We start from the raw sequence: 110,848 nt of genomic DNA, 5'->3' as shown, positions 1-110,848 counted from the left end.
AAGCTGACCCTGACCGCGAGCCCGGAGACGGTCGGTGAACTCGTCTCCTCCTATGAGCGGTTGGACGCCCGAGGGCTGCCCGCCGCGCTGCGGGAGCGCGTCGCGGTACTGCCGGGGGTGGCGGCGGTGACGACGGCGGACGAAGACACCGTCCGCATCGAGACCGAGACCCCCGACGCGACCCGCGCCGTCATGCTGCTGCTCGTCCAGGAGGGGGTCACCGACATCGCGCGCAACCGGCCCTCGCTGGAGGAGGCGTATCTCCACCTCATCGGCCGTCGCGGCATGGCGGTCGGCCGGTGACGACGGCGACTCCGAAGGCCGCCCGCCGCGGACCGGCGGCATCCGGCTTCGCCGCCGGTCTGCACTTCCAGTTGGTGGCCATGCGGGGGGAGACCGACACCTACCAGTCGCTGACCCTCGCGCCCTTCCAGACGCTGGTGATGATGTCGGTGATGCAGTTCACCGGCCGCGACGATCTGAGCGCGTACGCCGTCGTCGCACCCACGCTGATGACGATGTGGACCTCCGCGCTGATCTTCTCCACCGACCTCATCACCGAGGACAAGGAGGACAGCCGGCTGGAGACCATGGTCGCCAGCCCCGCCTCCTTCCCGATGCTGGTCTTCGGCCGGCTCTGCGGCGCCATGCTGCTGGCGCTACCGGCCTTCGCCGTGGCGCTGCTGGTGGCCGGGGGCGTGTTCGGCTACTGGATGCCCGTACCGCATCCGCTGGTCTTCACGGCGGCCCTGATCCTGGCGGCGGCGAGCACCGCCGCGGCCACCACCGCCCTCTCCGCGCTGTTCGTGACCCGGCCGGGCGCCTACGTGCTGGGGAGCACCATGGTCTACCCGGTGTTCCTGCTGAGCGGGGTGGTGGTCCCTGCCTCGGAACTGCCCGGCCCGCTGGAGGCGGTGAGCCGGCTGAGCTATCTGGCGTGGGCGGCCGAGCTGCTGCGCGACGCCACCGACCCGGCACCGGTGGCGCAGGCCGTACCCCGGCTGGGGATGGTCCTGCTGCTCGGCGCACTGCTGCTGGCCGCCGGTGTGGTGGCCCTGAACCGGTTCCTGCGCCGGGCGCGGGAGTTGGGCGTCCTGGCAGGCAACGAGTGACCAGGACGTGAGCGGAGAAGGGGGGACAGCGGCGATGGACCGTCTCGTCGCGGCCGCGGGTGCGGTCCGTCAGGGCGCCGTGGTGACCGTCGAGGACTTCCGGGCCTACTACACCTGGCGCTCGTGGCTGGGCGGCTGGCTGGTGCGGCTGCTGTGCCAGGTGCTGTTCTTCAGCCAACTGGCCACGCTCGTCGGCGACTCCGGGTACGTGGTGCACGTAGTGCTGGGCGCCTCGCTGATGATCGGCGTGCTCCAGGCGATGCAGGGCGCCTCCACGATGGTGCGCGACCTCCTGCTGGGAACGATGCCGCTGCTCGCCGCGTCCCCGGCCGAGCCCGGCTGCTTCTTCCTGGGGCGGAGCCTTTGCTGGCCGCTGTCCGGAGTGGCGGCCGGCTCGATCGTGCTGCTCTCGATGTCGCCGTTCTTCGGGGCGTCCTGGACCCTCGTCCAGGTTCCGCTGGTCGTGTTCCTCGTCCTGCTGACGACACTCGCCACGTACTGCATGGCGCTGGTCCTCGGCGCCGTCGCCCTCGTCGTGCCCATGGCCAACAACCTGCTGAGCTCACTCGGCAACATGGGCACCACGGTGCTCTGCGGCGCGATCACCCCGGTGCACTTCTGGCCCGAGCCCGTACAGGCCATCGCCCGGACGCTGCCGGCGACCCACGGACTGTCCGCACTGCTCCTGCTGGAAGCGGACGCGGGGCTCGGCCCGACGGCATGGGCGGCGGGGCGCGCCGTGCTCGCCGGACTGTGCTGGCTCGCCCTGGGCCTCGCGGTCTACCGGCTGCTCTTCAGCCGCGCCCGCCGCGGGGGTGCCCTGCTCGCCTGAACCGGGGCGGTCGTCAACCTGAACTGTTGTAGGTGGTCGGGCACCTGGACCGTTGGGAGAGTGATGGTCGGATCACTGCCGAAGCAGAGGAGGAGGAGGAAGGGATGCTGCAAAACTCTCCGAACATCAGTGGGCTCCTGCCTCGCCGGGTACGCGCCACTCGGCCGATGGGCCGGGCCGGGGGGACCGGGACGATGCGACGCGTCACTACGACGGCGGCAACCCTGACCGGCGCGGCCGTCCTCCTGGCCGGCGCCGCCCCGGCGCAGGCCGCCGACCTTCCCACGGTCACCGAGAAGACCGTCCATGTCTCCGGCGCCAGTACCACGGGCTGCTCGTACGCGAGCGGTTCGCTGACCACCACGTTCGTGAGCGCGGTGCTGCCGGTCGGGGAGAACGGGGTCGGATTCGGCGTGGGCAGTTACCGGTGGGCGATGCAGGTCACCGACGAGTGTGCCGAGACCGGCCAGGCCAACCTGCGCGCCCGGTACCGCGTCTCCCTCCCCGGTACGGGCACCTACACCAGCGGCTGGTTCACCGTCGCCTCCTCCGGCACGCTGAACATCAACACCGGGGTAGCCCTGGGCGTGGAGTTCGCCGTCTGCGACTACACCCTCGTCGGGGGCGACCAGCACTGCGGCGCCGTCGACTGAGCGGTGGCACGGCAGGCGGTGCGGGGGTGGGCCGCCCGCCTGCCGTGCTCAACGGATCCCACTTTGGGCCGAACACCGTGCACGGACCTTGCGAGAACCTGGAATCCCCTGCTGGGAGCGGGACTTTCGGCACGGGGGCGGCATGGAGTTCCGTCTGCTCGGCAGGGTCGAGGCGTGGGGGGACGCAGGGCCGGTGGACATCGGTCCGGCCCGGCAGCAGGCCGTACTCGCCCTGGCCATCGCCCGCGAACCGGAGCTGCGCCCGCCCGCGAACCGGAGCTGCGCCCGGCCGAGTGCCGGGTCCTGCCGGCGCTCGCCGTGATCAGCCGCACCAACGGCGACCTGACCGCGGCGGCGCGGCACACCGCCGAGGCGCGGGTCATTCAGCAGCAGACCGGCTACTGCCCGGCCCCCCTGAGCAACCGGCGTGGAGGGGACCCCGCTGAAGTCACTGCTTGCCCCGCCAGGTATCTTGCATCGCATGGAACTAGGTGATGCGGCCAAGCAGGCCCGAGCGGCCGCCCAGCTGCGCAAGGGTGTCCTGGAGTACTGCGTGCTCGCACTGATGCGGGACCGCCCTCGCTACGGCGTGGAACTCCTGCATGCCCTGGAGAACTCCGGCGCCCTCGCCACCAGCCAGGGCACGGTCTACCCGCTGCTCTCCCGTCTCCGCCGCGACAACCTGGTCACCACCACCTGGCAGGAGTCCACCTCCGGACCACCCCGTCGCTACTACGCGCTCACCGACAGCGGCCGGGCCGCACTCGACGAGTTCACCCGCGTCTGGCCCGGCTTCCGTAACGCCGTCGACGCCTTCCTGACCACCCCGCACCCCCCCACCGGAGCCTCCGCATGAAGACCTCTGCCGACCCCGTACAGGACTACCTCTCCACCGTCGAGCGCGAGGCCGCCGCACTGCCCGCCGACCGCCGCCAGGAACTCCTCGCCGACCTCGCCGAACACATCGAGGTGACGCGCGCCGAACGCCCCGGCGCCGCGATCGGCGAAGTCCTGGCGGAACTGGGGGACCCCCGCTCGATCGCGGCCTCGGCGCTGGCGGAAGGGGACAACGGGACCGCCTGGGATCCGGCCCGTGGTCAGGCGGACGCACCCGCCCGGCGCGGCAAGGTGCACCCCCTGGTCCCGCTCCTGATGGTCACCTTCTCGATACCCTTCATGATGATCTTCCCGGCCCCGGCCGGATCGCTGATCGGCTTCCTGGCCCGCCTCACCGGCGCGATACTCCTGTGCACCTCGGCGCACTGGACCGCCGCCCGGAAGACCACCGGCGTGCTGCTCACCGCCATCCTGCCCACGGCCGTCATCACCGCCTGGAACCTGTCCAACGGCAGCACGGCAGGCAGTGCCCCGGCCCTCCTGCCCAACCTGGCGATGACCGCCCTGATAGCCGGCGCGGCAGCATGGCTCTGGCGGGTCCGCCGCGCCTGAGTACGGCCATCGGCATCCTGGTCCGGCCATGTGCGCCGTCCTCGGTCGGGGCGGCCATTGTCAGAGGTGCCTCGTATGTTGTGCTCGGCCGACGCCGGACCGTGCGAATTCACCGGAGGACCCGCACATGGAGCCCACGTACCTCGACGCCGCCGACGTCGACTTCGCGGCGATCTTCGCCTCCCAGGACCCGGACAGGCCGGTGTCCCCGCGCATCGACCTGGCCGGCGACCTCGTACTGAACGAAGCCGACGGATCGATACCGATGGGCGACCCCGGGCGTGAAGGCACGTACATCTGTGAGTACTTCCCGCACGGGCGCTTCCCCGTCGCCCTCACCATCGAGCCCCTCCGCGAACCGGAAGCCGCAGGCCGGTATGCCCGCGTCGAACGTCTGGCCATCGCCTTCTCCACGCGTCCGCCGGTCCGTTGGGAGCACCCCGAGGGGGAGACGTTCTGGACCGGTCTCGGCCTGTTCTGCGTGGGCACCCGCGAAGCGATGACCGTCGCCCACCTGGTCGTCCATGCCCGACGCATCCTCGACACCCACAGGATGTGGGCCAACGGATGCGAAACGATCGAGGAGTACACCAGCAAGGGCTACAACTTCGACCTCGCCTCGTACCCCACCAGCCCTGACCCCACCGCTTACCGGGACGGCTGGTACGCCCTGCCCGACCTGGTCAAGGGCGGCATAGCCCTCGGTATCCTGACTGACCATCAGCTGGGCGACGAGTACACCTATGGCCGCGTCGGCTACGACGAGGACGGTCAACTGGCGGCGTACGTCCACGTATTCAGGCCCGACGACCTCGTGACGCCCGAGGACTAGAGGGCCGGGCCCATGGCATCGGACGAAGCGAACCGAGCTGCAGAAAGCCAGAGGGCCCGGCACCGGTGTTCCCCACCCGTACCTGGGCCCTCTTCGTCAACTCGCTCCAAGCGTCAGCTGCAGCTGCTGTTGCTCTTGTACGACGCGTAGTGCCACACGCTCTTGTGGTAGAAGCGGTACTTGCCGCTCGTCGTGCGGAAGATGTCGAAGTAGTAACGCGAGCCGTGGTAGCGGATCTTGTACTTCGTGGCGTCGGTCGAACCGGTGCTCCGGTACTCCAGCTCGCCGCCCCGGGTGTCGGGGTTCCACTTGTCGTCGGCCGCGCCGAAGGTCTTGTTGCCGACCTTGCCGTCGACCGTCAGGCCCCAGGCCTTCTGCAGCTGCTTGGTGGCGTACGCGGTGTTCGAGCCGAACCGGCCGTCGATGTCGGCGTAGTCGAACTGGGTGCCGTTGCTCTCCTTGACACCCTCCGCGTACAGGATGATCTGCCACAGGCAGGTCGCGTTGGTGTCGTTGTACGACGCCGTCGACAGCGTGCCCTCGTCGCCGAAGTCGTCGTAGAACGAGGCGCCACCGCTGACGTAGCCGTCGGACGCGGCGGCCGAGGCCGGAGAGGCGCTCGCCGCGAGCGCGCCCGCGACGGCGGCGCTCACGGCGGCGGTGGCCCAACGGCCCTTGGTCGTACGGAAGTTCAAAATGGGTCCTTCCCCCGTTGAACGAGTCATGCCATTACGAAGATCATGATCGCAGGCGCACGTCACCGCGGTGCGACATGTTCACCACAGATTCACCACAGCGACGAAAGCACCGCCCAGAACGACGGCTCGTAGGAGCAGCTGGTCACCAGCTCGTGCGAGAGCGGCGCGTACGTGCCCGCCAGGTTCGCCATGCTGTTCACGCCGTCGCACCCCGTCCGCTGTGCCGTGCGCCGGCGGTCGAACCCCGCCGGGGTGTAGTCGGTGCCGCGGTAGTACGCGACGCCGCTGAGTTCCCGGTCCTCCGAGATGTTGTTGAACACCGACCGGACGGGGCTGTCGGCTGCCCACGGGCACGTCTTGCCGCCCGTCTGCCAGTCCGTGTCACTGTCCTGCCAGGCGCACATCTCCCCGTGGCCGTAGTACTCGCTGAAGAAGCACACGTGGTCCTCCGGGCAGCGGTGGTACCCGTAGTCGGTCGTCGCCACGACGGGCGCCGCCTTGTACACCGGCGTCCCGTCGTCCTGGTTCGCCTGCCGGTGGGCGACGTACGCCGAGGCCCCGAGTCCCGTCGTCGCGAGAAGTACGGCCGCGAGGACCCCCGCCAGGACAGGGTGCCGGCGCCGGAAACCGGGACGCAGCCTGGGGGAGCGGGCCACCCCCGCCGCCTCCTGCACCCGGCCCAGCAACGCCTCGCTGTCGAGGCGCTCGGCGTGCGTACGGGCGAGACAGTCGCGCACGATCTCCCGCCAGATGTCCGGGAGTTCGGGCGACAGGCGCAGCTCCTCCGCGCCCCGCGCATAACGCATCGCCGCGTCGCAGCGGGCCTCCGTCGTGCCGCCCGGCAGCGGGAAGGTGCCGGTCAGGACGACATGGGCGAGCACCCCGAAGGCCCAGACGTCGGCGGACGGGCGGATCCGGGTGCCCCGCTCGTCGATCTCGGGCCAGAGCAGCTCCGGCGGGGTGTAGTCGGGGGTCGCGAACGCGGGGGCGTAGGCGTGCGTGCCCTCCATCTCCGAGGCCATGTTGAAGTCGGCCAGCCGCACCGAACCGTCGTGCATCAGCAGCACGTTGGCGGGCTTGAGGTCACCGTGCACCCAGCCGGCCTGGTGCAGCTGCGCGAGCCCCTCGCAGATCTGCGCGAGCAGGGGCCCGGGCGACGGAACGTCCACGGCGTCCAGGGACCCCTCGGCCTGCTCCAGTACGAGCACGGTGGCGCCGTCGAGCTCCGGCTGGTCGGGGTCGTCGACGGTCAGCGTGTCGTACATCCGGATCAGCCGCGGCGAGCGCAGCCGCCCCAGGAACTCGACCTCCCGCTCGGCCAGTTCGCGCAGATGGCTGAGCTGGCGCGGGGTGCGGGTGCCGGTGGGCAGGAACTTCAGCGCCGCGCGGCGGGGCAGTTCGCCCGCCGGCTCCCCGACGAGCCGGCCTGCGTAGACCGTCGCGAACGCGCCCGTCGCGATCGGCTCGCGCACCTCCCAGCACCCGACCCGGTAGCCCTTCGGGACCGAAACGGCATACGTCTGCCCGCTCATCGGCACACCTCGCTCGCGGCCGGGGCCAGCACGACGAGGTCGTCCTCGCGGACCAGGTCGAAGCGGAGGGCGAGGGAGACCAGGGACTCCTTCTTGCCGTTGACGCGCTGACCGGCCTCCGCCGTGTCCGGGCCCGGCCGCAGCCGCAGCTTGAGCGCGAGGTAGTCGATGTTCCAGTACACGGCCGAGCGGCTGACCCCCGGCCACACCGGCCGCAGCCGCTCCACCAGCTGCTCGACCGCCGGCAGCGGGGCGTGCGGCTCACCCCGCAGCCGGGGCTCGCACAGGGCCGTCAGCACCGCGAAGTACCGCTTCGTGCGGTCCAGGGCGAACGCGGGCGCGGTGAGGGCCCCGGAAAGCCCTTGCCGCGCCACGCTGCGGAAGGTGTGGCGCGGCGCCCACACATCGAAGGTGAGCAGATCGCCCGCGGCCGGGAGCACGACCCGCGCGAACTCGAACGGCACCGGAGCGTCCACCCGGCCGGGCGCGATCTTGATGTGCTCGCCCGCGCCCTCCGGGTTCTCCACGACGTAGGTCTGGTCCTCGCTGAGGTTGCTCAGCAGCCAGAAATTGCGGTGAGCGGTGATTTCCCCGGCAATCCGGGGCACTCCCTCGTGCGGGACGGTGAAGCCGGCGGCCGTATCTTCCCGGCCGAACGAGATCTGCTCCCCCGTACCGATCCTGATCTGTCCGTCCGGCCTTGCGCATGCCGGAGGCACCACGATGACGCTGTACATGGACTCGTCCCCTCGCCCGATTCCATGAGGGCCACCCTCCCCCAGTCAACGTGGGGGAGGGTATGCGAGAGAGGTGAACGACAGCAAAGGCTTGCTATGCGTTCGGCGAGTCGTGGGGGCGGGTTACCAGTCGAACACTCCGATGACCGACTCCACCACGCCACCGACGGTCTCCGACACCTTGACGCCGATCTCGTCGGCAATGCCGGCCTTTTTGAACATCCACCCCTTGCCGAGGAAGATGCCGCCGATCAGGAACTGGCCGAGTGAGGACTTGAACTCGGCGCTGTCGCAGCCGTAGCCGACCCCGTTGAGGATGGTGCTCACGCCCGAGATGCCCCAGGAGGCGATGCTGAGGCCGAGGCCCAGGCCCTGGAGTCCCGGGATGAGCGAGCACACGGTTCCGGCGGTGCCCAGGATGGTGGCCCAGTGGCCGGTGACCTTCGCCCAGTCCTTGGGGTCCTCGACGTCCTCGGGCCAGAGCCCCCAGTCCACATAGAAGGGGTTGTCCTGGTCGGCGGTCTGTGAGGGATCGGTTCCGTTCGCCTCGTTCTGCTGCGCCGCTTCCGCCGCAGCCTGCGCCGCGGCCTCCAGTTCCGCCTGCCGCAGTTCCGCCGCTGTCTCCTGTGCCTGACTTGCGGCGTCGGCCGCGGCCTGTGAGTCCTGGCCCGCCTGGTCGGCCGACGCCTGCGCCTGGGCGGCGGAGTTCTGGGCGCTCGACGCGTACGACACAGCCTGCTCTGCCGAGGCCATCGCCTGCCGCATCGAGTAGTTGGCGCTGCGGGCCGAACTGCGAGCCACCGACGCGGCCTGCTTCGCGCTCTCCGCCGACTGGGCCGCGTCGGCAGCCGACTTGTCGGCGGCGTCCGCGTTCTGCTGTGCCTGTTGCGCCGAGTTCGCGGCGTCCGTGGCGTAGCCCTTGGCCTTCGCCGCCCACTCGGAGGCTTCCGCCGCCGCCTGACGTGCCTCGGCCGCCGCCTTGGAGGCGAGTGCGGCGTCCTCCAACGCCTTCGCAGCCACCCGCGCGGCATGGGCGATCGCCGCGCGGACGGCGGCGACGTGGGTGGCGTGGTCGTGGTCGAGGCGGGCGACGACGAACTTGTCGTGGATGACGAAGTACCGCCGCATGCGGGTGGGGCCGTCCAGGGCGATCTGCGCCGCGGCCTTCGTGTAGGGGCCGCCGGCGTCGAGGAGACGCAGAATCTCGACTCGGTCGTCCTCCTTGACGGCCGCGGGCAGTTCGACGGTGAAGAACCGGTACAGGGCCGTGGCACTGCCGTCGTCGAGCGCGGCCTCGGCCTTCGCCCTGACGGCGGTGCCGGGGTTTTCGTTCAGGATCTTGAGCACGGCGACCCGGTAGTCGGTCTGCGCCGCCTCCACCGCCCCCTGCGTGAGGAAGGCGGCCGTGGCGTCCGGATCGTCACTGGCCAGTGCTCGGTGCGCGGCGTCGGCAACGGACGCCGTGGACGCCTTGGCGACGGCCAGCACGGTCTCCCGGTCGTCCTGCCGCTGAGCGAGGACGCGATCGGCGTCGATCCAGTTCAGGACGGACTCGTCCGTGCCCGCCAGAGCGAACTCCGCGGCCTCCCGGGTCCAAGTGCCCACAGAATCCAGGAGCTTGACCGCGGCCTTCCGGCCCGTCGAGACCGCCGTAGCGGAGTCCCCGCCGCTCAGTGCCGTCTCGGCCGCGGCGATCAGGTCCTTGATCTCCGTCGCCGTCTTGTCGGCCTGCGTCCGTTCCCGGTTGATCCGCTCGGTGTCCGCGATCTCGGCCTGTGCCCGCAGCACGGCCTCCTCGATGCCGAGCTCGGTGTCCTGGGCGATGAGGGCCGCCTCCGCCACCCGCGCTGCCTGCTCCACCTCCTGCGCTTCCTTCACCGCGTTGGACGCGGTCGTCGCCGCCTCCACCGCCGCCGCCGCGTAGGCGGTGGACCGCTTGGCGTACTCGATCGCCTTGCCCGCGTTCGCCGCGGCCTCGTCCGCCGCGTCCGCAGCCGCGTCCGCGTGGTCGGCCGCGCTTCTCGCGGCGTCGCGGGCCACGCGTGCCGCGGCGGCGGCGCGGTTGGCCAAGGTCTGGGCGGTGCTCGCCGCCCGGGTGGCGCGCGCGGCGGCGGCATCGGCCTCGGCCGCCGCCTCCCTGGCCTTGGCGGCCTGGGACTGGGCGACGCCCGCCGAGGTGGCGGCGTCGGCCGCGGCATTGGCCGCCGCGGCGGCATTGGTGGCCGCGCTCGCGGCGGCGGAACCGGCGGCGGACGCCTCCGCGGAGGCGACCGCGGCCTGGTCGGCGGCCGCGGCCGCGGTGCGCGCACGACCCGCGGCGGCCCGCGCACCCTCGGCGGCCGCACGGGCGGCGTCCGCCTTGGAGGCGTCGGCGGAGGCCGCGATGGCGGCGTTGTAGGCGCGGGAGGCGGCGCTGCCGGCCGCCGCGGCGGCAGCGGCGGCGGCCTGCGCGGCCTGGGCGGCGCGACCGGAGGCGGCCTGGGCGGTACGGGACGCGGCGATCGCGGTGTTGGCGGCGCTCGCGGCTCCCCGCGCGGCGCTCGCCGCGTCGTTCGCCGCCTTGGCCGACTTGGCCACGTCCTGCTGGGCGGCCCGTGCCTCCTCCGCCGCCTTCAGGGCGGCGGCCTTGGCCTTCTCCGCGGCCTCCTTCGCGCGCGCCGAGGCGGCGACGGCCTGCTCGGTCTGGAGCTTGGCCCGCCGTCCCTCGCGCTCCACGATGGCGACCAACTGGCCGATCGTCGCGGCCTCTTCGTCCCGCGCGCGGGCGATGTACTGGCCGGAGGCGAGGAACCGGCTGATGGCTTCGGGCGATCCGTCGTTCAGTGCGCGCTCGGCGTACTTCTTCACCTCGGGCGAAGCGGTGCCGAGCATGACCATCACCGCGACCCGGTCGTCCTCCTGCTGTGCGGTGTACTGCGTCTTCTCCAGGAAGGTCCGCAGGGCCGCCGGAGTGCCGGTCTCCAGCGCCAGTCCGGCCTGCCGCTTCACGGCGGCGCCGCCGTGGCTCTGGACGGTGATGACCGCCACCCGCAGATCCTCCAGCACGGGCAGCTGGTAACCGTTGCTCAGGAACGTGGCGACCGCGTCGTCCCCGCCCGCAAGCGCCGTATCGGCGCTCGCGCGGGTGGCCCTGCCCGCGTCGGCGAGGCTGGAGATGATCCCGAAGCGGTTGTCCTCCGCCCGGGCGGCGGGCAGCCGGTTGGTGAGGAAGTCCGACACGGCGGCCGGCGTCCCCACGGCCAGCGCGGCCGCCGCGGCCTCGCGCACCGCACGTCCCCCGATCTTGTACTGCCACACGGCCCGCCCCCGTTCCGTGTCGGGCAGGCCGTTGTACGTGCCGTCGGAGTCGGCGGCGCGGGCAGGGGCGGCGGCACTCAGGGTGAGCGCGGCAGGCAGAGCGGGAGCGGCCGTGGCTCCCGCGAGCGACGCCAGTAAGCGGCGTCTGCTCCACAGTGAAGGCGGCAAGGCGGACATCCTTCCCGTGCGGATTCGGGCACGTGGTCTGGGTGTCGCACGGTAACCACCGGTGCGGAAGCGCACATCCTGCAACTTTCGAGGACGCCGGGGAGCAAGTGCGCTGATACGCCTAGAGGGCTCACGCATCGTCAACTTCCCGACGGAGGGACTCTCTTGAGACGCTGGCTGCCCCTGGGCCTCGCCGCCGCGGCCACCGCCGCTGCCGCCGCCGTATCGCTGCTGTTCACGCCCGCCTCGCCGGCCGCCGCCGAGGACATACCCCCGGTCGCCGTCGAGGACTTCGCCTACCCCGACGCCGACCAGATCTACGCCGACACCGGCATCCGGCTGATCAGCGGCGACGGCAACATCCTGCTCACCGACTGCGGCCCCACCGGCCTGGTGGAGATCTGGGCGCGCGGCAGGACCGAGAAGTTCTGCCTGTCCGTGAAGGGCGACTCCGGCCGTCTCGCCCTGGAGGTGCCGCAGGTGTATGGCATCAAGGGCAACGACTACCAGATCGTCGCCGACATGACGGTGGACGGCACCGAGACCTCCTACGACATCGACCCCAACAGCTGGACCGCGGTCGGCGAGAGCGCCGACCCCGAGGGCCGCGACCACACCCTCGTGGAACTCCACGCCACCAAGTAGGACGTCACCGTTCCACCGAGAGGGACTCACATGTTCTCGCTGCCCCGCCTCACCAGACCCGTCCTCGCCCTCCTCGCCGCCGGCGCCGTGCTGTCCGCGCCGCTGCCCGCCGCCCACGCCGCCGTCGGCACCCCGACCCCGGAGGGCACCCACGCCTTCACCGCGCATCTCGACATCGGCGGCAAGCGGTCCTGCTCCGCCGCCCTGGTCGACGCCGAGTGGCTGGTCACCGCCGCCTCCTGCTTCGCCGCCGACCCGCAGTCCGGCACCGCACCGGCGGCGGGCAAGCCGGCCTGGAAGACCGTCGCCACCATCGGCCGCACCAACCTGACCGGCACCGGCGGCCATGTCGCCGAGGTCACCCAGATCGTTCCGCGCGCCGGCCGCGACCTGGTCTTCGCCCGCCTGGCCACCCCGGCCGCCAACATCACCCCGGTCAAGGTCGCCACCGGCGCGCCCGCCGCCGGAGACGCGCTCACCGTCCTTGGCTACGGCCGCACCAAGACCGAATGGGTGCCCGGCAAGCTCCACCAGGCCAACTACACCCTGGACTCGGCCGCTACCGACACCCTCGCCATGTCCGCCAAGAGCGCCGACGACTCCCTGTGCAAGGGCGACACCGGCGGCCCCGTCCTGCGCGCCACCAGCGGCGGATCGTACGAACTCGTCGCCATCAACTCCCGCGCCTGGCAGGGCGGTTGCCTCGGCTCCGCCGAGACCCGCACCGGCGCCATCGCCGCCCGCGCCGACGGCTCACCCTTCGGCGCGAGCCTTGCCGCAGGACAGACCCTGCGCTCCGGCGACTCCCTGCTGTCCACGTCGACCAAGGTCACCATGGGCACCGACGGCAACCTGACCGTCGCCTCCAACGCGGGCAAGACCCTGTGGTCCTCGAAGACCTCCGGCAACGCGGGCGCCACCGCCACCCTCACCACAGGCGGCAACCTGACCGTCAAGTCCACCACGGGCACCACCCTGTGGGAGTCCAAGACGTCCGCCCCCGGCGGCAGGCTGCTCCTTCAGGACCGCGGAAACCTGGTCGTGCAGACCGCCTCCGGCGAGAACCTCTGGTCCAGCAACACCGTCGTCCGCACCGACTACAACAGGGACGGCCGGTCCGACCTGGTCACCTGGTACGACTACGCCGACGGCCGCGACGCCAGTTTCCGCTTCCTCACCGGGACGGGCGGCGCCTTCCAGGCCCCTGTCTCCTCCTGGGCCACCGTCGCAGGCAACTGGACCGCGTCCAACGCCAAGCTGCTGAACGGCGACTTCAACGGCGACGGCCGCGCCGACCTCGCCGCCGCCTACGGCTACGCCGACGGCACCGTGGGGCTGTGGACCTGGATCTCCACGGGCGACGGCGTCTACGCCACACCGTTCCGCTCCTGGCAGTCGGGCGTCGGCGACTGGACGTTCTCCCGCTCCACGTTCGTCGCCGGTGACTTCGACGGTGACGGCCGGGACGACATCGCCGCCTGGTACGACTACTCCGCGGGCCACGACCGGCTGTGGACCTTCAAGTCCACCAAGGCGGGCGGCTTCGACGCGCCCACCTCCTCCCTCACCATCGCCGAGGGCAGCTGGACCGCGTCCAACGCCAAGCTGGTGACGGGCGACTACAACGGCGACGGCCGCGACGACCTCGCCGCCTTCTACAACTACGACAGCGGCCTCGCCCGTACCTTCACCTTCCTCGCCACCGCCGCCGGCGGCTTCAACTCCGGCGTCAAGGGCTGGGAGGCGCCGACCTGGGGCAACCCCGACAACACCACCGTCCACTCCGGCGACTTCAACGGCGACGGCCGCGACGACCTGGCCGCCTGGTACGAGTACTCCGACGGCAGCGACGGGGTCCACACCTGGCTGGCCGACAGCGGCGGCCTCCTCGCCACCTACAAGGCCTCCGCGCGGATCGCCGCGGGCAACATCACCCGTAACAGCATGAAGACCGCCACCGGCGACTACGACGGCGACGGCCGGGACGACCTGGGCTTCATGTACGGCTACGGCGACGGCAGCGTCAAGATGTGGACCATGCCCGCCCTGAGCGACGGCACCTTCGGCGCCTACACCAGCAGCTGGTCCACGGCGACCGGCTGGACCTTCGGCAACGTCGAGGTCGTGGACCGCTACCCGCGGAACTGACCCCCTCGGTCCCACGGCGAACCACGGCAACGCGCAGGGGCCGTGTCCCCCCTCGTACGGGTGGGACACGGCCCCTGAATGCGAATCCGCCTGCCGGTGCCGCCGGTTCAGTACCGCGGGCGCTTGAACCACTCGGCGCTGGCGCGCTTCGCCGCGAACACGATCAGCAGGATGGCGACGACGATGATGATCAGGCCGATGCCCCACGCGGCGATCATGAAGATGCCGGTGATGATCGCGAACGAGCCGTAGACGATGGAGCAGACCCGGACGCCGTTGCCGCCCTTCGCGTACTGGACCACCAGCGCCAGGCCGAGCAGCGCGAAGACCGCGGCGAGGCCGAGGAAGAAGACGACGATGCCCTTGCCGAGGTCGGCGAACTCCTGGGCCTGGGAGTCACCGGTGATACCGGCCTCCGCCATCGTCTCGTCCCACACGGTCAGCGTGTAGCCGTACAGGCCCGCGATGACCGCGTGCGCCAGCACGACGATGCCGAGCATGATCTGCGCGGCGCGCGTGATGCCGGGCATCTGGAAGGGGCCGGCCGGCGGATAGCCGCCGTAACCGGGCTGCTGCAGCGGCGGGGCCGCGGGGTAGGCGCCGTACCCCTGCGGAGGGACGCCGGGCGGGGCCTGCTGCGGGTAGCCGTAGCCGGGAGCGGGCGGCTGCTGCTGGGGCGGGGGCCCGTAGGGGTTGTTCGGGTCGCCGAAACTCATGGCGGTGTTTCCTCCGTTTTACCGAATGTGCGGGGACGACGAGCGGCACGGTCGGAGGAAGGTGTTTCGGTTGCGGTTCGTCCCCCCGGTACTGCCCGCGGCACTGTGGCCACAATCGTTCTTCAGTGGCCGGTTCGTTGTCCAGCCGCAATGTGTATGTGTTGTGCAAGTGCAACATCACTGATCATGAGGGGATACGGGGGACAGCCTCCCCGGGGACCCGGATTGGAACAGGGACCCCGTCATCGGCGAGGATGGGGCCATGACCGCCCAGATTCTCGATGGCAAGGCCACCGCAGCCGCGATCAAGTCCGATCTGACCGCCCGCGTGGCGGCGCTGAAGGAGAAGGGCGTTACGCCCGGCCTCGGCACGATCCTGGTCGGGGACGACCCCGGCAGCCAGAAGTACGTCGCAGGCAAGCACCGCGACTGCGCCCAGGTCGGCATCGCCTCCATCCAGCGCGAACTGCCCGCCACGGCCACGCAGGAGGAGATCGAGGCGGTCGTCCGCGAGCTCAACGAGGACCCCGCCTGCACCGGTTACATCGTCCAGCTGCCGCTCCCGAAGGGCATCGACGAGAACCGCATCCTCGAACTGATGGACCCGGACAAGGACGCCGACGGCCTGCACCCGATGAACCTCGGCCGACTGGTCCTGAACGAGCCGGCCCCCCTGCCCTGCACCCCCAACGGCGTGCTCACCCTGCTGCGCCGCTACGGCGTCGAGATCAAGGGCGCCGAGGTCGTGGTCGTGGGGCGTGGCGTGACCATCGGCCGCCCGATGCCGCTGCTGCTCACCCGGCGCAGCGAGAACGCCACCGTGACCCAGTGCCACACCGGCACCCGTGACCTGTCGGCGCATCTGAAGCGGGCCGACATCATCATCGCGGCCGCCGGTTCCGCGCATCTGATCCGCGCCGAGGACGTCAAGCCCGGTGCGGCCGTCCTGGACGTCGGTGTCTCGCGCAGCGCCGAGGGCAAGATCGTGGGCGACGTCCACCCGGACGTCGCCGAGGTCGCCGCCTGGATCTCCCCGAACCCCGGCGGCGTCGGCCCGATGACCCGCGCCCAGCTGCTCGTCAACGTGGTCGAGGCGGCGGAGCGCAGTGTCGGCTGAGGACCAGGAGAACGACATCGAGGTGCGGGACGCGATCAGCGCGCCCGACGCCGAGGGGAAGCCGCGCCGTGCCACCCGCCGCTTCCCGCTGTTCACCCGTGACACCGCGCGTCCCGAGGGCGGCGGCCGGGCCGCGCCCGGCGGCGCCCCGGCGCCCGCCCGCCAGTGGCCCGTCCTGCTGGTGCTCGGGCTGGTCGGCGTCGGTCTGCTGGTGACCGCGCTGGACGCCTTCCGGGCCGGGACGCTGCTGATCGGTGCCGCCCTGCTGGGCGGTGGGGTGCTGCGCTGGCTGCTGCCGGACGTCGGCATGCTCGCGGTGCGCTCCCGCTTCACCGACATCCTCACCTACGGCGTACTGGGCTCGGCGATCGCGCTGCTGGCGCTGATGGTGCAGCCGAACCCCTGGCTGGAGATCCCGTTCCTCAAGGACACGCTGCACTTCACGGTCAGCAACTAGCACTCACGTACCCGGTCGTACGACGGCGGCCCGTCCTCTCCCCCGAGCAAGGACGGGCCGCCGTCTGTGCTCAACCCTCCTGCACGGACAACGGCCTGTTCAACGACTGTCAGGGCGCTGTGGCAGAGCGGTGACCGTTCCGCCACGGTGTCCGTGCCCTGCCACAGGGTGCCGCTCGGCGGAACCGATCACTGCCTCTGTGCATAGAGGGCTTCGTGTGCTGTCTGTGACGGCATATGTGCGTCCTGTGTGGCGATGTGTTGACAAGTTTGCGGATTTGGACCGAAGTCGTTCGACAACCGGGCTAGCGTGGCCAATCGGGACGGTCCGGGACGTCCCGAACGTCTGTCTGCAGTGCCACCGGGGGGAGTCCGGCCGAGGGGGAACGGGCGGTGGAAGACTGGACCGCGGCCCGGTGGGCGTGCAACGGTGCATGCCCACAGCCCCCATGCTCCCGTGCGCCCCCACCCCGGGAACTGAGATCCTTACGTTGCGCATCCCTGTGGGTAGCCAGAACGGGGACTCGGCAGAGGGCGGCACGCGCGGGGGACCAGACAGCACGAACCGGGGGGAAGAGGGGGGAAGCAATGCCTCGTTGGAAGGACTTGCCGGATGAACTCGATCCGCAGGTCAGGGAGTTCGCGAGCCAGTTGCGCCGGCTCGTGGACCGCAGCGGCCTGAGCATCGCCGCGCTGGCCGACCGCACCGGGTACAGCAAGACATCCTGGGAGCGCTATCTGAACGGCCGGCTGCTCGCCCCCAAGGGGGCGATCGTGGCGCTGGCCGAGGTCACCGGGACCAATCCGATCCACCTCACGACGATGTGGGAACTCGCCGAACGGGCGTGGAGCCGTTCGGAGATGCGCCACGACATGACCATGGAGGCGATCCGGATCTCCCAGGCGCGCGCCGCGCTCGGGGAGTTCGGCGCGCCGCCGGTCAACGTCAAGGGGAGCAAGACGGCCCGCAAGGGCGGCAGCGCGACGGCGACGCCGGGTGTGGCCGGGCCGGCGGGGGTGGCGCCGACGGTGCCGCCGCGGTCGACTCCGGCGCCCTCGCCCGCTCCGGCGCCCTCGCCTTCTCCTGAGGTTGAACCGAGGGACCGGGAAGAGGTGGGCGGGGCCCGCGACGAGGTCTCCTCCGCCGTCAACTCGTGGGGCGTGGCGGGATACCGAGGTCCGTCGCAGACCGGCGCCGGGGCTGGGGCCGGGGCTGGGGCGAAGAAGGCGGCGGCGGGCGATCGGCCGCCGACTCCGCCGCCCACCCCCTCGTACGGGGAGCCGCCGCAGGCCCCTCGGCCGGGGGGCGGGGGCAAGCGGCGGCTGACGATGTTCCTCGCGGGTGTCGTGGGCGTGCTCGTGGTGGTCGCGGCGGCGCTGTACCTGACGGACGGCAGCGGCGACAAGAAGAACGAGGGCGGCGCCAAGTCGCCCTCGCCCACGGTGAGCGCCGATGTCGACCTGCCGCCCGGCGTGAAGTGCAGCGGGGCCTCCTGCACCGGCAAGGACGCGGAGAGCATGGGGTGCAGCGGGGACCTGGTGACCACCGCCAAGACCGCGACCGTCGGCACGACCGTCGTCGAGGTGCGCTACAGCGAGACCTGCGGCGCGGCGTGGGGTCGGATCACGCAGGCCGCGGAGGGTGACGAGGTGCAGGTGACCGTCGGGAAGACCGAGCAGACCGGCACGATCACGGTCGCCGGTGACACCATCGCGTACACCCCGATGGTCGCGGTGAAGGACGCCGGTGACGCGGAGGCCTGCGTGACGCTGGCGACGGGTCAGAAGGGGTGCACGCAGTAGCGACGGCGCGGGCGGGCGGCTTGGCGCGACGGGGTGTCGGCTCGGCTGCTTTTCGACGCCGGTCGGCATCACTCAGCCCGTCCGGCGTTTGAGGACGAGGCCGTTCAGGCCGACGGGGGTCCAGGGGGCGGAGCCCCCTGGGCGGGGTCGAAGGGGCGGCAGCCCCTGGAGGATGGGACGGGTAGGGGCGGCGGGGGCGAAACAATTCGGTGGCGGCAGGAATAGTCCCGCCCAACGGGGGCACGCGCCCGTTACCCCCACGGGAGTCCGGCAACCCGGTACCCCCACCGGCGGCCGTCCTCGTCCACCCTCTCCCGGACCGGGCGGCCGCCTCTTCCGTTGGGCCGCAGGGATCTTTCGTGGGGCTGTGGGGTGGGCCACACGGGCCCGCGCATCCGAGATCCCGGATGCGCGATAGCCTGACCGCTGGATTCTCTTGATGCCAAGAGATCGATCAAACGTCCGGGGCAGGGACGCCCCACCGCCAGCTGTCATACGGAGAACGCCATGACCCGCACTCCCGTGAACGTCACCGTCACCGGCGCGGCCGGCCAGATCGGTTACGCCCTGCTCTTCCGCATCGCCTCCGGCCAGCTGCTCGGCGCGGACGTGCCGGTCAGGCTCCGCCTGCTGGAGATCACCCCGGCTCTGAAGGCCGCCGAGGGCACCGCCATGGAGCTGGACGACTGCGCGTTCCCGCTCCTCCAGGGCATCGACATCAGCGACGACCCGAACGTCGCCTTCGACGGCGCCAACGTCGCCCTCCTCGTCGGCGCCCGCCCCCGCACCAAGGGCATGGAGCGCGGCGACCTCCTGCAGGCCAACGGCGGCATCTTCAAGCCGCAGGGCAAGGCCATCAACGACAACGCCGCGGACGACATCAAGGTCCTCGTCGTGGGCAACCCGGCCAACACCAACGCCCTCATCGCCCAGGCCTCGGCCCCGGACGTACCGGCCGAGCGCTTCACCGCGATGACCCGTCTGGACCACAACCGCGCGCTGACCCAGCTCGCGAAGAAGACCGGCTCCTCGGTCGCCGACATCAAGCGCCTGACCATCTGGGGCAACCACTCCGCCACCCAGTACCCGGACATCTTCAACGCCACCATCGCCGGCAAGAACGCCGCCGAGGTCGTGAACGACGAGAAGTGGCTGGCCGAGGACTTCATCCCGACCGTCGCCAAGCGCGGCGCCGCCATCATCGAGGCCCGTGGCGCCTCGTCGGCCGCCTCCGCCGCCAACGCCGCGATCGACCACGTCCACACCTGGGTCAACGGCACCGCCGACGGCGACTGGGTCTCTATGGGCATCCCGTCCGACGGCTCCTACGGCGTGCCGGAGGGTCTCATCTCCTCCTTCCCCGTCACCTGCAAGGACGGCAAGTACGAGATCGTCCAGGGCCTGGACGTCAACGAGTTCTCCCGCACCCGCATCGACGCCTCCGTGGCCGAGCTCTCGGAGGAGCGCGAGGCGGTCCGCGCCCTCGGCCTCATCTGAGCCGTCCCCGGCGCGACTTCTGTCACGAGGTCACGAGCGTGCACGGGCCCTGTTCCGGTTTCGTCCGGGACGGGGCCCGTTCCCGTTTTCGCCGCTACCGTCGTGAAATGCCTTGCCCGCCACGGTGATTCGGGGGGTTCTCACGATGAGCGGCTGGGGACACGAACCGAGTGAGGAGCGGGGCCAGGCCCCTTGGTCCGCGCGCGAGCCGCACGGCGGCGTACCGCCCTGGGCCGCCGCGGAGACCCAGGCCCATCCTGCTCCGCCGTACGCTCCGGCCCCGCGGCCGGAGCCCGCGTTCCGGTTGCGCCGTCTGCTGCCGGCCGTGCTCGCCGCCGTAGTGCTCGGCGTGGGTGCGGGTGCGGGCGTGTGGGCCCTGGTCAGGGACGACGGCCGGGAAACGGTCACCACCGCACCGCCGCCGGTCACGGTCACCCCGTCCACGTCCGCGCCCACGGGGTACCGGAGCGTCAAGGACCCCGTCGGCTACACCCTGCTCGTCCCCGAGGACTGGATCCGCCGGCAACAGCCGGGCCAGAAGGCCCCGGTGGTCTTCTACGACGCCCCGGACGACGGCCGCCAGCTCCAGATCTTCGAGATCACGGAGGAGAACGTCGTCGAGTCCCAGCGGGTCGCCGAGACCGCCGCCGGCTACGGCTTCGAGAACCGCACCGGCTACCGGGCCCTGACCCGCGACTCGGGCCCCGGTTTCACCGAGCTCTCCTACCGTTACGACGACGAGGACAAGGGCCCCCGACTGGTCATCGACCGCCGTTTCGAGGCCGCCGACGGCACACCGTACGCAATCCGCGCCAGCGGCCCCGAGCAGCTGTCCCCCGACCAGGTCCGCGCCCCGCTCACCACGGCGCTGTCCGCCTTCTGCCCGGCGGGCGCGGACTGCTCGTAGGGACGACGGGCGCGGACTGCTCGTAGGGGCGACGGGTAGCGGGAGGCCGGCCGTGGGGTCAGCGTGTCTCGGGCAGCCGCTTTTCGAACCAGTGCTGGGCGTAGACGTGCTCGACGTACGCCGGGATCTCCGTGTACCCGGACGCCCGGTACATCGCCTGCGCCTCGGTGAGCGTGGCGTGCGTGTCGAGTCGTACGACCCGCAGGGCGCGTGCCGCGGCCTCGCCCTCCAACGCCGCCAGCAGCCGCCGGGCCAGGCCGAGACGGCGGGCGTCCTCATGCACCCACACGTGCTTGATCTCCCCGACGCCGGGTTCCAGGCGGCGCAGCGCCCCGCAGCCCACCGGGCGGCCCTCCTCGTAGGCGACGAAGAACGCGCCGGCGTTCCCGGACACCTCCTCCGGGCTCACGAGGTCTGACTTGTCGAAGCCCTCCGGGAAGCGCCGGTCGATGTCGGCGGCGTAGGCGTCCAGGCAGGCGCGGGCGTCCGGGTCGGCGCCGTCGACGTGTTCCACGGTGATGGCCGCGAGCCGCAGCAGGCGCTGGGCGGTGGCCATGGCGCCGGTCAGCTCGGCGCACTGACCGTCGCTGAGGCCTTCGAGCAGTCCGGCGGCGAGCGTGTTGGCCCGCCGGTTCTGCTCCTTCAGTTCGACCCGCCCGGCGGGGGTCAGCTCGACCATGCGCAGCCGGCTGTCGTCCGGATGCACGGTGACCCGGACCACGCCCTGCGCCTGAAGGGCCTTCGTCATCCGGCTCAGATACCCGGCGTCCAGGCCGAGCCGGCCCCTGAGCTCGCGCAGGGACACCCCGTCGCCGATCTCGAACAGCAGCCGGGCCTCGCCGAGCGGGCGGTCCTGGCCCAGGTAGTGGTCGTCGAGTGCGCCGATACGGCGCGTGAAATAGCGGTTGAAGCGGCGCAGGGCCGCCACATGCTCCGTCGGCACTGGCTCCATAATTCTTTGACTTTAGTCAAAGAGTGGTCGAGAGGCCATGCCATGGCGCGTTGTCAGTGGGTGCCCCTACTCTTCCGGATCATGACTGACGACACAGAGCCGATCCTGCGGGAACCGCCCGTCGCCGGCGGCGAGGCCGACGCCCTGATCGGCTCCCTGGAACGGCAGCGCAGGACATTCGCCTGGAAGGCCGACGGGCTGGACGCGGCCGGTCTTGGCAGGCGGCTGGAACCCTCGGAGCTCACCCTCGGCGGACTGCTCAAGCACCTCGCGTTCGTCGAGGCCGAGTACTTCACCCACCGGCTCCTGGGGGAGGACCCGGGCCCGCCTTGGAACACCGTGGACTGGGACGCCGAGCCCGGCTGGGAGTGGCGGTCCGCCGCCGACGACACCCCGGAGCAGCTGTACACGCTGTGGCGGGAGGCCGTGGCGCGCTCCCGCGCCAACCTGCGCAAGGTCCTCGCCGAGGCGGGACCCGATCAACTCGTCGCCTACACCTCGCCCCGCGGCCAGACCCCCAACCTGCGGCGTGTCCTCGTCGACATGATCGAGGAGTACGCCCGTCATCTCGGGCAGGCCGACCTGATCCGTGAGTCGATCGACGGGCGGGTGGGGGAGGACCCGCCGGAGGACTTCGGCGCCTGAGGGCTCTTGAGCCTTGGGGCTTTTGAGCCTTGGGGCTTTGAGTCTTGGGGCTTTTGAGTCCGAGGCCTCACACGCTCTGCAGCTCGTCCTGGAGCTTGCCGACGTCGATCGTCTCGTCCGGTGACGGGGTCCCGGACGGGACCGGCTCGTCGTAGTCGGTCAAGGTCAGCGTCAGATCGGTACCGCCGCCCCGCTGGGTCGCCTCGACCAGGCGGTGCGGGGTGTCGGAGGTGACGTAGAGCGTGGTCCGCGTGCCGTCCACCTCACCCCTGAGCGGGATCACCTTCGTGTCGTCGCGGGTCGTCTCCTCGCCCTTCGTCAGGTCGATGGTCCCGGGGTCGGTGCCGACGTCCCGCTGGAAGTTGTTCAGGTCGCAGGTGTCGGCCATGCCCTTGAGCAGGGCGTCGTCCGTGGAGCCGTGGATGATGGGGGTCCCCCCGCTCGAACGAAGTTGAGAGTGGGGGAGGTTCTTGAACAGCTCGGCCACCGCGTCGCCCTCGGCGCCGGGAACCTGCGCCTTCCAGAACGCCGTGTCCGGCTTCATCCACACCTCGTCGCCCTGTTTGACGATCTCGACGCTGCCGCCGTCGGAGCCCATCTCCATGGTGCCGACGCAGTTGCCCTTCCGGTCCAGGGCCAGATCCTCCCCCACTCTCAACTTCGTTCGAGCGGGGGCACCCCCACCGTCGGCTGGGTCCTGCTCGTCTCCGTCCCCGCACTGCGGTCCGTCAGCTTCAGTCGGACGGACTTCGCGTCGAGGAGGTTGTCCTGCGCCTCGTCGGCGAGCTGCTCCGCGGTGGGATCGTCCGCAGCTGCCGCCGCCGGTGCCAGAAGCAGGGCCGCACTCATCGCGGCCGAGATCAGCACCCTTACGGCCATGGCGTCACCTCCGTGGTGCGCATCACCCCTCAGCCTACGTTTCGCCCTATTTGCCCGCATGTTCAGTGACGCGGCGCACTTTCGGCCATGGATTGCGCATGCCTGTGGACGGCCCGGGCAGGCGGTGGCGGTCCCCGAAGGTGACACCCGTGTGACTCAGGGGAACCGACCAGGAACGGAAGGCAATACCGAGCATGGCAAGGCAGCAGGCACAACGGACGATCCATGTCGACGGCGCGTGGCAGGAAGCCGCCTCCGGAGCCACCCGCGAGATCGTCGACCCCACGGACGCCCGGCCCTTCGCCGTGGTCGCCGAAGGTGACGAGAAGGACACCGACCTGGCCGTCGAGGCCGCCCGACGCGCCTTCGACGGCGGCCGGGGCGCCTGGCCCACCACCCCCGTCGCCGAACGCGCCGCACTCCTGCGCCGCGTCGCCGACCTCCTTGTGCGCGACCGCGAGCAACTCGGCCTGCTGGAAAGCCGCGACGCAGGAAAGACCCTCGCGGAGGGCCGGATCGACATCGACTGTGTCGCCGACGCCTTCCGCTACTTCGCCGACCTCGTCGCCGCCGAGGCGCCCGGCCGGGTCGTCGACGCGGGCTCGCCCGACATCCACAGCGTCGTCGTGCACGAGCCGGTCGGCGTCTGCGCGCTGATCACCCCCTGGAACTACCCGCTGCTCCAGGCCAGTTGGAAGATCGCCCCGGCGCTCGCGGCCGGCAACACCTTCGTGGTCAAGCCGAGCGAGATCACACCGCTGACGACCGTCGCGTTGATCGAGCTGCTCACCGAGGCCGGGCTGCCCGCCGGCGTCGCCAACATCGTGACCGGGCCCGGCCATTCGGTCGGCGCCCGCCTCGCCGAGCACCCCGACGTCGACCTCGTCTCCTTCACCGGCGGCCTGGCCAGCGGCACCAAGGTGGCCCAGGCCGCCGCCCCTTCGGTGAAGAAGGTCGCCCTCGAACTCGGCGGCAAGAACCCCAACGTGGTCTTCGCCGACGCCTGTGCCACCGACGAGGCCTTCGACACCGCCGTGGACCAGGCCCTCAACGCGGCCTTCATCCACAGCGGCCAGGTCTGCTCCGCCGGATCCCGGCTCATCGTCGAGGAGTCCATCCGGGAACGCTTCGTCGCCGAACTCGCCCACCGCGCCGCGAAGATCCGCCTCGGCCGCGGCACCGACGACGGCGTCGAGTGCGGCCCCCTCGTCTCCGAGCAGCAGCGCGCCAAGGTCGAGGCGTACGTCGCCTCCGCACTGGCGGAAGGGGCAGTCCTGCGCACCGGCGGCAAGCACCCCGAAGGCCCCGGCTACTTCTACGAGCCGACGGTCCTCGACGCCTGCCACCGCGAGATGAAGGTCGTACGCGAAGAGGTCTTCGGCCCGGTCCTCACCGTCGAGACCTTCCGCACCGAGGACGAGGCCGTGGCCCTCGCCAACGACACCGAGTACGGCCTCGCCGGCGCCGTCTGGACCGCCGACGCGGGCCGCGCCCGCCGCGTCGCCGGCCGGCTGCGCCACGGCACCGTCTGGATCAACGACTTCCACCCCTACCTGCCGCAGGCGGAGTGGGGCGGCTTCGGCAAGAGCGGCACCGGCCGCGAACTGGGCCCCGCCGGCCTCGCCGAGTACCGCGAGAGCAAGCACATCTACCAGAACCTCGCGCCGAAGCCCGTCCGCTGGTTCGCCGGCTGAACCCCCCTTCCGCTCGTCCCCGGACCTGGAGTAACCCCCCATGCCTGACACCACGCATGTCTACGACTACGTCGTCATCGGCGGCGGCACCGCCGGTTCCGTCATCGCCTCCCGCCTGACCGAGAACCCGGACGTCACCGTCGCCGTCATCGAGGGCGGCCCCAGCGACGTCGGCCGCGACGACGTCCTCACCCTGCGCCGCTGGATGGGCCTGCTCGGCGGCGAGCTGGACTACGACTACCCGACCACCGAACAGCCGCGCGGCAACTCGCACATCCGGCACAGCCGCGCCCGGGTGCTCGGCGGCTGCTCCTCCCACAACACCCTCATCGCGTTCAAACCGCTGCCGTCCGACTGGGACGAGTGGGAGGCGGCCGGCGCCAAGGGCTGGGGCGCGGTGCCGATGGAGGCGTACTACGCCCGTCTGCTCAACAACATCGTCCCCGTCGACGAGAAGGACCGGAACGCCATCGCCCGCGACTTCGTCGACGCCGCGCAGACCGCGCTCGGCGTCCCGCGCGTGGAGGGCTTCAACAAGAAGCCGTTCACCGAGGGCGTCGGCTTCTTCGACCTCGCCTACCATCCGGAGAACAACAAGCGCTCGTCGGCCTCGGTGGCGTATCTGCACCCCGTGATGGACGAGCGGCCCAACCTCCGCATCTTCCTTGAGACCTGGGCCCACAAACTGGAGCTGGACGGCACCCGCGCCGAGGGCGTGCACGTACGCACCAAGGACGGCGAGGAGTTCCTCGTACGGGCCCGGGGCGAGGTCGTCCTGTGCGCGGGCGCCGTCGACTCGCCCCGGCTGCTCCTGCACTCGGGCATCGGCCCCAAGCAGGACCTGGAGGCGCTCGGCATACCCGTCGTGCACGACCTGCCGGGCGTCGGCGAGAACCTGCTCGACCACCCCGAGTCGGTGATCGTCTGGGAGACGAACGGTCCCATCCCCGAGAACTCCGCGATGGACTCCGACGCGGGCCTGTTCGTGCGCCGCGACCCCGAACACGCGGGCCCCGACCTGATGTTCCACTTCTACCAGATCCCGTTCACGGACAACCCGGAGCGCCTCGGCTACGAGCGGCCGGAGTTCGGCGTCTCGATGACCCCGAACATCCCCAAGCCGAAGAGCCGTGGCCGGCTGTACCTGACCAGCGCCGACCCGTCCGTGAAGCCCGCGCTCGACTTCCGCTACTTCACGGACGAGGACGACTACGACGGGCGGACGCTGGTCGACGGCATCAGGATCGCCCGGGAGATCGCGCAGGCCGAGCCCCTCGCGCACTGGCTCAAGCGGGAGGTGTGCCCCGGCCCTGCGGTCACCGGCGACGAGGAGCTGAGCGAGTACGCCCGCAAGGTCGCGCACACCGTGTACCACCCGGCGGGCACCTGCCGCATGGGGGCGGACGACGACCGGCTCGCCGTGGTGGACCCCGAGTTGCGGATCCGCGGCCTGGACGGCATCCGCATCGCCGACGCCTCCGTCTTCCCGACCATGCCCGCGGTGAACCCGATGATCGGGGTGCTGATGGTCGGGGAACGAGCCGTGGACCTGATCGGCGGTGATGCGTGATGAGCACGCCGGTCTTCTCCGTCGACGGACTGTGGAAGGTCTTCGGACCCAAGGCGGACCGGATTCCCGCCGACCCCGCGCTCGCCGCCCTCCCGCCCGCCGAACTCCGCTCCCGCACCGGCTGCACGGCCGCCGTCCGTGACGTCTCCTTCGACGTCCGCAAGGGCGAGGTCTTCGTGGTCATGGGCCTGTCCGGCTCCGGAAAGTCCACCCTGGTCCGCTGCCTCACCCGTCTGATAGAACCGACGGCCGGCACGATCGCCATCGACGGCGAGGACGTCCGCGCCATGGACCGCGCCCGGCTGCGCGAACTGCGCCGCCACCGCGCCGCGATGGTCTTCCAGCACTTCGGCCTCCTGCCGCACCGCACGGTCCTCGACAACGTGGCCTACGGCCTGGAGATCCAGGGCATGAGCAAGGCCCGGCGCCGCGAACGAGCCGCCGAGGTCGTCGCCAAGGTCGGCCTGGAGGGCATGGAGCACCGCCGCCCCGGCCAGCTGTCCGGCGGCCAGCGGCAGCGCGTGGGCCTGGCGCGGGCGCTCGCGGTGGACCCCGAAGTCCTCCTCTTCGACGAGCCGTTCAGCGCCCTGGACCCCCTCATCCGCCGGGACATGCAGGAGGAGGTCGTCCGGCTGCACCGCGAGGAGGGCCGCACGATGGTGTTCATCACCCACGACCTGTCCGAGGCCCTGAAACTCGGCGACCGCATCGCCCTGATGCGCGACGGCCGCGTCGTCCAGCTCGGCACCCCGGAGGAAATCGTCGGCTCCCCGGCCGACGACTACGTCCGCGAGTTCGTACGGGACGTGCCGCGCGAGCAGGTCATGACGGTGCGCACGGCGATGCGCCCGGCGTCGGCGGAGGAAGCGGCGGGCGGCCCTGCTGTCTCGCCGGACGCCACGGTCTCGGAGGCGATCGAGGCGGTGGCGCGCAGCGGTGCCCCGGCCCGGGTCATGGAGGGGGGACGTTGTCTGGGGGTGGTCGACCACGAACGGCTTCTCTGTGTCGTAGCGGGGACGGAGCAGCGTAAGGAGGTGGCCTGATGGCCACGGTGACCGCCGCCGCTCCGCGAGCGGCCCTGCCCGGCATCCTCAAACGCCCTGTCGTCCGCAAGCTGCTCCTGCTCGGCCTGGCCGCCGCGGTCCTCGTACCGCTGGCGAACGCCCGCTGGGCCGGCGGAACATGGCCGACACCCCTGACGTTCGACCTCACCACTCCCCTCACCGACGCCAGCACCTGGATCATCGACAACAGGGACACCCACCCCCTGTTCCTCTACTTCTTCGGACACCTCAGCAACGCCGTCGTCGTCTCCGTACGCGTCGTCTACCTGCTGCTGCTCGCCGCGGGCTGGGCCGGTGTCACCGCCGTCGCGGCCTTCCTCGCCTGGCGAGCCGCGAGCTGGAGACTCGCCCTCGCCACCGCCGCCGCCTTCGTCACCTGCGGCCTCCTCGGCATGTGGATCCCGACGATGCAGACCCTCGCCCTGATGGCCGTCGCCGTCCTGGCATCCGTCGCCGTCGGCGCCGTCCTCGGCCTCGCCGCCGGCCTGTCGGAGCGCACGGACCGCGCCCTGCGCCCGGTCCTGGACACCATGCAGGTGCTCCCCGCCTTCGCCTACCTCCTCCCCGTCGTCCTGGTCTTCGGCATCGGCGTCCCTGCCGCCGTCCTCGCCACGGTCGTCTACGCCGCCCCGCCCATGGCCCGCCTCACCGCCCTCGGCCTGCGCGGCGCCGACAAGGAGGTCCTGGAGGCGGTCGACTCCCTCGGCGCCACCGCACGCCAGCGCCTGCTGACCGCCCGTATCCCGCTGGCCCGCAAGGAGCTCCTCCTCGGCGTCAACCAGACGATCATGATGGCGCTGTCGATGGCGGTCATCGCCTCGGTGATCGGCGCCGGCGGCCTCGGCGACCGCGTCTACCAGGCGCTGGCCTCGGTCGACGTCGGCGCCGCGCTCGCGGCCGGCATCCCGATCGTGCTGCTCGCCGTCGTGCTTGACCGGGTGACGGCCGCTGCGGGCAGCGGCGGCTCGTCGGAGTCCCGGCGCACGGACCGGTGGCCGTACGCCCTCGTCGCCGCCGTCGCCGTGGCGCTCGCCGGACGGCTGACGGACCGCCTCGAATGGCCCGACGCCTGGAGCCTGAACATCGCCGGGCCCGTCAACCGGGCCGTCGACTGGATGACCGCCCACCTCTACTCGGGCGTCCCCGTGGTCGGCGGCACCGGCGAGTGGGCCGGCCACTTCACCACCTGGGTCCTGGACCCCGTACGCGACGGCCTCCAGTGGCTGCCGTGGTGGTCGGTACTGCTGCTGGTCGCCGCCCTGTCCTGGGTCATCGGCACCTGGCGCACCGCGCTGACCGCCGTACTGGCGATGGCCGCGATCGGCGTGCTCGGCGTCTGGGAGCCGTCGCTCGACACGCTCTCCCAGGTCCTCGCGGCGGTCGCCGTCACCCTTGTGCTGGGCTTCGCCACCGGCATCGCCGCCGCGCGCAGTGACCGCTTCGAACGGGTCCTGCGCCCCGTCCTGGACGTGTTCCAGACGATGCCGCAGTTCGTGTATCTGATCCCGGTCGTCGCGCTGTTCGGCGTCGGCCGCGCCCCCGCCGTCGCCGCGGCCGTCGTCTACGCGCTGCCCGCCGTCGTCCGCATCACCGCGCAGGGCCTGCGCCAGGTCGACCCGGCCGCCCTGGAATCGGCCCGTTCGCTCGGCGCGACCAGTGCGCAGCAGCTGTGGCAGGTCCAACTCCCGCTCGCCCGGCGCTCGTTGCTGCTCGCCGCCAACCAGGGCGTGGTCCTGGCCCTCGCCGTGGTGATCATCGGCGGCCTGGTCGGCGGCGGAGCCCTCGGCTACGACGTCGTCTTCGGCCTTGCGCAGGGCGACCTGGCGACCGGTCTGGTGGCCGGAGCCGCGATCGTGTGCCTGGGCTTGATGCTCGACCGGGTGACACAGCCGACCAAGAAGGGAGCGTGACATGCGCATTCGCATCACCACGACCGCCGCGGTGGGCGCGCTGCTTCTCCTCACCGGCTGCGGTGCCGCCGACATGACCAAGCAGGCCTCGCCCTTCGCCAACGCGCAGGGGGCGAAGACGGTGACCCTGTCCGTCCAGTCCTGGGTCGGCGCGCAGGCCAACGTGGCCGTCGCCCAGTACCTCCTGGAACACGAACTCGGCTACCGCGTCGACACCGTCCAGATCGACGAGGTCCCCGCCTGGGACGCGCTCAGCCAGGGCCGGGTCGACGCCATCCTGGAGGACTGGGGCCACCCCGACGAGGAGCAGCGGTACGTCAAGGACAAGAAGACCATCGTCAACGGCGGTGGCCTCGGCGTCACCGGCCACATCGGCTGGTACGTCCCGACGTACTTCGCGAAGCAGCACCCCGACGTCACCGACTGGAAGAACCTCGACAAGTACGCCGACCTGATGCGTACTGCGGAGAGCGGCGGCAAGGGCCAGCTGATGGACGGCTCCCCGTCCTACGTCACCAACGACAAGGCGCTGGTGGCGAACCTGGACCTGAACTACCAGGTGGTGTTCGCCGGTTCGGAGGCCGCGCAGATCACCCAGATCAAACAGTTCGCCAAGGAGCAGAAGCCCTTCCTCACCTACTGGTACGCCCCCCAGTGGCTGTTCAAGAAGGTCCCGATGACCGAGGTGAAGCTGCCGGCGTACAAGGAGGGCTGCGACGCGGACCCGGAGAAGGTCGCCTGCGCCTATCCGCACACCCCGCTGCAGAAGTACCTCAACGCCGACTTCGTCAAGGACGGCGGCCGGGCCGCGGCCTTCCTGAGGAAGTTCCAGTGGACGACCGGGGACCAGAACGAGGTCTCCCTGATGATCGCCGACCAGAAGCTCAGCCCCGAGGAGGCGGCGAAGAAGTGGGTGGACAGCCACGAGTCCACTTGGCGGGCGTGGCTGTCCTGACCCCTAGCGCAGGCCGGCGGCGATCTCCTTGAGGGCGGCCTCCGCCCTGCGCTGGAGCCCCGGCCCGAAGGTGATGCGAGTGGCCCCGAGTTCACCGAGCGCGGTGGGCGAGGGGCCCTCGCCGTCCAGGCGGGCGAACACGTTCAGCGGCCCCTGGATCCCCGACCGCAGCAGCGGCAGTACGTCGGCGGGGGCGCCGATCGGATACACGCAGTCGGCGCCCGCGGCGACGTACGCCGCCGCCCGCTCGATGGCCCGTCCGGGATCGGTGTCCCCCTGGATGAAGGTGTCGACCCTGGCGTTGACGAAGAGCCGGTCCCCGGCGGCGGCCCGCACCTCGGCCAGCCACTCGGCGTGCTCCCGCGGGTCCTTCAGAACACCGTCGGCGGAGTCCTCCAGGTTGCACCCGACCGCTCCCGCCTCCAGCAGCCGCTCCACCAGCTCCTTCGGCGCGAGCCCGTAACCGGCCTCGACGTCCGCCGACACCGGCATGTCCACGGCCCGGACGATCCGCGCGACCGCCGCGAACATCTCGTCGGCCGGGGTCTCGCCGTCCCGGTAGCCGAGACTGGCGGCTACCCCCGCACTGGGCGTGGCCAGCGCCGGGAACCCGGCCTCGGCGAACACCCGCGCGCTCGCCGCGTCCCACGGCCCCGGCAGGACCAGCGGATCACCGGGCACCCTCCCGTGATGCAGCGCACGGAACACCTCGACCTTGCTCATGGCCCGGCCGGCCTCCTCGTTCAGCAGGTTCATGCGTGCTGCCCCGGCCGGTAGTGCCCCGGCGTCATCCGGCAGGTCACGCCGAACCGGTTCCACGCGTTGATCACCGTGATCGCGGCGATCAGCTGCGCCAGCTCGGCCTCCTCGAAGTGCGCGGCGGCCTTCTCGTACACCGCGTCCGGCACGAAACCGTCGGTCAGCACGGTCACCGCGTCGGTCAGCGCCAGCGCCGCCAGCTCCTTCTCGGTGTAGAAGTGCGCCGACTCCTCCCACGCGCCGAGCTGCACGATCCGCTCGACGCTCTCACCGGCCGCCAGCGCGTCCTTGCTGTGCATGTCCAGGCAGAGCGCACAGCGGTTGAGCTGCGAGGCACGCACCTTCACCAGCTCCAGCAGCTTGGGGTCCAGGCCCCGCCGGGAGGCCGCGTCGAGCCGGACCATCGCCTTGTAGACCTCGGGGGCGTGCTCGGCCCAGAGCAGCCGGGGTGCGTGCTCGGGGGCGTACTCGACAGGGGCGGTGCGATCGGTTGTCGTCGTCATGTCCTCGACCCTAGGAGCGCAAAGGCCCAGGAGTATGGTCCATTTCCATGGCAGACACATGGGCCACTTTGGGCATCGACCTCCACTTGGAACCGGTCGCCGGACCCGGTCTGCGCCGGGGCCTGACCGACGCCCTGCGCGAGGCCGTCCGCACCGCACGCCTCGCACCCGGCACCCGGCTGCCGTCCTCCCGCTCCCTCGCCGCCGACCTGGGCATCGCCCGCAACACCGTCGCCGAGGCCTACGCCGACCTCGTTGCCGAGGGCTGGCTCACCGCCCGCCAGGGCTCCGGCACCCGCGTCGCCGAAGGACGCGCGATGCCACCGACGGCCACCGCCCCGAGCCGCCGCACCCGCCCCCGGCCCACCTACGACCTGGTCCCCGGCACCCCCGACCTCGCCTCCTTCCCCCGCACCGAGTGGCTCAAGGCCGCCCGCCGGGCCCTGGCCGCCGCGCCCCACGACGCCCTCGGTTACGGCGACCCGCGCGGCCGTATCGAACTGCGCACCGCGCTCGCCGGCTACCTCTCCCGGGCCCGGGGCGTACGCGCCGACCCCGAACGCATCGTCGTCTGCGCCGGGTTCACCCACGGCCTCGGGCTGCTCGGCACGGTCCTGCGGGCGCGCGGCCTGCGTGCCGTCGCCGTGGAGTCGTACGGCCTCGACGTGCACTGGAAGCAGCTCACGGCGGCCGGCCTGCGCACCGAGCCGCTGCCCTTCGACGAACTCGGCACCGACCCCACGGGGTTGACCGACCCCGGCGCCGTACTGCTCACCCCCGCCCACCAGTTCCCGATGGGTGCCGCCCTCCATCGCGAGCGGCGGGCGGCCGTCCTGGACTGGGCGCGGCGCACCGGCAGCGTGATCCTGGAGGACGACTACGACGGCGAGTTCCGCTACGACCGCCAGCCGGTGGGCGCGCTCCAGGGCCTGGACCCCGAACACGTCGTCTACCTGGGCACGGCGAGCAAGTCCCTGGCGCCCGGCCTCCGGCTGGCCTGGCTGGTCCTGCCACCGGGCCTCATGGAGGAGGTGACCCGGGCCAAGGGCGAAGTGGACACCTGCGGGGTGTTCGACCAGCTGACCCTCGCCGAGTTCATCGAATCCGGCGCCCACGACCGCCACGTCCGCGCCGCCCGCCTGCGCTACCGGCGCCGCCGCGACGGCCTGGTCTCCGCCCTCGCCGCCCGCGCCCCGCACCTCCACGTCACCGGTATCGCCGCCGGACTGCACGCCGTCCTGCGCCTGCCGCCCGGCACCGAACACTCCGTGGTCCAGGCCGCCGCCTGGCAGGGCCTGGCCCTGCCAGGCCTGTCCTTCTTCCGCCACGAGGCCGCACGGACCGAACCCGTCGACGCCCTGGTCGTGGGCTACGGGACACCCCCGGACCACGCCTGGACAGGGGCCCTGGAAGCGCTGTACAGGGTGCTGCCGTAAGGTGAGCCGCCAGTTGGCAGGCACCGGTAGAGACACAGGGGAGACAGCGAGATGGCGGAAACACGGCGTCGGCTGCGGTCCAGCACCGTCGTGCTCGGCGGCATGGGAGTCGTCGCGGCGGCCCTGACCTCCTGCAGCTCCGAGCCCGACCGCCGCTGCGTCGACCGCGACAGCTACAACTGGGACGGCTACAAGATCATCGCCGACAACAACTGCTCGTCCGGCTCCTCGGGCTCCTCCTACGGCAAGAGCGGCAAGAAGAAGACCGGCAGCAGCACCGACGCCGCCTGGTACTACGACGCCGATGTCGACGGCGGCCACGCCGACTACGGCACCTTCAGCCGCAGCGAGGCCGTCGACCGCGGCGGGTTCGGCTGCTCGGGCTCCGGCAGCAGCGGCGGCTGAGCACCCGCGCCCATGGAACGCCGCACCATCGACCCCCGCCCCGGCTGGCAGCAGACCGTCGAGGAACAGGGCCTGATCTACCCGCTCACCCGCTACCCCGACAACTCCCTGCGCCCCTACTGGGACGAGAGCGCCTACTACGTCTTCTCGCTGGAGGAGATCGAGGCGCTGGAGGAGGTCGTCGAGGAACTCCACCGCATGTGCCTGGCGGCAGCCGAGCACATCGTCACCGAGGACCGCTTCGCCGACCTCGGCATCACCGACCCGCGCGTCGCGCACGCGGTCGCCGAGGCCTGGCGCCGGCGCGCCGAACTCCCCTCCGTCTACGGCCGCTTCGACCTGCGCTACGACGGCACCGGCCCCGCCAAGCTGCTGGAGTACAACGCCGACACCCCCACCTCACTGGTCGAGGCCGCGAGCCCCCAGTGGTTCTGGATGGAGGAGCGCTTCCCCGGCGCCGACCAGTGGAACTCCCTCCACGAACGCCTCATCGCCGCCTGGAAGAAGCAGGCCGCACTGCTGCCGCCCGGCAGCCCCCTGTACTTCGCGCACTCCTCCGCCGACGAACTCGGCGAGGACCTGATGACGGTCGCCTACCTGAAGGAGACCGCCGAGCAGGCCGGCCTCGACACCGACTGGATCTCCATGGAGGAGATCGGCTGGGACCGTCTCTCCCGCCGCTTCGTCGACAACCGGCTGCGCTTCATCCGCAGCTGCTTCAAGCTCTACCCGTGGGAGTGGCTCACCACCGACCGCTTCGCCGACCACGTCCTGGCCACCCTCGACAACGGCGGCGGAACCGGCACCACCCTGTGGATCGAACCGGCCTGGAAGATGCTCCTGTCCAACAAGGCCCTCCTCGCGATCCTCTGGGAGCTCTACCCCGGCCACCCCAACCTCCTGGCCGCCCACCTCGACGGCCCCCGCGAACTGGCCACGACAACCGGCTACGTCGCCAAGCCCCTCCTCGGCCGCGAGGGCGCGGGCGTCACCGTCCACGAACCGGGCACCGCCCCCGTCGTACGCACCGAAGAGCGCTGCTGCTACCAGGAACTGGCCCCCCTGCCGTCCTTCGACGGCAACCGCGTCGTACTGGGCGCCTGGGTCGTCGAGAACGAGTCCGCAGGCCTCGGCATCCGCGAGTCCTCCGGCCTGGTCACGGACGAGTACGCCCGCTTCCTGCCGCATGTGATCCTCTGAGGGCCTGCGGCGGACGACTGTCCGCCGCGATGACGGGAGTTGAGGGAGCCGGTAGGGCGAACGCCCTACACCCCCAGCACACCCCTTAGTTGAGTCAGCCCCCAGTCCAGGTCCTCCTTGCTGATCACCAGGGGCGGTGCGATGCGGATGGTTGCGCCGTGGGTGTCCTTCACCAGTACGCCCCGGTCCATCAGCTTCTCGGAGACCGTGCGGCCCGTGCCGAGTGCGGGGGCGATGTCGACGCCGGCCCACAGTCCGCGTCCGCGCACGGCCGTGACGCGCCCGGTGTCGGTCAGTGCCGTCAGTTCGTGGTGCAGGTGTGCGCCCAGTTCCGCTGCCCGTGCCTGGTACTCGCCCGACCGCAGCATCGCGATCACCTCCAGGGCCACCGCGCAGGCCAGCGGGTTCCCGCCGAACGTCGAGCCGTGCTCCCCAGGCCGGAACACCCCGAGGACCGCGGCGGACGACACCACCGCCGACACCGGCACCACGCCGCCCCCCAGCGCCTTGCCCAGCACATACATGTCCGGCACGACCCCTTCGTGCTCGCAGGCGAACGTACGCCCCGTCCGTCCCAGCCCCGACTGGATCTCGTCGGCCACGAACAGCACGTTCCGCTCCCGCGTCAGCTCGCGCACCGCCGGCAGATAACCGGCCGGCGGCACCACGACCCCGGCCTCGCCCTGGATCGGCTCCAGCAGCACGGCCACGGTGTTCTCGGTCACCGCCGAACGCATCGCCGTCATGTCCCCGTACGGCACGATCTCGAAGCCCGGCGTGTACGGCCCGAAGTCCGCCCGCGCCTCCGGATCGGTGGAGAAGCTGATGATCGTTGTCGTCCGGCCGTGGAAGTTGTTGCCCGCGACCACGATCTTCGCCATCTCCGCGGGCACGCCCTTGACCCGGTACCCCCACTTCCGGGCGGTCTTCACCGCGGTCTCCACCGCCTCCGCGCCCGTGTTCATCGGCAGCACCATCTCCATGCCGCACAACCCGGCGAGCTCCTCGCAGAACGCGCCGAACCGGTCGTGATGGAACGCCCGCGAGGTCAGCGTCACCCGCTCCAGCTGCGCCTTCGCCGCCTCGACGATCCGCCGGTTGCGGTGACCGAAATTCAGGGCCGAGTAACCGGCCAGCAGATCCAGATACCGCCGCCCCTCCACATCAGTCATCCACGCCCCGTCGGCCGAGGCCACGACGACCGGCAACGGCTGGTAGGTGCGCGCGCTGTGTGCCTCGGCCGTGGCGATGAGGGATTCCGCAGTGGTCATCGGACCTCCAGAGAGTGACGGTGTCCCCTTCCTAGCGTCGCTCGCATGGTGGACGTGGGATCAACGCCCTAGGCTCGCCCGGTAGGCTGACCAACGGGCCGTGACTGGCGCGCTGGGATGGGACCGACCATCGGGGAGCGGCCCGGTTGTGACCGTGTGCCGTGCGCCTGGGCCGAACCGTGAATCGTGACCGCAACCGCCACGCCATCCGGAGGCCGCCATGTCGGAGCAGCAGCCCCTCTCCACCGAATCCACCGCCTTCCGCGCAGCCCTCGACGTCATCCGCGCCGTGGAGCCGCGGGTCGCCGACGCCATCGGCCAGGAGGTGCACGACCAGCGCGAGATGCTCAAGCTGATCGCCTCCGAGAACTACGCCTCCCCGGCCACCCTGCTGGCGATGGGCAACTGGTTCAGCGACAAGTACGCCGAGGGCACCGTCGGCCGCCGCTTCTACGCCGGCTGCCGCAACGTCGACACCGTCGAATCCCTCGCCGCCGAGCACGCCAAGGAGCTCTTCGGCGCCCGCCACGCCTACGTCCAGCCGCACTCCGGCATCGACGCCAACCTCGTCGCCTTCTGGGCGGTGCTGGCCGACCGGGTCGAGGCCCCCTTCCTGGAGAAGACCGGCGTCCGCCAGGTCAACGACCTCACCGAGGCCGACTGGGCCGAGCTGCGCAGCGCCTTCGGCAACCAGCGCATGCTCGGCATGTCCCTGGACGCCGGCGGCCACCTCACCCACGGCTTCCGCCCGAACATCTCCGGCAAGATGTTCGACCAGCGCTCCTACGGCACCGACGCGGCGACCGGCCTCCTCGACTACGAGGCCCTGCGCGCCTCGGCCCGCGAGTTCAAGCCGCTGATCATCGTCGCCGGCTACTCCGCCTACCCCCGTCTGGTGAACTTCCGGATCATGCGCGAGATCGCCGACGAGGTCGGCGCCACGCTCATGGTGGACATGGCGCACTTCGCGGGCCTGGTTGCCGGCAAGGTGCTGACCGGCGACTTCGACCCGGTGCCGCACGCCCAGATCGTCACCACCACCACCCACAAGTCGCTGCGCGGCCCGCGCGGCGGCATGGTCCTGTGCGACGACTCCCTCAAGGACCAGGTCGACCGCGGCTGCCCGATGGTCCTCGGCGGCCCGCTCCCGCACGTCATGGCCGCCAAGGCGGTGGCGCTGGCGGAGGCCCGCCAGGACTCCTTCCGCGACTACGCCCAGCGCATCGTCGACAACTCCCGGGCCCTGGCCGAAGGCCTGATGCGCCGGGGCGCGACCCTGGTGACCGGTGGCACGGACAACCACCTGAACCTCATCGACGTCGCCACCTCCTACGGCCTCACCGGCCGCCAGGCCGAGGCCGCCCTCCTCGAATCGGGCATCGTCACCAACCGCAACGCGATCCCGTCCGACCCGAACGGCGCCTGGTACACCTCCGGCATCCGCATCGGCACCCCCGCCCTGACCACGCGCGGTCTCGGCATCGCCGAGATGGACGAGGTCGCCGGTCTCATCGACCGCGTCCTGACCACCACGGAGGCCGGCACCACCAAGTCCGGCGCCCCCTCCAAGGCCGCCCACATCCTCGACGCCAAGATCGCGGACGAGATCTCCCGCCGCGCCACCGACCTCGTGGCCGGCTTCCCGCTGTACCCGGAGATCGACCTCGGCTGACAAACGCCCTCTTGAGTTGTCAAAGAACGGTGACTCTCACAGATCGATGAGCTGCTGTCGTGGCTCCTCACGCGGCGGTCCGGCTCCCGGCCGGGCCGCCGCGCGGCGTATCGCCAGCGTGCCGCCCACCCCGGCCGCGAAGCCCACGGCCAGTCCCGGTATCGCCCACCAGACCCCGTCCCCCGCCGGATCCGACGCGTCCCCGGCCGAAGCGCCCCCGCCCGGTCCGTCCTCCGGCGCGCCCAGCGCCCCCGCCCGGTCCAGCCGCTCGAAGACGGAGCGCGGCGCCCGATGCCAGCGGATGTCGTCGTCCTCCACCTCCGGAGCCGGATCCGACCGCACCCACGGTGTGCCGTCCTCGGCGACGAACAGCTGGTCCTGCCGCTCGACGGCCACGTCCCCGCCCGGCGCCCGGTGCGTCATGGGCCAGCCGCCGACTCCCGTCAGCCCCCACACCACGGTGAGCCGCACCGGCGGATGTCGGCCCTCGACCCAGGCCGGGGGCACCCGCTCGGTCGCGGTGTAGGTCGGTTCCAGCAGCTGCCAGAGCCGGGCGAAGTGCGGCTCGCCGGAGCGCACCGCGGTCGGCCGCCCCGCACCGCCCGTGACCACCATCGCCAGATCGGGCGCGTCCGCCGTCGGCCCGGACGGCACTCTCCCCGCAGCGGCAGCCGCGGTCGTCTGCGATCCGCCGCCCAGAGCCGACGCCACCGCGGCCACTGCGAGCAGCGCGATCCGCATACGCGCCCGCCTCCTGCTGTCGGCCATGTGTCCCCTCCCCACCGTCCTACGCCCCGCTCCTCATACGTCCCGCAGCTCCTGCCTGGGCCCAGGCTCCCCGCGCACCCCGCTGAAGGGCAGCCTCACGGCGAAGGGACGAAGCACCAGGGCCAGGGCCGCACCGGCCGCCGCGCCCGGCAGGGCCCACCACCAGTCGGTGCGGTCGCCCGCCCCCGAGGCCTGCTCCCGGGGCGCCGGTGCCGCGGTGTCGGCAGGTTCCGTCGACTGCGCCGCCCCCGGCGCGACGGCCGCATCGGCGGCGGTTTCGTAGACCTCCCGCAGCGAGAAGGGGGACGAGACGTCACCGGGTGCGACCTTGCCCAGCATGTCCAGGTCGGTCAGCAGGGCGCGGAGCCGGTCGGGCTGCGGGACGCGGTACCAGCTGCCCTTTGTCGGCTCGGTGATGTTCATGGTCTGGTGCACCCAGACGTCCGTGCCGTCGGTGACCGGGTAGATCCGGTCGATCCGCCAGGGAGAGGTGTCGTGTATGAGCCAGGTGACGCTGATCTGCCGCTCGGCCCGCGCATCCTCGGGCGGTTTGCCGAGGGTGCCCGCCTGGAGGAGCGAGTCCAGCTGGCCGTACTCCCGGTCCGAGTAGTACAGCCCCGTCGTCCGGCCGCTCTCCGGGGAGACCAGCAGCGCGCTCGTCGGCCCCCCGGCCGAGGCGGGTGCCGCGCCCCACCCGAGCAGCGCGAGCGTCACCGCCAACGCTCCTGCCAACGCCGCCGGTCGACGGCTTCCGTTCCTGCGGCCGAGCCCACGCCTGCGCATCCGAACCCCCTACCAGCCGATCGCCGTGCGGCCCGCCCGCGAGCCGCGTGTCACTTCTGGTACACCGCCCGACCCGCCGGGGTTCCCACCCCGGGCCAACTATTCGGAGGACTTCTCCAGCGACCGTGCGATCTCCACCGCCCCTGCCTTGGACGCCACTCCCTCCAGCCGGAGCGTGACCGTCCCGTCGGTCGCGGCGCCGCTGCCATGGGTCCACAGCAGCGTCGGTCCGGCCGTCCGCTCCTTGCGCGTGTAATGGGCTCCGTCGGCGTCCACCAGCCAGAAACTCAGCAGATGAGGACGGGCGAACCACAGCGCGTCGCCGCCGTCGGCGCCGTCGGCGTCCAGGGTGATCCAGTCCGGCTGCTCGGTCACGGTCTTGGTGAACCCGATGTCCAGGCTCGCCCGGAACTCGTCCAGCCGTATCGTCCGCCCGCCCTCGTGCCAGCACAGGCTCACCAGATAGCGCCCCTGCGGCTCACCGGTCACCGTCACCGCGTCCGGAGCGCCCAGCGCGTCCGGCACGACCGGCGCGAACCCGGCCCGGCGCTCCGCCTGCGCCGGCGACACCGACCCGTGGCAGCGGGGTACCTCGGCGCTCGCCGAGGGCCGCGCCGAGGGGTCGTAGCGCACCTCGACGCCGCCGAAGCCGAACCAGTCGAAGACCGCCGCCCGCACCGGGGGCGTGAGCACGAGCACCGTGAGCAGACCGCACAGCACCGCGGTCAGGGAGCGCCGGCGGGACCGCGCCCAGCGCCGCACCGACCGCAGCCGGTCCGCGGCCCCCGGCGGCTCGGCCACCGGCACCGGAACCTGCTCGGCGAGTATCTGCCCCAGCACCCGCTCGACCATCGTCTCGGCCCCGTCCGCCCCCGGCCGGTCCAGGGAACGCCCGAGGGCCCGCAGCTCCTCCGGCAGCTCGGAGCGGCCGTGGCGCTCGTCACCCATGCTCTTCACCCCCTTCCCGAGGCTCGAAGTCCGGCAGCAGCCTGCCCAGCTTGCGCAGCGCGCGATTCAGCCGGGACTTCACCGTCCCCCGGGGCCAGCCCAGCGCCTGGGCCGTCTCCGACTCGTCCATCTCCAGCAGATAGCGGTAGGTGACGACCAGACGGTGCTCCTCGCTCAGCTCCTCCAGGGCGGCCATCAGCGCCGCACGCCGCTCGGTGTGCAGCGTCGCCACCGCCGGGTCCGCCGACTCCGGTATCAGCGGTTCCGCCTCCACCAGGGCCGCCTCCCGGCCGACGAGCGTGCGCTGCCGGGCCGCCGTCCGCACTGTGTTCCTCGTCTCATTGGTGACGATCGACAGCAGCCACGGCCGGAACGCCGAGCCGTCCTTGAACCGTCCCAGCGCGCAGTACGCCTTGACGAAGGCCTGCTGCACCACGTCCTCCGCGTCCGCACCCGCCCCCAGCGCGGTGGCCGCCCGAAGTGCGATGCCCGTATGGGCACGCACCAGCTCCGCGTACGCCTCCGGCTCTCCGGCGCGTACACGTGCGATCACCGCGGCCTCATCGACGATGCGGCCCCCCTCCCGCGTCCTCACACTCTTGTTACACCGCAGGAGACAGATCGGTTCCCACCTGTTGCCGACCAGTTCGCCGTCAGTTCCGGATCGGGCCCGCCGACCTGAGAGAATGGTGAACATGGCCTCTGATCGACCCCGCGTGCTTTCCGGAATCCAGCCCACCGCAGGCTCGTTCCACCTCGGCAACTACCTCGGCGCCGTCCGTCAGTGGGTGGCCCTGCAGGAGACCCACGACGCGTTCTACATGGTCGTCGACCTGCACGCGATCACGGTCCCGCAGGACCCGAAGGACCTGCGCGACAACACCCGGCTGGCCGCCGCACAGCTGCTCGCCGCCGGTCTCGACCCCGAGCGCTGCACGCTGTTCGTCCAGAGCCACGTCCCCGAGCACGCCCAGCTGGCCTGGATCATGAACTGCCTCACCGGCTTCGGCGAGGCGTCCCGCATGACCCAGTTCAAGGACAAGTCCGCCAAGCAGGGCGCCGACCGCGCGAGCGTCGGCCTGTTCACGTACCCGATCCTCCAGGTCGCCGACATCCTGCTCTACCAGGCCAACGAGGTCCCGGTCGGCGAGGACCAGCGCCAGCACATCGAGCTGACCCGCGACCTCGCCGAGCGTTTCAACGGCCGCTTCGGCGCGACCTTCACGGTTCCCAAGCCGTACATCCTCAAGGAGACGGCGAAGATCTACGACCTTCAGGACCCGTCGATCAAGATGAGCAAGTCGGCGTCCACGCCGAAGGGCCTGATCAACCTCCTCGACGAGCCCAAGGCGACGGCCAAGAAGGTCAAGAGCGCGGTCACCGACACCGACACCGTCATCCGCTTCGACGCCGAGAACAAGCCGGGCATCAGCAACCTGCTCTCGATCTACTCGACCCTCACCGGGGCGGGAATCGCGGAACTGGAGCAGAAGTACGACGGCAAGGGCTACGGTGCGCTCAAGACGGATCTCGCCGAGGTCATGGTCGAGTTCGTGACGCCGTTCCGGGAGCGGACCCAGCAGTATCTGGACGACCCGGAGACGCTCGACTCGATCCTGGCCAAGGGCGCGGAGAAGGCGCGCGCTGTCGCCGCGGAGACGCTGTCCCAGGCCTATGACCGGGTCGGCTTCCTGCCCGCCAAGCACTGAGGCGCACCACCGCACAGACGTACCAATGGACAGAGCGCTGCACATCACTACGGTTGCGCCTGCCCACAGCACAGCCGTGGCCGTACAGTCGATAGCCGGACGGCCGGCACCGAAGCCAACAGGACGACAGGAGACGACGTGGGGACCGTAACGATCGGCGTGTCGATCGCGGTCCCGGAGCCTCACGGCAGCCTGCTCCAGGAGCGGCGCGCGGGCTTCGGCGACGCCGCGGCTCACGGCATCCCCACGCACGTCACCCTGCTGCCGCCGACCGAGGTCGAGGCCGCGCTGCTGCCCGCGATCGAGGCGCACCTGGTCGAGGTCGCGGTCGCCGGGCGGCCCTTCCCGATGCGGCTGTCCGGCACGGGGACCTTCCGGCCGCTGTCGCCGGTGGTGTTCGTCCAGGTCGTCGAGGGGGCGCAGGCCTGCGGCCGGCTCCAGAAGCAGGTGCGCGACGCGTCCGGGCCCGTGGCGCGCGAGCTGCAGTTCCCGTACCACCCGCATGTGACCGTGGCGCACGGTATCGACGACGCGGCGATGGACCGCGCGTTCGAGGAACTCGCCGACTACGAGGCCGAGTGGCCGTGCACCGGGTTCGCGCTCTACGAGCAGGGCGCGGACGGTGTGTGGCGCAAGCTGCGGGAGTTCGTCTTCGGCGGGGCCGTCGTGCCGCCGCAGGCGAGCCACGCGGAGCGCGGCTCGATTCCTGCGGGGTAACGCGCCCCCGGACCGGCGCCCCTCAGACCGGCAGTCGCCGGAACAACCCCCGCGGCACGTGCCGCAGCGCCGACATCACCAGCCGGAGTGCGCCCGGCACCCACACCGTCTCCGAGCGGCGCCTCAGGCCCAGTTCGATCGCCGTCGCGACCGCCTCCGGCGTGGTCGAAAGGGGGGTCTCCGCCAAGCCTGCCGTCATCTTCGACCGTACAAAGCCGGGGCGTACGACCATGACGTGGACGCCCGTGCCGTGCAGGGCGTCGCCCAGGCCCTGGGCGAAGGCGTCGAGGCCCGCCTTGCTGGAGCCGTAGATGAAGTTGGCGCGGCGGGCGCGCTCGCCGGCGACGGAGGAGAGGACGACCAGGGAGCCGTGGCCCTGGGTCTGGAGCGCGCGGGCGGTCACCAGGCCCGCCGAGACCGCACCCGTGTAGTTGGTCTGGGCGACCCGCACCGCGGCGACCGGTTCGCGTTCGTCGTGGGCCTGGTCGCCGAGGATGCCGAAGGCCAGCAGGACCAGATCGATGTCGCCCTCGGCGAAGACCTTGCCGAGGACCGTCTCGTGGGACTCGGGGGCTAGGGCGTCGAAGGCGACGGTGTGCACCTCGGCGCCCAGGGCGCGCAGTTCGGCCGCGGACTGTTCCAGGGCGGGGGAGGGGCGGCCCGCCAGCCACACCGTGCGGGTGCGGCGGGCGATCAGACGGCGGGCGGTGGCCAGCGCGATCTCGGACGTGCCGCCGAGGACGAGCAGGGACTGGGGCATTCCGAAGGCGTCCTTCACGGCAGCTCCTAAGACAGGACTAGAGGTTGAGACGGCGGGCCAGGTCGGAGACGAACACCCCGCGCGGGTCCGCCTCGGCGCGCAGCGCGCGGAAGTCGGCCAGGCGCGGGTACATCGAGGCGAGCAGCTCGGGGCGCAGCCGGGAGTCCTTGGCGAGGTAGACCCGGCCGTCGGCCGCCGCCACCGCCTCGTCGAGCTCGTCGAGGAAGGCGCCGAGGCCGGGCAGGTTCGCCGGGATGTCCAGGGCCAGCGTCCAGCCGGGTGCGGGGAAGGACAGCCAGCCCGGGTCGGCCTCCCCGAAGCGCTTGAGGACGGCCAGGAAGGACGGGCAGCGGCGCTCGGAGATGCGCCGGACGATGTCGCGCAGGGCGTCCTCGTGGCCGTAGCCGACGACGAACTGGTACTGCACGAAGCCGCCGCGGCCGTAGACGCGGTTCCAGTGAGGGACGCCGTCCAGGGGGTGGAAGAACGCGGAGAGCTTCTGGAGTTCGCCGGTACGCGCGCGGGGGGCCTTGCGGTACCAGAACTCGTTGAACAGGCCCACGGTCCGTCGGCTGAGCAGGCCCTCGGGAAACAGGGCGGGCGCGGCCGGCAGCCGGGCGGGGCGGAAGGCCAACGGGTCCCTGCGCGCGCGTGTGCCCTCGCGCAGCGCCTCCAGGGGGGCGTGGTCGCCGCGGGTGAGGACCGCGCGGCCCGTCGCCGCGCCGCGCGCGAGCAGGTCGATCCAGGCCACCGAGTAGCGGTAGCGGTGGTCGGTGGCGGTCAGCCGGGCCATGAGGTCGTCGAGGTCGGTGGCGCGCTCGGTGTCGACCGACATCAGCGAGGTCTCGACGGGCAGCAGCCGGATTGTGGCCGCGAGGATCACGCCGGTCAGGCCCATGCCGCCACAGGTCGCGTCGAACAGCGGGGTGCCGCGCGGGACGGTGCGGATCTCGCCGTCCGCCGTGAGCAGCTCCAAGGACACCACGTGCCGGGAGAAGGAGCCCGACACATGGTGGTTCTTGCCGTGGATGTCCGCGCCGATCGCGCCGCCGACCGTCACCTGGCGGGTGCCGGGCGTCACCGGCACGAACCGGCCGAGCGGCAGCAGCACCTGCATCAGCCGGTGCAGGGAGACGCCCGCGTCGCACAGCACGGTGCCGCCGTCGGCGTCGATGGCGTGGATCCGGTCAAGACCCGTCATGTCGAACACGGCCCCGCCGGCGTTCTGCGCCGCGTCCCCGTACGCCCGCCCCAGGCCCCTCGGGATGCCCCCGCGGGCCCCGCACTCACGGACTGCCGCCGCGGCCTCCTCGTAGCTGCGTGGGCGGATCAGACGGGCCGTGGTGGGAGCGGTACGGCCCCATCCCGTGACGGAAACGGTGTCGGCAGGCATGTCGGCGACCGTATCGCCCATTAATGAGCGATTAGTTGTGAAACATTCATCCCTCCCCGAAATGGGTGATTAATGGGATGTCGCTCAATATTGCCGGAGTTCCGGCCGGGTTGACGTGAACAGTGAGTCCCCATGGACCACCTGGACCACACGGACCACCACGACGACCTCGACGCCATGGACCACCGACTCCTCTCGGCGCTCCGCGCCTACGGCTCGGACCCGCGCGTCGCCCGTGCCGCGCGCGCCCTGTCCTGGGCCGGGGAGCACGGTGCCCTGTGGCTCGCGGCGGGCCTCGCGGGAGCCGCCGTGGACGGCGCGCGGCGCGACGCCTGGTTGCGTGCGACGGCGCTCACTGCCGGCGCGCACCTCGTCAGCATGGGGGTGAAAAGGGTGGTGCGCCGCCCGCGCCCCGCGCACGTCGAACCCCTTGTGCGCACGGCGGGCGCGCACTCCTTCCCGAGCTCGCACGCGACCTCCGCCGCGGCCGCCGCCGTCGCCTTCGGCACCCTCGGGGCGCGCGGCGCACTCCGCACACGCGGAGCGCGCACGGCGCGCGCCACCGCGGCCGCCGCCCGCGCCGTCCCGCCCCTCGCCGCCGCCATGTGCCTCTCGCGCCTGGTCGTCGGCGTCCACTACCCCTCGGACGTGGCGGCGGGCGCGGCCCTCGGGGCGCTCACGGCGCGCATCGGGGCGCGCTGGATGACAGGGAGCGCCCATGACTGAGACAGCGCCTCTCACGAGCGCCGCGCGCACCAGGGACACCGCGCTCCTGGAGCAGCGCACGCCCCCACGGCACCACGGCACCCCGCCCCACCGCACCGGCGGCGTCCTGCGCGGCCTGCTCAGAACCGCCCGCCCCAAACAGTGGGTCAAGAACGTCCTCGTCGTCGCCGCTCCCGCCGCCGCCGGACAGCTCTTCTCGACCCGCGCCCTCACCCAACTCGCCCTCGTCTTCGTGCTCTTCACCGCCTGTGCCGCCGCCGTCTATCTGATCAACGACGCGCGCGACGCCGACGCCGACCGCGCGCACCCCACCAAGCGGCACCGCCCGGTCGCCGCCGGCCAGGTCCCCGTACCGGTCGCCTACGCCGTCGGCGGCGCCCTCGCCGTCCTCGCACCGGCCGCCGCGGCCTGGCTGAGCTCGCCCCTCGTCGCGGCCCTGCTCGCCGCCTACCTCGGCATGCAACTGGCCTACTGCGTCAGCCTCAAGCACGTCCTGGTCGTCGACCTCGTCGTCGTCACGACCGGCTTCCTGATGCGGGCCATGGTCGGCGGACTCGCCCTCGGCATCCCGCTGTCGCGCTGGTTCCTGATCACGACCGGTTTCGGCGCGCTGTTCATGGTGTCGGCCAAGCGCTACTCCGAAGCCGTCCAGATGGCCGGAAAGGCGGGCGCCACGCGCGCGTTGCTCACCGAGTACACCACCGGCTACCTGCGCTTCGTCTGGCAGCTGGCGGCCGGTGTCGCCGTCCTCGGCTACTGCCTGTGGGCCCTGGAGGAGGGCGGGGTCCCGCACACCAGTGTGCTGCCCTGGCGGCAGCTGTCCGTGGTCGCCTTCATCCTCGCGATCCTCAGGTACGCCGTCTTCGCCGACCGCGGCACGGCCGGCGAACCCGAGGAGGTCGTCCTGGGCGACCGCGCCCTCGCCCTGATCGGCCTGGTCTGGCTGGCCATGTACGGCCTGGCGGTGGCGAATTGGTGAGCGTTCCCGGCGCCGGTCGACACGCGGGCACGCGCGCGTGGACAACCAACCGCAGCGAACTCCTCGGCTTCGCCGCCGCCGGCCTGCTCGCCTACGCCGTCGACCTCGCCCTGTTCACCTGGCTGCGCGGACCGGCCGGTCTCGACCCGCTCACCGCCAAGGCGCTCTCCTTCGTCGCCGGCTGCTCGGTGGCGTACGCGGGCAACGCGCTGGGCACCTACCGGCACACGCGCGCGAGGGGCCTGCGGACGTACGCCGTCTTCTTCGCGGTGAACGTCGCCGGCGCCCTCGTACAGCTGTTGTGTCTCGCCGTCAGCCACTACGGCCTCGGCCTCACCTCCCAGCGCGCGGACACCGTCTCGGGCGCCGGAGTGGGCATGGCACTGGCGACTGTCCTGCGTTTCTGGGGAACCCGGACATGGGTCTTCCGCAGTGAGGGGAGAGTCGGATCATGGACTGGCTGAAAAAGCTCCCCGTCGTCGGGCCGTGGGCCGCCCGGCTGATGACCACGCACGCGTGGCGGTCGTACGAGCGCATGGACCGGGTGAAGTGGACGCAGCTGGCCGCGGCGATGACGTTCACCAGTTTCGTCGCGCTGTTCCCGATGCTGGCCGTGGCCGCCGCGATCGCCGCCGCGACCCTCAGCCAGGAGCAGCAGGACACGCTGGAGGACAAGATCGCCGAGCAAGTGCCCGGCATCTCCGACCAGCTGAACATCGACGGCCTGGTGGAGAACGCCGGCACCGTCGGCCTCATCGCCGGCGCACTGCTGGTGCTCACCGGCATCAGCTGGGTCGGCTCCATGCGCGAGGGCCTGCGCGCGGTGTGGGAGCTGGACGACGAGCAGGAGAACCCCGTCCTGCGCAAGGTGAAGGACGCGGGCGTCCTGGTCGGGCTCGGCGGCGCTGTGCTCGTCACCCTCGGCACCTCCACCGTGGCCTCCGCGCTGGTCGGCCGGATCACCGAGGAGCTCGGCATCGAGGAGGGCGGCTGGGGCGGGGTCCTGCTGCGGATCGTCGCCTTCTCGGTCGCCGTCCTCGCCGACTTCCTGCTCCTGCTGTACGTCCTCACCCTGCTGCCGGGCGTCGAACCGCCGCGCCGCCGCCTGATCGTGGCCGCGCTGATCGGCGCGGTCGGGTTCGAACTGCTGAAGCTGCTGCTGAGCGGCTATATGCAGGGCGTGGCCACGAAGAGCATGTACGGCGCCTTCGGCGTGCCGGTCGCCCTGCTGCTGTGGATCAACTTCACCGCGAAACTCGTGGTGTTCTGCGCGGCATGGACGGCGACCGGCACCAAGGAGGAAGAGGTCACCGACGACGACGTACCAGATCCGGCAGCGGCCACCGGCGGTTGATCAGGAACGCGCCGCCCGCGAGCAGCACCAGCAGCCCGCCGGTCATCGCGAGCGCGATGCCGATGCCGCTCGAACCGTTCGAGGCCTGGGTGGAGGCCCCCACCGCGGGCTTGCCGGACGCCTCGCCGCTCGCGCTGCCGCCGGCCTCCCCGGAGGCGTTCGCACCGGGTTGCGCGCTCGCCTGCACCGCGCTCTTCGGCGGCACCAGCTCGCCCACCGGCTCCACCTTGCCGGCCGCCTTGAAGCCCCAGTCGAAGAGTTTCGCGGTCTCCTTGTAGACCTCGTTGTGCTCGTCCTTCTCCGGGTTCATGACGGTGACGAGCAGCACCCGGCCGTCGCGCTCGGCGACTCCGGTGAAGGTGGCGCCCGCGTTCGTGGTGTTGCCGTTCTTGACGCCCGCGATGCCCTGGTAGACGGGCACGTCGGAGTCGCCGCTGAGCAGCCGGTTGGTGTTCTGGATCTCGAAGGACTCGCGGACCTTCTTGCCCTTCTTGTTCTTCTTCGTCTCGCCGGGGAACTTCGCGGTGACGGTCGAGCAGTACTCGCGGAAGTCCTTCTTCTGCAGCCCGGAACGGGCGATCAGGGTCAGGTCGTAGGCGGAGGAGACCTGCTCGGGAGCGTCGTAGCCGTCGGGGGAGACTGCGTGGGTGTCGAGGGCCTGGAGCTCCTCGGCGTGCTCGTTCATCTCCTTGACGGTGTTTTTCACGCCGCCGTTCATCGCGGACAGCACGTGCACGGCGTCGTTGCCGGAGCGCAGGAAGACGCCGAGCCACAGGTCGTGGACGGTGTAGGACTCGCCCTCCTTTATCCCGACCAGGCTGGAGCCAGAGCCGACCTTCGCGAGGTCGGAGGGGACGACCTTGTGCTTCGTGGAGGAGGGGAACTGCGGCAGCAGGGTGTCCGCGAACAGCATCTTCAGGGTGCTCGCCGGGGCGAGCCGCCAGTGCGCGTTGTGCGCCGCGAGCACCTCGCCGGACTCGGCGTCGGCGACGATCCACGACCGCGCGGACAGGTCCTTGGGCAGCACCGGCACCCCGCTCGCCAGCTGCACCTGGGTGCCCGGCTGCCCGAGCCGCTCGCCGCCCACCGTCGACATGTTCGCGGGAGGAGTGGCCGAGGGGCTGGCCGAAGCGCTCGGCGACGGACTCGGGGCCGCGTACGACAGAGGCGTACTCAGCGCCAGGGACGACAGGACGGCGGAAGTGACCAGCAGGGATCGCCCGGCGGTCTTCTGGGGTGCGGACACGGACGAGAACGTACAGGGCACGGCAGGTGAAGTCCCGCCCCGACCCCCACCCCGGCCACGGAACCGGACAAGCGGCGGTGATACTGAACGTATGAAGCTCAGCCGCCCCGTCTCCTGGTTCCTGCTCGCTTTCGGGGTGTGGAGCTGGTTCATCTGGATCACTTTCGTCAAGAACCTCGTCAAGGACGGCAGCGGTCTCGCGTTCGACGACGCGGGTGACCCGACCGCGTACTTCTGGGTGCACCTGCTGCTCGCCGTCGTCTCCTTCGTATTGGGGACGGCCGTCGGGGCCATCGGGTTGCGCGGGGTGCGCGCATTGCGCCGGACGTCATAGCAAGGGATACGCCTCAGTGGTCTTCGTCTTCGTACTCCTCGCCCTCGGCGTCCTGGTGACCGCCAACTGGTACCTGTGGCGACGCCTGTTCCGTGACACGACCAGCGGCCCCGGGTGGGTGCGCCGCGCGGGCGTGGGCGTCGTCGCGGGCGGCTGGGCGCTGGCGATCGGCGCCCTCGTGGCCGAGCGCACCGGCGCGCCCTTCTGGCTCCAGCGGACGCTGGCCTGGCCCGGCTTCCTGTGGCTCGCGCTGTCGGTCTACCTGCTGGTGGCGCTGGTCGCGGGCGAGGCCGTACGACCGCTGCTGCGACGTTTCCTCGAACGCCGGGCGCGGGCGAAGGCGCAGGCCGTCCCGGTCGCCGTACCGCAGCCGGAGCCCGTACCGGTGGGGGCGCCCGCCGAGGAGTCCCACGAGCCCGAGCAGGCACCCCTGCTCGCCGCCCCCTCCCGTCGCCTCTTCGTCTCCCGGGTCATCGGCGGCGCCGCGGCCGCCGCGGCCGTCGGGACCGTCGCGGCCGGGACGTACGGCGTGCTGAACGGGCCGGGCGTGAAGCGGGTGACCGTGCCGCTGGCCAGGCTCCCGCGCGCGGCGCACGGTTACCGCATCGCGGTGGTCAGCGACATCCATCTGGGCCCGGTTCTCGGCCGGGGCTTCGCCCAGAAGGTCGTCGACACCATCAACGCCACCCAGCCCGACCTCATCGCGGTCGTCGGCGACCTGGTCGACGGCAGTGTGAAGGACCTGGGCCCGGCCGCGGCACCCCTCGCCGGGCTGAAGGCCCGCCACGGCACGTTCTTCGTCACCGGCAACCACGAGTACTTCTCCGGCGCCGAGCAGTGGGTCGAGGAGGTCCGCCGGCTCGGCATGCGCCCGCTGGAGAACGACCGCACCGAACTGCCGTGGTTCGACCTGGCCGGAGTCAACGACGTGGCCGGCGAGGACGAGGGCCAGGGCCCCGACTTCGCCAAGGCGCTCGGCGACCGGGACACGGCACGCGCGTGCGTGCTCCTCGCCCACCAGCCCGTCCAGATCCACGACGCCGTCGAGCACGGCGTCGACCTCCAGCTCTCCGGCCACACCCACGGCGGCCAGCTCTGGCCCGGCAACCTCATCGCGTCGGCCGCGAACCCGACTCTGGCGGGCCTGGAGCGGTACGGCGATACTCAGCTCTACGTCAGCCGGGGCGCGGGCGCGTGGGGTCCGCCCACGCGGGTCGGGGCCCCGTCGGACATCACGGTGATCGAACTGGCCTCCAGGCAGGCCTGATCCGGGGGAGCGCGCCGCATGCCCGAGGTGTCCCTGCTGCGCCTGGCCCGCACCAGACCCGTGCTGTTCGCCGCCCTGGAGACGCTGCTCACCGGTGCCTGCGCGCTGGGCTGGTTCGCGTTCGCGGCGCTGCTCCGGCTGGAGGGCGGGGCCCATGCGCCGCAGGACCCCCTCTCCGCGCCCGCCGGCGTCTTCTTCGTGCTGGCCTGTGCGGCCGCCGCCTCGCTGGTGCTCACCTGGGCGCTGCGCTGCCTGCCGTCCCGCCTGCTGCGGCGGTTCGTCGACCGGCTGATCCTGGTCCGCGCGGGGGCCGCCGTGGCCGTGTGCCTGGGCGCGCTGGTGTTCGCGATCGCATATTGAGGGCGGCGGTCAGCACCCCCTGCGCACGCCCCCGCCGATCTCTGTGAACGTCCTGTGTAACTTACCGATAACGCCCGTCGGTAAGTTCTTTCCCATCTGGGCCAAACCCTCTTCCCCCAGGTGAAACACGTGTGATTAGGTGTCGGCGCCGCTTAGGGGAGTGGCATATGCACAGGTGGCCCGTACCGGGCCTGGGGAGGGAACCATGCGCTCCGTTCGCATGCGGATTCTTGCGACGCTGCTGGTCCTGGCGGTCGTGGGAGTGGGCGGTTGGCAGTTGCTGCCGTCCGAGAGTGAGGACAAGGGGACCATCACGGTCGGGACGACGGACGCCGTCACGTCGCTCGACCCGGCCGGCGCCTATGACGCCGGATCCTGGGCGTTGTTCAGCAATGTCTTCCAGTCTCTGCTGACCTTTGAGCCGGGCGGCGCCAAGCCCGTGCCGGACGCGGCCGAGAGCTGCGGGTTCGTCGGCGCGGAACTGCGCACGTACCGCTGCGAACTGCGCGAGGGGCTCACGTTTCCGAGCGGGCGCGAGATGACCGCCGAGGACGTCAAGTACTCCTTCGACCGGGTCGTGGCGATCGATTCGGAAGTCGGTCCCGCCTCCCTCTTCGACACGCTCGACAAGGTGAGCGCGAGCGGACTCACCGTCACCTTCAAGCTCTCGTCGGCGGATGCCACCTTCCCGCTGAAGGTGGCCACCGGGGCGGGCGCGATCGTCGACAGCACCAAGTACCCTGCCGACGACCTGCGCACCGACAACGCCGTCGACGGCACCGGACCCTACGAGCTGTCGTCGTACGCCGAGGGCGGCAAGGCGGTCCTCGCGCCCAACACGCGGTACCAGGGCGCCCTGGCCGAGACCGGCCGGCCCGTCGAGCTGCGCTACTTCGAGGACGCGGACGCGCTGAACAGCGCCTGGAAGGACCGGCGGATCGACGTCGCCACCCGGCAGCTGCCGCCCGAGGTGCTCGCCGACCTCAACCCCAGCGACCCCGATCAGCGGGTCTCCGAGGCCGACAGCTCCGAGGTGCGCAACCTGTACCTCAACACCCGCGCGGACTCCCCGCTGCACGACACCCGGGTCCGCCAGGCCATGGCCTGGATGGTCAACCGCGAGAAGCTCGCCGCCACCGTCTACCAGGGCACCGTCGACCCGCTGTACTCGCTGATCCCGACCGGCATCACCGGCCACACGACGTCATTCTTCGACGCCTACCCCGAGCAGAACACGCAGAAGGCGCGCGAGCTGCTCACCGAGGCCGGGGTGAGCCTCCCGGTCCGCTTCACCTACGGCTATGCCACGGGCCGCGGTGCCGCCGAACAGGAGGCCGCCGAGCTGAAGAAGCAGCTGGAGGCGGGCGGCCTGTTCGAGGTGACGGTCAAGGGCTACGAGTGGACCGACTTCCAGCAGCGGTGGGCGAACGCCAAGCTCGACGCGTACGGCGTCGGCTGGGTCGCCGACTTCCCCGACCCCGACACCTACGGTGGCCCGCTCGTCGGCACCAAGGGCACCATGAACACCGGGTACAGCAGCAAAACCGTGGACCGGCTCATTCAGGACAGTCAGCAGCATGCCGACCGCACTGAGGCGACCGACGACTTCCGCGATGTGCAGGTGGCGATCGCCCGCGATGTCCCGGTGATCCCGCTCTGGCAGGCCAAGGAGTACGTCGTGAGCAGCGAGGACGTCGGCGGTGGCCAGTATCTGTCGGACGGGACCGGCGTCTTCCGTCTCTGGCGTCTCACCTGGATCTGACGCGAACTCGCTGCCTTGACAGGGGCTCCGGGTGACATTGGGGGCGCGCTCCGCGCAGCACCATGTGTGGGTGGTGTGCACGGGGTGAGGAGCAAACGTGTTGAGACGCAACTCCTTCCGGCTGCCCGGACACCCGGCCTCCGTCGGTCTGGCTCGGCGCCGGGTGCGCGACCATCTCGCCGACTGGGGGCACGGGCCGGGGGATCCGGCGCGGGACGACGTGGTGCTTGTGGTGTCCGAGCTGGCCTCGAACGTCGTGCTCCACGGTTCCTTGACGGAACGGGAGTTCGAGGTGGCCGTGACGGTGCTGGCGGACGGGTCCTGTCTGGTCGAGGTGTCCGACGAGGGGGTGGGCGAGCCTCGGTTGCGGGAGGTGGGGGAGGACGCGGAGAGCGGGCGGGGGCTGCATCTGGTGGAGTACGTGGCGGCGGCCTGGGGGATCTGGCAGAGGGGGGCCTCCGGGGGTAAGACCGTATGGGCTGTGGTGCGTTGACGGGTGCGGCTCAGGTGGGGATCGTCACCGTTGCCTTCAAACCCTCGCCCGGGGCTGTCTCCACGGCCACCTCGCCGCCGTGGGCCCGCACCACCCCCTGCACTATCGCCATCCCAAGACCGCTGCCCGCGCCTCCCCCCGCCCTGAAAAAGCGGTCGAAGATGCGGGTCGCGTCCTCCTGGCAGAGCCCCGGCCCCTCGTCCTCGACCCGCAGTCGTACGACGCCGTTCTCGCGTGCCACGCCCAGCCGGACCGGGGTGTCCACAGGCGTGTGGGTGCGGACGTTGGTGATCAAGTTGCCGAGGACCTGGCGCAGGCCGGACTCGTCGGCGTGGATCAGCAGGGCGCCCTCGGCGTCGACCGTGACGGGGCGTTCCGGCTGCTGTACGCGCAGATCCTCGGCGGCGTCACGGACCAGGCGGCTGATGTCGACGTTGCGGAACCGGAGTTCGGGCTGCTGGTCGAGGCGGGCGAGGCAGAGCAGTTCGTCGACCAGCCGGCCCATGCGGTCGGCCTCCGTCATGACCCGCTCCCAGGCCCGCTTGCGCTGGTCGGGGTCGTTCAGCATGCCCTTGTCGTACAGCTGGAGGTAGCCGCGGATCGCGGAGAGCGGGGTGCGCAGCTCGTGGGAGGCATCGGCCACGAAGCGGCGCAGCTGGGCCGCGCTGTGCTCGCGCGTCCGGTACGCCGACTCCACCTGGTGGAGCATGGAGTTGAGGGCGAGCCGGAGCTGTTCCACCTCCCGGGTGGGGTGGTGGCTGGAGGGCACTCTGCGGGTCAGGTCGCCCTCGGCGATCGCCGACGAGGTCTCCACCATGTCCTCCAGCGGCCGCAGCCGGCGGCGCACGCTGAACAGCGTCAGGCACGCCAGCAGCGCCAGCAGGAGGGTGCCGAAGGCGAGATCGAACTTCAGGGCCTTGCCCATGCCCTGGTGCAGGGCCTCGGTCGAGGCGGCGATCAGCACGATCGTGCCGTCCGACAGACGCGCCCCGGCCATCCGGTACGACTCGCCCTGCACGCGCGCGTCCCGCGGTTCCTGGGCCGCGGCGACCGCGGACGGGTCCTCGGCCGCCGCGGCGAGCGCGCGCTGGCGCGGGGTCGGGTTCAGCGGGCCGAGGGCCACCGGGCGGCCGGCGGCGTCGACCGCGACGTACACCATGTCCGGGCTCGGCAGTGCGTTGGCGTCGTCGCCGGCGAACTGGTCCAGGGCGATGCCCACTTCGCTCAGCGACTCGATCTGCTTCAGGCTGAACCCGGCGCTCTGGAGCGTGACGCGCGAGGCCAGCAGCTCGGAGTCGATCTTGTCGAGCAGATAGTGCCGCGCGGTCATCAGGCTGATCGCGGTCGCCATGACGATGCCGAGGGCGAGCAGCGCCACGTTCGCCAGTGTCAGCTTTGCGCGCAGCGAGTGGATGCCGCGCTTGCCCGGCACCCTCATGCCAGCCCGTATCCCACGCCCCGCCGGGTGGTGATCACCGGCGGTCCCAGGGCGTCGAGCTTGCGCCGCAGATAGCTGATGTACGTCTCCACGACGGTCGACTCGGCCGGGGTGTGCTCGTACTGCCAGACATGGCGCAGGAGTTGCTCCTTGGGCACGATCCGGCCGCCGTTGCGCACCAGGAAGCGCAGCAGGGCGTACTCGGTGGGGGTGAGCTCGACCGTGCGGCCCGCGCGGTGCACCGAGTACGTCGTGTCGTCCAGTTCCAGGTCGGCGTAGCGCAGCGGCGGGCGCTGGGGGAGGACGTCGGCGGGGCGGGTGCGGCGCAGTACGGCGGTGACGCGGGCGATCACCACGTCGATGTCGAAGGGTTTGGTGATGTAGTCGTCGCCGAAGCCGAGCGCGCCGACGATCTCGGCGGGCGAGTCGCGCGCGGTGAGGAAGACCAGCGCCAGTTCGGGCCGCTGTTCGCGCAGTTGGCGGCCGAGGGCGCGGCCGTCGCCGTCCGGGAGCATCACGTCGAGCAGGGCGACGTCGGGGCTGGTGCGACCGGCCAGCGCGAGGGCCTCGCGGACGGTGCCCGCGGTCATCACCTCGAACCGGTGGTAGCGCAGGGCGATGGCGAGGACGTCCGCGATGCTCTCCTCGTCCTCCACGACCAGCACGGTGCCTGGAGCCGTCATGCCCCCAGTATCCGTACCGGCACCGGCAGTCGGGCCGGTTCCGTGCTTTGGAGTTGCTTGAGAGTCGAGCCCGTTGCATGTCCCTGCCCGAGGGCCGCCGTCGATTCTGTTGTCCAGGACCTGGGGGACCGACCGACGACCGATGAAGGAGCGTTGAGCGTGGCGACATTGGCACGGTGGTGCTATCGGCACCGGCTGGTGGTCCTGTTGCTGTGGGTGGGCGCGTTGTTCGGCCTGGGCTTCGGCGGATCCGCCGCCGGCACGGACTACGCGAACGTATTCGAGCTGCCGGACACGGACTCCAAGCACGCGTACGACCTGATGGAACGGGCCTTCCCGGAGCGCGCCGGTGACATCGACACAGTGGTGTGGAAGGTGGACGAGGGATCCGTACGGGACGAGGCCGTACGGTCCCGGATCGAGCCGGCTCTTGAGGAGATCGGCGCCATGGCCGGGGTCGGTGAGGTCACCGAACCCCGGGTGAGCGAGAACGGGCGGATCGCGTACGCCGAGATCACCTTCAAGGAGCAGGCCAACGCCATCCCGAAGGAGATCGTCGAGGACATCGTCGACACCGCGCAGGCCGCCGAACAGGACGGCCTCCAGGTCGAGTTGGGCGGTCAGGCGATCGCCCGCACACAGGAGCCGCCGGCCGGTACGGCCGAGGCGGTCGGCATCTTCGCCGCGGCGATCGTGCTCTTCCTCGCCTTCGGCTCGCTGTTCGCGATGCTGCTGCCGATCGTCGTGGCGATCGCGGGCGTGGGCACCGGCATGCTCTCCACGATGCTGCTCAGCCATGTCACCAACGTGCCCGAAGTGGCCCCGCTGCTCGGCTCGTTGATCGGCCTCGGCGTCGGCATCGACTACGCCCTGTTCATCGTCACCCGGCACCGGCGCGGCATCCTGCGCGGGGCCGAGCCGGAGGACGCGGCGGTGACGGCCCTCAACACCTCCGGCCGTGCGGTGCTGTTCGCGGGCGGCACGGTGTGCATCGCGCTCGCCGGCATGCTGGTGATGAACATGCGCTTCCTGGACGGCGTGGTCATCGCGACCTCGCTGACCGTGGTGCTCAGCGTGCTCGCCGCGATCACCCTGCTGCCCGCCCTGCTGGGCCTGCTCGGCATGCGGGTGCTCGGCCGCCGGCAGCGGCGCCGGCTGGCCGCCAAGGGGCCCGAGCCGGACGAGGCGAGCGGGCTGGCGGCGCGCTGGTCGACGTACGTCCAGAAGCGGCCGCGGTCGATCGCGGCGGGCGCCCTGGTCGTCATGGTGGTCCTCGCGCTGCCCGTGCTCTCGCTCCGGCTCGGCGCCACCGACCAGGGCAACCACCAGGAGTCGACGACCACCCGGCAGGCCTACGACCTGCTGGCCGAGGGCTTCGGGCCCGGCTTCAACGGGCCGCTCCAGGTGGTCGTGGAGGGCACCGCCTCCGATTCGCTGGTCCGCAGCATCGAGTCGACCGAGGGCGTGGCCCAGGTCGCCGCCGCGCCGCCCGCGAACGGTGTGTCGGTGATCCAGGTAGTGCCGACGACGTCACCGCAGTCCGAGGACACCGACCGGCTGATCGACCGGCTGCGCGACGACGTGATCCCGGCCGCGGACGTCGACGCCCATGTGGGCGGTGTGACCGCGGTGTTCAAGGACTTCGCGCAGGTGACCGGTGACCGGCTGCCGTACTTCGTCGCGGCGATCATCGCGCTCGGCTTCCTGCTTCTGCTGGTGGCCTTCCGCTCGCTGGTCGTGCCCCTCACGGCCGCGCTGATGAACCTGATCGCGGCGGCGGCGTCCTTCGGTGTCCTGGTGGCGATCTTCCAGTGGGGCTGGGGCACGGAGCTGATCGGCATCGGCAAGGAGGGCCCGATCACCTCGTTCCTGCCGGTCATCATGCTCTCCCTGCTCTTCGGCCTGTCGATGGACTACCAGGTGTTCCTGGTCAGCCGGATGCACGAGGAGTGGGTGCACACCAAGGACAACGCGCGCGCGGTCCGCGTGGGCCTCGCGGAGACCAGCCGGGTCATCAACTGCGCGGCGCTGATCATGATCTGCGTGTTCTCCGCGTTCGTCCTCAGCGGCGACATGGAGGGCGCGATGGCGGGCGTCGGTCTCGCGGCGGCGGTGGCGCTGGACGCGTTCATCCTGCGTACGGCGCTGGTGCCGGCCGCGATGCACATGCTCGGCAAGGCCAACTGGTGGCTGCCGGCCGGGCTGGAGAAGCGGCTGCCGCACCTGGCGGTGGAGCCTCGCGAGGAGGCCGAACCGGTGGTCTCCACGGAGGGCTCGGCCTCGGTCGTGCACGGGTTCATCCGTACGACGGACGGCGAGCCGGTCGAGGGCGCGGCGGTCACGCTGCTGTCGAAGGGCGGACGCCAGCTGGACCGGGTGACGTCCCTGGCGGACGGCTCGTACATCGTCTCGGTCCCGTCCCCGGGCACCTATCTGCTGGCGGCGACGGCCTCCCCGTACGGATCGCGGGCACAGCACGTGGTCGTGGACGGGGAGCCGGTGGTGTACGACGTGGAGCTCGCCGAGGGCGAGGTGGACGCGGTCAACTGAGGTGACTACGGCTTCCTGCCGGGGTTCGGCATCACCTTCGTCATCCCCGGCAGGAAGTCCGTGAACAGCTCGTGCACCTCGCGCACCAGCGGGCGCAGCACCCGGAAGCGGGCGAGGGCCACCCCGCGCGCGGTGAGGCGGGCGCCGCGCGCGGCCAGCTTGTAGCTGCGCTCGCGTCCTGCGGTGCGGTCGAAGATCCAGTAGAGCACCAGGCCCATCTGGGAGAGCCACATCAACTCCGGGAGCACATCCCGCAGATCGTCGGGGACCTTGGTCTTCGTCGCCCCCGCCAGCACCTCGCGGTGGACCTCGATCGCCTCCACGCGCGCGTGCTCCGACTCCGGGGAGAACGGGCTGAGCGGGCTGTCCGGGTCGGCGGCCGTCTTGAAGAACTGGACCGCGAACTCGTGGTACGGCGTGGCCACGTCCAGCCAGGCCTTCAGCACCCCCGCCAGCCGGGCCTCCAGGTCCGTCTCGCGGGCCAGGACCTCCCGGACCGCCGCCTTGTGCTCGGCGGCGATCCGGTCGTAGAAGCCCTGGATCAGGTGCTCCTTGCCCTCGAAGTAGTAGTAGGCGTTGCCGACGGAGACTCCCGCCTCCTTGGCGATCGCCCGCATGGTGGTCTTGTCGTAGCCGCGCTCCTGGAACAGCCGCATCGCCGTCTCCAGGATCAGCGCGCGGGTCTGCTCGGACTTGCTCGGTTCGGGGCTGTCGTTCTTCGAGGGCACGGAGCGAGACTAACCAGTGCGGTTCAGGACGACTGCGCCGCCTGGTACAGGTTCTGCGCGTCGGCGCCGAAGTACGGGCCGTACATCCGGTTGGGGAAGAAGTTGTACTTGAAGCTGTTCACCGAGGACAGCAGGCCGGTGCCGGTGGACTCGTTGAACTGCGTGAACCACGGGCCGCCGCTGGAGCCGCCGGTCATGTTGCAGGTCATGCCGTGGTCGTTGGAGAACAGGAAGTCCCGGCTGGTGTTGCCGGAGCAGTAGATGAACTTCTCGCCGTCGTAGGGGGAGGCGGCCGGGAAGCCGAAGGAGTACATCGGCAGGTTGTAGCCGGTGTTGAAGGCGAGGCCCTGTCCGCCGACGACATCCGTCAGCGCCTGTCCGTTCAGCGGGGCGACGACGGCGGCGCCGACGTCGTAGTTGATGTCCTCGCTCGCCGTCCACTGGGGTGTGGACAGGGTCTTGGACGCGGTCCACCGGCCGTAGGGCGCCTGTCCGTCGTGGTAGCCGGGCACGAAGACCCAGTTGGTGTGCCAGGCCCCCTCCAGCTTCACGCAGTGGCCCGCCGTGATGACCGTGCTCTTGTTGGCGCTGGTGACGGCGTTGCCGGAACAGGACGCGGTACGCCCCTGGTAGGTGAAGAACACGCGTCCCGCGGTGGAGACGACCGCGCCGCCGCCGGTCCACGCGCCGCCGCCGTTCGGGAAGGCCTGGATGCCGACGTCGGTGGGCGCGGTGGCCGGGACGGTGGACTTCGCGCCCTTGGCCGGCGCGGAGCCGCTGCGGCCGCTCACGGAGAGCAGGTCCAGCGGCTCGGCCGCCCGCATCCGCGCGGGCGTCCAGAACGCGGCGGCCTTCTCCCGCGCCGCCGCGGTGACCGAGCGGACGCCGGTGTCGGGTGCCGGCGCGGGTGCGGCGCTCGCCGGCACGGCCAGCGCCCCGGCGGTCAGCAGCGCGGTGACGCCGACGAGGAGGGAGCGGGGTATCCGGGGTGTGCCTCTCACGCGTACTCCTTCTGTGAGGGGTGCGGAGTGGATCGAACCGTCTCGCAGCGTCCCACCTGAGCCGGATTTTGGAAGGGTGCATGCCAAATCCGTCCGAAACCCGGCCGGTTGCGGACCGGCCGGGTTCCTCGCCTACCGCGGCGTGCTGTACGTCCATCCGTCGCTCGGGTGGTACGTCCACCCGTCCCCCTGCCGGTACACCCGCCCGCCCCACTGCGTCCCGCGCCACTTGGCGGCGGCCAGCACCGCCCCCCGGGCCAGCCACGCCCCCGTCCCCTTGCTCAGCCGGTGCGCGAGCTTCCGGTGGTCCCGCAGGGCCCACAGCACCACGACCCAGGCGGCGGTGGACCGGTAGACCTGCCCGGAGTCCCCTACGACGGTGATCTCGTCCAGGGTCGGACCGAGCCCCGGGAACCGCTGCGCGGCCTCCTGCGACCCGGCAGGCACCAGCTCCAGCGGCACCAACTGCGGCTGCCGTACGAGCCAGTCGCGCACGAAGGCGCACAGGGCGCAGTCGGCGTCGTACAGGACGGTGAGCCCGCGGACCGGAGCCTGCGCGGCGGCGCTCATGCCCGGACCCAGTCCTGCGGCGCGACCGGCGGCAGCTGCTCGCGCTCCATCGCCCCGCGCCGGCGGATCTTGTTGAGCACGTACACATTGCCCAGGTGCATCACGCCGAGCACCAGCAGCACGACACCGAGCTTGGTCGACAGGGCCTCGAAGACGCCGCGCGTGTCGGTGACGGTCCCGTCGTCGCTCAGGTAGAGGGCGACGAAGCCGAGGTTGACCAGGTAGAAGCCGACCACCAGCAGGTGGTTGACGGCGTCGGCGAGCTGCTCGTTCCCGCGCAGGACGTCGGCGAGGAAGATCCGCCCGTTGCGGCTGAGCGTGCGGGCGACCCAGACGGTCAGGGCGATGCTGACGACCAGGTAGATGACGTAGGCGATGACCGTGCGGTCCATGCCGACCCCCTTGTTGAACGCGTTCAAAACGCTGACAGGGAAGACTGTAGACCTGCTTTTGAACGTGTTCAACTCAAGGGTGCGGAGACCTGTGTCACGGCCGGCGCCCGAGCTCCGGACGCTTGGAGTAGTCGGTGAACCCGATGACGTTGCCCCATGGGTCGGCGACCTCCACCGCCCACCCCGTGGCCACCGGAAACGGCTCGTCGAGCAGCGCAACCCCCGCGCCCCGCAGGGCCCGTGCGGCCGCGCGCACGTCCGGCACCTCCAGCCAGACCCGCGGCGAGGCCCACGGCGGCGGCCGGTGCCCGAGCCCCTCCTCCTGCCGCAACAGAATCCCGGGAGTCTCACCCCCGACCTTCAGCAACGCGATCCCGGCCTCGTCCAGCCGGAACCCGACCGCAAACCCGGCCCGCCCGTAGAACTCCAACGCCTCACCGAGCTGCCCCACCGGCAGCAGCACGTTGTCGAACCCGAGCAGTTCGTACGACTCGTCATCTGACATGCCGTCAGACTAGATGGACGGTCGCCCGGAACCCGGCATTGTCAGTGTCGTCTCGTACTGTCGGCGACATGGGAATCGTGACGTTCGTCGACGAGACGACAAGCGGGGGCCGTAGTGACGGCTGGGGGCTGGAGTTCACCGAAGAGCGGGTCAGCGTGCGTGAGTTGATCCGGCGACGGATCTTCCAGGAGGTCGCCGAGTACAACGCGCGCACACCCGAGGTGTTCCAGGGCCTGGTACAGCCCGAGGACACCGAGCGGACGCTCAACGGCTACGCGCTGCGCACGCCCCGCCGGATAGACCCGGAAAAGCAGACCGAACTGGCGCTGAAGGCCTTCGCGGGCAACGGCTTCCTGGTCCTGGCCGGGGACCGCCAGGTGACCGAGCTCGACGAGGAGATCGAGCTGGGGCCGAGCACCGAGGTCACGTTTCTCAAGCTCGTGGCGCTGGTGGGTGGCTGATGGTCGAGTCGTCCGCCGAGCACGCCCGGCAGATCGAGACGGTCCTCGCCCTGATCGACATCGAGGACACCGAACACCTCGTCCACGAACTGCTCACGCTCGCCGACCTGGTCGAGAACCACTGGGGCGGGGAGGCACAGCAGGTCCTCCAGGCGCTGCGCATTGTCGACGACCGGTTCCGGTCCGCACTGGTGCATCGTCTCGCCGGCCACTACCACCAGCTGGAGCCGGGCACCGCCGCCCGCTTCCATGTCGTCGTGCTGCTGAGGAACCTGCAGGACAAGACGCCCGCCGACGACCATCCGTTGGACACACGCCCGGCGCTGATCGCCCTGAACGCCGAGCAGGACGTGCTGCACGACACCTGGCAGCTGATCCGGCTGGCGGAACTGGAGCTCGCCGACGGCCGGGAGCTGCCCGGCGAGTTCGTCGCCCTGATCCGCCGCACGCTCCTGACGACGTGGGGCGGCAAGGCGAAGCTGGGCCCCTTGGCCGCGAAGCTCACCCGGCCCGTGCTGAACCCGGGGGAGGCGTGGGCGGACCGGGCCATGGCCGACCTGAGCCCGGCATGGGAGCGGCTGCTCGCCCACGCAGCCACCGCCACCAGCGCCCGCCCCTCCGCGAAGTGGGAGCAAGCCGGCCGCGCGCTGATCGCGTCGCTCGGCGCCGACGACGTGCGGCAGCGGCTGGTGACCTGGCTGTGGCTCGTGGGGCGGCCCCGCACGCACCCGCTCCTCCACCCGGGCCACGGCGTGGACCCGAACGCCGTCTTCGACCCCTTCAACGCCGACGCCCTGCGCGGCCTGGCCTGGCTGCTCTCCTTCCTGCCCCCGCACCCGGACACCGCCCGCGCCCTCGGCGCCCTCGTCGGGGCCTCACTGCGCAAGGTCCCGGGCCTCGGCCCGGTCAACCCCAAGGTCGCCAATGCCGGCGTCAACGCCCTGGCCCGCATCGACGGCGAGGCAGCCCTCGCCGAACTGGCCCGCCTCGCCACCCGGGTCACCTACAAGGGCACCCTCAAGCTGCTGGGCACCGCGCTGGACCAGCGGGCCGAAGCGCTGGGCCTCAGCCGCGAGGAGATCGAGGAACTGGCCGTGCCCGCCTACGGGCTGACGGAGGTCGGCCGCGCCGAGCACCGGTTCGGCGAGATCACCGCGCTGCTGGAGGTGCATGGCACCAAGGCCACGCTGAGCTGGCGCAACGCGGCGGGACAGGCCGTGAAGAGCGTGCCTGCCGCCGTCCGCCGCGACCACGCCGACGAGCTCAAGGAACTCAAGACCGCCGTCAAGGACATCGACAAGATGCTCTCGGCCCAGAGCGAGCGCCTGGACCGCCAGTTCCTGGCCCGCCGGACCTGGTCCTACGCCGCCTGGCGCGAGCGCTACCTCGACCACCCCCTGGTCGGCACCTTCGCCCGCCGCCTCCTGTGGACGGTCGACGGTACGACGGCCGGATACACCGACGGCGCCCTGCGCACCCTCACCGACGACCCGGTCACCTCGGGCACCGAGGTCCGACTCTGGCACCCGGTCGAGGAGGAACCCGCCGGGATCGTGGCCTGGCGCGCCTGGCTGGAGCGGCACGGCATCACCCAGCCCTTCAAGCAGGCCCACAGGGAGGTCTATCTCCTCACGGACGCCGAGCGTGCGACGGGCACCTACTCCAACCGCTTCGCCGCCCACATCCTGCGCCAGCACCAGTTCCACTCCCTGGCCGCGGTGCGCGGCTGGCGCAACAAACTGCGCCTGTACGTGGACGACGAGGCGCCGCCCGCCACCCGTGAACTCCCGCAGTGGGGCCTGCGCGCCGAGTACTGGATCGAGGGCGACGGCAGCCACCACCACGAGGACATCACCGACTCGGGCAGCTTCCTGCGCCTGCGCACCGACCAGGTCCGCTTCTACCCGATCGACGCCCCGGAGAACTCGGCGCACTGCTGCGGCGGCGAGTACGGCATGCGGCTGCGCGGTGGATCCACCCTGCCGGTGGACCCGCTGCCGCTGACGGAGATCCCGCCCCTGGTCCTCTCCGAAGTCCTGCGCGACGTCGACCTGTTCGTTGGCGTCGCCAGCGTCGGCAACGACCCGACCTGGCAGGACGGCGGCCCCGGCGGCCGCTTCCAGGAGTACTGGACGTCGTACGGCTTCGGCGAGCTGAACGGCACCGCGGAAACCCGCCGCGCGCTCCTGGAGCGCCTGATACCCCGCCTGGCGATAGCCGACCGCTGCACGCTGGAGGGACGCTTCCTCCACGTGAAGGGCGACCGCCACACCTACAAGATCCACCTGGGCTCGGGCAACATCCTCCGCACCCCGAACGACCAGTACCTCTGCATCGTCCCCGGGACCAACCCCACCGCCCCGCAGGCCGGTTACCTGCCCTACGAGGGCGACCGCATGCTCGCGGTCATCCTCAGCAAGGCGATGCTGCTGGCGAGCGACACGAAGATCACGGACCCTACGATCCTGAGTCAGTTGTAGTTGACGGGCTTCAGTACCCTTCAGCTGATTGCGGGAGGGGGAGCCGGTGGGCCGTTTGCGCACAGCCTTCGGGTTGCTGGTGGTGATCGTCGGCACGGTCTGGCTGCTGGGCGAGACAGAGGCTCTACGCGCCGGCGGGCGATGGGTTCTGTCCGCCCTGCCCTACGTGCTCGCCGCGGCGGGGCTGCTGCTCATCCTCCGGGCGGCCGTGCCCAAGGGACTGTTGGTCGGGCCGGTGGCGCTCGTCGCGGGCGGTGGTCTGTGGGCCGCCTCCAACGCCGGTGTCTTCGAGGGCAGGACGGCCGACCGCATCTGGCCGTCCGTGGTGATCGCCGTCGGGGTGGCGCTGTCCCTCGGGGTGCGCACGGAGCCCGGGGGCCGAGAGGTGGACCATCCTCTGCGGCGGTACCGCAGTGTGCTGGTGCCGGTGGACCGGAGGGTGCGTACCTCGTCCGTCCCCCTGGAGACCCTGACGGTGAGCTCATACTTCGGGAACGCCGTTGTAGATCTGTCGGGAGCGCGGTTCGCCGCGGTCGACTCGTCCGACGACCGGCTGCGCGTCGTCAGGGTCGACGTCACGGTCTTCTTCGGGCGCGTCGAACTCGTGGTGGGGCCGTCCTGCGCCGTGGTGAAGGGGAATGTGGAGAGCACTCGTGCCGTGCGGTTCGCCGAACAGGTCGTCGTGTACGCCAGCCTGGACGAATACCTCCGCTTCGACCGTGAAGACCCGCGCAGGCCGCATCGAATGGTGTTGAACGTCCTAGGGCTGGGCGGGGCCGTTGCCGTTCGTTCGTTGTAGGACGTCCTCGCTCGTCGACGGGTGGACCATGGGGAGGTCCCCCAGCTCGTCCTCGAACCGCACCTTGTCCCGGGCGAGATAGTCCGAGACCGCCTCGTTCATTCCCACCAACTCGTCAGCCGCCTCCGGCAATTTGTAGTGGAAGGCCCTGAGCAGGTCGAACCGGTGCACATCGAAGACCGCTGCCAACAGGGTTCCGTGGAAGGCGGAGGCTGCGACCGCACCGCGGTAGGCGAGAACGGCCAGGATCGCGGGAGCGAGTGGAAGCAGCGACCAGACGTCCCAGCGCAGGAGCAGTGGACTGATCGCCAGCGTGGTGAGTCCGAGGGACACGGCGAGCGATGCGGTGGCAGAGATGAGGCTGAGCTGCTGAGTGACGGCGTTCTCCAGCCGCGGAGCGACGAAGGGGTAGATCCGCGGATAGACCCGCATCATGTCGAGCCCGTAGCGGTCGCCCGAGAAGCGTTCGGCTCGCAGCAACATGTTGCCGAGCGAGGTCGGCATCAGTTCCCCCTGGCGATCCCGCTTCGTGCTGGGGGTGTCCGGACGGATCTCGGTCGGGTACCCGGAGCGAACACGACGGGCTCGTTCGGCACTTCGGCGCAGCCGAGCGCTGCGCCGATCCCTTGCGGCGAGTTCGTGGAGTGGAACGGATCCTCTCGGGGGAGGGTTCCCCGACGCTATGGAAGCGGCCCGTTCCGCCGCTTCCACGGCTTTCGCATGCTGGACCACCAGCTGTGCTCGATCCCTACGGCGACGGTGACGCTCCACTGCCGCCCCGCGCAACAGCGCCAAGGGCGCGGGCCTCGCCCAATACCCTTCCAGCAGTTGGATGACCGCGGCTTCGAACGGCCGCAGCAGGACGCCAACCACGAACGCGAAGAAGACGAACAGCACAACGACTGCGGTGTCTCCGGAACGTGGTGCTATGGCGGAGAAGTCCGGCGGCGCGTCGAGGCGGTACAGCCCCGCGCGTTCCACGGCCGCGATGATCGTCACCAGCACAACCCCGGGCAGGACGCTGGTGAGGCTGAAGCGGGCTCCGCCGATGGCTTTCCCACCGGCTTCGGCGAGTGCCTTGAGCATGGCTCACCCTCCGAGGCGCTTGACGGCATAACTCTTGAAGAGATGGCCTGGTCTCGCAAGAGGCTGGGTGTCGACGCGCCTCGGCGGTTCTGCGCATTCGATTGTGGTACAGACCCAGATGGCGTGGTCGTGTTCATCAACAGGAACGAAGGCGCCCCGTGAGGACAGGCGGCGGTACAACATCGAATGGCCGCAGGAGCACCGCAAGTCCTCATGGCTCACGGCGTAGATCCACTTGGTTGGGGCTGAGCACTCGGACCAAACACAGACGTGGACCCACCACTTGGGCTCGGCATCCGCGGCAGGAGGATCTCCAAACGAGCCGATGGGGCCGATGGGCCTAGCCGCAAGTGCCCACCCCAAGGCCAGCAGCCGCAGCGCCAGACCCGCGCCACCCAACCGTGTCCCCGCCATACCGCCCCCATTTTCGGTGGATCGAGTATGGCCCCAACTCCCCTTTCTGCACAGCCGGTTCATGGCGCGAACAGGGCGGGCAGGCAGTTACCGCTCGCCGAGACCGTCCCTGACGAGCTTCCTCGCCACGGCGGCTCGCGAGTCCGTGAGTTCGGTGGTGAGGCGGTGGGCTCGTTCGGTGTCGGCCTGCACCGAGGCCGGCATGGCCGGGAGGTGATGCAGCAAGGCGCGGCGCAAGTGCGTGGGCGGGTGCGTCGCGTCGACGCTGTGACCGCGACGGGCGCTGACGCGGCGGCGGCGTTCGTGCTCGGATTCCGGGACCGAGCGCAGATGGGCAGCGAGCGCCTCCCACAGCCCCTCCGCGTCCTTCGTGCTGGTCCGTCCCCGGCTGCGCATATACCGGGCGTTGACCTCTCGGTACAGCGTTGTCTCGATGGATTCCACGATCAGGAGGTGGTCGATCAGCCCGGCCGCGGCTTCGGTGGACCCGATGCGGGCCGCAGCCGCGTCGGCGAGGTACTCGCTGCGTTGCGAAGCGCGCGTGGTCAGGAGGTCGAGCAGCATCACGAGACCCGTGATCAGCCAACGGGGCGGTATGTAGAGCAGGTTGACGAAGTGTTCGGGGACGGTCGGGTTCGCGATCGGGGACAGGTAGTAGAGCCAAGTGGTCAGCGAGCCGTAGGCCGTGCCCACGACCATGCCGTGCCGCGTGTCCCCGTGGGTGAAGTGTCCGAACTCGTGGCCCAGGAGGGCGATCCGTTCCTGTGGGGACAGGACCTCCCACAGGGGCAGCCCCAGCGTGAGAATCCGACGGCGGACACCGAGGTGCGTGACAGCGGCGTTGGCCTGCGCGTCGAGGACGATGACGTCCACGCTCCGGGTGCCCAGCGCCTCCGCGACCTCGTCGACCAGGGCGTACAGCTCGGGAGCGTCGCCCCGGGACACGACATGGGCGTTCGCGGGCAGCCGGTTGAGTCGCGGGCGAAGCGTCGCCGCCAGCCCCAGCAGGAAAAGCCCGGGCACCATGCCGAAGCCGCCCCAGTCGCCGATCAGCAGCCACAGCCCGCCCGCGAGCAGGGCCAGGGTCACGCCATGCACCAAGAGCGCGATGGCGTACGCCATCGCACCGGCCGCCGACCGTCCGGGCCGCTCGTGCTCCAGGCGTCCGGCCTCGTTGGTGAGGTCCCCCAGCAGCCGTTCGCCGTATCGCTGGGCCAACCGGTGCCGCCGTCGCTCCAACCTGCCCTGCTTCGCATGGTCCGCGCCCTGTGGATCCACGTTCCAGTCGCAGGCCGTGCACCACACGGTGAACCGGCGGTCACCACGGATCTCCGTCCCGCACTGCGGGCATGGCTGGACGATGTGCTCCTCGGCGGCACGCATCGGCGCGGCCTCCCCCTCCGGGCAGCCCCTCCCCAGAGGCTGCTGTGTACATGGCGGGGGCAGTTGATCACAGTCACGGCGACGCCGTCGAGGCGTACGTCGTGGCGCGTTGGCGATTGGCTGAGTCGGCGGATCTCAGTCGCTCTTCCGGCTGCCCGCCTTCAGGATCTCCGCCACGTCCAGGGTGACCTCGGCGCCGATGGATTTGGGCAGGGTGACCGTCTCGCCGGGGGAGTGCGGGCGGTGGCTCTCGTAATCGTCCCCGACGGGGTTGGTCAGGACGTGGAGGCGCTGATGCTTGCGGTCGATGATCACGTAAACCGGGATCTTGGCGGCTGCGTACGCCTTCACCTTGTCTCGCAGGTCGGTCCGGTAGTTGCTGGAGGTGACCTCCAGGACCAGACGGAAGCAGACGGGGTCGTAGCAGTTGTTCTCGACGAGGTGATCCTCGATGTCGGCGTCGACGACCACCAGATCCGGGATGGCGTAGTCCTCGGTGCCGCTGGGGAGCCAGAGGCCTACTCCCTGGAGCACTTCCGACTCGCCATCGGCGAGACCGGCTGCGTTGAAGGGAGTCATGAGCCTGCTCAGAGCCCGGGCGTGGGCGGCGTCCGGCGGTGGGGACACGAGGATCTGGCCTCCGATGACCTCGACGCGGTAGCCCGGGAGGCGATCCATGATCCGGTTCGCTTCCGCGATCAGCGGACGGTCCTCATGCGGCCGCTCGACAGCTGCTGCGGACATCGGTGCCTCCTGTGGGCTGGTGTCGAGACCAGCATCGTAGGCCGACCGCCACCGGTATGTCCTTAACGATCACGTTTACCCAAACGGGTGTCCGCACGCATGAGAGCCCCGCTCCCAGGCGGAAGCAGGGCCCTCACAGACGTGCCGAAACGCGACCTCAGAAGCGGCGCGTGATCAGCGCCTTCTTCACCTCGGCGATCGCCTTCGTGACCTCGATGCCGCGCGGGCACGCGTCCGTGCAGTTGAAGGTCGTGCGGCAGCGCCAGACGCCGTCGCGGTCGTTGAGGATCTCCAGGCGCTGCTCGCCCGCCTCGTCACGCGAGTCGAAGATGAAACGGTGCGCGTTGACGATGGCGGCCGGGCCGAAGTACTGGCCGTCGTTCCAGAAGACCGGGCACGAGGAGGTGCAGGCGGCGCAGAGGATGCACTTCGTCGTGTCGTCGAAGCGCTCGCGGTCCTCGGCCGTCTGGAGGCGTTCCCGCGTCGGCTCGTTCGTCTCCTTCGTGATCAGGAACGGCATGACGTCCCTGTACGCCTGGAAGAACGGCTCCATGTCCACGACCAGGTCCTTCAGGACCGTCAGGCCCTTGATGGGCTCGACCGTGATCGGCTTCTCGGGGTTGATGTCCTTGATCAGCGTCTTGCACGCGAGGCGGTTCTTGCCGTTGATCCGCATCGCGTCGGAGCCGCAGATGCCGTGGGCGCAGGAGCGGCGGAAGGTCAGCGTGCCGTCCAGGTCCCACTTGATCTTGTGGAGGCCGTCGAGCACGCGCTCCTTGGGGTCGATCTCCAGCTGGAAGTCTTCCCAGACGGCTTCCGCCGAGACCTCCGGGTTGAAGCGGCGGACCCGGAAGGTGACCGTGATGTAGGGGGACGCGGCGGACTCTGCCTCGACCTTGTCCAGAACAGGGGTTGCCATCAGTACTTACGCTCCATCGGCTGGTAGCGGGTCTGGACGACCGGCTTGTAGTCGAGACGGATGGACTCGGTGCCGTCGTCGCCGACCTCGCGGTACGCCATGGTGTGGCGCATGAAGTTGACGTCGTCGCGGTTGGGGTAGTCCTCGCGGTAGTGACCGCCGCGGGACTCCTTGCGGGCGAGGGCGGAGACCGCCATGACCTCGGCCAGGTCGAGCAGGTTGCCCAGCTCGATGGCCTCCAGCAGGTCCGTGTTGAACCGCTTGCCCTTGTCCTGGATCGAGACGTTCTTGTAGCGCTCGCGCAGCTCGGCGATCTTCTCGACGGCCGTCTTGATCGTCTGCTCCGTGCGGAACACCATGACGTTGGCGTCCATGGTCTCCTGCAGCTCCTTGCGGAGCGTCGCCACCCGCTCGGTGCCCGTCGACGCGCGCAGCCGCTCGACCTGCTCGACCACGAACTCCGCCGGGTTCTCCGGCAGCTCGACGAAGTCGGCCGTGTGGCTGTACTCCGCCGCCGCGATGCCGGCCCGGCGGCCGAACACGTTGATGTCCAGCAGCGAGTTGGTGCCGAGGCGGTTGGCGCCGTGCACCGACACGCACGCGACCTCGCCGGCCGCGTACAGGCCCGGGACGACCGTGGTGTTGTCCGACAGGACCTCACCCTCGACGTTCGTCGGGATGCCGCCCATCGCGTAGTGCGCGGTGGGCTGGATCGGGATCGGGTCCGTGTACGGCTCGATGCCCAGGTAGGTGCGGGCGAACTCCGTGATGTCCGGGAGCTTCGCGTCCAGCTGCTCCGGCGGGAGGTGCGTGAGGTCGAGGTAGACGTGGTCGCCCTCGGGACCGCAGCCGCGGCCCTCACGGATCTCCGTGTAGATGGAGCGGGACACGACGTCACGGGACGCGAGGTCCTTCATGACCGGCGCGTACTTCTCCATGAAGCGCTCGCCGTCCTTGTTGCGGAGGATGCCGCCCTCACCACGGGCGCCCTCCGTCAGCAGGATGCCCATGCGCCAGATGCCGGTCGGGTGGAACTGGAAGAACTCCATGTCCTCCAGCGGCAGTCCGCGACGGTAGACCGCGGCCTGGCCGTCACCGGTCAGCGTGTGCGCGTTCGACGTCACCTTGAAGAACTTGCCGGTGCCGCCGGAGGCGTAGATGACGGCCTTCGCCTGGAAGACGTGGATCTCGCCGGTGGCGAGCTCGTACGCCACCACGCCCGCCGACTTCTTGACGCCGTCGACCTCGGTGATCAGCTGGTCCAGGACGTAGAACTCGTTGAAGAACTCCACGCCCTCCTTCACGCAGTTCTGGTACAGCGTCTGGAGGATCATGTGGCCGGTGCGGTCGGCCGCGTAGCAGGAACGGCGGACCGGGGCCTCGCCGTGGTTACGCGAGTGACCGCCGAAGCGGCGCTGGTCGATGGTGCCGTTCGGGGTGCGGTTGAACGGCAGGCCCATCTTCTCCAGGTCGAGGACGGCGTCGATGGCCTCCTTCGCCAGGATCTCGGCGGCGTCCTGGTCGACCAGGTAGTCACCGCCCTTGACCGTGTCGAAGGTGTGCCACTCCCAGTTGTCCTCCTCCACGTTGGCCAGCGCGGCGGCCATGCCGCCCTGCGCGGCGCCCGTGTGGGAGCGGGTGGGGTAGAGCTTCGTGAGCACCGCGGTGCGGCTGCGCTTCGTGGACTCGATGGCCGCGCGCATGCCCGCGCCACCGGCGCCGACGATGACGGTGTCGTACTTGTGGATCTTCATGATTCTCGCAGCCCCGTGCCTAGCGGATGTTCGGGTCGAAGGTGAAGATCACCAGCGTGCCCAGCAGGATGGTGAACACCGTGGCGGTGTAGAGCAGGCCCTTCAGCCACAGCCGCGTGTTCGCGCGCTCCGCGTAGTCGTTGATGACCGTACGCAGGCCGTTGGCGCCGTGCAGCATCGCCAGCCACAGCATCAGCAGGTCCCAGACCTGCCAGAACGGGGACGCCCAGCGGCCGGCCACGAAGGCGAAGCCGATCTTGGAGACGCCGCCGTCCAGCACGAGCTGGATGAGCAGGTGGCCGATGACCAGGACGACCAGCACGATGCCGGACAGGCGCATGAACAGCCAGGCGGCCATCTCGAAGTTGCCGCGAGTGGACCGCGGGGTCTTCTTGGTGCGCTTGCGCGGGGCCTCGATGAGCGGGGCCGGGTTGTCGACGTTGTAGAGGGACTCGCCCTCGACGGGGCCGATGCCGGTCGCGGTCTTCTCAGTGGTGGACATGGGCGTCAGCTCCCGAAGAATTCACGAGCGGCGTGACCGAGGACGGGGTAGATCGCCCCGGCCATCAGCACCAGCCACAGACCGACGACGGACCAGAGCATCTGCTTCTGGTAGCGCGGGCCCTTGGACCAGAAGTCGACGGCGATGACGCGCAGGCCGTTGAGTGCGTGGAAGAGGATGGCGGCGACGAGGCCGTACTCCAGCAGCGCGACGATCGGCGTCTTGTACGTGGCCACGACCTCGTCGTAGGCCTCGGGCGAGACGCGGACGAGAGCGGTGTCCAGCACGTGAACGAACAGGAAGAAGAAGATGAGGACGCCGGTGACTCGGTGAGCCACCCAGGACCACATTCCTTCCCGGCCGCGGTACAGCGTTCCAGCCGGCACGGAAGTCCCTCCGGGAGCGGGGATTGGGGCCTGCCGGCTTCGGTGTCGGACGGGCCCGGCCGGGTACGGTCCACCGGCCCCCAGCATGTTATCGATGCGGCGCGGTCTGGCTTACGCCGGGCCTATCGGTGTGATCAAAGTGGCACGCGTATGGGTGAGTGCCGGGCGGCTACTGGGGTGGTGTGTGCGGTTATTTGCCGGGTGCGGCGCCGTTGTGGCTGGTCGCGCAGTTCCCCGCGCCCCTGAGGAGGTTCACCAGGCGCCCCTTTGCCAGGTGCCGTAGTTCCTCCCACGCCACCATCCGTTCGTCCTCCGGGTCGTTTGCCAATCGTGACCGGATGCCTGCCAAGGCGTGATCCAGGGACTCGTTCGGTGGGAGGTCGTCCAGGCAGATGACGAACACGTGGCCGAACTTGGCCTCGTACGCGGCATTTGCGGCGTTCAGTGCCATATGGGCCGCCGAGTACGCGTCCTCAGGCAGCACCGGCAGGGTCTCGCCCGCGAGGGCCTCCGCCAGGTCGGCCGGCGTCAGGTCGTAGGCCGCCTCGTCCGATGCGGCGAGTAGGGCGTCGAGGGTCGGGTAGGGGCGGTGCGCGGTGATGCGGTGGGACCAGCGCAGGCTGTGCAGGCAGGTGAGGAGGGTGTGCTGGACGTCGGCGGCGGGGGCGGTGTTGAAGCGCTCCAGAGAGGTGCCGCGCGTCTGCTGGGGTATGGCGACTCGGCCAGGAAGATGTGTGGGCGTCACGTGCGTTTCGGCAGGGGATGCAGTGAGAGGTGTGGCGCCACGTTATCGAGAGTGGACGCGACGTGTCCGACGGATGCCCGAATTTCAGCCGAACGGGAGAGTTTCGGAACGTGTGGTGGACGTCTTCCGGTCTCACCGGTCGTAGGTTGGCGCCGTGAGCCAGCACAGGCGCCGGGCGCCGGACAAGAAGGTCGGACAGCGGGCCCTTCTGGTGGGGGTCGTGGTCGCCGCGTCCGGGGTGGGCCTCGGGCTGTGGGCCTCCAGTGGGGACAGCGGGCCGACCGGGTCGGCCCGGCGGCAGCCGACGGTCGAGGCCTCGTCCCCGTCGTCGGAGGGCTCCGCGTCCCGGGCCGCTCCCACGCCGAGCCCGTCACGTTCGTACGCGCTGTCGAGTACGCCCCGCACCATCCCGGCCGTCCGCTCCCACACCCCGGCGCGCGGGCCCGGCTGGCGGCCGGTGCGCGGGGAGCGGGTGGTCGTCGGGGACGCGGACCTGGCCGACGAGGGGCGGCTGATCGCCCAGGAGCTGGGGCTGACCTACGCCGGTGAGAAGGGCGACGTGCGGGCCGGGGACGTGCGGTTGTCGCTCAACGACGACGAGGGCGCGGACCCGGAGTCGTACAGCATGACCGTGCGCGGCGGGCGGGTGAGCATCAGCGGGCCCGCCGACGCGGGCGTCTTCTACGGCACCCGCACCCTCAAGCAGGCGGTGCGCGCCGGCGGTACGGCGCCGGAGGGCGTCGTACGGGACGGGCCGGCCAAGCCGGTGCGGGGGTTCATGCTGGACATCGCGCGCAAGCACTTCACCGCCGACTGGATCGAGGACCGGGTCCGGGAGCTGGGCGATCTGAAGTTCAACCAGCTGGGGCTGCACTTCTCCGACGACCAGGCCTTCCGTATCGAGTCCGCGTCGCACCCCGAGGTGGTCTCCGATCCGCATCTGACCAAGGCTCAGGTCACGCGGATCGTCGAGCTCGCCGCCGCCCGGCACATCACCGTCGTGCCCGAGATCGACTCGCCGGGGCATCTGGGCGCGGTGCTCGCGGCCCACCCCGAGCTGGAACTGCGCAGCGCGGGCGGTTCGGTGGCGCGGGGCGCGATCGACATCTCCAAGGACGCGTCCGCCGAGATCGTCGACGACCTGCTGAACGAGTACGCCGGTCTCTTCCCCGGAGCCCAGTGGCACCTCGGCGCCGACGAGTACCGGGCCCTGATGGTGGCGAACCCCGAGCAGTCGTATCCGCAGCTGGCCGCCGCCGCGAAGCGGGCCTACGGCGCCGGCGGGACCGTCGCCGATCTCGCCACCGGCTGGCTCAACGACCGGGCCGACACGGTCCGCGCCCACGACAGGACGCTGCGCGCCTGGAACGACGGGTTCTTCCGCGACACGTCCGTCCGGCCGGCCGAGGACCTCCAGGTCGCCTACTGGACGGGCAAGGAGATCGGGGCCCGGCAGCCCGCGGAGTATCTGGGTGCGGGGCGCCGGCTGATCAACTACAACGACGAGTTCCTCTACTACGTCCTCGGGCAGCCGCAGACCTTCGTCTACCCGACCGGGCAGCGCATCTACGAGCAGTGGACGCCTCGCGTGGTGCGCGGTCTGCAGGAGGTCGACGCGAAGTACGACGGGCAGATCCTCGGCGGATCCTTCGCCGTCTGGTGCGACATCCCGGAGTCCCAGACCCAGGACCGGGTCGCGGCCGGGATCCGCATGCCGCTGCGGGCGACCGTCCAGAAGCTGTGGAACCCGCAGCAGCCCTCGCTGACCTGGGCGGAGTTCACGGCGCTGGCGGACCGGCTGGGCTGAGGCAAAGGACTGGACCTTCGGGGTGGGCGGCCGTAGGTTTCGCACTTGTGATCGAGAAGACCCATCCCCAGCACCCCATTGCCCCTGCCGCCTGGCTGCGTTCGCCCATCGGGCTCGGGTGGGCCGCCGTCGGCGGGCTCGGACTGGTCATCGCCGCCGACCTGTTCGCGGTCTGGGCGGACGTCGTCATGCGTGACGTGACGGGCGACCTGGCAGGCGACGGCTTCGGGGCCGTCACCGAGGAGCGGATCGACCGCGCGGACCGGCTCTACTCCACGGCCGGAATCACTCAGACCGCCGCGCTGATCACCAGCATCGTCCTGTTCCTGTGCTGGTTCCACCGCGTGCGGGTCAACGCCGAGGTGTTCAACCCGTTCGGGCACAGCAAGAAGCGGGGCTGGGCGATCGGCGGCTGGTTCACGCCGGTCGTGAACCTGTGGTTCCCGCGCCGCATCACGCTGGACATCTGGGATGCCAGCAGCCCGTGGGGCGCGCCCCGCTCGCACGGGCTGGTCAACGCCTGGTGGACGCTGTGGATCCTCTCGCTGCTCGCCGGCCGGGCCGCATCCCGTCAGGACCGCGCCGCCGACACCGCCCAGGAGATGCACGACGCCGTGCAGCAGATGCTGCTCGCGGACGTCCTGGACATTGCGGCCGCCGCCCTCGCCATCGCCGTAGTGCTCCGGCTGACCCGTATGCAGCACGCGAAGGCCCTGGCCGGACCGGCCCCGCTGCCCGCCTGACAGGGCGGATTGTCCGATACGGCTGCGAACGGGCGTACGGCTGTGGTGTATTCGGGCCGAGCCGAACCGAACAGCCGGGGGGACCGGAGATGGGCTACTGGGGGTACTTCGTCGTGGGCCGCGCGGAGCGGCCGCTGACGGAGCTGGAGGTGCCGGTCGGCGCCGGGGACATGACCCTGCGCCAGGAGGCGCCGGGCGGATGGCAGGTGTGGGAGTACCCGAGCAGCGAGGGCGAGGTCGGCAGCATGAACGCCCTCGCGGACCGGACCGGGTCACCGGCGCTGTTCGGATACGTCATGGACAGCGACTGTGTGGTCGTGGAGGCGGCGGCGCCGGAGAGCGGCGCGTGGACGACCTGTCTCGCGCGGGCCGCGATGGCCGGCCGGCTGAGCGCCGGTCAGGAGGGGCTCACCCTGGAGGACTACTTCCTTGAGCCGCGCGACGCCGCCGAGCGGGCCGTCGCCTGGGCCGCCGAGGCCGGGCACGAAGTGGCGGCCGAACCGCTGCTGGAGGTACTGACCGCCGACCCCGACCCGTTGGCCGAAAACCTCTTCTTCAGGCTGCTCGACCGGCTCGGTGTGGTGCCCCTGTGACACTCCGGGGCCGTTGCACGCAGTAAGGGGAAGTGCGGGCTCCGTTAGGGAAACCGCAGGCGATGGAGGCGTTGGATGAGTCTGGTGGAGCTGATCGCTCAGGCCGACGAACGCGGACTGGCCGCCAGCGGGTTGGCTTGTTTGGATCGGTGCGTTCCCCTGCTGGGCGGAGACGACGAGCTGCTGCGACCCCTGTGGGCGAGCCTCGCTCCCGCGGCCGGCCCCGGCGACTGGGCGGACCGGCTGGAGCAGGTGCGCGGCAAACTCGACGGCACGGAGGATTCCGCCGAGGACGAGGCCGTCGTCCTCGCCCGCCGGATGCTCGCCGCAGCCCCCGCCGACCGGGGCGCCGCCGAGGTGCGGGTGTGGGCCGACGCCTGCTCCGTCGCCTCGCTGCGGATCCACCGCATGCTCGATCCCGTCGACGACGAGGCCTCCTCGGTCGACGCCCGCCGCGAGGGCCGTACGGACGGCATGTCGCCGCTCGTCGCCGCCGAACTGCGCCGCCAGGTCACCGTCCTGGAGCTGCTCGCCGGGCACGGTGCGGGCGGACTGCGGCCCGCGCTGGAGGTGTCCACCGAGGGACGGCGCGTGCTGCGCGCGGTGGTGTCCCGCAGGGCGCGGGGACGTGCCTGAGCCGGTCCGGGCTCAGACCAGCAGCCACTTCACCACCGCGTCGCCGTACTGCGCGGTCTGTCTGTAGAAGGCGGTCAGGTCCCGGTGCGCCGACGCGAAGGCGCCCCGCAGGGTCTGCTCCGCGTCGGGCATGCCGTACGGGCGCAGCAGTTCCTCGCGCGCGTGTCGCCACAGCTCGTCGAAGTCGGCCTGGACCAGGTACTCGGCCACGCGGTTCGCCTGCGCGGCGGTGAGCAGCAGGAACGGCGGCAGGGACGGGTCGGCCGGGGTGATCGGGCGGCCGCCCAGCACCACATGGGCGCGCGGGCCGTCCGGCAGTTGGCGCGAGGGGACGCCGGCATAGAGGAGCTCGTGGTGGAGGTACCCCTTGTCGAGTACCTCCTCCCGATGCCGGCCGATCCGCTCCCGCACGGTGTTCCAGTCGTCCGCGAACAGCCGCTGGAACCATGTCGCGCTGTTGCGCAGCGCCGGGGGCGGCACCGCGCGGAGATGGAAGTACGTACTCATCAGTGACTGGAGCGCACGGGAGCCGCCAGGCGTCACACCCGTCGCCGAGGGGTTCCTGTGACCGTCGTGGGGGCGATGGGGCGGTCCTGCACCGGTCCCGGGGAACGAGCAGGATCCGGGTGACGAAACGCACCCCCGCCACGCTCTTGTCGATGTGACGACAGCAGAGCAGCAGACCAGGCCCTCAGCTGCGGCGAAGCCCGCACGATGGGCGGCGGACGCGGTGGCGACGATGCGCGAGGGTGCGCGGGTGCGCCTCGACTACTCGGCGCAGAGCCTGTGGCGGGTGGACCGGATGATCGACGACCTGCGCCGCGAGGACACGCCGTACGCCGCCGTGGAGACCGTGCTGCGCGGGCTGGGGGCGTACGCCGGTGAGGTGATCGTCCGTCAGTCCGGTGCCGAGTGGTGGGCGTCGGGCGGCGACCACTGGATCCGCACCCCGGACGGCCGGCTGTGGGACCCGATCGAGGAGGCCCGCCGGTGCTTCACCGCCGACGGTTCGCTGCGGCTGCTGTGCCGCGACGCCCTGAGCGGCGCGCCCCGGACGTGAAGCGGCCGGGGTCCCGTGCAGTGGGCGGGACCCCGGCCGAATCTGTGGGCCGACGCCGTTACGGCGCCAGCACCTGCCCGAGGCGCCCGTCCGTCGGGGTGCCGAGCGTGGTCTTGCTGTAGATGACCGCGTCGCTGTAGCCGAGGCCCGTGGAGTTGCTCGGCAGGTGCAGCAGGATGCCGTCCGTGCCGTCCTCGCCGTCCGCACCGAAGGTGAGGTCCGCGCGGCCGTAGCCGGACAGGTCCGTCAGCGACACCGACGTGCCCAGCTGGTCGCCGGCCTCGGCGGTGCCGGGGATGCCGGTGGTGTCCTGCGAGATCGTCACCGCGCCGGTGCCGGTCAGGCCGGAGGAGCTGCCCTTGACGAGGACCGCGCTGCCCGCGTTGGCGTAGCTCACGCCGCTGCGGACGAGGTCCTCGCCGCGCGCGCCGACGAGAACGTCCGCGTAGCCGTCGGCGTTGACGTCGCCGGCCGAGACGGAGATGCCGAAGGAGTCGCCCGACTCGTTGGTGTCGGGGACGCCGGAGGTGTCCTGGTGGACGACCTTCATCCCGGTCGTGGTGAACCCGCTCGACGTGCCGAACAGCATGGTGACCTGGCCGGCCGACACACCGCCCGACTCGGACGCGACCGGCTGGCCGATGACGATGTCGTCGTAGCCGTTGTTGTTGAAGTCGCCCGCGGCGATGGAGCGGCCGCCCTTGACGGACAGGACGCCGGCCTTGGTCAGACCGGTGGCCGAGCCCGCGAAGCGGACCACGCGGCCGATCTTGCCGGAGTCGCGGTAGTTGAGGGCGACGTCGGCGTAGCCGTCCCGGTTGAAGTCGCCGGTCGTGGCGTCGAGGTACGCGACCGCGCCGGTGGCGGTGGTCAGGGTGCCGGAGGTGGTGGCGCCGCCGGTCAGCCGGACGTTGTAGTTGCCGCCCTGGCCGGTGCCGGCCGAGAAGACGTCCGCCTTGCCGTCGCCGTTGAAGTCGCCCACGGTGACCGCCGAGCCGAGCTTGGCGCCGGCCGCGGTGACCCCGGAAGTGGTGTACGAGAAGCCGGTGTTCAGGGCCGGGCCGTACATGACCGTGACCTGGCCGCGGTCGGCGTTGCCGCTGGTGTCGTCCTCGCCGGCGGAGCCGATCGCGAGGTCGGCGTGGCCGTCGCCGTTGACGTCGCCCCAGGCGGTCGAGGTGCCGAAGGCGTCACCGGTCTCGGAGGATCCGGGGACACCGGCGCTGTTCTGGGTGAGGCCGATCCGCGCGGACGTGTCGGGGCCCTCGGTCCCGCCGGGGACCACGGTGACCCGGTTCGCCGCCGGGGTGCCGGCGACCAGGTCGCTGACTCCGTCGCGGTTGACGTCGGTGGTGGCCAGGGCGTGCGAGATGCCCGGGGTCTTGGCGAGCGTGGCGATGCCGCCCAGCTTGGGGTAGAGGTTGGCGCCGGGGCAGGCCGTGGCGTTGGTGTCCTTGTGGCCGAAGACGCGCGGCAGGGTGATCTGCTGGCCCTCCGGGACCTTGTTGCCGCTCCAGTTCAGCGGCGCACGGGAGGTCAGCGTGACCTTGGAGGTCGCGTCGAGGCCGTACATGCCGAACTTCCAGGCGACGACCCGCGCGATGGCGTCGAGCGCGGCGCGGCTCGGCTGGGCCGTCTCGAAGTTGCCGATGTAGGAGATGCCGAGCGTGTCGGTGTTGAAGCCGGCGTCGTGCGCGCCGATCACCGGCAGGTCCATGCCGCCGCTGCGGCCCTCGAAGATCTGGCCGCAGCGGTCGACGACGAAGTTGTAGCCGACGTCGAAGTAGTCCTGCGAGAAGTGCGCCTGCTGGATGGTCCGCATCCGGGCCCGGGACTCGGCGCAGGAGAGCTTGTTGTCGCTGTCCACGCCGGTGTGGTGGATGACGGCGGCCTTGATGTCGGTGCCGTAGCTCGGTGTGCCGTTGTAGTCCGTCGACGCGCCCCACTCGGCCTGGGTGATGACCGGCGGCTTGACGACCGTGGAGGGACGGGCCGGGGGGACCGTCGAGGTCGGGGTGGGGGAGGCGCTCGGGGACGCCGACTCGGTGGCGGTCTCCGTGGGAGACGAGGAGACCGTCTCCGTGGGGGACGCCGAAGCCGTCTCCGACGGGCTCTCCACGGGGGCGGTCGTCTCCACGGGGGCGGTCGTCTCCGCCGGCGCGGTCGTCTCCTCCACCGCGAACGCGGCCGGCTCGACCCCGTCCTCCGGGTCGGTGCCCGGGTCGAGGAGCTTGACGTCCATGCCGGCCGGCTGGCCGCCGACCTCGGTGCCGTCGGCGTTCACGACGCGTACCTCGACGCCGTCGGACTCACCGGTCCACATCGACTCGGTGCCGCCGCGCAGACCGGCCCGCTCGGCCTCGGCGCCGTCGGCCTGGCTGGGCTCCAGCGCCAGCTCCTGCCAGGCGGACCACTTGCCGGTCTCGATGTCCCGGGTGCGCACCTCGGGCGTGCCCTTGGCCTCGGCCTCGGGGTCGTCCCAGGTCACCACGACGGCGCTGAAGAGCTCGGTGTCCTGCTTGTCCAGGCCCTTGCGGCCCGAGCCCTCGTTCTTGAGCTTCAGCGTGTGCACGGCCGGCTCGCGCTGCTCCGCCTTGTCGTCGGACGGCGCGGACGGGTCCGCCATCGCGTAGGTGACGACGCCGGCCCCGCTCAGTACGACGGCCCCGATGGTCATCCAGGCGCGTCTCTTCAGACTGAGCGGTTTGTACGCATGGGTCCTGCGAGGACTCAACTACCCCACCCCTAGAAACTGGTCATGAGCGCATCACCTGTCACACAGGCATGCTCTTGACTCAGCGTTAAGTCCGGGCCAAACGTCACCACCGCAAAAGGTTGTACGCCGCCTGTGAAATTCATGTGTGGCAATGACCACAGCTGTGAGGCGTGATGTTCGTGTGCCGACAGCCGCTTGAAGCTGCGGGGGAGTCGCGAGGGTTCTTCCGCGGATCGAGAAGGGGCGGGACCCATGGACCAGGTGGACACGCGTGTGCCGTGTGCGAACGAGATACGCGGGCACACCGTCGCCTTCGTCGCCCGCGTCACCGCCCGCAACCGGCTGCCCCTGGACTACTCCGTGGCCAGCCTGCGGGTCGTCGACTTCCTGATCGACGGACTGCGCAAGGGCGGCGCCGACCGGGAGCAGGTGCGCGAGACGCTCTTCGGGCTCGGCGCGTACGTCGGTGAGGTGCTGGTGCGCCGCGCGGGCGCCCAGTGGGTGGACTTCGACGACCGGCAGCGGTCCTACTTCGGGCAGCCGCTCGGCGTACGGATGCCGGACGGCCGGATCTGGAACCCGCTCGGCAAGGTGCTCAACCGCTTCGAGGCCGGCCCCGAGGAATCCCTCCAGACCTTCTATCTGACCCTGCACGGCCGGGCCCGGCGGGCCGTCGCATGAGGGGGCTTCGCGGCGCGCTGACCGCGCTCCTGGTGGGGGCCGCGCTGACCGGCTGCGGAGCGGAGGACGCACCCGAGTCCGCTCCCACCACCGCCCCCAGCAGACAGGCCGCGCCCGCCGAACAGCCCACCACGGCCGCCGACTTCCTCGACCTGGCCGACAAGGCGATGTCCGCACAGCACGGCTGGACGTTCTCCGTCCGGGGCAGCGAGGGACTGGACCTGGGGGCGGAGCGGAACTCCGCCTCCTACGAGGCGACGGTCCGCCGTACGACGGACGAGCCCTGGGCCCTGCACTCCACCGGCACCAGCCACCGCCCGAGCGGGGACGTCGCCGAGGAGGTCTACGTCGTCGACGGCACGGGCTACGTCAAGGAGGGCAGCGCGGGCTGGCAGCAGGGGCCGCTGTCGGACCCCGAGATCGCCAACAAGACCGAGGACCCGCTCGCGGCACTCGACGCGTTCCGGGAGTACGGCGACGAGGTGACCGTCGTCCGCTCGGACGGCCGGGTCGAACTGCGCGTCCGTACGGCGTCGTCCGCCGCCCTGCCCGACGTACGGGACCAGGGCGTGGTGGAGAAGGCGCTGCGGGAGTACACGCCGACCCTGGAGCAGCTGCGGTCCTCGGGGGTCACCGCGGACGAGAGCGCGATCACCGTGGAGCGCGCGGAGGAGTCCGTCGTACTCGACGCGAGGACGCACCGGATCACCGCGCACGTCTTCCGCTGCACCTTCACGGTCCCCTACGGCGAGCAAACCATCAGCTACAGCCAGGAGGTGACGGAGCGGAACTCGGGACCCTACGAAGGCACGATCGCGCTCCCGGAAGCGGTGGGATGACGGAGCCACTGTGACACTTCTGTGAATCCCGGCGCTGTTGACCGTGGGGGACGTGGGCAAGAGGCGCCTGCGCCGCACGGTGCGGATCCGCCATGAACTCGGTACGGACTAGGACAGTTCTTGGGCCAAGGAGGGGAGCCCCGCCGCGTGCACGCGCACGACGGGGAGCTGGGCACGGCCGTCGCGCGGGCCCAGGAAGGTGACGAGGCCGCTTTCGCGGTCGCCTACCGCATCGTGCAGCCCGGACTGCTCGGCTATCTGCGCGGGATCGTCGGTGACGACGCCGAGGACGTGGCCTCCGACGCCTGGCTGGAGATCGCGCGTGACCTGGGCCGCTTCAAGGGCGACGGGGCGGGCTTCCGGGGCTGGAGCGCGACCATCGCCCGGCACCGGGCGCTGGATCATCTGCGACGGCAGAAGGTGCGGCCCCGGGCGACGGCGACGGAGCAGGACGTGCTCGACCTGCCCGGTCCGCACAGCACGCACGACCAGGCGCTGGAGTCCATCTCCACCGAGTACGCCCTGGAGCTGGTCCGCGGCCTGCCGCGCGACCAGGCCGAGGCCGTGCTGCTGCGGGTCGTCGTCGGTCTCGACGGCCCCGCCGCGGCCCGGGTCCTCGGCAAGCGCCCCGGCGCGGTGCGCACCGCCGCGTACCGGGGTCTGAAGCGCCTGGCCGCCCAGCTGGGCGTCGAAGGTGTGACGGATGGCGGCCCCCGGACGCTGGGGGAGTCGAAATGAACGGCGGCGGAAGCGAAGGCGTCGCGGCGGAAGCGGGACGGCCTCCGGGCCCGTATGCACAACAGGCACCACGCACAGCACCGGTCGCGGAGGCAGCGCACACCCCTGGGTACGCGCGGCTCGCACAGGTCCCACAGGCCCCGTCAGGGCCCTGGGCCACATCAGTCGAACAGGTCGGACAGGAACGGAATCGGACATGGGTGAACGGCTGAGCGACGGCGGTCCCTCCGGCCGTCGGCGTGCGCACCCTGACGGCGCCGCGTCCGGCTCCCGGGCAGCGGCCGGCGAGGCCGCCCTGGAGGCGCTGCTCGCGGCCGCCATCCGCAGCCAGCACCTGGACGCCGAGGGCGAGCAGCGGGCTGTGGCCGCGTACCGGGCCTCCCGGGCCGCCGGCGCGCACCGGGCCCGCACCCGGCGCCGGGACGACTGGCGGCCCCGCGCGCAGCGGCGCCCGTCGCGCTCGCTGAAGGCCACGCTCTCCCTGTTCGTGGCGAGCCTCACCCTCGGCGGGGTCGCGGTCGCCGCGATCGGTACGACCGGTTCCTCCTCGGACTCCGCCGACGGCCCGGCCGCACCCACTCCGTCCGCGGGCGCCGCCGACCAGCCCGGTGGCGACCCGTCCTCGCGCACCCCCGGCGCCGCGCAGACCGAACGCCCGGACACCGCGCAGGACACCGAGGCCCAGTGCCGGGTCTACGAGCAGGTCGACGGCCGGGGCAACGCCCTGGACGCGGCGGCCTGGCAGCGGCTCGTCGAGGCCGCGGGCGGTGCGGGGAAGGTCGCCGCGTACTGCGCCGAGCAGCTCGCGCAGGCGACGCCCTCGGCCAGGCCGAGCCGGACCGCCACACCGGTGCCCCCGGTGGACGAGGCGACGAACGGCACGGACAACGCCGAAAACGGTTCCGGCAACGCCGACAACGGCCAGGCCGACCAGGGCACCGGCAACAACAGGAACTGAAACCCCGCGCGCCCCGGTCTCCACACCTGTCAGGCCCCGCGAATACGCCGCCGAGGCAACGGCCGGGGCCGCCACCCCCCACAGGAGAGGCCCCGGCCGTCGCGCGGCACGGGCCGCGCGGCGGCCCGTACTTCCTACAGCGCCATGAGTGCGTTTTCTGTCACACCCCACCCCGACTTCTGTCACCGCCCACCCCGTCACGAGTTGGTTGCACCTTGTACGGACATGGACGAGCAGTGGTTTCAGGTCGTAACGTGCCATTCGCGCCGGGCGGGACAGTTGACTGATCACCGCGACCATCGACCGAGGAAAACGGGTGCTGGGGGACGACGCGGAGCTGACGACCGCGGTGCTTGCGGCACAGAACGGGGACGAGACCGCGTTCCGTGCTGTGTACCGCTCCGTGCACCCGCGGCTGCTCGGATACGTCCGGACGCTGGTCGGCGACCCGGACGCCGAGGACGTCGCCTCCGAGGCCTGGCTCCAGATAGCCCGTGACCTCGACCGCTTCAGCGGCGACGCGGACCGCTTCCGCGGCTGGGCCGCCCGGATAGCCCGCAACCGGGCGCTCGACCACATACGCATGCGCGGCCGCCGCCCCGCGATCGGCGGCGACGAGTCGGAGCTCACCGGCAAGGCCGCGGCGTCCGACACCGCGGGCGAGGCCATGGAGGCCCTGGCCACCGACGGCACGCTCTCCCTCATCGCCCGGCTGCCGCAGGACCAGGCCGAGGCAGTCGTGCTGCGCGTGGTCGTCGGCCTCGACGCCAAGACGGCCGCGGAGACCCTCGGCAAGCGGCCGGGTGCCGTACGGACGGCGGCGCACCGCGGTCTGAAGCGACTCGCCGAACTGCTCGGCGACAATCCGGAACTCGATCCGGAATCGGCGGGCGTCCTCGACGCCCTGCCCCCTCAGCGAGAACCGCGCGGTCGCGCGGTGACGTCCGCGAGTGTGACGCATACGCGTGCGCGGACGCAGAAGGATGTGTGATGGCCGACGAGCAGTACAGGTGGCTGGACCGCGAGATGGCGGAACGTCTGCTGAGCGGAGGGTCACTCGAAGCTGTCGACGCGGCCGACCGGGGCGAGGCCGAACGGCTTGCCAAGACGCTTGAGGCGCTGACCGCGGAACGCCCGCTGAGCAGCGCCGAACTCCCCGGCGAGGCCGCCGCGTTGGCCGCCTTCCGGGCCGCCCGCACCGACGTTTCGCCGGGCCTCGGCCGGCCCGTCCGCCCGCAGTCCCCCGACGCCGGGCTCGTCCGGATCGGCAGCCCCGCCCACGGTGCCCGCCGCCCCCGCTGGGGCCGCCCGGTGCGCCTCGGGCTCGCCGCCGCGCTGGCCCTCGGCATGGCCGGCGGGGTCGCCGTCGCGGCCGGAACCGGAGTGCTGCCCACGCCGTTCGGCAACGACGAACCGACCCCGGCCGTCTCGGTCACGGCGGCCGTGACGCCCGAGCGCCCGCTGGTGTCACCGCCGTCGGCCGGCGCCGGGGAGAGCGAGCCCACACCCGACGGCGCGCCGTCCTCGCGGGAGACCGCGGGCAGCGGCTCGGCCCCCGGCGCCGGCCCCTCGGCCGACGAGCAGGAGGGCCGCGGCAACGGCAGCGGCTGGAGCGGGAACGTGGCCTCGGCCTGCCGTGACATCCGCGACGGCAAGCACCTGAGCGCCGACCGCCGACGTGCCCTGGAGGGCGCGGCGGGCGGCTCCGCGCGCGTGTCGAAGTACTGCGCGGGCGTCCTCGGCGACCGCGAGTCGTCCGACGCCGGCAACAGCAAGGGCAAGGGCGAGACCGGCGGCCAGGGCAGCGGGCAGGACGACCCGAACGGCCAGGACGGTGACGACGAAGGCCACCGGCCCGGCCGGGGCAACGGCAACGACCACCACCCCGACGGCTCGCCCAAGACACGCCGACATGCCCGCTGACCTGCGCGTTCGTAGATCGTTGAAGTTTTTTCGCGCGGGGTGTGACGTTTTCCCGCCCCCGCACGCAGTACTGAATGAGCCGACTGGTCATCGGCCGTCGCACGGAGCCGGGGTTCCCCCCGTACCTACGGCTCGTGCACACGGCGCGGGCGGGACACGTTCCCCCGGTCCCGCCCGCGCCCCACTCTTCTACCGCCTCACCAGGACACGACGACCTTGTCGCCGTTCCTCACCTGCGCGAACAGCTCCGCGATGGCCGCCTCGTCCCGTACGTTGACGCAGCCGTGCGAGGCGCCCGCGTAACCGCGTGCCGCGAAGTCGGACGAGTAGTGCACCGCCTGGCCCCCGCTGAAGAACATCGCGTACGGCATCGGCGAGTCGTAGAGCGTGGAGTGGTGGTGGCGGGACTTCCAGTAGACCTGGAACACGCCCTCGCGCGTCGGCGTGTACTGCGAGCCGAAGCGCACCGACACCGTCGAGACGGTCCGTCCGTCGATCATCCAGCGCAGGGTCCGGCTCGTCTTGTCGATGCACAGCACCCGGCCGGTCGTACAGCGCGGGTCCGGCTCCGCGGCCGGCTGCCCGCCCATCAGATACAGGTCCCACTGGCCCGGCTCGTCGGTCATCCGCAGCAGCCGCTGCCAGGTGACGGTGTCGGTCTCACCCGTTCGCGGCAGTCCGCGCTTGCCCTGGAAGCCCTTGACCGCCTGCTCCGTCAGATCGTCGTACGTGCCCGTCGGCCCGTCGAACAGCCAGGCCACCTGGCGCAGCCGGGCCTGGAGCTCACGGACGTCGCGGCCGGTGTCACCGCGGGCCCACAGCACCTTCGGCGCCTCGCGCGCGGGAGAGCCGCTCGGCTTGTCGTCGCCCTTGTCGTCCTTCGGCGTCTTCGACGGCGTACTGCTGGGGACATCTATGCGCACCGGTGACCCCTGCTCGCCCTCCCCGTCGGCCGCCTGTACCGTGCAGCCGCACACCACGGCGAGCGCCGCCGCCGAGGCGAGCGCGCCGGTCCATCTCCTCGTGCCCCTGATACGCATCACGGCCCCCCGTCGTCCACACCGGCGGCTGCCGGTGTTCTCTGAGATGTCTCCCCGCGGATGACCGGTTGCGAACGGCGGTGCATTGTTGTGACCGGGGCCGCACCGCGGCTGTGAGCAAGGTCCCAGCGTGCTCCTCTCCACCGGGTGCGCACCACGCCGCTACAGTCCGTCGAAGGGTCGGTCTGTACCAGTGAGTAAGCAGCGAGCGAACCGCTCGGCGGGAGGCAACACACCATGGCACGCGAGTCGGAGTCCGGACTGCCCATCGAGGCGGTCTACGGGCCGGATGCCCTGGAGGGCTGGGACCCGGCCGAGAAGCTGGGTGAGCCGGGGGCGTACCCCTTCACCCGCGGTGTGTACCCGTCGATGTACACCGGCCGTCCCTGGACGATGCGCCAGTACGCCGGTTTCGGCACGGCGACGGAGTCGAACGCCCGCTACAAGCAGCTGATCGCCAACGGCACGATGGGTCTGTCGGTCGCCTTCGACCTGCCCACCCAGATGGGCCACGACTCGGACGCGTCGATCGCGCACGGCGAGGTCGGCAAGGTCGGGGTGGCCATCGACTCGGTCGAGGACATGCGGGTGCTGTTCGGCGGGATTCCGCTGGACAAGGTGTCGACGTCGATGACGATCAACGCGCCGGCGGCGCTGCTGCTGCTCATGTACCAGCTGGTGGGCGAGGAGCAGGGCGTCAGCGCCGACAAGCTGACCGGCACGATCCAGAACGACGTGCTGAAGGAGTACATCGCGCGCGGGACGTACATCTTCCCGCCGAAGCCCTCCCTGCGGCTGATCGCCGACATCTTCAAGTACTGCAAGGCCGAGATCCCGAAGTGGAACACGATCTCGATCTCCGGCTACCACATGGCGGAGGCGGGCGCCTCACCCGCGCAGGAGATCGCGTTCACGCTGGCGGACGGCATCGAGTACGTGCGCACGGCGGTCGCGGCGGGCATGGACGTCGACGACTTCGCCCCCCGTCTGTCGTTCTTCTTCGTGGCCCGCACGACCATCCTGGAGGAGGTCGCCAAGTTCCGTGCCGCGCGCCGGATCTGGGCCCGGGTGATGCGCGAGGAGTTCGGCGCGAAGAACCCCAAGTCGCTGATGCTGCGCTTCCACACGCAGACCGCCGGTGTGCAGCTGACCGCGCAGCAGCCGGAGGTCAACCTGGTCCGCGTCGCGGTCCAGGGCCTGGCGGCGGTCCTCGGTGGCACCCAGTCGCTGCACACCAACTCCTTCGACGAGGCCATCGCGCTGCCCACGGACAAGTCCGCGCGCCTCGCCCTGCGCACCCAGCAGGTCCTGGCCTACGAGACGGACGTGACGGCGACGGTCGACCCCTTCGCGGGCTCCTACGTCATCGAGACGATGACGGACGAGGTCGAGGCGGCCGCGGTCGAGCTGATGAAGAAGGTCGAGGACCTCGGCGGCGCGGTCACGGCCATCGAGCACGGCTTCCAGAAGAACGAGATCGAGCGCAGCGCCTACCGCATCGCCCAGGAGACCGACTCCGGCGAGCGGGTCGTGGTCGGCGTCAACCGCTTCCAGCTCGACGAGGAGGAGCCCTACGAGCCGCTCCGCGTCGACCCCGCCATCGAGGCCCAGCAGGCCGAGCGCCTGGCGAAGCTGCGCGCCGCGCGCGACCAGCAGGCGGTGGACACGGCCCTCGCGGCCCTGAAGAAGGCCGCCGAGGGCGAGGACAACGTCCTGTACCCGATGAAGGACGCGCTGCGGGCGCGGGCGACGGTGGGCGAGGTTTGTAACGCGTTGCGGGAGGTCTGGGGGACGTATGTCCCCTCGGACGCTTTCTGAGCTCGGCGATTCCCTCGAATGGGTGATCGAGGGCGGAAAGCGCCCGCCCCCGGTTACTCTCGTGAAGAGTGCTCCCGAAAGGAGGTTGCCGTGGCTGTGATAGAGCGTGAGATGACGATCGCCGAAGCCGCAGATCGTGTCTCCAGCTGGCTGCCCGGACACCGCGTGGAGATCATTCGAGGGAGCCTCATCGTGTCACCACCTCCGGATGAGCCGCACCAGGGAACGGTGTTCGAGGTCGGCTATGCGTTCAGGCAGGCTGGGGCGAAAGAGGCGGGTCTCAAGGTTCGTCCCGGTATCGGCCTGTGGTTGCCGACCGGATCGGCGGATTACGCGATTCCGGACTTGGCGATCGTCGAGGCCGACATTGCTGACGCACTCGTCCAGAAGAACTGCTACGCCCCGCATGTCTTCCGCATGGTGTTGGAGGTGACCTCCTCCAACTGGTCGGACGACACACTCATAAAGCCTGAGGTCTATGCCGAAGCCGGCATCCCCGTGTACCTGGTTGTCGACCGAAAGCACGACGAGGTACTCCTGTTCACGGAGCCGGCCGACGGCAAGTACCCCGCCCCCCTCCGCTACAAGCGAGGCCAGACCGTCCCCGTCCCCGAGTCCGTCGGCGTCACCCTCGACCTCTCCGTCGACACCCTCCTCGACGGCGACGAGTAGCGCAGGCCCGAACCGGAGTGTCGTACCCCCGTGCGACACTCCTTCTCATGTTCGGCGTCATCGATCTCCCCACCTACCTCGCAGGCCTGATCCTGATCGTCCTGCTGCCCGGCCCCAACTCCCTCTACGTCCTCTCCGTGGCCGCCCGGAAGGGCATCCGCGCCGGGTACACCGCCGCTGCCGGTGTCTGGTGCGGGGACACCGTGCTGATGACGCTGTCGGCCGCCGGAGTCGCCTCGCTGCTCCAGGCCAACGCCGTGCTGTTCGGGATCGTGAAGTACGCCGGCGCCGGGTATCTGACCTGGCTGGCGGTCGGGATGCTGCGGGCGGCGTGGGGGATGTGGCGGGCGCGGCGGGAGCCGAGCGTGGACGACACCCCGGTCACCGCGGCGGACGAGCGGCCCTACCGCCGGGCGTTCGTCATCAGCCTGCTCAACCCGAAGGCGATCCTGTTCTTCGTCGCCTTCTTCGTGCAGTTCGTCGATCCGGGGTACGCGTACCCCGCCCTGTCCTTCGTCGTCCTCGGGGCCCTGGCCCAGCTCGCCAGCTTCCTCTACCTCACCGCCCTGATATTCAGCGGCACCAAGCTGGCGAGCGCCTTCCGGCGGCGCAAGCGGCTGTCGGCCGGGGCGACCTCGGCGGCGGGGGCGCTGTTCCTCGGGTTCGCGGTGAAGCTGTCGCTCGCGGGCGCCTAGAGCCCGAACCGGCCCAGGTACTCCTGGAGCCCGGCCCCGGTGTCCCCGGCCCAGCCCACGTAGCCGTCCGGCCGTACGAGGAACAGCCCGCGGCCGTACGACTCCTGCGCCGCCCCGCGTACCACCCGCACCGGCACCTCCGGCGCCGCCACGCCCACCGCCACCAGCGTCCAGTGCGGCCCCCGGAACGCGTCGAAGAGCCGTACGCCGTCCAGGAGGCCGTCGGGCGCGCGGTCACCGGCGCGCAGCGCGGCGGGGGCCGTACGGGTCTCCTGCGTGAGTGACGAGTCCGGGTAGCCCAGGCCCAGCTGGCGCGTGGCCTCGCCGCGCCGCGTCTCGCCGCGGTGCACGCTCGTCGACAGGCCGAGCATGTCCGCCGCGATCGGCCGCCGCTCCTCCTCGTATGTGCCCAGCAGCGCCGCGTCCGCGCCGTCCCGCAGCACCGCCCCGAGCTTCCACCCCAGGTTGTACGCGTCCTGCACGCTGGTGTTGAGGCCCTGGCCGCCGGCGGGGGAGTGGATGTGCGCGGCGTCCCCCGCGAGGAAGACCCGCCCGTCCCGGAACCGGTCCGCCAGCGCCGCGCGCGGCCGGAAGTCCGAGGCCCAGCGCACCTCGGTGACGTCCTCGGGGGCGAGATGGGAGCGGGCGGCCACCGTCTTGCGTATGCCGTCCAGAGAGAGGTCCACCGAGGCGCCCTCCGGGAACTGGGCGACGACCTGGAAGTCCTCCGTGCCGGCCAGCGGGCAGACGGCCAGGAAGCCCTCGCCCTCCCCGCGCGGCGGGAAGACATGCCAGTTGTCGCGGTCCAGGCCGGTGATCCTGACGTCCGCCACCAGCATCGGCTGCGGGTCCACCGTCTCCCCGGTCATCCCGATCCCGAGCGCACGCCGCACGGTCGAGCGGCCTCCGTCGGCGGCGACGACGTAGCGGGCGCGCAGGTCCGGGCCGTTCGCGAAGCGCACCGTCACGCCCTCGGCGTCCTGCGCGAGACCGGTCATCTCCCGCCCGAAGGCGACCTTTCCGCCCAGCTCCGCCAGCCGCGCCCGCAGGATCTCCTGCGTCCGCCACTGCGGCACCAGCCACGGCTCGGTGTACGGCGAGTCCTCCGTCGCCTCGGCCGGGTCGAACATCCGGTGCTCGCCCGCCCGCTTCCCGTCCTGCCAGATCATTCCGACCGGGTAGTTCCCGCCCGCCGCGCGGATCGCGTCCAGCACGCCCAGGTCGTCGAAGACCTCCATCGTGCGGGGCTGGATCCCCTTGCCGCGCGACCCGGGGAACAGCCCCTCGGCCCGCTCCACCACCACCGCGTCCACCCCACGCCGGGCGAGATCGACACCGAGGGCGAGACCGGTCGGCCCCGCGCCCACGATCAAAACATCGGTATTCATGCTATTTCTCCTTAACGTTGTTAAGTGCAGCCGAGTACGAGGATGGCCTTAACGGCGTTAAGCTGTCAAGCGTGAACACGGACCGCCGAGCGCCCCTCGACCGCACCCGGGTCGCCGACACCGCCCTGAAGCTCCTGAACGAGGTCGGCCTCGACGGCCTGACCCTGCGCGCCATCGCCAGGGAGCTCGACGTCAAGGCCCCGGCCCTGTACTGGCACTTCAAGGACAAGCAGGCCCTGCTGGACGAGATGGCGACGGAGATGTACCGCCGGATGGTGGCGGGCGCCTCCCTCGACCCCGCCGACACCTGGCAGGAACGCCTGCTCAAGACCAACCGGGGGCTGCGTACCGCCCTGCTCGGCTACCGCGACGGCGCCAAGGTCTTCAGCGGCTCACGCTTCACCGGCATCGAGCACGCCGAGCAGATGGAGGACAACCTGCGCCTGTTCACGGCCGCCGGCTTCAGCCTCGCCCAGGCGGTTCGGGCGACGGCGACGACGTACGCGTACACCCTCGGCTTCGTCACCGAGGAGCAGGGCGTCAAGCCGCTGCCGGACGAGCGCCGCGAGGGCTACGACGTAGCCGAACGCGCCCGCCTGCTGGCCGACTTCCCTCTGTCGGCAGCGGCGGGCGCGGAGATGTTCGAGGGCTATGACCAGCACTTCGAGGAGGGGCTGGCGCTGGTGGTCGCGGGCATTGCGGCGCGGTACGGGACCTAGCGGGCCAGCGCCTTCCTGAGCCGCGGCGTCAACGGGCGTTCGACGTAACGGTTCAGCAGCCAGGCCAGCAGCAGCATCGAGCCGATCGTCAGGGCGAAGGTCGTCGACGACGACAGCCCCAGATCCCGGTGCAGCACGTCGATCACCACCCAGCCCAGATGCTCGTGGACCAGGTAGAAGGGGTACGTCAGCGCCCCGGCCACGGTCAGCCAGCGCCAGTCGGCCCGGTTCAGCCAGCCGAGCGCGATCGCCGCGACCGCCACGAAGCCCAGCGTCACCACCAGCGCGATCCCGTAGGAGGTCCGGTTGGCGAACGCGTCCGGGCTCGGCGGACGCCACAGGTTCTGCACCGCGTAGTGCTGCCCGATCAGCCAGCTCACGCCCACGATGCCCCACGCGTAGGCGTCCCGCCGGTCGCGGTGGACGAGATAGAGGCCGATGCCGCCGATGAAGAACGGCGCGTACTCGGGCATCAGGATCAGGTCGAGCAGCGGCTCGTTCGCGGCCTCGGCGAGCACCGCCGCCAGCGTCCAGCCCGCGCAGAACAGGATCACCCGCTGCCGGGTCGCCCCCGGAAGCACCACGCACAGCGCGAACAGCGCGTAGAAGCGGACCTCTGCCCACAGCGTCCAGCACACGCCGAGCACCCGGTCCGCGCCCAAGGGCTGTTGAAGCATCGTCAGGTTCAGCAGCGCGTCGCTCGGGGACACCGCCTGGAAGGCCACCACCGGCAGCGCGAAGACCGCCGTCACCAGCACGACCGCCACCCAGTAGGCGGGCAGCAGCCGGGAGGCGCGGGAGGCGAAGAACGACTTCAGCGGGCGGCCCCAGCCGCTCATACAGATCACGAATCCGCTGATCACAAAGAAGATCTGGACGCCCAGACAGCCGTATGCGAAGTACGAGTGCAGCGTGGGGAACTGAGTCTTCGCCGAACTGCCCCAGGCCGCTGTGACCTCGCCGCCCCGGCCGCCGTAGTGATAGGCCGCCACCATCAGCGCGGCCACCAGTCGCAGGCCGTCGAGGGCCCGGAGTCTCGACGGCTGTCGCGGCGCCGACCGTTCCGCCCTCCGGGGCGCCTCGATCACCGCTCGGACGGTCGTGCTGGTCACAGAAGATCCCCTCGCACAGTCATTTCTCAGGGTGGATCCACGCACGTTAGTCCGAATCAAAGTCAATGCAGGGTTGACGGGGCAACGATTAGTCCTGTGGACCCGATGAGTTCACCTGAACGTCGTTTTGCCTTCCTAATTTTTCTCAGCATCCCCCCACGGATGACCAATCGGTTTCAAGATCCCCCCACCTGCCGATAAACCGCGGCAAACACAGCATTGGCTTGGCAAAAACCAGGAGTGCCATGACGAGGGTCCAGAACAGACGGGCACGTGCGCGCGGAGGGGAGCTGGACGACTGTTTGCGTGCCTGCGCGGCGCACAGCGGCAAACTCGTCGGCAGCATCGACCGCCGCCGTATCGAACTCGCCGAACAGCTCAGAAAGCTGCTCGTCGTATGGGGCACCACCCCGGCCGCCCCGGCGCCCGCCCCCACCACCGGTGCCACCGCGCTGCTCAAGCGCGCCGTCAAGGGCGCCGCGACCCCCGCCACGAGCATCGGCAACGAACTGCTCGACGCGCTGCTCGCCGTCGCCAACCAGGCACTCAAGTGCGGCTACGACGACGAGTTGAACCTCGCCCTGGTGATCAGCGACACCGTCCTCGCCCAGCGCAAGAACTCCCGGGCCGGCTGGCGGCTGCGCGCCCGTGTGCTGGAGGCGATCGGCGACGAGCCCGAGGCGCTGGAGGCGTACGAGAAGTACCTCGGCCTCACCGACGACGACGGCTTCGGCGTCCGCGCCCGCATCGCGGGGATGCGCACCGCCGGTGAGCGGGAGCGCGAACTGCTCGCCCTGCTGCGCCGCCAGTGCCCGCGCGCCGAGGAGTTCACCCGCGGCGACGCCACCGAGGTGTGGGCCGAGGGCCTGGCCGCGCACGCCGCCGGCGACTGGGCCGGTGCCGAACCCCGGCTGGTCGGCGCGCTGCTGTCCATGGGCGACGCCCCGGTGGCCGACCGCCAGGAACTCCTCGGCCAGTACCTGGACCTGCGCATCGCCGTCGACACCGATGTCACCGCGCTGACCGAGGTCCTCGCGCTCTACGCCGAGCAGCGCCGCAGCCGGATGCGCGGACCCGTCACCGACCCCACCATCGGCGGCGTGCAGTGGATCAGCCTCGGCGAGTTCCGCAACCGCATCGCCGGCAAGTCGATCTGCCTGATCGCCAACTCCGGCCGGGTGGGCGCCAGTTCGATGGGCGCCGAGATCGACGCCTACGACCTGGTGGTGCGCTTCAACTCGTACCGGATCGACCCGAAGCACACCGGCAGCCGTACCGACATCCACGCCACCATCCACAAGCACGGCTTCAACTGGGAGAAGCAGGTCGACACCCGGCTGGTGTTCGGCGGCATCTCCGGCGACTGGAAGTGGTCGCTGCGCAACCGTCTGGTGCCCGGCGCCCAGACCCACCTCGGCGACGAGTCGCTGCGCTGGCCCGTGCGCAACATCGGCAGGCTCGGCAGCGACCAGTGGTCCGGCATCCCGACCACCGGCTTCAACATGCTGTACCTGCTGGACTTCCTGGACGTCAGCCCGAAGCTCGACCTGATCGGGTTCGACTTCTACGAGAGCGGCGCCTACCGCGTGCAGGAAGCGATGAAGCTCGCCATCACCTCCGTGCACGAGTACACCAGCGAGAAGGCATGGGTCATGGACCGGGCCCAGAGCGTGACGGACATGAGGATATCCCTGCGATGACGACCACCCTGCCTGCCCCGAAGGCACCTCTCACCGACGCCCACGCGCTCACCGGCAAGCGCCGCATCGCCTTCGCGTCCTACGTCGACGAGAACTACCTCCCCGGCTTTCTCGTCCTGCTGCGCAGCCTCGCGCTGTCCAACCCGAGCGTCTGCGAGGACTTCGTCGTCCTCTACGACGACCTGCGCCCCGGCTCGATCGCGAAGATCCGCGCCCTGCACCCGCGGATCGTCCTCAAGCGCGTCAACGACACGCACTACGACGCGTACCAGAAGGGCGACCAGGACAACTACCTGGTCCGCAAGGCGTACTTCATCCTCGATGTCTTCCGGCTGCGCGAGTACGACACCGTCATCACCCTGGACACCGACATGGTCGTCCTCGGAGACCTCGGCGAACTCCTCAAGCTGCGCGAGGGACTCGCGGCCGTCCCGCAGTTCTTCTACGGACAGCACAAGCTCAACTCCGGGCTGCTGGTCATCCAGCGCGAGTACCTGAGCGAGGAGTTCTGCGCCAGGCTGGACGCCACCGGCCGCAGCGGCGACTACGAGCTCGACAAGCACGACCAGGGCATCCTCAACGCCGTCCTCGACGGCGACTTCGTCCGCCTCGACGCGCGCTACAACTTCGTCAAGCGGCGGCTGTCCGGCGACCTGCCCGTGCCCGAGGACACCGCGATCCTGCACTTCACCGGCCGCCACAAGCCCTGGCAGGGCGGCGAGTCCGGCTACGGCCTGGCCGAGGAGAAGTGGCGCGAGTACGAGCTGTCCGACGCCGACTTCCACGCCGCCTACCTCGCGTCCTCCGGCGGTCTCCACCACGACCTGGTCGTCCACTACGGCACCCCGCACGTGGCCCGCACCGGCGACATCGAGGTGGCCCGCAAGGTGGCCGCCGCGCACATCGCGTCCGGCGACTACCAGGACGCCGTGGACGTCCTGGAGAGCGTCCGCATCCCGCTCGACGAGGCCTGGCCGCACGAGGTCCTCGGCCACGCCCTGATGAGCGTCTCGCGCTACGACGAGGCCAAGGCGCAGCTGCTGATGGCGACGGCCGCCCCCAACCGGGCCGCCACCGCCTACGCCCGGCTCGCCCAGATGGCCTGGGTGCACGGCGACAACGCGGCGGCGCTGAAGCACGCCACGGCCGGCATGTCGGTGGACATCACCCACCGCTCCAGCCGTCTGTGGGCGCAGCGCGCGGCCTCCGTCCCGGCCCAGGAACTCGGCTCCCCCGAGGACCAGCTGGCGCACGTCGCCTTCTACATGGACCGGCAGGGCAACGCGGGCGACAAGCTGCTCCCGGAGAGCGTGCGCAGCGCCTTCGGCCCGGACACCACCTCCCGCCGCTGGCACTCCGTGCACGCCCACCGGCTGTTCGACGAGGCGGCCCTGGAGCGCGTCAACGCCCGGCGCGGCATGGTCATCGGCGGTGGCGGCCTGTTCATCCCGGACACCATGCCCAACGGCAACAGCGCCTGGCAGTGGAACGTCCCGGACGAGCTGATGCGCCGTATCGACGTGCCGATCGCGGTGTACGCCGTGGGCTTCAACGCCTTCGACGGCCAGTCCTACCGGGCGGGCCGGTTCCGTGACTCGCTGCGCTTGCTCGTCGAGAAGTCCTCCTTCTTCGGGCTGCGCAACCACGGCTCGATCGAGAAGGTGCGGGCCATGATCCCCGCCCACCTGCACGACAAGGTGCGCTTCCAGCCGTGCCCGACGACGGTGACCCGCCAGCTCGTGCCCGGCTGGCAGGACCCGGCGAAGCGGGACGACACGATCCTGGTGAACGCCGCCTACGACCGTGCCGGTCTGCGTTTCGGCCACGACTACGCGTATTTCCTGGCCCAGATGGCCCAGGCGGTACGGGACCTGGGCGAGCTGGCCGAGGTCAAGTGCGTGGCGCACTCGCTCGACGACGAGAAGATCGCCTTCGACCTGCGCCGCGAGCACGGCATCTCGCTGCCCGTCATCCCGATGTACGACTTCGAGAACGACGAGATCCGCGACCTGTACGCGCGCACCAAGCTGGTCATCGGCATGCGCGGCCACGCGGGCATGATCCCGTTCGGCTGCGGCACGCCGATCATCAGCCTGATCTCGCACCCGAAGATGGCGTACTTCCTGCACGACATCGAGCGCCCCGAGTGGGGCATCTCGGTCCACGACCGCCACCTGGCCGCCCGCCTGGTGGAGCGCTCGAAGGACCTGCTGCGCGACCACGCGGCCACCGTCGCCGACGTCCACGGCCGCCAGCAGGAACTGTGGAAGGTCACCGAGGCGAACGCCGCGGACCTGCGCATCATCCTGGGCGGTTGAGAAACGGGTGGGCCCCCACGTCCGTCGTGGGGGCCCACCTCACCGTCCTACGGCCTTGCGCACCAGCTTGCCGAGCGAGGAACCCTCCTTCTCGTACGCCGCCCTCAGCTGCTTGAAGTGGTCGGCGCGGGTCCGGCTCAGGTACTCGTCGTCGGTCAGCTTCCGTGCGATGGACCAGGCCTGTTTGTGCCGTCCGTCGTAGTGGGCGACATACGCCTTCGCCAGCTCCAGCACCGACTTGAAGGGGATCCCGCCGGTGTGGTCGCGGTCGATGCGGTCCTGCACGGCCGAGATCAGCTTCAGCTTCTCGTCGAGCGTGAAGGCGTCCTCGGAGATCGTCTTCAGCACATGCCCGGGGATCGGCTCGGTGACCTCGAAGGCGAGGGTGGAGCGGATCGGCGGGCCCGCGATGTCGATGTACGGCAGCAGGGCGCCCGTGCTGTAGTGCAGCCACGGCAGCCGGGGTCCGGCGAAGTCCTGGTGCAGCACGACCGATCCGGGCCGCAGCCGGGTCAGGAAGCGCTCGGAGACACAGCGGAAGACGCGGGCCGTCTTGGCGATGTCGATGTGCAGGAACTCGATCGGGCTGGTGTCGTCCGGGTCGGAGGTCTGCCAGATGTCACCGGCGTGGATCTCCAGGAACGGCAGGAAGGGTTCGAGCCGGCCGCGGAAGTCGTCCAGGAAGGACGTGTCGCCGTCCGCGGGCTTGGCACCGGCCGTGAAGAACTTCTCCGTGGCGAAGGTGCCCTTGCCGACATGGAAGAAGTCGTACGCGTGCAGCCGTCCCGTCCGCTCGTCGAACACGGGGCTGTCGCGCAGGCCCAGCGCGAGCGCGTAGGTGGATCCGCCGCCGCCCGAGCCCAGTTCGACCAGCCGGTCCTCGCCCGTGAGGCGATGTCGGCCCAGGAGATAGAGGAAGCGCAACTCCCAGGCGCTCACCTGGGAGTAGGGAATGCCGTCCGGCAGGGTGACGCCGTCGAGCATGGAGTAGAGCCGGCCGAGGTTCGTCATGAGTGCCTCACGGAGTCGAATGGGGCGGCGTCCGCGATCCTAGGGATTCGAACGCCGCCCCACCATGGATTCATCGGTTTAACCCGATGATGTGCCACCGTTTCCTCGGCCTTTTCCGGTAGTTCACCGGAGATTTCAACTCGGCGGCAAAACCGTTTTCGTCAGCGCGTGACCGCCTTCTTCAATGCCTTCGCCCGGCGCACCACCCGGCGCGCCGTGGAGTTGCGCGGCAGGAACGACAGCCGCTCCGGGATGCCGCCGGGCAGCCCCAGCGAGGTGAGCCGCTTGCGCTTGAAATAGCGCTGGGTGCGTGGCCCGAAGTGCTGCGACAGGTACTTCTCCGCCGCCGGCCGCAGGCTCGGGTAGATCTGCGGCTGCATGGTGAACCCTATGGCGGTGACCAGCGCGCCCAGCGTGTCCACCGCGACGGTCTCCTCGCCCTCGCGGCCCTCCAGGTCCGGCAGCACCGCGTCCGCCAGCACCGCCGGGATGCGGTTGCTGTTCTGGTAGGGCGTCAGCCGGTCCAGCAGCGGCTCGGTGCCGATGCGGGCGACGGGGAGGTCGTAGAAGGCGGACGCGGTGAACAGGGCGGTCGAGAAGCAGCCGACGACCAGGCCGGGGCGTGCCTTCTCGAAGAGCACCTCGGCGAGGACGGGGGTGTCCAGGACGGTCAGGTCGACGCCGAGCTTGTCGGCCTCGGTCTCCAGGGCGCGGCTGAAGCGGGCCGGGGCCGTCGGATGCGGCTTGAAGACGATCGAGCGGTGACCGCGCTCCACCGCCCCGCGCAGCATGCGTACGTGCAGATCCTCCTCGCCCTGCGGCGTGAGGATGTTCAGCGCGGACAGGTACTGGCCCAGCAGCAGCGCGGAGTTGTCCGGCAGCACCGGCAACTCGGGAATGGTTCCCGCGAGTTCGCCCATCACCTTCAGGAACGCCTCGGCCGGCACGACCTGCGCGGGCACGTCGAACTCGGTCAGCAGCATCGGGGTGAGGCCCGGCACCAGGTCCAGATGGAGCAGCCGCCGCACGCGCGTGCCGACCAGCGGGTCCAGCTTGTTGCGCGTGGGGCCGTAGCTCATCAGACCGTCGGCGTAGACCGTGATGGGGGCGCCGGTGAACATCTGGGCCAGCCCGAGCGCGGGGTTGACCTGGATGGACTCAAGGACCAGCTCCACCCGGTCCTCGCCCAGGCCCCACAGCAGCCGCAGATACCGCTCGAACAGCGGGACGTCGTCGGGGCGCGGCGCCCAGGCGCCGGGGTGGAAGGGGCGGATCGCCTCGTTGAAGGAGAGCACGCCGTCGAAGTGGTCGCGCAGCGGCTCGAAGCCCGGCATCTCGTCGACGGCCGGAGTGGTCTCCGGCGTCGCGGAGTTGTTGAACACCAGCAGCAGCCGGCGGTCCGCCTCCGCGAAGCAGTCCGAGTCGATCGCGGCGGCAAGCGTGGCGGCGCCGTAGAGCGTCGAGGCGCAGAAGATCTGGGTGGTACGGGGCATCACGCTGCCGCCTTCGCTGTGGTGGCCCGGCGCCGCAGTCGGCGCAGCTTGCTGGCCCGGCGCAGGTCCATGGTTTCGAGCACGTCACCGAGCGCGTCCTGCGGCATGCGCTTTATGGCCGCCGCGCTCATCGCCCGCAGCTGCTTGGCCACGGCCGGTTCCCACTTGGACTCGTCCGCCAGATGGTGGGCGATGATCGCGCAGTAGGTGCGCACCGCCTTGGGCAGCAGCTTGTCCGCCTCCGGGTCCGCCGCCGTCTCCTCGACCACCTGGTCGAAGGCGCGGATGAAGTCCAGCTGGCGCACATCGCCGATCTGCGTCAGCGATCCGGCCACCCCGCGCCGGTAGAAGACGCCCAGCAGGCTCACCACCGCGAACGACTCAGCCTCCCGGTGCAGCTTCCAGATCCACGGCCGGTCCTCGGCCGTGCGCAGCCCGTCGGTGAAGTGCAGCAGGCCCTTGTCCAGCAGTCGGCGGTGGTAGGCGCCGGCCCAGGCGTAGGCGTAGTCGACGGAGGTGGTCCGGTCGGCGGGCAGGATCGCCGCGCGCGGGTTCAGCACCTCGCCGCGGCGGCCGTGCGGCACCCGGTGCACGGACCTGGCGCGGGCGTTGGCCTGGACATGGTCGGTGCGCACGAAGTCGCAGCCCAGCTCCTCCATGGCGGCGACCAGTTCGGCGTAGTAGCCGGGCGCGAGCCAGTCGTCGCCGTCGAGGAAGGTGAGGTATTCACCGGTCGCCGCGTCCAGACCGGTGTTGCGGGCGGTGGCGAGTCCTCCGTTCACCTCATGGCGGATGTAACGCACCTGTGCGACATCCGAGAGCTGGTCGACAGCCCGTTCGAGAATGGCCGGAGTTTCATCCTTCGAATGGTCGTCGACCAGGATGAACTCGAAGTCGCGCCGGGCGTTCGCGCGAAGACTTCGGAGGGTGTCCGGGGCGTATTGCTGCACGTTGTAGAACGGCACGATCACGGAAAGCTTTGGCACCCGCAAAAGGTTAGGAGGGTGCCCGGCAGCTGACTTTGCCGGTGCCCGTACAGCGGGTGAACTCAATGTGTCGGAATGGTGCATCCCATGTACTTCCCGGGCTCTGACGGGCCAGTTCGGCTCTCGGTGGGGTGTTGTTAACTTTTCGTTGATTCGCGGTTGGGCCATACCTAGGAATTGCTTCCTAGCGTCTTCCTCGTGCCAGCAAGTACACCGAAGCCGCCGCGAATCGCCGTCCTTGCGGACTCCGACACCCGCTGGAAATGGGGTGCGCTGACGGCGGGCCGCATCGCCCCGGGCCCGTCCATGGAAGCCGGATCCGAAGGCGGCACGCAAGTCGCCCCCGCCCTGAGCGGATTCCTGCTGCGCGGCCGGGCCACGCCCACCGCCCGCCAGCTGGCGGAAGTCGGCGTGAGCGCGGACTCCCTGCGCGAGGTGACGGCGGTGGAGTTCCTGCGCGCGATGGCGGAGGAGCCGTACGACATCGTCGTGCTGTCGCTCGTCGGCGGCGGCGTACAGGCGATGCTGCACGGCCTCAAGCGCGTCTGGGAGGGCCGCTCCGAGCGCCCCGTCGTCGTCACCGGCTACGTCGGCGTCGTCTACGAGAAGCTCGCCGACGGCCTGCTCCTGCGGCACGGCGCCGACCTCGTCCTCGCCAACTCCCGCCAGGACGCCGAGCGTTTCCGCGCGGTCTACGAGGGGGTGGGCGCCGACGCCTCGTCGGTGACGGAGGTGGCACTGCCGTTCCTCGGCGGGGCGGCCTACGAGGGGGAGCACGACCCGTACACGGTCGTCTTCGCCGCGCAGCCCTCCGTGCCGGACAGCCGCAAGGACCGTACGTACCTGCTGAACCGGCTGGTGCAGCACGCCCGGCTGCACCCCGAGCGCGAGGTGCTGCTGAAGCTCCGCTCCAAGCCGGGCGAACACACCACGCACATCGAGGAGTTGCCCTACCAGAAGCTGGCCCAGCGGGTGGACCTGCCGGCCAACTTCCGGCTGGTGTACGGGCACATGGGCGAGGTCCTGGACCGCACCGACCTGCTGGTCACGGTCAGTTCCACGGCCGCGCTGGAGTCGCTCCACCGCCGGATCCCGACCGTCGTCCTCACCGACCTGGGCGTGCGCGAGGTCCTCGGCAACCACCACTTCATCGGCTCCGGCTGCCTCGCCTCCTGGGACCAGCTGGACGGGGGACACCGGCCGGTGCCCGACGAGGCGTGGGTCGCCCGGCAGGGCGTGGCGACGGACGGGGCGTTCGACGCGGCGCGCGAGCGGATCGCCAAGTTGCTTGCCCAGCCGGGCGGGTTGGCGCCGCTGACTCCCTACTACACGCCCGCGACGGCGCCGGGGTATCTGCCCGGGATTCTCGCCCGGCACCACCTCGGGCCGGACGGCAGTCCGCTGCCGGGCGCTCCCGCGCATGACAGGGAGCCCGGACCTGTGCGGCAGATCGTGCGGCGGGCCGCGCGGGGTGCCTACCGGCACGGGGTGCAGCGGGTGGCGCCTGTTATCCGGCGGATGGGGGAGCTGTGAGCGCCGTGGGTGGTTCTTCGTCTGCCGCGCCGTGGGGGCTTGTCGCGCCCCGCGGCGGAGCCGCTGATCGACACGGCCCCGCGCCCCTTGAAGGCGGCTCCGCCGCCCCCCTCCGTACGTCTGAGAACCCTGCGCTAGGAGTGCAGCCCATGTCCGACTCGCCCGCCTCCGTGCGCCGCGTGCTCGCCGTCATTCCCGCTCGCGGGGGCTCCAAGGGGGTGCCCGCGAAGAACCTCGCCCCCGTCGGCGGTGTTCCGCTCGTCGCCCGTGCCGTACGCGAGTGCCTGGCCACGCGGCTTGTCACGGACGTGGTCGTCTCCACCGACGACCAGGCCATCGCGGCAGCCGCCCGTTCGGCCGGGGCCGAGGTCGTGCTGCGGCCCGCCGCCATCGCCGGCGACACCGCCACCTCCGAGGCGGCCGTCCTGCACGCCATGGACGCCCATGAGGCGCTGCACGGCTCGGCGGTCGACGTGGTGCTGCTCGTGCAGTGCACCAGCCCCTTCGTGATCCGCGAGGACATCGACGGGGTCGCGGGGGCGGTCGTGGAGAACGGCGCCGACACCGCGGTGACCGTGGCCCCCTTCCACGGCTTCGTCTGGCGCGACGCCGAGGAGCCCGCGGAGGGCGGCGTCGGCGTCAACCACGACAAGGCCTACCGCCCGCGCCGCCAGGACCGTCCCCAGGACTACCTGGAGACCGGTGCCGCCTACGCCATGGACGCCCCCGGCTTCCGCAAGCACAACCACCGCTTCTTCGGCCGTACGGAGCTCGTCCGCACCGACCCCGCCCGGGTCCTGGAGATCGACGACCCGCACGACCTGGCGCGCGCCCGTGCGCTCGCCCCCCTCTTCGACGCGGACCGCCCCGGTTCGCTCCCGACCGGCGCCGACATCGACGCGGTCGTCCTGGACTTCGACGGCACCCAGACAGACGACCGGGTGCTGATCGACGCCGATGGAAAGGAGTTCGTCTCCGTGCACCGCGGAGACGGCCTCGGCATCGCCGCCCTGCGCAAGAGCGGCCTGAAGATGCTGATCCTTTCCACGGAGCAGAACCCGGTCGTCGCCGCCCGCGCGCGGAAGCTGCAGATTCCCGTGCTGCACGGCATCGACCGGAAAGACCTCGCACTGAAGCAGTGGTGCGAGGAGCAGGGCATTGCGCCTGAGCGCGTGCTCTACGTCGGCAACGACGTCAACGACCTCCCGTGCTTCGCCCTCGTCGGCTGGCCCGTGGCGGTCGCGAGCGCCCACGACGTCGTGCGCGGCGCCGCACGCGCGGTCACCACCGTTCCCGGCGGTGACGGCGCGATCCGAGAGATCGCCAGCTGGATCCTCGGCCCCTCTCTCGATTCCCTCACCAAGTAAGGACAGTTCCTGCCATGAGCACCAACTCCCGTCTCCGTCAGTTCGGTTCGTCGCGTCTTGCCGGCCCCGGCCAGCCCGTCTACGTCTGCGGCGAGATCGGCATCAACCACAACGGCGAGCTGGAGAACGCCTTCAAGCTGATCGACGCGGCCGCCGAGGCCGGCTGCGACGCGGTGAAGTTCCAGAAGCGCACGCCGGAGATCTGCACCCCGCGCGACCAGTGGGACATCGAGCGCGACACCCCCTGGGGCCGGATGACGTACATCGACTACCGCCACCGCGTGGAGTTCGGCGAGGACGAGTACCGCCAGATCGACGAGTACTGCAAGTCCAAGAACATCGCCTGGTTCGCCTCCCCGTGGGACACCGAGGCCGTCGCCTTCCTGGAGAAGTTCGACGTCCCCGCCCACAAGGTGGCCTCCGCCTCCCTCACGGACGACGAGCTGCTCCGCGCCCTGCGCGGCACGGGCCGCACGATCATCCTCTCCACCGGCATGTCCACCCCGAAGCAGATCCGCCACGCGGTCGAGGTCCTCGGCTCGGACAACATCCTGCTCTGCCACGCCACTTCGACCTACCCGGCGAAGGCGGAGGAGCTGAACCTGCGCGTCATCAACACCCTCCAGGCCGAGTACCCGAACGTCCCGATCGGCTACTCCGGCCACGAGACGGGCCTGCAGACCACCCTCGCCGCGGTCGCCCTCGGCGCCACCTTCGTTGAGCGCCACATCACCCTCGACCGCGCCATGTGGGGCTCGGACCAGGCCGCCTCCGTCGAGCCGCAGGGCCTGACCCGCCTCGTCCGCGACATCCGCACCATCGAGGCCTCCCTCGGCGACGGCGTCAAGAAGGTCTACGACTCCGAGCTCGGCCCGATGAAGAAGCTGCGCCGCGTCGCCGGTGTCGTGGCCGAGGCGGAGATCGCCGCGGCCGCGGGCGAGCCGGTCACGGTCTGAGCCCTCAACTCCCAGGGGACGGTCATACGTCGATGAGCCGCCGCGCCGGATCCGCCGGCACCACCACTCTCGCGTTCGTCGAGAGCCCGGTACAGCTCCTGAACGTGCTGGAGTGGGCGCACACCCGGGCCCCCGGCGCGGAGCTCACCCTCGTCGTGCTGTCCCCGACCGACCCGATGACCCGCGGCCAGCTCCGCCGGATGGCAGAGCTGGCCCGCGGGGAGGGTCACGGGGTCCGCTGGGAGGAGGCGCGGGGCGGCGCGGCGGCGCCGTTCCAGACGATCGGAGGCCTGGCGGGCATGCTCCGCCGGGCACCGCGCGTGGTCTTGGGGGACCCCTTCTCCCGCTACGTCCAGCTCCTCCTGACGATCACCAGGGCCCGTGACCTGGTCGTGGTCGACGACGGCACGGCGACGATGGAGTTCGTCGCCCAGCTCGCCCGCGGCGAACGCCTGGTGCGCTGGCACCGCAAGGGCGGCCGCCCGGGCCCGCGGGACCTGGTCTTCGCCCCGGTGGCGTCCTCGGCCCGCCGCCGGCTGACGCCGGGCGAGCACCGCCGGGTCGAGATCTTCTCCTCGATGCCGATGGAGCAGACACCGGCGGGCGTGACGGTCACGGCCAACACCTTCGCCTGGACCCGGGCCCGCTTCGGCCCGCCCAGCGTCACCAAGGGCGCCGACATGGTGGGCACCTCACTGGTGGAGACGGGCGTGGTGGACGCCGACCGCTATGTGGAGGCCGTACGCGCCCTGGCCAAGACCCACGGCGCGACCCGCTACTTCGCCCACCGCCGCGAGAGCACGGAGAAACTCCACCGGCTGGCCGTCGAGACAGGCCTGGAGATCGTCCGCCCGGACCTCCCCCTGGAGCTGATCGCCCGCCGGGGCCCGATCGGCCGCACCATCCTCAGCTTCCCCTCCACGGTCGTCCACACCCTCCCCCTGGCCCTGGTCGGCACCGAGGTCCGCGTGGCGGTCTGCGACATCGACCCGGCCTGGCTCACCGAGAACGCCTCACCGAGGGCCCAGGGCTTCCTGTCCGGCGTGACGGGCTCGGCCCGCGACGTGCACCGCCTGGCGGCGGTGACGGCGGTCTGAGCGGGTCGGGTGAAGTCGGCTGCGGTTCGGTAGTGCCCCGAAGGGGCGCGGGGCTGTATCGATATGCGGCTCCGCCGCGCGGGCACGACCAGCCACGACGGCGCCGCGGCCGAACGACGACCCGTCACCGCAGCTTCAGCGGAGCGCTCAGCCGGGCCGGTACGCCAGCAGGAACGCCCGCGCCCACTTCTCCTCGCCCACCCGCTCCCGCACCACCCGCGCCTGTAGCCGCAGCCCCGCCTCGGTCAGGTGGGCGGCCACCGTCTCCGGCGTCCGCCAGTAGTAGTCCAGCAAGATCTCGTGGCCGAAGCGCTCGGTCAGCCGGAGCCGGTCCTCGGTCTCCTGCGTCTGGAACGCGAGCAGCACCTGCCCGCCGGGCACCAGCACACGGCGGAACTCCGAGAACACCGCCGTCAGCCGCCCGGTCGGAATGTGGATCAGCGAGTACAGGGCGAGAACGCCGCCCAGAGTCCCGTCCGGCAGGTCCAGCTCCGTCAGGGAGCCCACGTGGAAGCGCAGATGCGGATGCGCCTCGCGGGCCAGCGCGACCATCCGCGGCGAGATGTCCACGCCGAAGACGGGGACGCCCAGGTCGTGCAGACGGGCGGCGACACGGCCCGGCCCGCTGCCGAGGTCGGCGACCGGTGCGGGGCCGTTCGCCCGCACCTGCTCGGCGAAGGCACCCAGCAGCCCGCGCTCCAGCGGGCGGTCGGTCAGACCGTCGGGGTGGGCGGCGGCGTAGTCGGTGGCGATCGTGTCGTACGAGGTCCGGGTCGCTGTCAGGAAGTCCGCGTCGGAGGTCACGACGGCGCACCCTACCGACGGCGGTCGTCGGCAACATGGCCCTCCGGAAAACTGCCGGACACCGGACAAGCGCTTGCCCCGACGGGCAAGGCAGGATTCCGCCCATGAGCGACGTCCGGGACCTGATCTTCCGTAGCCCCTTCAGAGGCGCCCTGTGGTCCCTCGTCGGGCTCGGCGCGGCCGGGGCGGGCACGGCCGCCGTGGCACTGGCGTACCGGGGGCCGGGGCCCCTGCCGGTGCTCGGGGGGTTGATCGCCGTGGTGGGGCTCGTCGCGCTGCGCGCGCTCGTCGTCGAGGTGCGCGCGGACGCGTACGGAGTCACCTGCCGCACACTGCTGCGCCGCCGCAGCACGCCCTGGCGGGACATCGCCAACCTGCGGGTCCGCCTGATGTACGAGAACGTCCCCAGGGTCCCGACCGCCCGCCGTATCGAGCTGGTCCTGGGCGACGGACACAGGCGGCTCCTGCCACGGCCGCACGACCACACCGACGGCGACCCGGGCTTCGACGACCGGCTGGCCGCACTCCGCGCCCTGCACCGCCGCCACGGAAACCCGCAGTCGGACCACCTCGCCGTCGTCTCGGCCCGCACCGCCGGACGCGGCTGGGCGGGCTCGCTGGCCGTCTGCGCCGCGCTGCTCGCGGTGGCGGGCGGCTTCGCGCTGGCCGTGCCCGGTGTCACGGAGGAAGAGCGGGAGTGGCGCGCGGCCGCCGCCTGCACCGACGGCACGCCCGCCGCGGACCGCACCGAGTGCGTGTCCACCTGGCCGGCCGTGATCGCCCGCACGGAGCGCGCCGAGCGGCGCAGGGAGTCGAGCCTGCTGTACTTCGTCGACGGCGAGCCCCTGGAGCGGCTCGCGGTGTCGGAGGAGGCCGCCGAGGAGTTCCGGCCCGGCGACAAGGTGGAACTGTCCGTCTGGCGCCGCACGGTGATGACCGTCACCGGCGAGCGCTACGTCTGGCACCGGCACGTCACCACCGGCGGCTCCACCGCCGTGGTCGCGGTGCTCTTCGCCCTCGCCGCCGGCTACCCGGCCGCCCGGCTGCTGCAGCGCCTGCGCGGCCGCCGGCTGCCCGCCGACGAGGTCCTGCCCTCGGCCCTGCCGTTCGCGGCCGTCCTCGTCGGCACCGCCCTGTGGCTGCTGCCCCTGGTGTACCGGCACCCCACCGCCCCGCCCGACTCGCCCGCCACGATCACCTGGGCGGTAGCGGGCACGTCGGCGACCCTGGGGCTGCTGGCCTGGGCCTGGCGCGCCACCCGGCTCGGTACGTCCGGCGAGGCCGACGCCCCCGACGAGCAGGAGGAGGTCTTCCTGCCCGCCCGCTTCCTGGACGCCACCGACTACAACCCGCACCACATGGGCACCCACATCGCCCTCGGCGGCGGCGAACCGCCGGCCGTGACGCCCGGACCCGGCCGGTTCGGGGCCAGGACGATCCCGGCCGCCCGGCTCACCCTCCACCAGGTCCGCCGGGCCCGGGGCAGCGACGGCGACCTCGTCTCCGCGAGCTGGCACATCGCCGAGCTCGACGACGCCGGCACCCCGGTCCGGCTCGCCGCCGCCCCGGCCGACCTGACCCGCATCCTGCGCGCCCTGGACGCCGTAGAAACGCTTGAGGACGCCTCGACGCCGGGGTCCGACAGGTGAACGGAGCCGACGGTCGCGACCGGGGCGTGGTAAGGGTTGAATACAGAGGATGGGTGATTTTCATGATCGGCTCGGTCGGAAACGGGCGAGTTTACCCATCCCGGCCGACAGCTATGCGTCGGGCGGCCAGATTTTCTTCCCCTAACGGGCTGAACTTTTGTTGATCGAGGGTCAGTTGGCCACCCGGGCGTCCTACCCTGCAGAGGGTGAACCAATTGATGTCCGTAGAGTCCGAGGTCGATCTTCCGGGGGAAGCGCTGCTTCCCGGCACGCTCCCCGAGGCGCTGCGTGCCGAACTCGTCGCGTTCCGCCGCGACTTGCACATGCACCCGGAGCTCGGCAACCAGGAGTTCCGTACGACCGCCGCGATCAAGGAGCGCCTGGAGAAGGCCGGTCTGCGGCCGCGGGTGCTCGCCGTCGGGACCGGGCTCGTCTGTGACATCGGCAACTGGGACGACGGGCTGCCCGCGCTCGCCCTGCGGGCCGACATCGACGCCCTGCCCATCCCGGACGCCAAGGCGGATTGCCCCTACCGGTCGACCGTGCCGGACCGGGCGCACGCCTGCGGGCACGACGTGCACACCACCGTGGTGCTGGGCGCCGGGCTGGTCCTCGCCGAACTGCACCGCGAGGGCCTGCTGCCGCGGCCGGTGCGGCTGATCTTCCAGCCCGCCGAGGAGGTGCTGCCCGGCGGTGCCGCCGACGCCATCGAGTGCGGGGTGATGGAGGGCGTCGGGCGGATCGTCGCGGTGCACTGCGACCCGAGGGTCGACGCGGGCCGGATCGGCATCCGCGAGGGCGCCATCACCTCCGCCTGCGACCGGCTGGAGATCGCCCTGGACGGCCCCGGCGGCCACACCGCGCGCCCCCATCTGACCACCGACCTCGTCACCGCCGTGGCCCGCGTGGTCACGGACGTGCCCGCGCTCGTCGCCCGCCGCGTCGACACCCGTAGCGGACTGGCCGTGACCTGGGGACGGATCGAGTCCGGGCACGCCCCGAACGTCATCCCGCAGCACGCCGAGCTGTCCGGGACCGTGCGCTGCCTGGACATCGCCGCCTGGCGGCAGGCGCCGGACATCGTGGTCGCCGCGATCGACGAGGTCGCGAACCTGCACCGGGCCAAGTCCGAGATCAACTACGTGCGCGGAGTGCCGCCCGTGGTCAACGACCCGGGCGTCACCGAGCTGCTGCGGGACGCCATGATCGCCCGCCGCGGCGCCGACTCCGTCGAGGGCACCGAGCAGAGCCTGGGCGGCGAGGACTTCTCCTGGTACCTGGAGCACGTGCCCGGCGCCATGGCCCGCCTGGGCGTGCGCACCCCCGGCCAGCGCACCGTGCGCGACCTGCACCAGGGCGACTTCGACGTGGACGAGCACGCGATCACGGTCGGGGTGGAGCTGTTCACGGCTGCGGCGCTGATCGACCTGTAGGACACCGGAACGGCTCCGCTCCGCTTGCGTCCGGGGCGGGGCCGGAGCAGCCTGGGCGCATACAGAGCAGGTTGCAATGTCCTGAGTGCACCTTTCGATCCGGTGGTTCACCGGGACGTAACCGACCATCGGCACGAATGGATAACGGCCAGGCGATACCCCGTTCCCAGGAGTGTCTACGCGCGTTAATGTGCGCCGAACTCAGCACCCACTGCGGGGCTTTGGAGAATGGGGAACTTCACAATGCGTCGGATATCCAGACTGACCCGTGTCGCGGTGGGGGTCGCGTCGCTCGCGCTCGCTGCCACGGCCTGCGGTGGTACCAGCAGTGACGACAGCGGCGACGAGGGCAAGGACGAAAAGGGCCTGGCCATCGCGTACGACATCGGCGGCAAGGGCGACCAGTCCTTCAACGACGCCGCGTACGCCGGTCTGCAGAAGGCCCAGAAGGAGTTCGGCTACAAGACCGCCGACATCGAGCCCACCGAGGGCGAGACCGATGCCGACAAGGAGCAGCGGCTGAGGTCGCTGGCCAAGCAGGGCTACAACCCCGTCATCGGCGTCGGCTTCGCCTACGGTCCCGCCATGGAGGCCGTGGCCAAGGACTACCCCGACACCACCTTCGGCATCGTCGACTCCGTGGTCGAGGGCGACAACGTCGCCTCCCTGGTCTTCGCCGAGCAGGAGGCCTCCTACCTGGCCGGCGTCGCCGCCGCCAAGGCCACCAAGACCAACACGGTCGGCTTCGTGGGCGGTGTGGACATCCCCCTGATCCACAAGTTCGAGGCCGGCTACAAGCAGGGCGTCCAGGACACCAACTCCAAGGTGAAGGTCGTCTCGCAGTACCTGACCCAGACGGCCGAGGAGGGTGGCTTCTCCAGCCCCGACAAGGGCAAGGCCGCCGCCGAGGGCCAGATCGAGAAGGACGCCGACGTCGTCTACCAGGCGGCCGGTCTGTCCGGTCAGGGTGTGATCGAGGCCGCCGCCAAGGCGAAGGTCTGGGCGATCGGTGTCGACTCCGACCAGTACAACCAGGCGGCCCTGGCGGCCTACAAGGACTACATCCTCACCTCCGCGCTCAAGGACGTCGGCGGTGCGGTGTACGCGCTCGCCGCGTCCGTCGAGGACGGCAAGCCGCTGACCGGTGTCCAGACCTTCGACCTGAAGGTGGACGGCGTCGGCCTCGCGGACAGCAACCCGAAGATGGCCGAGATCGCGGGTCTGACCGACGCCGTGGCCGAGGCCAAGCAGGGCATCATCGACGGCACCATCAAGGTCAAGACGGAGTAGTCACCGCCCGAACGGACCAAGCACAGCGATCCGCCGAAGCGGGCGGGTGTCCCGGACACCCGCCCGCTTCGGCGTTCCCGGCGGGGCCTGTCCGGAGGATCGGGCCGGCTGCAAGGAACGGCGTGTGCCGGTCGGCCCGGGCGGGTGGCGAGGTCCCCGTCGGCCCACCCGGGGGCCGGGGAGGCGTGCGGGTGAAGGCGGAGGTGGCTGGCGGCGGAGGGTCTTGGCAACCGGTGGCAGGGGGTCTCGGTGACGGGTGGCGCAGGGTCTTGGCAACCGGTGGCAGGGGGTCTTGGTGACGGGTGGCGCAGGGTCTCGGCGGCCGGTGGCAGGGGGTCTTGGTGACGGGTGGCGCAGGGTCTCGGCGGCCGGTGGCAGGGGGTCTTGGTGACGGGTGGCGCAGGGTCTCGGCGGCCGGTG

107 protein-coding genes and 1 riboswitch (1 of these 108 running past the window's edge) are annotated in these 110,848 nt (G+C 71.1%); of the genes, 65 read left to right on the top strand and 42 right to left on the bottom strand.

Features of this window, described 5'->3' with window-relative positions; all coding sequences use genetic code 11:
* The 8 genes from AB0Q90_RS37250 to AB0Q90_RS37215 form a co-directional block, all read left to right on the top strand.
* On the top strand, positions 1 to 303 hold the 3' portion of the coding sequence (locus AB0Q90_RS37250) for an ABC transporter ATP-binding protein (protein WP_363157914.1). It extends 654 nt beyond the left edge of the window; 303 of the gene's 957 nt are visible here — the last part of the coding sequence; its start codon lies off the left edge, out of view; its stop codon occupies positions 301 to 303.
* On the top strand, positions 300 to 1,112 hold the full coding sequence (locus AB0Q90_RS37245) for an ABC transporter permease (RefSeq protein ID WP_363157913.1): 813 nt from the start codon (positions 300 to 302) through the stop codon (positions 1,110 to 1,112). Before AB0Q90_RS37250 ends, AB0Q90_RS37245 begins: the two co-directional genes overlap by 4 nt.
* A gap of 34 nt (positions 1,113 to 1,146) precedes the next feature.
* Positions 1,147 to 1,944: an ABC transporter permease gene (locus tag AB0Q90_RS37240; protein ID WP_363157912.1), complete on the top strand. Its 798-nt coding sequence runs from the start codon at positions 1,147 to 1,149 to the stop codon at positions 1,942 to 1,944.
* Positions 1,945 to 2,138: 194 nt separating this feature from the next.
* Complete coding sequence (locus AB0Q90_RS37235) at positions 2,139 to 2,597, top strand: hypothetical protein (protein WP_363157911.1); 459 nt, start codon at positions 2,139 to 2,141, stop codon at positions 2,595 to 2,597.
* 142 nt (positions 2,598 to 2,739) lie between these two features.
* A complete protein-coding gene (locus AB0Q90_RS37230; RefSeq protein WP_363157910.1) occupies positions 2,740 to 2,919 on the top strand; it encodes a hypothetical protein in 180 nt (59 codons plus the stop codon).
* Between the two features lie 159 nt (positions 2,920 to 3,078).
* Complete coding sequence (locus AB0Q90_RS37225; protein WP_363157909.1) at positions 3,079 to 3,453, top strand: PadR family transcriptional regulator; 375 nt, start codon at positions 3,079 to 3,081, stop codon at positions 3,451 to 3,453.
* A complete protein-coding gene (locus tag AB0Q90_RS37220; protein WP_363157908.1) occupies positions 3,450 to 4,046 on the top strand; it encodes a hypothetical protein in 597 nt (198 codons plus the stop codon). The genes AB0Q90_RS37225 and AB0Q90_RS37220 overlap by 4 nt, the downstream gene beginning before the upstream one ends.
* Positions 4,047 to 4,173: 127 nt before the next feature.
* Positions 4,174 to 4,878, top strand: a complete 705-nt coding sequence (locus AB0Q90_RS37215) for a hypothetical protein (protein WP_363157907.1) — start codon at positions 4,174 to 4,176, stop codon at positions 4,876 to 4,878.
* A gap of 113 nt (positions 4,879 to 4,991) precedes the next feature.
* Here AB0Q90_RS37215 and AB0Q90_RS37210 read toward each other — a convergent pair whose 3' ends face one another.
* The 4 genes from AB0Q90_RS37210 to AB0Q90_RS37195 all read right to left on the bottom strand — a co-directional run bounded on the left by AB0Q90_RS37210 (position 4,992) and on the right by AB0Q90_RS37195 (position 11,310).
* Positions 4,992 to 5,573 (bottom strand): peptidoglycan-binding domain-containing protein, encoded by a 582-nt coding sequence (locus AB0Q90_RS37210; protein WP_363157906.1) that lies wholly within the window; start codon positions 5,571 to 5,573, stop codon positions 4,992 to 4,994.
* 92 nt (positions 5,574 to 5,665) lie between these two features.
* On the bottom strand, positions 5,666 to 7,108 hold the full coding sequence (locus AB0Q90_RS37205; protein ID WP_363157905.1) for a serine/threonine-protein kinase: 1,443 nt from the start codon (positions 7,106 to 7,108) through the stop codon (positions 5,666 to 5,668).
* Positions 7,105 to 7,845 carry an FHA domain-containing protein gene (locus AB0Q90_RS37200; RefSeq protein ID WP_363157904.1) on the bottom strand — a complete coding sequence of 247 codons (741 nt, stop codon included), beginning with the start codon at positions 7,843 to 7,845 and terminating at the stop codon, positions 7,105 to 7,107. The genes AB0Q90_RS37205 and AB0Q90_RS37200 overlap by 4 nt, the downstream gene beginning before the upstream one ends.
* Before the next feature lie 123 nt (positions 7,846 to 7,968).
* Positions 7,969 to 11,310, bottom strand: coding sequence for an ALF repeat-containing protein (locus AB0Q90_RS37195; protein ID WP_365734226.1), 3,342 nt, complete (start codon positions 11,308 to 11,310; stop codon positions 7,969 to 7,971).
* A gap of 165 nt (positions 11,311 to 11,475) precedes the next feature.
* Between AB0Q90_RS37195 and AB0Q90_RS37190 the strand changes: the two genes are divergently transcribed.
* Together AB0Q90_RS37190 and AB0Q90_RS37185 are read left to right on the top strand one after the other, a co-directional pair.
* Complete coding sequence (locus AB0Q90_RS37190) at positions 11,476 to 11,955, top strand: hypothetical protein (RefSeq protein ID WP_363165032.1); 480 nt, start codon at positions 11,476 to 11,478, stop codon at positions 11,953 to 11,955.
* Between the two features lie 30 nt (positions 11,956 to 11,985).
* Positions 11,986 to 14,103, top strand: a complete 2,118-nt coding sequence (locus AB0Q90_RS37185) for an FG-GAP-like repeat-containing protein (protein ID WP_363165033.1) — start codon at positions 11,986 to 11,988, stop codon at positions 14,101 to 14,103.
* A gap of 107 nt (positions 14,104 to 14,210) precedes the next feature.
* Here the strand turns inward: AB0Q90_RS37185 and AB0Q90_RS37180 are convergent, their stop codons facing one another.
* On the bottom strand, positions 14,211 to 14,819 hold the full coding sequence (locus AB0Q90_RS37180; protein WP_363165034.1) for a hypothetical protein: 609 nt from the start codon (positions 14,817 to 14,819) through the stop codon (positions 14,211 to 14,213).
* Positions 14,820 to 15,081: 262 nt separating this feature from the next.
* On the opposite strand from AB0Q90_RS37180, the gene AB0Q90_RS37175 reads away from it, so the two are divergent.
* From AB0Q90_RS37175 to AB0Q90_RS37155, 5 genes are all read left to right on the top strand, one after another.
* Positions 15,082 to 15,936 (top strand): bifunctional methylenetetrahydrofolate dehydrogenase/methenyltetrahydrofolate cyclohydrolase, encoded by an 855-nt coding sequence (locus AB0Q90_RS37175; protein WP_363165035.1) that lies wholly within the window; start codon positions 15,082 to 15,084, stop codon positions 15,934 to 15,936.
* Positions 15,926 to 16,393: a DUF3017 domain-containing protein gene (locus AB0Q90_RS37170; protein ID WP_363165036.1), complete on the top strand. Its 468-nt coding sequence runs from the start codon at positions 15,926 to 15,928 to the stop codon at positions 16,391 to 16,393. The genes AB0Q90_RS37175 and AB0Q90_RS37170 overlap by 11 nt, the downstream gene beginning before the upstream one ends.
* A gap of 587 nt (positions 16,394 to 16,980) precedes the next feature.
* The gene (locus AB0Q90_RS37165; RefSeq protein ID WP_363165037.1) at positions 16,981 to 18,195 is read left to right on the top strand and encodes a DUF2690 domain-containing protein; all 1,215 of its coding nucleotides are present in this window, start codon (positions 16,981 to 16,983) and stop codon (positions 18,193 to 18,195) included.
* A gap of 507 nt (positions 18,196 to 18,702) precedes the next feature.
* Positions 18,703 to 19,692 (top strand): malate dehydrogenase, encoded by a 990-nt coding sequence (locus AB0Q90_RS37160; RefSeq protein ID WP_363165038.1) that lies wholly within the window; start codon positions 18,703 to 18,705, stop codon positions 19,690 to 19,692.
* Positions 19,693 to 19,837: 145 nt separating this feature from the next.
* Positions 19,838 to 20,599, top strand: coding sequence for a hypothetical protein (locus AB0Q90_RS37155; protein ID WP_363165039.1), 762 nt, complete (start codon positions 19,838 to 19,840; stop codon positions 20,597 to 20,599).
* 58 nt (positions 20,600 to 20,657) lie between these two features.
* On the opposite strand, the gene AB0Q90_RS37150 is transcribed toward AB0Q90_RS37155, so the two are convergent.
* Entirely contained in the window at positions 20,658 to 21,551 is an 894-nt protein-coding gene (locus AB0Q90_RS37150; RefSeq protein ID WP_363165040.1) for a bifunctional helix-turn-helix transcriptional regulator/GNAT family N-acetyltransferase, read from the bottom strand.
* Between the two features lie 81 nt (positions 21,552 to 21,632).
* Between AB0Q90_RS37150 and AB0Q90_RS37145 the strand changes: the two genes are divergently transcribed.
* Positions 21,633 to 22,196 (top strand): DinB family protein, encoded by a 564-nt coding sequence (locus AB0Q90_RS37145; protein WP_363165041.1) that lies wholly within the window; start codon positions 21,633 to 21,635, stop codon positions 22,194 to 22,196.
* A 67-nt stretch (positions 22,197 to 22,263) separates the two neighbouring features.
* On the opposite strand, the gene AB0Q90_RS37140 is transcribed toward AB0Q90_RS37145, so the two are convergent.
* Both AB0Q90_RS37140 and AB0Q90_RS37135 read right to left on the bottom strand, forming a co-directional pair.
* Positions 22,264 to 22,848 carry a hypothetical protein gene (locus AB0Q90_RS37140; RefSeq protein ID WP_363165042.1) on the bottom strand — a complete coding sequence of 195 codons (585 nt, stop codon included), beginning with the start codon at positions 22,846 to 22,848 and terminating at the stop codon, positions 22,264 to 22,266.
* 2 nt (positions 22,849 to 22,850) lie between these two features.
* Complete coding sequence (locus AB0Q90_RS37135) at positions 22,851 to 23,075, bottom strand: hypothetical protein (RefSeq protein ID WP_363165043.1); 225 nt, start codon at positions 23,073 to 23,075, stop codon at positions 22,851 to 22,853.
* A 194-nt stretch (positions 23,076 to 23,269) separates the two neighbouring features.
* Between AB0Q90_RS37135 and AB0Q90_RS37130 the strand changes: the two genes are divergently transcribed.
* From AB0Q90_RS37130 to AB0Q90_RS37110, 5 genes are read left to right on the top strand one after another with little or no spacing between them, the layout of a single operon-like run.
* Complete coding sequence (locus AB0Q90_RS37130) at positions 23,270 to 24,769, top strand: aldehyde dehydrogenase family protein (protein ID WP_363165044.1); 1,500 nt, start codon at positions 23,270 to 23,272, stop codon at positions 24,767 to 24,769.
* A gap of 40 nt (positions 24,770 to 24,809) precedes the next feature.
* Positions 24,810 to 26,339 carry a GMC oxidoreductase gene (locus AB0Q90_RS37125; RefSeq protein ID WP_363165045.1) on the top strand — a complete coding sequence of 510 codons (1,530 nt, stop codon included), beginning with the start codon at positions 24,810 to 24,812 and terminating at the stop codon, positions 26,337 to 26,339.
* Entirely contained in the window at positions 26,339 to 27,382 is a 1,044-nt protein-coding gene (locus AB0Q90_RS37120; protein WP_363165046.1) for a glycine betaine/L-proline ABC transporter ATP-binding protein, read from the top strand. The genes AB0Q90_RS37125 and AB0Q90_RS37120 overlap by 1 nt, the downstream gene beginning before the upstream one ends.
* On the top strand, positions 27,382 to 29,313 hold the full coding sequence (locus AB0Q90_RS37115; protein ID WP_363165047.1) for an ABC transporter permease subunit: 1,932 nt from the start codon (positions 27,382 to 27,384) through the stop codon (positions 29,311 to 29,313). The genes AB0Q90_RS37120 and AB0Q90_RS37115 overlap by 1 nt, the downstream gene beginning before the upstream one ends.
* Before the next feature lies 1 nt (position 29,314).
* A complete protein-coding gene (locus AB0Q90_RS37110) occupies positions 29,315 to 30,268 on the top strand; it encodes an ABC transporter substrate-binding protein (protein WP_363165048.1) in 954 nt (317 codons plus the stop codon).
* 3 nt (positions 30,269 to 30,271) lie between these two features.
* On the opposite strand, the gene AB0Q90_RS37105 is transcribed toward AB0Q90_RS37110, so the two are convergent.
* On the bottom strand, positions 30,272 to 30,991 hold the full coding sequence (locus AB0Q90_RS37105) for an isocitrate lyase/phosphoenolpyruvate mutase family protein (RefSeq protein ID WP_363165124.1): 720 nt from the start codon (positions 30,989 to 30,991) through the stop codon (positions 30,272 to 30,274).
* 29 nt (positions 30,992 to 31,020) lie between these two features.
* Positions 31,021 to 31,530 (bottom strand): carboxymuconolactone decarboxylase family protein, encoded by a 510-nt coding sequence (locus AB0Q90_RS37100; RefSeq protein WP_363165049.1) that lies wholly within the window; start codon positions 31,528 to 31,530, stop codon positions 31,021 to 31,023.
* Between the two features lie 47 nt (positions 31,531 to 31,577).
* Between AB0Q90_RS37100 and AB0Q90_RS37095 the strand changes: the two genes are divergently transcribed.
* Genes AB0Q90_RS37095 through AB0Q90_RS37085 form a run of 3 tightly spaced genes read left to right on the top strand, consistent with a single transcriptional unit; the run spans position 31,578 to position 34,571 of the window.
* A complete protein-coding gene (locus tag AB0Q90_RS37095; RefSeq protein WP_363165050.1) occupies positions 31,578 to 32,966 on the top strand; it encodes a PLP-dependent aminotransferase family protein in 1,389 nt (462 codons plus the stop codon).
* A gap of 51 nt (positions 32,967 to 33,017) precedes the next feature.
* Positions 33,018 to 33,371 (top strand): hypothetical protein, encoded by a 354-nt coding sequence (locus AB0Q90_RS37090; protein ID WP_363165051.1) that lies wholly within the window; start codon positions 33,018 to 33,020, stop codon positions 33,369 to 33,371.
* Positions 33,372 to 33,383: 12 nt separating this feature from the next.
* Entirely contained in the window at positions 33,384 to 34,571 is a 1,188-nt protein-coding gene (locus tag AB0Q90_RS37085; protein WP_363165052.1) for a glutathionylspermidine synthase family protein, read from the top strand.
* A 65-nt stretch (positions 34,572 to 34,636) separates the two neighbouring features.
* On the opposite strand, the gene rocD is transcribed toward AB0Q90_RS37085, so the two are convergent.
* The gene (rocD, locus tag AB0Q90_RS37080; RefSeq protein WP_363165053.1) at positions 34,637 to 35,842 is read right to left on the bottom strand and encodes an ornithine--oxo-acid transaminase; all 1,206 of its coding nucleotides are present in this window, start codon (positions 35,840 to 35,842) and stop codon (positions 34,637 to 34,639) included.
* Between the two features lie 90 nt (positions 35,843 to 35,932).
* Positions 35,933 to 36,022: riboswitch (ZMP/ZTP riboswitch) on the top strand.
* A 40-nt stretch (positions 36,023 to 36,062) separates the two neighbouring features.
* Between rocD and AB0Q90_RS37075 the strand changes: the two genes are divergently transcribed.
* The gene (locus tag AB0Q90_RS37075) at positions 36,063 to 37,514 is read left to right on the top strand and encodes a glycine hydroxymethyltransferase (protein WP_363165054.1); all 1,452 of its coding nucleotides are present in this window, start codon (positions 36,063 to 36,065) and stop codon (positions 37,512 to 37,514) included.
* A 36-nt stretch (positions 37,515 to 37,550) separates the two neighbouring features.
* Here AB0Q90_RS37075 and AB0Q90_RS37070 read toward each other — a convergent pair whose 3' ends face one another.
* The 4 genes from AB0Q90_RS37070 to AB0Q90_RS37055 all read right to left on the bottom strand — a co-directional run bounded on the left by AB0Q90_RS37070 (position 37,551) and on the right by AB0Q90_RS37055 (position 40,566).
* The gene (locus tag AB0Q90_RS37070; protein WP_363165055.1) at positions 37,551 to 38,282 is read right to left on the bottom strand and encodes a hypothetical protein; all 732 of its coding nucleotides are present in this window, start codon (positions 38,280 to 38,282) and stop codon (positions 37,551 to 37,553) included.
* A gap of 33 nt (positions 38,283 to 38,315) precedes the next feature.
* The gene (locus AB0Q90_RS37065; RefSeq protein ID WP_363165056.1) at positions 38,316 to 38,996 is read right to left on the bottom strand and encodes a hypothetical protein; all 681 of its coding nucleotides are present in this window, start codon (positions 38,994 to 38,996) and stop codon (positions 38,316 to 38,318) included.
* A 168-nt stretch (positions 38,997 to 39,164) separates the two neighbouring features.
* Entirely contained in the window at positions 39,165 to 40,013 is an 849-nt protein-coding gene (locus tag AB0Q90_RS37060) for a hypothetical protein (protein WP_363165057.1), read from the bottom strand.
* Positions 40,006 to 40,566 carry a sigma-70 family RNA polymerase sigma factor gene (locus tag AB0Q90_RS37055; RefSeq protein ID WP_363165058.1) on the bottom strand — a complete coding sequence of 187 codons (561 nt, stop codon included), beginning with the start codon at positions 40,564 to 40,566 and terminating at the stop codon, positions 40,006 to 40,008. Before AB0Q90_RS37055 ends, AB0Q90_RS37060 begins: the two co-directional genes overlap by 8 nt.
* Positions 40,567 to 40,708: 142 nt before the next feature.
* On the opposite strand from AB0Q90_RS37055, the gene trpS reads away from it, so the two are divergent.
* Together trpS and AB0Q90_RS37045 are read left to right on the top strand one after the other, a co-directional pair.
* Positions 40,709 to 41,722, top strand: a complete 1,014-nt coding sequence (trpS, locus tag AB0Q90_RS37050) for a tryptophan--tRNA ligase (protein ID WP_363165059.1) — start codon at positions 40,709 to 40,711, stop codon at positions 41,720 to 41,722.
* A 138-nt stretch (positions 41,723 to 41,860) separates the two neighbouring features.
* Positions 41,861 to 42,439, top strand: coding sequence for a 2'-5' RNA ligase family protein (locus tag AB0Q90_RS37045; protein ID WP_363165060.1), 579 nt, complete (start codon positions 41,861 to 41,863; stop codon positions 42,437 to 42,439).
* A 22-nt stretch (positions 42,440 to 42,461) separates the two neighbouring features.
* On the opposite strand, the gene AB0Q90_RS37040 is transcribed toward AB0Q90_RS37045, so the two are convergent.
* Both AB0Q90_RS37040 and AB0Q90_RS37035 read right to left on the bottom strand, forming a co-directional pair.
* Positions 42,462 to 43,217 (bottom strand): decaprenylphospho-beta-D-erythro-pentofuranosid-2-ulose 2-reductase, encoded by a 756-nt coding sequence (locus AB0Q90_RS37040; protein WP_363165061.1) that lies wholly within the window; start codon positions 43,215 to 43,217, stop codon positions 42,462 to 42,464.
* Positions 43,218 to 43,236: 19 nt separating this feature from the next.
* Positions 43,237 to 44,592 (bottom strand): FAD-binding oxidoreductase, encoded by a 1,356-nt coding sequence (locus AB0Q90_RS37035; RefSeq protein WP_363165062.1) that lies wholly within the window; start codon positions 44,590 to 44,592, stop codon positions 43,237 to 43,239.
* 132 nt (positions 44,593 to 44,724) lie between these two features.
* On the opposite strand from AB0Q90_RS37035, the gene AB0Q90_RS37030 reads away from it, so the two are divergent.
* Genes AB0Q90_RS37030 through AB0Q90_RS37015 form a run of 4 tightly spaced genes read left to right on the top strand, consistent with a single transcriptional unit; the run spans position 44,725 to position 47,651 of the window.
* A complete protein-coding gene (locus tag AB0Q90_RS37030; RefSeq protein ID WP_363165063.1) occupies positions 44,725 to 45,318 on the top strand; it encodes a phosphatase PAP2 family protein in 594 nt (197 codons plus the stop codon).
* Entirely contained in the window at positions 45,311 to 46,297 is a 987-nt protein-coding gene (locus AB0Q90_RS37025) for a decaprenyl-phosphate phosphoribosyltransferase (protein ID WP_363165064.1), read from the top strand. The genes AB0Q90_RS37030 and AB0Q90_RS37025 overlap by 8 nt, the downstream gene beginning before the upstream one ends.
* Positions 46,294 to 46,761, top strand: a complete 468-nt coding sequence (locus AB0Q90_RS37020) for a GtrA family protein (RefSeq protein ID WP_363165065.1) — start codon at positions 46,294 to 46,296, stop codon at positions 46,759 to 46,761. The genes AB0Q90_RS37025 and AB0Q90_RS37020 overlap by 4 nt, the downstream gene beginning before the upstream one ends.
* Positions 46,749 to 47,651: a YihY/virulence factor BrkB family protein gene (locus AB0Q90_RS37015; protein ID WP_363165066.1), complete on the top strand. Its 903-nt coding sequence runs from the start codon at positions 46,749 to 46,751 to the stop codon at positions 47,649 to 47,651. The genes AB0Q90_RS37020 and AB0Q90_RS37015 overlap by 13 nt, the downstream gene beginning before the upstream one ends.
* Here AB0Q90_RS37015 and AB0Q90_RS37010 read toward each other — a convergent pair.
* A complete protein-coding gene (locus AB0Q90_RS37010; protein ID WP_363165067.1) occupies positions 47,605 to 48,897 on the bottom strand; it encodes a D-alanyl-D-alanine carboxypeptidase in 1,293 nt (430 codons plus the stop codon). The two genes, AB0Q90_RS37015 and AB0Q90_RS37010, sit on opposite strands and share 47 nt — an antisense overlap.
* A gap of 91 nt (positions 48,898 to 48,988) precedes the next feature.
* Between AB0Q90_RS37010 and AB0Q90_RS37005 the strand changes: the two genes are divergently transcribed.
* The 5 genes from AB0Q90_RS37005 to AB0Q90_RS36985 all read left to right on the top strand — a co-directional run bounded on the left by AB0Q90_RS37005 (position 48,989) and on the right by AB0Q90_RS36985 (position 53,113).
* Positions 48,989 to 49,231: a hypothetical protein gene (locus tag AB0Q90_RS37005; RefSeq protein ID WP_363165068.1), complete on the top strand. Its 243-nt coding sequence runs from the start codon at positions 48,989 to 48,991 to the stop codon at positions 49,229 to 49,231.
* Between the two features lie 16 nt (positions 49,232 to 49,247).
* A complete protein-coding gene (locus tag AB0Q90_RS37000) occupies positions 49,248 to 50,498 on the top strand; it encodes a metallophosphoesterase (protein ID WP_363165069.1) in 1,251 nt (416 codons plus the stop codon).
* Positions 50,499 to 50,516: 18 nt separating this feature from the next.
* Positions 50,517 to 50,858, top strand: coding sequence for a hypothetical protein (locus AB0Q90_RS36995; protein WP_363165070.1), 342 nt, complete (start codon positions 50,517 to 50,519; stop codon positions 50,856 to 50,858).
* Between the two features lie 205 nt (positions 50,859 to 51,063).
* Positions 51,064 to 52,620: an ABC transporter substrate-binding protein gene (locus AB0Q90_RS36990; RefSeq protein WP_363165071.1), complete on the top strand. Its 1,557-nt coding sequence runs from the start codon at positions 51,064 to 51,066 to the stop codon at positions 52,618 to 52,620.
* A gap of 97 nt (positions 52,621 to 52,717) precedes the next feature.
* A complete protein-coding gene (locus tag AB0Q90_RS36985) occupies positions 52,718 to 53,113 on the top strand; it encodes an ATP-binding protein (RefSeq protein ID WP_363165072.1) in 396 nt (131 codons plus the stop codon).
* A 10-nt stretch (positions 53,114 to 53,123) separates the two neighbouring features.
* On the opposite strand, the gene AB0Q90_RS36980 is transcribed toward AB0Q90_RS36985, so the two are convergent.
* On the bottom strand, positions 53,124 to 54,551 hold the full coding sequence (locus AB0Q90_RS36980; protein WP_363165073.1) for a HAMP domain-containing sensor histidine kinase: 1,428 nt from the start codon (positions 54,549 to 54,551) through the stop codon (positions 53,124 to 53,126).
* A complete protein-coding gene (locus tag AB0Q90_RS36975; protein WP_363165074.1) occupies positions 54,548 to 55,234 on the bottom strand; it encodes a response regulator transcription factor in 687 nt (228 codons plus the stop codon). The genes AB0Q90_RS36980 and AB0Q90_RS36975 overlap by 4 nt, the downstream gene beginning before the upstream one ends.
* A 168-nt stretch (positions 55,235 to 55,402) precedes the next feature.
* On the opposite strand from AB0Q90_RS36975, the gene AB0Q90_RS36970 reads away from it, so the two are divergent.
* Positions 55,403 to 57,784, top strand: coding sequence for an MMPL family transporter (locus AB0Q90_RS36970; protein WP_363165125.1), 2,382 nt, complete (start codon positions 55,403 to 55,405; stop codon positions 57,782 to 57,784).
* 5 nt (positions 57,785 to 57,789) lie between these two features.
* Here AB0Q90_RS36970 and AB0Q90_RS36965 read toward each other — a convergent pair whose 3' ends face one another.
* The 5 genes from AB0Q90_RS36965 to AB0Q90_RS36945 all read right to left on the bottom strand — a co-directional run bounded on the left by AB0Q90_RS36965 (position 57,790) and on the right by AB0Q90_RS36945 (position 60,980).
* The gene (locus tag AB0Q90_RS36965; protein WP_363165075.1) at positions 57,790 to 58,512 is read right to left on the bottom strand and encodes a TetR family transcriptional regulator; all 723 of its coding nucleotides are present in this window, start codon (positions 58,510 to 58,512) and stop codon (positions 57,790 to 57,792) included.
* A gap of 23 nt (positions 58,513 to 58,535) precedes the next feature.
* Positions 58,536 to 59,513: a peptidase gene (locus tag AB0Q90_RS36960; protein ID WP_363165076.1), complete on the bottom strand. Its 978-nt coding sequence runs from the start codon at positions 59,511 to 59,513 to the stop codon at positions 58,536 to 58,538.
* A gap of 132 nt (positions 59,514 to 59,645) precedes the next feature.
* Entirely contained in the window at positions 59,646 to 60,083 is a 438-nt protein-coding gene (locus tag AB0Q90_RS36955) for a DCC1-like thiol-disulfide oxidoreductase family protein (RefSeq protein WP_363165077.1), read from the bottom strand.
* Positions 60,080 to 60,475, bottom strand: a complete 396-nt coding sequence (locus AB0Q90_RS36950; protein WP_363165078.1) for a hypothetical protein — start codon at positions 60,473 to 60,475, stop codon at positions 60,080 to 60,082. Before AB0Q90_RS36950 ends, AB0Q90_RS36955 begins: the two co-directional genes overlap by 4 nt.
* A gap of 94 nt (positions 60,476 to 60,569) precedes the next feature.
* Positions 60,570 to 60,980 carry a VOC family protein gene (locus tag AB0Q90_RS36945; protein WP_363165079.1) on the bottom strand — a complete coding sequence of 137 codons (411 nt, stop codon included), beginning with the start codon at positions 60,978 to 60,980 and terminating at the stop codon, positions 60,570 to 60,572.
* Between the two features lie 68 nt (positions 60,981 to 61,048).
* On the opposite strand from AB0Q90_RS36945, the gene AB0Q90_RS36940 reads away from it, so the two are divergent.
* Genes AB0Q90_RS36940 through AB0Q90_RS36930 form a run of 3 tightly spaced genes read left to right on the top strand, consistent with a single transcriptional unit; the run spans position 61,049 to position 64,720 of the window.
* Complete coding sequence (locus tag AB0Q90_RS36940; RefSeq protein ID WP_363165080.1) at positions 61,049 to 61,441, top strand: hypothetical protein; 393 nt, start codon at positions 61,049 to 61,051, stop codon at positions 61,439 to 61,441.
* The gene (locus AB0Q90_RS36935) at positions 61,441 to 63,921 is read left to right on the top strand and encodes a DUF4132 domain-containing protein (RefSeq protein WP_363165081.1); all 2,481 of its coding nucleotides are present in this window, start codon (positions 61,441 to 61,443) and stop codon (positions 63,919 to 63,921) included. Before AB0Q90_RS36940 ends, AB0Q90_RS36935 begins: the two co-directional genes overlap by 1 nt.
* Positions 63,922 to 63,976: 55 nt before the next feature.
* On the top strand, positions 63,977 to 64,720 hold the full coding sequence (locus AB0Q90_RS36930) for a hypothetical protein (RefSeq protein WP_363165082.1): 744 nt from the start codon (positions 63,977 to 63,979) through the stop codon (positions 64,718 to 64,720).
* On the opposite strand, the gene AB0Q90_RS36925 is transcribed toward AB0Q90_RS36930, so the two are convergent.
* Positions 64,682 to 65,224, bottom strand: coding sequence for a hypothetical protein (locus tag AB0Q90_RS36925; RefSeq protein ID WP_365734214.1), 543 nt, complete (start codon positions 65,222 to 65,224; stop codon positions 64,682 to 64,684). The genes AB0Q90_RS36930 and AB0Q90_RS36925 overlap by 39 nt on opposite strands.
* 324 nt (positions 65,225 to 65,548) lie before the next feature.
* On the opposite strand from AB0Q90_RS36925, the gene AB0Q90_RS36920 reads away from it, so the two are divergent.
* The gene (locus AB0Q90_RS36920) at positions 65,549 to 65,968 is read left to right on the top strand and encodes a hypothetical protein (RefSeq protein ID WP_365734212.1); all 420 of its coding nucleotides are present in this window, start codon (positions 65,549 to 65,551) and stop codon (positions 65,966 to 65,968) included.
* Positions 65,969 to 66,307: 339 nt separating this feature from the next.
* Here the strand turns inward: AB0Q90_RS36920 and AB0Q90_RS36915 are convergent, their stop codons facing one another.
* The 7 genes from AB0Q90_RS36915 to AB0Q90_RS36885 form a co-directional block, all read right to left on the bottom strand.
* Complete coding sequence (locus AB0Q90_RS36915; protein WP_363165084.1) at positions 66,308 to 67,603, bottom strand: M48 family metallopeptidase; 1,296 nt, start codon at positions 67,601 to 67,603, stop codon at positions 66,308 to 66,310.
* A gap of 135 nt (positions 67,604 to 67,738) precedes the next feature.
* On the bottom strand, positions 67,739 to 68,347 hold the full coding sequence (locus tag AB0Q90_RS36910) for a Uma2 family endonuclease (protein ID WP_363165085.1): 609 nt from the start codon (positions 68,345 to 68,347) through the stop codon (positions 67,739 to 67,741).
* Positions 68,348 to 68,504: 157 nt separating this feature from the next.
* Positions 68,505 to 69,266: a succinate dehydrogenase iron-sulfur subunit gene (locus AB0Q90_RS36905; protein WP_363165086.1), complete on the bottom strand. Its 762-nt coding sequence runs from the start codon at positions 69,264 to 69,266 to the stop codon at positions 68,505 to 68,507.
* On the bottom strand, positions 69,266 to 71,020 hold the full coding sequence (gene sdhA, locus AB0Q90_RS36900; protein WP_363165087.1) for a succinate dehydrogenase flavoprotein subunit: 1,755 nt from the start codon (positions 71,018 to 71,020) through the stop codon (positions 69,266 to 69,268). The genes AB0Q90_RS36905 and sdhA overlap by 1 nt, the downstream gene beginning before the upstream one ends.
* 19 nt (positions 71,021 to 71,039) lie before the next feature.
* A complete protein-coding gene (locus AB0Q90_RS36895) occupies positions 71,040 to 71,522 on the bottom strand; it encodes a succinate dehydrogenase hydrophobic membrane anchor subunit (RefSeq protein ID WP_363165088.1) in 483 nt (160 codons plus the stop codon).
* A gap of 5 nt (positions 71,523 to 71,527) precedes the next feature.
* Positions 71,528 to 71,908, bottom strand: coding sequence for a succinate dehydrogenase, cytochrome b556 subunit (sdhC, locus tag AB0Q90_RS36890; protein WP_363165089.1), 381 nt, complete (start codon positions 71,906 to 71,908; stop codon positions 71,528 to 71,530).
* A gap of 190 nt (positions 71,909 to 72,098) precedes the next feature.
* On the bottom strand, positions 72,099 to 72,653 hold the full coding sequence (locus AB0Q90_RS36885; protein ID WP_363165090.1) for a 2-oxo-4-hydroxy-4-carboxy-5-ureidoimidazoline decarboxylase: 555 nt from the start codon (positions 72,651 to 72,653) through the stop codon (positions 72,099 to 72,101).
* 154 nt (positions 72,654 to 72,807) lie between these two features.
* On the opposite strand from AB0Q90_RS36885, the gene AB0Q90_RS36880 reads away from it, so the two are divergent.
* The 4 genes from AB0Q90_RS36880 (at position 72,808) to AB0Q90_RS36865 (ending at position 76,432) form a co-directional block, all read left to right on the top strand.
* Entirely contained in the window at positions 72,808 to 74,460 is a 1,653-nt protein-coding gene (locus AB0Q90_RS36880) for a glycoside hydrolase family 20 protein (protein ID WP_363165091.1), read from the top strand.
* A gap of 47 nt (positions 74,461 to 74,507) precedes the next feature.
* Positions 74,508 to 75,203: a DUF4328 domain-containing protein gene (locus tag AB0Q90_RS36875; RefSeq protein WP_363165092.1), complete on the top strand. Its 696-nt coding sequence runs from the start codon at positions 74,508 to 74,510 to the stop codon at positions 75,201 to 75,203.
* A gap of 89 nt (positions 75,204 to 75,292) precedes the next feature.
* Positions 75,293 to 75,796: a hypothetical protein gene (locus AB0Q90_RS36870; protein ID WP_363165093.1), complete on the top strand. Its 504-nt coding sequence runs from the start codon at positions 75,293 to 75,295 to the stop codon at positions 75,794 to 75,796.
* A gap of 75 nt (positions 75,797 to 75,871) precedes the next feature.
* Positions 75,872 to 76,432, top strand: coding sequence for a hypothetical protein (locus tag AB0Q90_RS36865; RefSeq protein ID WP_363165094.1), 561 nt, complete (start codon positions 75,872 to 75,874; stop codon positions 76,430 to 76,432).
* Positions 76,433 to 76,444: 12 nt separating this feature from the next.
* Here AB0Q90_RS36865 and AB0Q90_RS36860 read toward each other — a convergent pair whose 3' ends face one another.
* On the bottom strand, positions 76,445 to 76,939 hold the full coding sequence (locus AB0Q90_RS36860) for a DUF1877 family protein (protein ID WP_363165095.1): 495 nt from the start codon (positions 76,937 to 76,939) through the stop codon (positions 76,445 to 76,447).
* A gap of 154 nt (positions 76,940 to 77,093) precedes the next feature.
* On the opposite strand from AB0Q90_RS36860, the gene AB0Q90_RS36855 reads away from it, so the two are divergent.
* Positions 77,094 to 77,492 (top strand): hypothetical protein, encoded by a 399-nt coding sequence (locus tag AB0Q90_RS36855; protein ID WP_363165096.1) that lies wholly within the window; start codon positions 77,094 to 77,096, stop codon positions 77,490 to 77,492.
* A 58-nt stretch (positions 77,493 to 77,550) separates the two neighbouring features.
* On the opposite strand, the gene AB0Q90_RS36850 is transcribed toward AB0Q90_RS36855, so the two are convergent.
* Complete coding sequence (locus tag AB0Q90_RS36850) at positions 77,551 to 80,169, bottom strand: FG-GAP-like repeat-containing protein (protein WP_363165098.1); 2,619 nt, start codon at positions 80,167 to 80,169, stop codon at positions 77,551 to 77,553.
* Between the two features lie 291 nt (positions 80,170 to 80,460).
* Between AB0Q90_RS36850 and AB0Q90_RS36845 the strand changes: the two genes are divergently transcribed.
* The 6 genes from AB0Q90_RS36845 (at position 80,461) to AB0Q90_RS36820 (ending at position 85,347) form a co-directional block, all read left to right on the top strand.
* A complete protein-coding gene (locus AB0Q90_RS36845) occupies positions 80,461 to 80,889 on the top strand; it encodes a hypothetical protein (RefSeq protein ID WP_363165099.1) in 429 nt (142 codons plus the stop codon).
* Positions 80,886 to 81,728 (top strand): hypothetical protein, encoded by an 843-nt coding sequence (locus tag AB0Q90_RS36840; RefSeq protein ID WP_363165100.1) that lies wholly within the window; start codon positions 80,886 to 80,888, stop codon positions 81,726 to 81,728. Before AB0Q90_RS36845 ends, AB0Q90_RS36840 begins: the two co-directional genes overlap by 4 nt.
* 120 nt (positions 81,729 to 81,848) lie before the next feature.
* A complete protein-coding gene (locus tag AB0Q90_RS36835) occupies positions 81,849 to 82,466 on the top strand; it encodes an RNA polymerase sigma factor (RefSeq protein ID WP_363165101.1) in 618 nt (205 codons plus the stop codon).
* Between the two features lie 196 nt (positions 82,467 to 82,662).
* Complete coding sequence (locus AB0Q90_RS36830; RefSeq protein WP_363165102.1) at positions 82,663 to 83,424, top strand: hypothetical protein; 762 nt, start codon at positions 82,663 to 82,665, stop codon at positions 83,422 to 83,424.
* A gap of 316 nt (positions 83,425 to 83,740) precedes the next feature.
* Positions 83,741 to 84,415 (top strand): RNA polymerase sigma factor, encoded by a 675-nt coding sequence (locus tag AB0Q90_RS36825; protein ID WP_363165103.1) that lies wholly within the window; start codon positions 83,741 to 83,743, stop codon positions 84,413 to 84,415.
* Positions 84,415 to 85,347 (top strand): hypothetical protein, encoded by a 933-nt coding sequence (locus tag AB0Q90_RS36820; protein ID WP_363165104.1) that lies wholly within the window; start codon positions 84,415 to 84,417, stop codon positions 85,345 to 85,347. Before AB0Q90_RS36825 ends, AB0Q90_RS36820 begins: the two co-directional genes overlap by 1 nt.
* Positions 85,348 to 85,544: 197 nt before the next feature.
* Here the strand turns inward: AB0Q90_RS36820 and AB0Q90_RS36815 are convergent, their stop codons facing one another.
* Positions 85,545 to 86,387 (bottom strand): L,D-transpeptidase family protein, encoded by an 843-nt coding sequence (locus AB0Q90_RS36815; RefSeq protein ID WP_363165105.1) that lies wholly within the window; start codon positions 86,385 to 86,387, stop codon positions 85,545 to 85,547.
* 237 nt (positions 86,388 to 86,624) lie between these two features.
* Here AB0Q90_RS36815 and AB0Q90_RS36810 point away from each other — a divergent pair, with 237 nt between their 5' ends.
* The 3 genes from AB0Q90_RS36810 to leuE all read left to right on the top strand — a co-directional run bounded on the left by AB0Q90_RS36810 (position 86,625) and on the right by leuE (position 89,572).
* Positions 86,625 to 88,205: a methylmalonyl-CoA mutase family protein gene (locus AB0Q90_RS36810; protein ID WP_363165106.1), complete on the top strand. Its 1,581-nt coding sequence runs from the start codon at positions 86,625 to 86,627 to the stop codon at positions 88,203 to 88,205.
* A 90-nt stretch (positions 88,206 to 88,295) separates the two neighbouring features.
* Positions 88,296 to 88,877: a Uma2 family endonuclease gene (locus AB0Q90_RS36805; RefSeq protein WP_363165107.1), complete on the top strand. Its 582-nt coding sequence runs from the start codon at positions 88,296 to 88,298 to the stop codon at positions 88,875 to 88,877.
* A 47-nt stretch (positions 88,878 to 88,924) separates the two neighbouring features.
* Positions 88,925 to 89,572 carry a leucine efflux protein LeuE gene (gene leuE / locus AB0Q90_RS36800; protein WP_363165108.1) on the top strand — a complete coding sequence of 216 codons (648 nt, stop codon included), beginning with the start codon at positions 88,925 to 88,927 and terminating at the stop codon, positions 89,570 to 89,572.
* Here leuE and AB0Q90_RS36795 read toward each other — a convergent pair.
* On the bottom strand, positions 89,569 to 90,960 hold the full coding sequence (locus AB0Q90_RS36795) for an FAD-dependent oxidoreductase (protein WP_363165109.1): 1,392 nt from the start codon (positions 90,958 to 90,960) through the stop codon (positions 89,569 to 89,571). The two genes, leuE and AB0Q90_RS36795, sit on opposite strands and share 4 nt — an antisense overlap.
* Before the next feature lie 71 nt (positions 90,961 to 91,031).
* Between AB0Q90_RS36795 and AB0Q90_RS36790 the strand changes: the two genes are divergently transcribed.
* The gene (locus AB0Q90_RS36790) at positions 91,032 to 91,679 is read left to right on the top strand and encodes a TetR/AcrR family transcriptional regulator C-terminal domain-containing protein (protein ID WP_363165110.1); all 648 of its coding nucleotides are present in this window, start codon (positions 91,032 to 91,034) and stop codon (positions 91,677 to 91,679) included.
* Here AB0Q90_RS36790 and AB0Q90_RS36785 read toward each other — a convergent pair.
* Complete coding sequence (locus AB0Q90_RS36785) at positions 91,676 to 92,767, bottom strand: acyltransferase (protein ID WP_363165126.1); 1,092 nt, start codon at positions 92,765 to 92,767, stop codon at positions 91,676 to 91,678. The two genes, AB0Q90_RS36790 and AB0Q90_RS36785, sit on opposite strands and share 4 nt — an antisense overlap.
* 269 nt (positions 92,768 to 93,036) lie before the next feature.
* Here AB0Q90_RS36785 and AB0Q90_RS36780 point away from each other — a divergent pair, with 269 nt between their 5' ends.
* Together AB0Q90_RS36780 and AB0Q90_RS36775 are read left to right on the top strand one after the other, a co-directional pair.
* Entirely contained in the window at positions 93,037 to 94,491 is a 1,455-nt protein-coding gene (locus AB0Q90_RS36780) for a glycosyltransferase family 29 protein (RefSeq protein WP_363165111.1), read from the top strand.
* Entirely contained in the window at positions 94,488 to 96,809 is a 2,322-nt protein-coding gene (locus tag AB0Q90_RS36775) for a glycosyltransferase (RefSeq protein WP_363165112.1), read from the top strand. Before AB0Q90_RS36780 ends, AB0Q90_RS36775 begins: the two co-directional genes overlap by 4 nt.
* Positions 96,810 to 96,848: 39 nt before the next feature.
* On the opposite strand, the gene AB0Q90_RS36770 is transcribed toward AB0Q90_RS36775, so the two are convergent.
* The 3 genes from AB0Q90_RS36770 to AB0Q90_RS36760 all read right to left on the bottom strand — a co-directional run bounded on the left by AB0Q90_RS36770 (position 96,849) and on the right by AB0Q90_RS36760 (position 100,299).
* Positions 96,849 to 97,820: a hypothetical protein gene (locus AB0Q90_RS36770; protein WP_363165113.1), complete on the bottom strand. Its 972-nt coding sequence runs from the start codon at positions 97,818 to 97,820 to the stop codon at positions 96,849 to 96,851.
* A 161-nt stretch (positions 97,821 to 97,981) separates the two neighbouring features.
* Positions 97,982 to 99,313, bottom strand: a complete 1,332-nt coding sequence (locus AB0Q90_RS36765; protein WP_363165114.1) for an alpha-2,8-polysialyltransferase family protein — start codon at positions 99,311 to 99,313, stop codon at positions 97,982 to 97,984.
* Entirely contained in the window at positions 99,313 to 100,299 is a 987-nt protein-coding gene (locus tag AB0Q90_RS36760; RefSeq protein WP_363165115.1) for a glycosyltransferase family 2 protein, read from the bottom strand. Before AB0Q90_RS36760 ends, AB0Q90_RS36765 begins: the two co-directional genes overlap by 1 nt.
* Before the next feature lie 198 nt (positions 100,300 to 100,497).
* Here AB0Q90_RS36760 and AB0Q90_RS36755 point away from each other — a divergent pair, with 198 nt between their 5' ends.
* The 4 genes from AB0Q90_RS36755 to AB0Q90_RS36740 all read left to right on the top strand — a co-directional run bounded on the left by AB0Q90_RS36755 (position 100,498) and on the right by AB0Q90_RS36740 (position 105,252).
* The gene (locus AB0Q90_RS36755; RefSeq protein ID WP_363165116.1) at positions 100,498 to 101,832 is read left to right on the top strand and encodes a DUF6716 putative glycosyltransferase; all 1,335 of its coding nucleotides are present in this window, start codon (positions 100,498 to 100,500) and stop codon (positions 101,830 to 101,832) included.
* Between the two features lie 149 nt (positions 101,833 to 101,981).
* Positions 101,982 to 103,199, top strand: coding sequence for an N-acylneuraminate cytidylyltransferase (locus AB0Q90_RS36750; protein WP_363165117.1), 1,218 nt, complete (start codon positions 101,982 to 101,984; stop codon positions 103,197 to 103,199).
* 14 nt (positions 103,200 to 103,213) lie between these two features.
* Positions 103,214 to 104,155 carry an N-acetylneuraminate synthase family protein gene (locus AB0Q90_RS36745; RefSeq protein WP_363165118.1) on the top strand — a complete coding sequence of 314 codons (942 nt, stop codon included), beginning with the start codon at positions 103,214 to 103,216 and terminating at the stop codon, positions 104,153 to 104,155.
* Positions 104,156 to 104,187: 32 nt separating this feature from the next.
* Positions 104,188 to 105,252, top strand: coding sequence for a hypothetical protein (locus tag AB0Q90_RS36740; RefSeq protein ID WP_363165119.1), 1,065 nt, complete (start codon positions 104,188 to 104,190; stop codon positions 105,250 to 105,252).
* A 147-nt stretch (positions 105,253 to 105,399) separates the two neighbouring features.
* Here AB0Q90_RS36740 and AB0Q90_RS36735 read toward each other — a convergent pair whose 3' ends face one another.
* Positions 105,400 to 106,056 carry a class I SAM-dependent methyltransferase gene (locus AB0Q90_RS36735; RefSeq protein WP_363165120.1) on the bottom strand — a complete coding sequence of 219 codons (657 nt, stop codon included), beginning with the start codon at positions 106,054 to 106,056 and terminating at the stop codon, positions 105,400 to 105,402.
* 104 nt (positions 106,057 to 106,160) lie between these two features.
* On the opposite strand from AB0Q90_RS36735, the gene AB0Q90_RS36730 reads away from it, so the two are divergent.
* The 3 genes from AB0Q90_RS36730 (at position 106,161) to AB0Q90_RS36720 (ending at position 110,428) form a co-directional block, all read left to right on the top strand.
* Positions 106,161 to 107,705 (top strand): PH domain-containing protein, encoded by a 1,545-nt coding sequence (locus tag AB0Q90_RS36730; RefSeq protein WP_363165121.1) that lies wholly within the window; start codon positions 106,161 to 106,163, stop codon positions 107,703 to 107,705.
* A gap of 218 nt (positions 107,706 to 107,923) precedes the next feature.
* Entirely contained in the window at positions 107,924 to 109,138 is a 1,215-nt protein-coding gene (locus AB0Q90_RS36725; RefSeq protein WP_363165122.1) for a M20 family metallopeptidase, read from the top strand.
* A 243-nt stretch (positions 109,139 to 109,381) separates the two neighbouring features.
* The gene (locus AB0Q90_RS36720; protein ID WP_363165123.1) at positions 109,382 to 110,428 is read left to right on the top strand and encodes a BMP family ABC transporter substrate-binding protein; all 1,047 of its coding nucleotides are present in this window, start codon (positions 109,382 to 109,384) and stop codon (positions 110,426 to 110,428) included.
* The last annotated feature ends 420 nt before the right edge of the window (positions 110,429 to 110,848 follow it).

The sequence above is a fragment of the Streptomyces sp. NPDC079141 genome, assembly GCF_040686775.1.
Classification (GTDB): Bacteria; Actinomycetota; Actinomycetes; order Streptomycetales; family Streptomycetaceae; genus Streptomyces.
This window is presented reverse-complemented; position numbering and strand designations above follow the sequence as displayed.

Bases quoted from the DNA above. Each gene is read 5' to 3' on its own strand.
- AB0Q90_RS37220 (WP_363157908.1), top strand. From the start codon at position 3,450: ATGAAGACCTCTGCCGACCCCGTACAGGACTACCTCTCCACCGTCGAG.
- AB0Q90_RS36795 (WP_363165109.1), bottom strand. From the start codon at position 90,960: ATGAATACCGATGTTTTGATCGTGGGCGCGGGGCCGACCGGTCTCGCC.
- AB0Q90_RS36915 (WP_363165084.1), bottom strand. From the start codon at position 67,603: ATGCGTGCCGCCGAGGAGCACATCGTCCAGCCATGCCCGCAGTGCGGG.
- AB0Q90_RS37230 (WP_363157910.1), top strand. From the start codon at position 2,740: ATGGAGTTCCGTCTGCTCGGCAGGGTCGAGGCGTGGGGGGACGCAGGG.
- AB0Q90_RS36860 (WP_363165095.1), bottom strand. From the start codon at position 76,939: ATGAGTACGTACTTCCATCTCCGCGCGGTGCCGCCCCCGGCGCTGCGC.
- rocD (WP_363165053.1), bottom strand. From the start codon at position 35,842: ATGACCACTGCGGAATCCCTCATCGCCACGGCCGAGGCACACAGCGCG.
- leuE (WP_363165108.1), top strand. From the start codon at position 88,925: ATGTTCGGCGTCATCGATCTCCCCACCTACCTCGCAGGCCTGATCCTG.
- AB0Q90_RS36925 (WP_365734214.1), bottom strand. From the start codon at position 65,224: ATGCCGACCTCGCTCGGCAACATGTTGCTGCGAGCCGAACGCTTCTCG.
- AB0Q90_RS37155 (WP_363165039.1), top strand. From the start codon at position 19,838: ATGAGCGGCTGGGGACACGAACCGAGTGAGGAGCGGGGCCAGGCCCCT.
- AB0Q90_RS36745 (WP_363165118.1), top strand. From the start codon at position 103,214: ATGAGCACCAACTCCCGTCTCCGTCAGTTCGGTTCGTCGCGTCTTGCC.
- AB0Q90_RS37205 (WP_363157905.1), bottom strand. From the start codon at position 7,108: ATGAGCGGGCAGACGTATGCCGTTTCGGTCCCGAAGGGCTACCGGGTC.
- AB0Q90_RS37005 (WP_363165068.1), top strand. From the start codon at position 48,989: ATGAAGCTCAGCCGCCCCGTCTCCTGGTTCCTGCTCGCTTTCGGGGTG.
- AB0Q90_RS36980 (WP_363165073.1), bottom strand. From the start codon at position 54,551: ATGAGGGTGCCGGGCAAGCGCGGCATCCACTCGCTGCGCGCAAAGCTG.
- AB0Q90_RS36770 (WP_363165113.1), bottom strand. From the start codon at position 97,820: ATGACGAACCTCGGCCGGCTCTACTCCATGCTCGACGGCGTCACCCTG.
- AB0Q90_RS37110 (WP_363165048.1), top strand. From the start codon at position 29,315: ATGCGCATTCGCATCACCACGACCGCCGCGGTGGGCGCGCTGCTTCTC.
- AB0Q90_RS37070 (WP_363165055.1), bottom strand. From the start codon at position 38,282: ATGGCCGACAGCAGGAGGCGGGCGCGTATGCGGATCGCGCTGCTCGCA.
- AB0Q90_RS36780 (WP_363165111.1), top strand. From the start codon at position 93,037: ATGACGAGGGTCCAGAACAGACGGGCACGTGCGCGCGGAGGGGAGCTG.
- AB0Q90_RS37185 (WP_363165033.1), top strand. From the start codon at position 11,986: ATGTTCTCGCTGCCCCGCCTCACCAGACCCGTCCTCGCCCTCCTCGCC.
- AB0Q90_RS36850 (WP_363165098.1), bottom strand. From the start codon at position 80,169: ATGACCATCGGGGCCGTCGTACTGAGCGGGGCCGGCGTCGTCACCTAC.
- AB0Q90_RS37215 (WP_363157907.1), top strand. From the start codon at position 4,174: ATGGAGCCCACGTACCTCGACGCCGCCGACGTCGACTTCGCGGCGATC.
- AB0Q90_RS36865 (WP_363165094.1), top strand. From the start codon at position 75,872: ATGAGTCTGGTGGAGCTGATCGCTCAGGCCGACGAACGCGGACTGGCC.
- AB0Q90_RS37015 (WP_363165066.1), top strand. From the start codon at position 46,749: ATGGACTGGCTGAAAAAGCTCCCCGTCGTCGGGCCGTGGGCCGCCCGG.
- AB0Q90_RS37115 (WP_363165047.1), top strand. From the start codon at position 27,382: ATGGCCACGGTGACCGCCGCCGCTCCGCGAGCGGCCCTGCCCGGCATC.
- AB0Q90_RS36830 (WP_363165102.1), top strand. From the start codon at position 82,663: ATGGGTGAACGGCTGAGCGACGGCGGTCCCTCCGGCCGTCGGCGTGCG.
- AB0Q90_RS36895 (WP_363165088.1), bottom strand. From the start codon at position 71,522: ATGTCCACCACTGAGAAGACCGCGACCGGCATCGGCCCCGTCGAGGGC.
- AB0Q90_RS37025 (WP_363165064.1), top strand. From the start codon at position 45,311: ATGACTGAGACAGCGCCTCTCACGAGCGCCGCGCGCACCAGGGACACC.
- AB0Q90_RS37105 (WP_363165124.1), bottom strand. From the start codon at position 30,991: ATGAGCAAGGTCGAGGTGTTCCGTGCGCTGCATCACGGGAGGGTGCCC.
- AB0Q90_RS36750 (WP_363165117.1), top strand. From the start codon at position 101,982: ATGTCCGACTCGCCCGCCTCCGTGCGCCGCGTGCTCGCCGTCATTCCC.
- AB0Q90_RS37150 (WP_363165040.1), bottom strand. From the start codon at position 21,551: ATGGAGCCAGTGCCGACGGAGCATGTGGCGGCCCTGCGCCGCTTCAAC.
- AB0Q90_RS36990 (WP_363165071.1), top strand. From the start codon at position 51,064: ATGCGCTCCGTTCGCATGCGGATTCTTGCGACGCTGCTGGTCCTGGCG.
- AB0Q90_RS36955 (WP_363165077.1), bottom strand. From the start codon at position 60,083: ATGAGCGCCGCCGCGCAGGCTCCGGTCCGCGGGCTCACCGTCCTGTAC.
- trpS (WP_363165059.1), top strand. From the start codon at position 40,709: ATGGCCTCTGATCGACCCCGCGTGCTTTCCGGAATCCAGCCCACCGCA.
- AB0Q90_RS36815 (WP_363165105.1), bottom strand. From the start codon at position 86,387: ATGCGTATCAGGGGCACGAGGAGATGGACCGGCGCGCTCGCCTCGGCG.
- AB0Q90_RS36945 (WP_363165079.1), bottom strand. From the start codon at position 60,980: ATGTCAGATGACGAGTCGTACGAACTGCTCGGGTTCGACAACGTGCTG.
- AB0Q90_RS37200 (WP_363157904.1), bottom strand. From the start codon at position 7,845: ATGTACAGCGTCATCGTGGTGCCTCCGGCATGCGCAAGGCCGGACGGA.
- AB0Q90_RS36810 (WP_363165106.1), top strand. From the start codon at position 86,625: ATGGCACGCGAGTCGGAGTCCGGACTGCCCATCGAGGCGGTCTACGGG.
- AB0Q90_RS36725 (WP_363165122.1), top strand. From the start codon at position 107,924: ATGTCCGTAGAGTCCGAGGTCGATCTTCCGGGGGAAGCGCTGCTTCCC.
- AB0Q90_RS37175 (WP_363165035.1), top strand. From the start codon at position 15,082: ATGACCGCCCAGATTCTCGATGGCAAGGCCACCGCAGCCGCGATCAAG.
- AB0Q90_RS36910 (WP_363165085.1), bottom strand. From the start codon at position 68,347: ATGTCCGCAGCAGCTGTCGAGCGGCCGCATGAGGACCGTCCGCTGATC.
- sdhA (WP_363165087.1), bottom strand. From the start codon at position 71,020: ATGAAGATCCACAAGTACGACACCGTCATCGTCGGCGCCGGTGGCGCG.
- AB0Q90_RS37125 (WP_363165045.1), top strand. From the start codon at position 24,810: ATGCCTGACACCACGCATGTCTACGACTACGTCGTCATCGGCGGCGGC.
- AB0Q90_RS36740 (WP_363165119.1), top strand. From the start codon at position 104,188: ATGAGCCGCCGCGCCGGATCCGCCGGCACCACCACTCTCGCGTTCGTC.
- AB0Q90_RS37180 (WP_363165034.1), bottom strand. From the start codon at position 14,819: ATGAGTTTCGGCGACCCGAACAACCCCTACGGGCCCCCGCCCCAGCAG.
- AB0Q90_RS37145 (WP_363165041.1), top strand. From the start codon at position 21,633: ATGACTGACGACACAGAGCCGATCCTGCGGGAACCGCCCGTCGCCGGC.
- AB0Q90_RS37100 (WP_363165049.1), bottom strand. From the start codon at position 31,530: ATGACGACGACAACCGATCGCACCGCCCCTGTCGAGTACGCCCCCGAG.
- AB0Q90_RS37135 (WP_363165043.1), bottom strand. From the start codon at position 23,075: ATGGCCGTAAGGGTGCTGATCTCGGCCGCGATGAGTGCGGCCCTGCTT.
- AB0Q90_RS37035 (WP_363165062.1), bottom strand. From the start codon at position 44,592: ATGCCTGCCGACACCGTTTCCGTCACGGGATGGGGCCGTACCGCTCCC.
- AB0Q90_RS36870 (WP_363165093.1), top strand. From the start codon at position 75,293: ATGGGCTACTGGGGGTACTTCGTCGTGGGCCGCGCGGAGCGGCCGCTG.
- AB0Q90_RS37225 (WP_363157909.1), top strand. From the start codon at position 3,079: ATGGAACTAGGTGATGCGGCCAAGCAGGCCCGAGCGGCCGCCCAGCTG.
- AB0Q90_RS36840 (WP_363165100.1), top strand. From the start codon at position 80,886: ATGAGGGGGCTTCGCGGCGCGCTGACCGCGCTCCTGGTGGGGGCCGCG.
- AB0Q90_RS36935 (WP_363165081.1), top strand. From the start codon at position 61,441: ATGGTCGAGTCGTCCGCCGAGCACGCCCGGCAGATCGAGACGGTCCTC.
- AB0Q90_RS36820 (WP_363165104.1), top strand. From the start codon at position 84,415: ATGGCCGACGAGCAGTACAGGTGGCTGGACCGCGAGATGGCGGAACGT.
- AB0Q90_RS36765 (WP_363165114.1), bottom strand. From the start codon at position 99,313: ATGCCCCGTACCACCCAGATCTTCTGCGCCTCGACGCTCTACGGCGCC.
- AB0Q90_RS37095 (WP_363165050.1), top strand. From the start codon at position 31,578: ATGGCAGACACATGGGCCACTTTGGGCATCGACCTCCACTTGGAACCG.
- AB0Q90_RS36940 (WP_363165080.1), top strand. From the start codon at position 61,049: ATGGGAATCGTGACGTTCGTCGACGAGACGACAAGCGGGGGCCGTAGT.
- AB0Q90_RS37120 (WP_363165046.1), top strand. From the start codon at position 26,339: ATGAGCACGCCGGTCTTCTCCGTCGACGGACTGTGGAAGGTCTTCGGA.
- AB0Q90_RS37090 (WP_363165051.1), top strand. From the start codon at position 33,018: ATGGCGGAAACACGGCGTCGGCTGCGGTCCAGCACCGTCGTGCTCGGC.
- AB0Q90_RS37030 (WP_363165063.1), top strand. From the start codon at position 44,725: ATGGACCACCTGGACCACACGGACCACCACGACGACCTCGACGCCATG.
- AB0Q90_RS36720 (WP_363165123.1), top strand. From the start codon at position 109,382: ATGCGTCGGATATCCAGACTGACCCGTGTCGCGGTGGGGGTCGCGTCG.
- AB0Q90_RS37130 (WP_363165044.1), top strand. From the start codon at position 23,270: ATGGCAAGGCAGCAGGCACAACGGACGATCCATGTCGACGGCGCGTGG.
- AB0Q90_RS36905 (WP_363165086.1), bottom strand. From the start codon at position 69,266: ATGGCAACCCCTGTTCTGGACAAGGTCGAGGCAGAGTCCGCCGCGTCC.
- AB0Q90_RS36845 (WP_363165099.1), top strand. From the start codon at position 80,461: ATGGACCAGGTGGACACGCGTGTGCCGTGTGCGAACGAGATACGCGGG.
- AB0Q90_RS37235 (WP_363157911.1), top strand. From the start codon at position 2,139: ATGCGACGCGTCACTACGACGGCGGCAACCCTGACCGGCGCGGCCGTC.
- AB0Q90_RS37240 (WP_363157912.1), top strand. From the start codon at position 1,147: ATGGACCGTCTCGTCGCGGCCGCGGGTGCGGTCCGTCAGGGCGCCGTG.
- AB0Q90_RS36995 (WP_363165070.1), top strand. From the start codon at position 50,517: ATGCCCGAGGTGTCCCTGCTGCGCCTGGCCCGCACCAGACCCGTGCTG.
- AB0Q90_RS37075 (WP_363165054.1), top strand. From the start codon at position 36,063: ATGTCGGAGCAGCAGCCCCTCTCCACCGAATCCACCGCCTTCCGCGCA.
- AB0Q90_RS36775 (WP_363165112.1), top strand. From the start codon at position 94,488: ATGACGACCACCCTGCCTGCCCCGAAGGCACCTCTCACCGACGCCCAC.
- AB0Q90_RS36950 (WP_363165078.1), bottom strand. From the start codon at position 60,475: ATGGACCGCACGGTCATCGCCTACGTCATCTACCTGGTCGTCAGCATC.
- AB0Q90_RS36975 (WP_363165074.1), bottom strand. From the start codon at position 55,234: ATGACGGCTCCAGGCACCGTGCTGGTCGTGGAGGACGAGGAGAGCATC.
- AB0Q90_RS37165 (WP_363165037.1), top strand. From the start codon at position 16,981: ATGCCTCGTTGGAAGGACTTGCCGGATGAACTCGATCCGCAGGTCAGG.
- AB0Q90_RS37060 (WP_363165057.1), bottom strand. From the start codon at position 40,013: ATGGGTGACGAGCGCCACGGCCGCTCCGAGCTGCCGGAGGAGCTGCGG.
- AB0Q90_RS37085 (WP_363165052.1), top strand. From the start codon at position 33,384: ATGGAACGCCGCACCATCGACCCCCGCCCCGGCTGGCAGCAGACCGTC.
- AB0Q90_RS37160 (WP_363165038.1), top strand. From the start codon at position 18,703: ATGACCCGCACTCCCGTGAACGTCACCGTCACCGGCGCGGCCGGCCAG.
- AB0Q90_RS36730 (WP_363165121.1), top strand. From the start codon at position 106,161: ATGAGCGACGTCCGGGACCTGATCTTCCGTAGCCCCTTCAGAGGCGCC.